This window comes from Nesterenkonia alba DSM 19423, from assembly GCF_000421745.1.
Lineage (GTDB): Bacteria > Actinomycetota > Actinomycetes > Actinomycetales > Micrococcaceae > Nesterenkonia > Nesterenkonia alba.
In genome coordinates, this window is sequence record NZ_ATXP01000002.1 from 171,652 (window position 1) to 257,445 (window position 85,794).

Annotated in this window: 81 protein-coding genes and 2 pseudogenes (1 of these 83 only partly in view); 27 read left to right on the forward strand and 56 right to left on the reverse strand. The window is 64.3% G+C overall.

All coding sequences use genetic code 11. The annotated features are described in order from the left end of the window. Nucleotides 1–310: the 5' portion of a thiamine pyrophosphate-dependent enzyme gene (locus tag H578_RS12745; protein WP_022872141.1), read on the reverse strand. Its footprint begins 830 nt before the window's first position; the window shows 310 of its 1,140 coding nt (coding positions 1–310); its start codon is at nucleotides 308–310; the stop codon falls past the left edge of the window. 173 nt (nucleotides 311–483) lie between these two features. On the opposite strand from H578_RS12745, the gene H578_RS0102545 reads away from it, so the two are divergent. Beyond that, nucleotides 484–873 (forward strand): phage holin family protein, encoded by a 390-nt coding sequence (locus H578_RS0102545; RefSeq protein WP_022872142.1) that lies wholly within the window; start codon nucleotides 484–486, stop codon nucleotides 871–873. Here H578_RS0102545 and H578_RS0102550 read toward each other — a convergent pair. The 3 genes from H578_RS0102550 to H578_RS16365 are packed head-to-tail and all read right to left on the reverse strand — an operon-like array spanning nucleotide 848 to nucleotide 3,074. Continuing rightward, nucleotides 848–2,443 carry a hypothetical protein gene (locus tag H578_RS0102550; protein ID WP_028463864.1) on the reverse strand — a complete coding sequence of 532 codons (1,596 nt, stop codon included), beginning with the start codon at nucleotides 2,441–2,443 and terminating at the stop codon, nucleotides 848–850. The two genes, H578_RS0102545 and H578_RS0102550, sit on opposite strands and share 26 nt — an antisense overlap. 6 nt (nucleotides 2,444–2,449) lie before the next feature. Continuing rightward, a complete protein-coding gene (locus H578_RS0102555; protein ID WP_022872144.1) occupies nucleotides 2,450–2,938 on the reverse strand; it encodes a hypothetical protein in 489 nt (162 codons plus the stop codon). Beyond that, the gene (locus tag H578_RS16365) at nucleotides 2,892–3,074 is read right to left on the reverse strand and encodes a hypothetical protein (protein ID WP_169558490.1); all 183 of its coding nucleotides are present in this window, start codon (nucleotides 3,072–3,074) and stop codon (nucleotides 2,892–2,894) included. Before H578_RS16365 ends, H578_RS0102555 begins: the two co-directional genes overlap by 47 nt. A 34-nt stretch (nucleotides 3,075–3,108) precedes the next feature. On the opposite strand from H578_RS16365, the gene purB reads away from it, so the two are divergent. Then, a complete protein-coding gene (gene purB / locus H578_RS0102560) occupies nucleotides 3,109–4,539 on the forward strand; it encodes an adenylosuccinate lyase (RefSeq protein ID WP_022872145.1) in 1,431 nt (476 codons plus the stop codon). 52 nt (nucleotides 4,540–4,591) lie between these two features. On the opposite strand, the gene H578_RS12750 is transcribed toward purB, so the two are convergent. Genes H578_RS12750 through H578_RS0102575 form a run of 3 tightly spaced genes read right to left on the reverse strand, consistent with a single transcriptional unit; the run spans nucleotide 4,592 to nucleotide 7,080 of the window. Then, nucleotides 4,592–5,308, reverse strand: a complete 717-nt coding sequence (locus H578_RS12750) for a Pr6Pr family membrane protein (protein WP_022872146.1) — start codon at nucleotides 5,306–5,308, stop codon at nucleotides 4,592–4,594. Continuing rightward, the gene (locus tag H578_RS0102570) at nucleotides 5,305–6,267 is read right to left on the reverse strand and encodes an arsenic resistance protein (RefSeq protein WP_022872147.1); all 963 of its coding nucleotides are present in this window, start codon (nucleotides 6,265–6,267) and stop codon (nucleotides 5,305–5,307) included. The genes H578_RS12750 and H578_RS0102570 overlap by 4 nt, the downstream gene beginning before the upstream one ends. 54 nt (nucleotides 6,268–6,321) lie before the next feature. Further along, nucleotides 6,322–7,080, reverse strand: a complete 759-nt coding sequence (locus H578_RS0102575; RefSeq protein WP_022872148.1) for a SurA N-terminal domain-containing protein — start codon at nucleotides 7,078–7,080, stop codon at nucleotides 6,322–6,324. Nucleotides 7,081–7,193: 113 nt separating this feature from the next. On the opposite strand from H578_RS0102575, the gene H578_RS0102580 reads away from it, so the two are divergent. From H578_RS0102580 to H578_RS0102595, 4 genes are all read left to right on the forward strand, one after another. Continuing rightward, entirely contained in the window at nucleotides 7,194–8,366 is a 1,173-nt protein-coding gene (locus tag H578_RS0102580; protein ID WP_022872149.1) for a pyridoxal phosphate-dependent aminotransferase, read from the forward strand. A gap of 81 nt (nucleotides 8,367–8,447) precedes the next feature. Then, the gene (locus H578_RS0102585; RefSeq protein WP_022872150.1) at nucleotides 8,448–8,840 is read left to right on the forward strand and encodes a TOBE domain-containing protein; all 393 of its coding nucleotides are present in this window, start codon (nucleotides 8,448–8,450) and stop codon (nucleotides 8,838–8,840) included. Between the two features lie 4 nt (nucleotides 8,841–8,844). Continuing rightward, the gene (gene modA, locus H578_RS0102590) at nucleotides 8,845–9,642 is read left to right on the forward strand and encodes a molybdate ABC transporter substrate-binding protein (protein WP_022872151.1); all 798 of its coding nucleotides are present in this window, start codon (nucleotides 8,845–8,847) and stop codon (nucleotides 9,640–9,642) included. Next, nucleotides 9,639–10,436, forward strand: a complete 798-nt coding sequence (locus H578_RS0102595; RefSeq protein WP_022872152.1) for an ABC transporter permease — start codon at nucleotides 9,639–9,641, stop codon at nucleotides 10,434–10,436. The genes modA and H578_RS0102595 overlap by 4 nt, the downstream gene beginning before the upstream one ends. A gap of 37 nt (nucleotides 10,437–10,473) precedes the next feature. Here the strand turns inward: H578_RS0102595 and H578_RS0102600 are convergent, their stop codons facing one another. From H578_RS0102600 to H578_RS0102650, 10 genes are all read right to left on the reverse strand, one after another. Then, on the reverse strand, nucleotides 10,474–11,355 hold the full coding sequence (locus H578_RS0102600) for a hypothetical protein (protein WP_022872153.1): 882 nt from the start codon (nucleotides 11,353–11,355) through the stop codon (nucleotides 10,474–10,476). Between the two features lie 348 nt (nucleotides 11,356–11,703). Beyond that, nucleotides 11,704–12,063: a DUF3817 domain-containing protein gene (locus tag H578_RS0102610; protein WP_028463866.1), complete on the reverse strand. Its 360-nt coding sequence runs from the start codon at nucleotides 12,061–12,063 to the stop codon at nucleotides 11,704–11,706. A 2-nt stretch (nucleotides 12,064–12,065) separates the two neighbouring features. Next, on the reverse strand, nucleotides 12,066–13,433 hold the full coding sequence (rlmN, locus tag H578_RS0102615; protein WP_051130745.1) for a 23S rRNA (adenine(2503)-C(2))-methyltransferase RlmN: 1,368 nt from the start codon (nucleotides 13,431–13,433) through the stop codon (nucleotides 12,066–12,068). Nucleotides 13,434–13,464: 31 nt separating this feature from the next. Beyond that, nucleotides 13,465–14,454, reverse strand: a complete 990-nt coding sequence (locus tag H578_RS0102620; RefSeq protein WP_022872157.1) for a siderophore-interacting protein — start codon at nucleotides 14,452–14,454, stop codon at nucleotides 13,465–13,467. Then, nucleotides 14,454–15,512 carry an iron-siderophore ABC transporter substrate-binding protein gene (locus tag H578_RS12755; protein WP_022872158.1) on the reverse strand — a complete coding sequence of 353 codons (1,059 nt, stop codon included), beginning with the start codon at nucleotides 15,510–15,512 and terminating at the stop codon, nucleotides 14,454–14,456. Before H578_RS12755 ends, H578_RS0102620 begins: the two co-directional genes overlap by 1 nt. 47 nt (nucleotides 15,513–15,559) lie before the next feature. After that, nucleotides 15,560–16,375, reverse strand: coding sequence for an ABC transporter ATP-binding protein (locus tag H578_RS0102630; RefSeq protein WP_022872159.1), 816 nt, complete (start codon nucleotides 16,373–16,375; stop codon nucleotides 15,560–15,562). Next, the gene (locus H578_RS0102635; RefSeq protein WP_022872160.1) at nucleotides 16,372–17,442 is read right to left on the reverse strand and encodes a FecCD family ABC transporter permease; all 1,071 of its coding nucleotides are present in this window, start codon (nucleotides 17,440–17,442) and stop codon (nucleotides 16,372–16,374) included. Before H578_RS0102635 ends, H578_RS0102630 begins: the two co-directional genes overlap by 4 nt. Next, nucleotides 17,439–18,518 carry a FecCD family ABC transporter permease gene (locus H578_RS0102640; RefSeq protein ID WP_022872161.1) on the reverse strand — a complete coding sequence of 360 codons (1,080 nt, stop codon included), beginning with the start codon at nucleotides 18,516–18,518 and terminating at the stop codon, nucleotides 17,439–17,441. The genes H578_RS0102635 and H578_RS0102640 overlap by 4 nt, the downstream gene beginning before the upstream one ends. Nucleotides 18,519–18,647: 129 nt before the next feature. Beyond that, nucleotides 18,648–20,117: an amidohydrolase gene (locus H578_RS0102645; protein WP_022872162.1), complete on the reverse strand. Its 1,470-nt coding sequence runs from the start codon at nucleotides 20,115–20,117 to the stop codon at nucleotides 18,648–18,650. Between the two features lie 50 nt (nucleotides 20,118–20,167). Next, nucleotides 20,168–23,725 (reverse strand): bifunctional proline dehydrogenase/L-glutamate gamma-semialdehyde dehydrogenase, encoded by a 3,558-nt coding sequence (locus H578_RS0102650; protein WP_022872163.1) that lies wholly within the window; start codon nucleotides 23,723–23,725, stop codon nucleotides 20,168–20,170. A gap of 126 nt (nucleotides 23,726–23,851) precedes the next feature. Here H578_RS0102650 and H578_RS12760 point away from each other — a divergent pair, with 126 nt between their 5' ends. After that, nucleotides 23,852–25,294: a GntR family transcriptional regulator gene (locus H578_RS12760; RefSeq protein WP_022872164.1), complete on the forward strand. Its 1,443-nt coding sequence runs from the start codon at nucleotides 23,852–23,854 to the stop codon at nucleotides 25,292–25,294. Here H578_RS12760 and H578_RS12765 read toward each other — a convergent pair. After that, nucleotides 25,281–25,916, reverse strand: a complete 636-nt coding sequence (locus H578_RS12765; RefSeq protein ID WP_022872165.1) for a LysE family translocator — start codon at nucleotides 25,914–25,916, stop codon at nucleotides 25,281–25,283. The two genes, H578_RS12760 and H578_RS12765, sit on opposite strands and share 14 nt — an antisense overlap. Before the next feature lie 75 nt (nucleotides 25,917–25,991). Between H578_RS12765 and H578_RS0102665 the strand changes: the two genes are divergently transcribed. Then, a complete protein-coding gene (locus tag H578_RS0102665) occupies nucleotides 25,992–26,633 on the forward strand; it encodes a hypothetical protein (protein ID WP_156837185.1) in 642 nt (213 codons plus the stop codon). Nucleotides 26,634–26,649: 16 nt separating this feature from the next. Here H578_RS0102665 and H578_RS0102670 read toward each other — a convergent pair whose 3' ends face one another. Together H578_RS0102670 and H578_RS0102675 are read right to left on the reverse strand one after the other, a co-directional pair. Then, on the reverse strand, nucleotides 26,650–28,959 hold the full coding sequence (locus H578_RS0102670; protein WP_022872167.1) for a heavy metal translocating P-type ATPase: 2,310 nt from the start codon (nucleotides 28,957–28,959) through the stop codon (nucleotides 26,650–26,652). Next, entirely contained in the window at nucleotides 28,956–29,177 is a 222-nt protein-coding gene (locus tag H578_RS0102675) for a heavy-metal-associated domain-containing protein (protein ID WP_022872168.1), read from the reverse strand. The genes H578_RS0102670 and H578_RS0102675 overlap by 4 nt, the downstream gene beginning before the upstream one ends. A gap of 94 nt (nucleotides 29,178–29,271) precedes the next feature. Here H578_RS0102675 and H578_RS0102680 point away from each other — a divergent pair, with 94 nt between their 5' ends. Next, on the forward strand, nucleotides 29,272–30,162 hold the full coding sequence (locus tag H578_RS0102680) for a DMT family transporter (RefSeq protein ID WP_156837186.1): 891 nt from the start codon (nucleotides 29,272–29,274) through the stop codon (nucleotides 30,160–30,162). Between the two features lie 161 nt (nucleotides 30,163–30,323). On the opposite strand, the gene H578_RS12770 is transcribed toward H578_RS0102680, so the two are convergent. The 4 genes from H578_RS12770 to H578_RS12775 form a co-directional block, all read right to left on the reverse strand. Continuing rightward, nucleotides 30,324–31,778, reverse strand: a complete 1,455-nt coding sequence (locus H578_RS12770; RefSeq protein WP_022872170.1) for a hypothetical protein — start codon at nucleotides 31,776–31,778, stop codon at nucleotides 30,324–30,326. 104 nt (nucleotides 31,779–31,882) lie between these two features. Continuing rightward, nucleotides 31,883–32,716 carry a hypothetical protein gene (locus H578_RS0102690; RefSeq protein WP_022872171.1) on the reverse strand — a complete coding sequence of 278 codons (834 nt, stop codon included), beginning with the start codon at nucleotides 32,714–32,716 and terminating at the stop codon, nucleotides 31,883–31,885. Nucleotides 32,717–32,835: 119 nt separating this feature from the next. Next, complete coding sequence (trmB, locus tag H578_RS0102695; RefSeq protein ID WP_022872172.1) at nucleotides 32,836–33,693, reverse strand: tRNA (guanosine(46)-N7)-methyltransferase TrmB; 858 nt, start codon at nucleotides 33,691–33,693, stop codon at nucleotides 32,836–32,838. Nucleotides 33,694–33,704: 11 nt separating this feature from the next. Next, nucleotides 33,705–35,645 (reverse strand): penicillin-binding transpeptidase domain-containing protein, encoded by a 1,941-nt coding sequence (locus tag H578_RS12775; RefSeq protein WP_084709829.1) that lies wholly within the window; start codon nucleotides 35,643–35,645, stop codon nucleotides 33,705–33,707. A gap of 107 nt (nucleotides 35,646–35,752) precedes the next feature. Here H578_RS12775 and H578_RS15195 point away from each other — a divergent pair, with 107 nt between their 5' ends. Beyond that, the gene (locus H578_RS15195) at nucleotides 35,753–37,132 is read left to right on the forward strand and encodes an AbgT family transporter (protein WP_281163343.1); all 1,380 of its coding nucleotides are present in this window, start codon (nucleotides 35,753–35,755) and stop codon (nucleotides 37,130–37,132) included. Next, nucleotides 37,038–37,457, forward strand: coding sequence for an AbgT family transporter (locus tag H578_RS16665; protein WP_281163344.1), 420 nt, complete (start codon nucleotides 37,038–37,040; stop codon nucleotides 37,455–37,457). The genes H578_RS15195 and H578_RS16665 overlap by 95 nt, the downstream gene beginning before the upstream one ends. A gap of 73 nt (nucleotides 37,458–37,530) precedes the next feature. On the opposite strand, the gene H578_RS0102710 is transcribed toward H578_RS16665, so the two are convergent. From H578_RS0102710 to H578_RS0102730, 5 genes are all read right to left on the reverse strand, one after another. Next, nucleotides 37,531–37,887, reverse strand: coding sequence for a heat shock protein transcriptional repressor HspR (locus H578_RS0102710; RefSeq protein WP_245554881.1), 357 nt, complete (start codon nucleotides 37,885–37,887; stop codon nucleotides 37,531–37,533). Nucleotides 37,888–38,125: 238 nt separating this feature from the next. Next, nucleotides 38,126–39,082 carry a DnaJ C-terminal domain-containing protein gene (locus H578_RS0102715; protein WP_022872175.1) on the reverse strand — a complete coding sequence of 319 codons (957 nt, stop codon included), beginning with the start codon at nucleotides 39,080–39,082 and terminating at the stop codon, nucleotides 38,126–38,128. 108 nt (nucleotides 39,083–39,190) lie between these two features. Then, a complete protein-coding gene (locus H578_RS12785) occupies nucleotides 39,191–40,039 on the reverse strand; it encodes a nucleotide exchange factor GrpE (protein WP_022872176.1) in 849 nt (282 codons plus the stop codon). A 34-nt stretch (nucleotides 40,040–40,073) separates the two neighbouring features. Further along, entirely contained in the window at nucleotides 40,074–41,942 is a 1,869-nt protein-coding gene (gene dnaK, locus H578_RS0102725; protein ID WP_022872177.1) for a molecular chaperone DnaK, read from the reverse strand. A 175-nt stretch (nucleotides 41,943–42,117) separates the two neighbouring features. Continuing rightward, nucleotides 42,118–43,593 carry an NAD-dependent succinate-semialdehyde dehydrogenase gene (locus H578_RS0102730; RefSeq protein ID WP_022872178.1) on the reverse strand — a complete coding sequence of 492 codons (1,476 nt, stop codon included), beginning with the start codon at nucleotides 43,591–43,593 and terminating at the stop codon, nucleotides 42,118–42,120. A gap of 181 nt (nucleotides 43,594–43,774) precedes the next feature. Between H578_RS0102730 and H578_RS0102735 the strand changes: the two genes are divergently transcribed. Beyond that, complete coding sequence (locus H578_RS0102735; protein WP_022872179.1) at nucleotides 43,775–45,034, forward strand: aspartate aminotransferase family protein; 1,260 nt, start codon at nucleotides 43,775–43,777, stop codon at nucleotides 45,032–45,034. A gap of 4 nt (nucleotides 45,035–45,038) precedes the next feature. On the opposite strand, the gene H578_RS12790 is transcribed toward H578_RS0102735, so the two are convergent. From H578_RS12790 to H578_RS0102760, 5 genes are all read right to left on the reverse strand, one after another. Beyond that, a complete protein-coding gene (locus tag H578_RS12790; protein ID WP_022872180.1) occupies nucleotides 45,039–46,286 on the reverse strand; it encodes an MFS transporter in 1,248 nt (415 codons plus the stop codon). 16 nt (nucleotides 46,287–46,302) lie between these two features. Continuing rightward, nucleotides 46,303–47,094, reverse strand: a complete 792-nt coding sequence (locus H578_RS0102745) for an SGNH/GDSL hydrolase family protein (RefSeq protein WP_022872181.1) — start codon at nucleotides 47,092–47,094, stop codon at nucleotides 46,303–46,305. A gap of 93 nt (nucleotides 47,095–47,187) precedes the next feature. Then, nucleotides 47,188–48,465 carry an ABC transporter substrate-binding protein gene (locus tag H578_RS0102750; RefSeq protein WP_022872182.1) on the reverse strand — a complete coding sequence of 426 codons (1,278 nt, stop codon included), beginning with the start codon at nucleotides 48,463–48,465 and terminating at the stop codon, nucleotides 47,188–47,190. Between the two features lie 285 nt (nucleotides 48,466–48,750). Continuing rightward, nucleotides 48,751–50,031, reverse strand: a complete 1,281-nt coding sequence (locus H578_RS0102755; RefSeq protein ID WP_022872183.1) for an ABC transporter substrate-binding protein — start codon at nucleotides 50,029–50,031, stop codon at nucleotides 48,751–48,753. Between the two features lie 116 nt (nucleotides 50,032–50,147). Continuing rightward, complete coding sequence (locus tag H578_RS0102760) at nucleotides 50,148–51,179, reverse strand: LacI family DNA-binding transcriptional regulator (RefSeq protein ID WP_022872184.1); 1,032 nt, start codon at nucleotides 51,177–51,179, stop codon at nucleotides 50,148–50,150. A gap of 180 nt (nucleotides 51,180–51,359) precedes the next feature. Here H578_RS0102760 and H578_RS0102765 point away from each other — a divergent pair, with 180 nt between their 5' ends. Next, entirely contained in the window at nucleotides 51,360–53,186 is a 1,827-nt protein-coding gene (locus tag H578_RS0102765; protein ID WP_022872185.1) for a glycoside hydrolase family 2 protein, read from the forward strand. A gap of 22 nt (nucleotides 53,187–53,208) precedes the next feature. Here H578_RS0102765 and H578_RS0102770 read toward each other — a convergent pair whose 3' ends face one another. Then, nucleotides 53,209–54,315 carry a glutathione S-transferase family protein gene (locus H578_RS0102770; protein ID WP_022872186.1) on the reverse strand — a complete coding sequence of 369 codons (1,107 nt, stop codon included), beginning with the start codon at nucleotides 54,313–54,315 and terminating at the stop codon, nucleotides 53,209–53,211. Between the two features lie 49 nt (nucleotides 54,316–54,364). Further along, nucleotides 54,365–54,772, reverse strand: coding sequence for a hypothetical protein (locus H578_RS12795; protein WP_156837187.1), 408 nt, complete (start codon nucleotides 54,770–54,772; stop codon nucleotides 54,365–54,367). A gap of 18 nt (nucleotides 54,773–54,790) precedes the next feature. Here H578_RS12795 and H578_RS12800 point away from each other — a divergent pair, with 18 nt between their 5' ends. Continuing rightward, a complete protein-coding gene (locus tag H578_RS12800) occupies nucleotides 54,791–55,759 on the forward strand; it encodes an SDR family NAD(P)-dependent oxidoreductase (RefSeq protein WP_022872188.1) in 969 nt (322 codons plus the stop codon). Nucleotides 55,760–55,831: 72 nt separating this feature from the next. Here H578_RS12800 and H578_RS12805 read toward each other — a convergent pair whose 3' ends face one another. Continuing rightward, nucleotides 55,832–57,388: a mechanosensitive ion channel family protein gene (locus H578_RS12805; protein WP_022872189.1), complete on the reverse strand. Its 1,557-nt coding sequence runs from the start codon at nucleotides 57,386–57,388 to the stop codon at nucleotides 55,832–55,834. 69 nt (nucleotides 57,389–57,457) lie between these two features. Between H578_RS12805 and hisD the strand changes: the two genes are divergently transcribed. Further along, entirely contained in the window at nucleotides 57,458–58,762 is a 1,305-nt protein-coding gene (gene hisD, locus H578_RS0102790) for a histidinol dehydrogenase (protein WP_022872190.1), read from the forward strand. 74 nt (nucleotides 58,763–58,836) lie between these two features. On the opposite strand, the gene H578_RS16670 is transcribed toward hisD, so the two are convergent. Beyond that, a complete protein-coding gene (locus H578_RS16670) occupies nucleotides 58,837–59,724 on the reverse strand; it encodes a transglycosylase family protein (RefSeq protein ID WP_022872191.1) in 888 nt (295 codons plus the stop codon). On the opposite strand from H578_RS16670, the gene H578_RS16545 reads away from it, so the two are divergent. Further along, nucleotides 59,723–60,043 carry a hypothetical protein gene (locus H578_RS16545; RefSeq protein ID WP_022872192.1) on the forward strand — a complete coding sequence of 107 codons (321 nt, stop codon included), beginning with the start codon at nucleotides 59,723–59,725 and terminating at the stop codon, nucleotides 60,041–60,043. The two genes, H578_RS16670 and H578_RS16545, sit on opposite strands and share 2 nt — an antisense overlap. Before the next feature lie 53 nt (nucleotides 60,044–60,096). Here the strand turns inward: H578_RS16545 and H578_RS16745 are convergent. After that, nucleotides 60,097–60,159 (reverse strand): annotated as a pseudogene (locus H578_RS16745) (hypothetical protein); the annotation flags it as partial. Here H578_RS16745 and H578_RS16550 point away from each other — a divergent pair. Further along, entirely contained in the window at nucleotides 60,158–60,343 is a 186-nt protein-coding gene (locus H578_RS16550) for a hypothetical protein (RefSeq protein ID WP_245554876.1), read from the forward strand. The pseudogene H578_RS16745 and the gene H578_RS16550 sit on opposite strands and share 2 nt — an antisense overlap. Before the next feature lie 50 nt (nucleotides 60,344–60,393). On the opposite strand, the pseudogene H578_RS16750 reads toward H578_RS16550, so the two are convergent. Together H578_RS16750 and H578_RS0102820 are read right to left on the reverse strand one after the other, a co-directional pair. Continuing rightward, nucleotides 60,394–60,477 (reverse strand): annotated as a pseudogene (locus tag H578_RS16750) (hypothetical protein); the annotation flags it as partial. A gap of 752 nt (nucleotides 60,478–61,229) precedes the next feature. Then, entirely contained in the window at nucleotides 61,230–62,015 is a 786-nt protein-coding gene (locus H578_RS0102820) for an HAD-IIA family hydrolase (RefSeq protein ID WP_051130758.1), read from the reverse strand. A gap of 220 nt (nucleotides 62,016–62,235) precedes the next feature. On the opposite strand from H578_RS0102820, the gene H578_RS0102825 reads away from it, so the two are divergent. Genes H578_RS0102825 through H578_RS0102835 form a run of 3 tightly spaced genes read left to right on the forward strand, consistent with a single transcriptional unit; the run spans nucleotide 62,236 to nucleotide 64,246 of the window. After that, nucleotides 62,236–62,601 (forward strand): GntR family transcriptional regulator, encoded by a 366-nt coding sequence (locus H578_RS0102825; protein ID WP_028463874.1) that lies wholly within the window; start codon nucleotides 62,236–62,238, stop codon nucleotides 62,599–62,601. Nucleotides 62,602–62,612: 11 nt separating this feature from the next. Continuing rightward, nucleotides 62,613–63,527 (forward strand): ABC transporter ATP-binding protein, encoded by a 915-nt coding sequence (locus tag H578_RS12820; protein ID WP_022872197.1) that lies wholly within the window; start codon nucleotides 62,613–62,615, stop codon nucleotides 63,525–63,527. Further along, nucleotides 63,524–64,246: a hypothetical protein gene (locus H578_RS0102835; RefSeq protein WP_022872198.1), complete on the forward strand. Its 723-nt coding sequence runs from the start codon at nucleotides 63,524–63,526 to the stop codon at nucleotides 64,244–64,246. Before H578_RS12820 ends, H578_RS0102835 begins: the two co-directional genes overlap by 4 nt. Nucleotides 64,247–64,496: 250 nt before the next feature. Here H578_RS0102835 and H578_RS0102840 read toward each other — a convergent pair whose 3' ends face one another. From H578_RS0102840 to H578_RS16140, 3 genes are all read right to left on the reverse strand, one after another. Further along, complete coding sequence (locus tag H578_RS0102840; protein WP_022872199.1) at nucleotides 64,497–64,850, reverse strand: non-heme iron oxygenase ferredoxin subunit; 354 nt, start codon at nucleotides 64,848–64,850, stop codon at nucleotides 64,497–64,499. Between the two features lie 4 nt (nucleotides 64,851–64,854). Next, the gene (locus tag H578_RS0102845; RefSeq protein WP_022872200.1) at nucleotides 64,855–65,235 is read right to left on the reverse strand and encodes an RNA-binding S4 domain-containing protein; all 381 of its coding nucleotides are present in this window, start codon (nucleotides 65,233–65,235) and stop codon (nucleotides 64,855–64,857) included. 593 nt (nucleotides 65,236–65,828) lie between these two features. After that, nucleotides 65,829–66,368, reverse strand: coding sequence for a hypothetical protein (locus H578_RS16140; protein ID WP_156837188.1), 540 nt, complete (start codon nucleotides 66,366–66,368; stop codon nucleotides 65,829–65,831). 115 nt (nucleotides 66,369–66,483) lie between these two features. On the opposite strand from H578_RS16140, the gene H578_RS0102865 reads away from it, so the two are divergent. Both H578_RS0102865 and H578_RS0102870 read left to right on the forward strand, forming a co-directional pair. Further along, nucleotides 66,484–66,954, forward strand: a complete 471-nt coding sequence (locus H578_RS0102865) for a DUF2975 domain-containing protein (protein WP_022872202.1) — start codon at nucleotides 66,484–66,486, stop codon at nucleotides 66,952–66,954. Next, the gene (locus tag H578_RS0102870) at nucleotides 66,954–67,169 is read left to right on the forward strand and encodes a helix-turn-helix domain-containing protein (RefSeq protein ID WP_022872203.1); all 216 of its coding nucleotides are present in this window, start codon (nucleotides 66,954–66,956) and stop codon (nucleotides 67,167–67,169) included. The genes H578_RS0102865 and H578_RS0102870 overlap by 1 nt, the downstream gene beginning before the upstream one ends. Before the next feature lie 15 nt (nucleotides 67,170–67,184). Here H578_RS0102870 and H578_RS12825 read toward each other — a convergent pair whose 3' ends face one another. After that, nucleotides 67,185–69,986, reverse strand: coding sequence for an MMPL family transporter (locus H578_RS12825; protein ID WP_022872204.1), 2,802 nt, complete (start codon nucleotides 69,984–69,986; stop codon nucleotides 67,185–67,187). A gap of 118 nt (nucleotides 69,987–70,104) precedes the next feature. After that, nucleotides 70,105–70,758: a TetR/AcrR family transcriptional regulator gene (locus H578_RS15405; RefSeq protein ID WP_022872205.1), complete on the reverse strand. Its 654-nt coding sequence runs from the start codon at nucleotides 70,756–70,758 to the stop codon at nucleotides 70,105–70,107. 41 nt (nucleotides 70,759–70,799) lie between these two features. On the opposite strand from H578_RS15405, the gene H578_RS12835 reads away from it, so the two are divergent. Then, nucleotides 70,800–72,188 (forward strand): anthranilate synthase component I family protein, encoded by a 1,389-nt coding sequence (locus H578_RS12835; protein ID WP_051130747.1) that lies wholly within the window; start codon nucleotides 70,800–70,802, stop codon nucleotides 72,186–72,188. On the opposite strand, the gene H578_RS0102890 is transcribed toward H578_RS12835, so the two are convergent. Both H578_RS0102890 and cls read right to left on the reverse strand, forming a co-directional pair. Then, nucleotides 72,169–72,942, reverse strand: a complete 774-nt coding sequence (locus H578_RS0102890; RefSeq protein WP_022872206.1) for a hypothetical protein — start codon at nucleotides 72,940–72,942, stop codon at nucleotides 72,169–72,171. The genes H578_RS12835 and H578_RS0102890 overlap by 20 nt on opposite strands. 88 nt (nucleotides 72,943–73,030) lie before the next feature. After that, nucleotides 73,031–74,539, reverse strand: coding sequence for a cardiolipin synthase (gene cls, locus H578_RS0102895; RefSeq protein ID WP_022872207.1), 1,509 nt, complete (start codon nucleotides 74,537–74,539; stop codon nucleotides 73,031–73,033). Nucleotides 74,540–74,860: 321 nt separating this feature from the next. Here cls and H578_RS0102900 point away from each other — a divergent pair, with 321 nt between their 5' ends. Continuing rightward, the gene (locus tag H578_RS0102900) at nucleotides 74,861–75,820 is read left to right on the forward strand and encodes an aminodeoxychorismate lyase (protein ID WP_022872208.1); all 960 of its coding nucleotides are present in this window, start codon (nucleotides 74,861–74,863) and stop codon (nucleotides 75,818–75,820) included. 216 nt (nucleotides 75,821–76,036) lie between these two features. Here H578_RS0102900 and H578_RS0102905 read toward each other — a convergent pair whose 3' ends face one another. Next, nucleotides 76,037–76,846, reverse strand: coding sequence for a carbon-nitrogen hydrolase family protein (locus H578_RS0102905; RefSeq protein WP_022872209.1), 810 nt, complete (start codon nucleotides 76,844–76,846; stop codon nucleotides 76,037–76,039). Between the two features lie 70 nt (nucleotides 76,847–76,916). On the opposite strand from H578_RS0102905, the gene H578_RS0102910 reads away from it, so the two are divergent. Further along, complete coding sequence (locus H578_RS0102910) at nucleotides 76,917–77,189, forward strand: DUF4235 domain-containing protein (RefSeq protein WP_022872210.1); 273 nt, start codon at nucleotides 76,917–76,919, stop codon at nucleotides 77,187–77,189. Between the two features lie 181 nt (nucleotides 77,190–77,370). On the opposite strand, the gene H578_RS0102915 is transcribed toward H578_RS0102910, so the two are convergent. From H578_RS0102915 to H578_RS0102945, 7 genes are all read right to left on the reverse strand, one after another. After that, entirely contained in the window at nucleotides 77,371–77,553 is a 183-nt protein-coding gene (locus tag H578_RS0102915) for a hypothetical protein (protein WP_022872211.1), read from the reverse strand. 73 nt (nucleotides 77,554–77,626) lie between these two features. Beyond that, the gene (gene mnhG, locus H578_RS0102920) at nucleotides 77,627–78,016 is read right to left on the reverse strand and encodes a monovalent cation/H(+) antiporter subunit G (RefSeq protein WP_022872212.1); all 390 of its coding nucleotides are present in this window, start codon (nucleotides 78,014–78,016) and stop codon (nucleotides 77,627–77,629) included. After that, nucleotides 78,016–78,456, reverse strand: a complete 441-nt coding sequence (locus H578_RS15855; RefSeq protein WP_022872213.1) for an MrpF/PhaF family protein — start codon at nucleotides 78,454–78,456, stop codon at nucleotides 78,016–78,018. Before H578_RS15855 ends, mnhG begins: the two co-directional genes overlap by 1 nt. Continuing rightward, nucleotides 78,453–79,091, reverse strand: coding sequence for a Na+/H+ antiporter subunit E (locus H578_RS12845; RefSeq protein ID WP_022872214.1), 639 nt, complete (start codon nucleotides 79,089–79,091; stop codon nucleotides 78,453–78,455). Before H578_RS12845 ends, H578_RS15855 begins: the two co-directional genes overlap by 4 nt. After that, entirely contained in the window at nucleotides 79,088–80,815 is a 1,728-nt protein-coding gene (locus H578_RS12850) for a Na+/H+ antiporter subunit D (RefSeq protein ID WP_022872215.1), read from the reverse strand. Before H578_RS12850 ends, H578_RS12845 begins: the two co-directional genes overlap by 4 nt. Further along, entirely contained in the window at nucleotides 80,815–81,324 is a 510-nt protein-coding gene (locus H578_RS0102940) for a Na(+)/H(+) antiporter subunit C (protein WP_022872216.1), read from the reverse strand. The genes H578_RS12850 and H578_RS0102940 overlap by 1 nt, the downstream gene beginning before the upstream one ends. Then, the gene (locus tag H578_RS0102945; RefSeq protein WP_245554884.1) at nucleotides 81,321–84,290 is read right to left on the reverse strand and encodes a Na+/H+ antiporter subunit A; all 2,970 of its coding nucleotides are present in this window, start codon (nucleotides 84,288–84,290) and stop codon (nucleotides 81,321–81,323) included. Before H578_RS0102945 ends, H578_RS0102940 begins: the two co-directional genes overlap by 4 nt. A gap of 77 nt (nucleotides 84,291–84,367) precedes the next feature. Between H578_RS0102945 and H578_RS12855 the strand changes: the two genes are divergently transcribed. Then, complete coding sequence (locus H578_RS12855) at nucleotides 84,368–85,531, forward strand: MFS transporter (protein ID WP_211215172.1); 1,164 nt, start codon at nucleotides 84,368–84,370, stop codon at nucleotides 85,529–85,531. 20 nt (nucleotides 85,532–85,551) lie between these two features. Next, the coding region (locus H578_RS0102955) for a transposase (protein WP_022872219.1) at nucleotides 85,552–85,794 on the forward strand (243 nt) is incomplete at its 3' end.

Sequence of the window (85,794 nt, forward strand, 5' to 3'; positions counted from 1 at the left end):
TGATCCCTCGGTACAGCGCCATGGCGTGCTCACGGTAGGTCGGGAAGACCCGGTCGGTGGACTTCAGTGCAGCAATCGTGCCCACCTGTGTGGCTTCCTGCCCCAGAGCAGGAGCCCAGAGCGCCAATTGCCCCTGCCGCTGCAAAGATGTGGCCTCGGCATCGAAGCGCCGCTCTAAAGCCATGTGTCGGTACAGAGCGCGGAAGCCGGCGTCGTCGAGCCCCTCTAAGTGCCGGCTGTAGAGCTCGTGGGTGGACAGCGTGCCGTCTTCGGCGAGCAACTGCACCCGCTCGGTGGCTGCATCCTCCACTCGGTGCTCCTCTCAGGGGGCGGACATCGGGCAGTATTCTGGCGCTCATTGTGTCAGCGGCCCTGCCAGGCGCCGCTGTAGGTTGTGCACAACCACGCCGCCTCACCGTTGAGCCGAGCTGGGCACCCTCGTGTCGAGGTTTCACTCAGGACCAGCGGCGTAGCATATGTTCCGTGAGCATCCTACTGGCGATCATTCTCAACGCCCTGGCATTGGGCGCAGCCGTACTCCTGGTTCCAAACCTGACCGTTGAGGGATGGGACAACGACCCCATCATGGTGATACTGGCCTACCTGGTGGTCGGCGCGATCTTCGGAGTGGTCAACACCTTCATCAAACCGGTGATCCAGGTGCTGGCGCTACCGATCACCGTGTTGACCCTGGGCCTCTTCATGCTCGTCATCAATGCGCTGATGCTCATGCTCACCGGCTGGCTGACCAACTGGATCCCCGGTGTTCAACTAGACGTCGGCGGGTTCATCCCCGCACTGCTGGGATCGATCGTCATCTCCGTGGTCTCACTGATCCTGAGCCGGTTCATCTTCCGCGGCTCGGAACGCTGAACCGACCATCGGGTAGAGCCCACTCTTCGGGCTGCCTGAGTTCTTCCACCATGTCTGTGACGTACTCGGTGTCCTCCCGGCTCTCCCACTCCCAGGGATAGCGGTGCTCGGGGTCCTGAAGTGACTCCCATTCGGTGTCGTAGACGTAGGTTTCAATGTCCCCGTCGAAGAAGGACCGCAGGCCGTCAAGGTGTTCGCGCTCTTCGTCGGTGAGGTCCTCCCACATCTGATCTTCGATCACCCCGATGGCATCAACATTGTGCGCATAGGCGTGATTGAGCAGGGGGCCATGCTCAGCATGATTCTCCAGTAGGTCATCACCGAGATTCTCCAGGCTCTGATGCGGCTGCCCCGGATCGAGCTCAGGAACCCCGACCTCGGGGTTGACGTAGTCATAGACGATGTTGATCCGGTTGGAGCCAGTGTGGTTCTGCTCTCCGGTGATGTAGTGCAACGGGTCGTTACGGTCATGGAATTGCGCCACCGGCACCTCGGGGTCCACCCGTTGGGAACGCGCGGGAGTGCCGATCGTGGTCGCCCCACGCACGGTGTACCTGTCCTGCAGTCGTCGATGATTGACCAGGTTCAAGGTGTGCATTCCGCCCATGGAGTACCCGGTGAACATGATCTCGGCCCCGTCGGGGACCCCGGCGTTTTCCAGGGCCTTCTCCACGATGCCGGCCATATGCTCGGAATCGTTGCTCCACGCGTCGATGAGGCTCAATCCCCCGCGCCCGGCGTGTAGATCGAGCTCCCCGTCCTCAAGGTGTTGTCCCGGGGAGAACCCGGGCAGGTGCACCGCGTAGACGGTCTCTCCATTGGGATGTTCGATCACCGAGACGGCCAGATCTCCAGCATCAGCGACCCGAGACATCGTGTCCAAGTAGGTGTGGAAACTGCCATCTGCGGTGAAGGAGAACTCCGCCACGGCGTCCTCGTGCAGCACATGCTGGTGTCGCCCCATGGCTGAAGGCGGGATACCGGCGTGATCGTTGATGATCGCCACCATCTGCACCGCCGCTGAGACCAGCGGGAACCGGCTGAAGACCCCGCTGAAGAGACCCCCGGCCATCAGACCGGTGCTCAAAGAGTGGTCACTGGGGTAGTGGAAGTTCCCGGTGGCTACCTGGCGCAGATACTCGACCTGTCCCCACTGGGAAGTACGCCGGGCCAACTCCATCCAGGCACGGGCCTGAGCTTCAGCTTCCCGGTAGAGGGCGTGCGCGGTGTGGACATTGTCGATCAGCGACTCGAGCCGGGCCTCGAATTCTCCGGTCAGCGCGTGGGCTGCCGCCAACCGCGCCAGAAAGGGACCGATACGCCAACTCAACGGTGCAGCCGGTGCCACCCCCATCGCCTGGGCGAGCAGGTCCCGCTGCCGCTGGAGCACGCGCCGGGCGGCGGTAAGGTGCTCGGCGGCATCCTCCATGGCATCCCAGGTCAGGCTGATCCGACTGGGTCCACCGAAGGTGTCCATTTGCAACCGGCCACGGCCGGTATCCACCTCACCGAAGACGCGTGGCCCCAGAGGGAGGCTGGGCAATCTGATGTCAACAGGCATGTATGCCATCTGCGCTCACCATCCCGCCCGGGAGACGACCTCACGCAGTACCTCCGGGATACCCCCGGGCTGCCGGGTGAGGTACTCAGTGGCGGTCTGCGCATCGTGCAGCACTTCGGCGGCATGGGTAGCTGCTTCTTCGGCCACCCGGGCCCGAACGGTGTCACCCAGGACCCCCGGCAGGTCAATAGTGCCGGCCACCTCGACCATCCAGGCCAGCTGGGCGATCGTGTCACGGGTCTGCTGCAGCTCTGCACTGATGGTCGCCGCCTCACCGGCGAGGTTCTCCGCCTCAGCTGCCAGCAGGTTGGCAGGCCACCGTAGCCCCATGGCCAACAGCCTGAAGAGCGCTGCCGCAGCGGACTGCCAGTTCTCCACGGCAGCTTGGTCAGCGTGGGTGAGGAAATCATCGCGCAGAGCCTGTACCTGGTGCAGCAGTTCGGCCACGCGCTGGTACTCAGCGGCAGCCTGCTCCAGCTGGCTCACCGCGGCTGCGGCCACCATAGACATCACGCTCCTTGAAGTCTGAACTGTCCCGGCGGGTAGTAGCTCCGCCGGCATCCCGGTGTGTGAGCTTAGGGAGGGCACCGAAGCCGGTGGCGTCGTCGTCGGCTTCCTGTGGAGAGGTCTGCGTGTCCATCACGGCGATTCTCCGGTGTGGAAAACTGGAGCCTATGACCTCCGCCGACTCCGCAGCACAGCACCGCACCGTTCTTGCCGAGGCCGAACCTCGCATTGCCCTGGGACCCTTGGATGGGCGCTACCGTTCGGCCGTGGCGCCGCTGGTGGATCACCTCTCCGAGGCGGCCCTGAACCGCAACCGGATCCACGTGGAGATCGAATGGTTCATCCACTTATGCGACCGTCAGGTACTGCCCGGATTGCCAACTCTCACCGAGGAGCAGACGCGCAGTCTGCGGCACATCGTGGAGACTTTCGGCCCGGATGAGATCGCGGAGCTGGCCGCCATTGAGGCTGAAACGGTTCACGACGTCAAAGCTGTGGAGTACTTCATCGCCCGGCGCCTGGAGCCGGTGGGGCTAGGGGATCTGACACCGTTGGTGCACTTTGCCTGCACCAGCGAGGACATCAATAACCTCAGCTACGCGGTGGGCATCCGCGATGCCATCCAACAGGTGTGGCTGCCGGCGGCACGGACAGTCCTCGAGGGCCTCAGTACCCTCAGCCGGCAGGCCGCCGAGGTGCCCATGCTCTCCCGCACCCATGGTCAACCGGCGACGCCGACCACGCTCGGCAAGGAGATCGCCGTGTTCGTCCACCGGCTCTCCCGGCAGCTGAGCCGTATCGAGTCCCAGGAGTACCTGGGCAAGATCAACGGCGCCACCGGAACCTACGCCGCCCATCTGGCCGCCGCCCCTGAGGCGGACTGGCCGGGTATCGCCCAGAGCTTTGTGGAGAAACTGGGGCTGACGTTCAACCCGCTGACCACCCAGATCGAATCTCACGATTTCCAGGCGGAGGTGTACGCCGACGTCGCACGCTTCAATCGGATCCTGCACGGGTTGTGCGTGGACATCTGGAGCTACATCAGCATCGGCTTCTTTAAGCAGATTCCGGTAGCTGGTGCGACCGGCTCATCCACTATGCCGCATAAGGTCAACCCCATTCGGTTCGAGAACGCGGAGGCGAACCTGGAGATCTCCAATGCGCTGCTCGATGCCCTGGGTGCAACCCTGGTGGAGTCACGCTGGCAGCGCGACCTCACCGATTCCTCCGGACAGCGGAACATCGGCACCGCTCTGGGGCACTCAGTGCTGGCGCTGAGCAATGTCACTAAGGGACTGAAGCAGCTGGATGTCGCCGCAGATGTCATCGCCGCAGACCTTGAGGCCAATTGGGAAGTGCTTGGCGAGGCGATCCAGACGGTGATGCGTGCTGAGGCAATCGCTGGCACTGAGGGCATGGAGAACCCGTACGAACGGCTCAAAGAACTCACCCGGGGCCGCCGAGTGGACGCACAGAAACTCACCGAGTTCGTCGAATCCCTGGGGTTGTCCGACGACGCCGCAGCTCGCCTGAAACGCCTCACCCCCGCCACCTACACCGGCCTCGCCGCCACCCTGGCTCAGCAGCACTCGGGATAGACCGTACCGGGGTCTGACGAGAAGTTGCGAGGGGCCACACGCCCGGGGTCAGTCACCCGCGGTGGGGGCGTGGACGCTGGCGCAGCAGCGCATCGAGCCCCCACAGGGCGCACACTAGAGCGAGATAACCGGCCAGGATGGCCACCACATAGCCACCCACCCCTGCGTAGCCCAGGCCCGGCACATCCAAAATCGTGTAGGGGTACCAGTCGATAAACGGCCCCCGCACCAGGGTCACCGTCAGCCACGCCAGCGGAATCACCATGGACCACACCACCACCCGGCCAGCGATGTACCCGTGAGGACCAAACACCAACCAGACCAGCGGCACCACCACCGGCAGCACCTGGTGCAGCAGCGCATCATTGAGCAACCGCACCCCGGTCAAGGTCTCCGGTCCGCGCAGCAACACATTGAACACCACACCGGTGATGGCGATACACACCACCGCCGAAACCCGCACTGCGTGAAATACCACCGACTCCCAACGGGTCCGCACGGCCAACCCCACGGAGGTGAGGAACACCATCAGCCCGGAGAGGAAGGTGAAATACGCCGGCTGGTTCACCATGTGACTCCACCCGGCGGGGAAACTCCCCGCATAGCCGGCACCATCGGGGACCGGGGAATCCGCCGTCCACCCCAGATACAACGACGTCGCTAGCCCCACGGCCGCCAGTACAGCCACCACAGCGTGCACCCCACGGGCGAGAACCCCGTGCTGCCAGACCAGCGCGGAGCCTGCCTGCGGCCCCGCCCCACCGGTCACCGCTGAGCCTCCGCCACCGGGATCGGTTGACGGTTACGGACCACCTGGGCCAGCACCGCCAATAACGGCAGCTCAATGAGCGGGCCAACGACCAGTGCCACGGCAATCAGTGGGCGGTCCGGGAACGCCGCGACCGCCACCGCCAGGGCGATAGGCGAATTACGCGCGGTGGTGACCATCGTCAAGGTCACCCGCTGGGCGCTCGGTAGTCGCAACAGGGCGGAGACGCCGGTGGCCACCAGCGGCAAGCCTGCGAAGAAGACCACCAGCGGCGGCAGCAGCAACAGGATCTCACCGGCATGGTCCAACACCGCCGGGGCCTGCCAAGCGAACATCGCGAAGACCGCCACACAGAGCAGCGGCACCACAGCGGAGGAGCTGACCGTCTCCAGCCGGTCCACGGCGCCGGTGCGATGCGCCCACCAGCGCAGCAGCACAGCCACCACCAGGGGGGCCACCAGTACCAACACCACAGTCTCAAACAGCGTGGCGACACCGACGCCGGCGGCTTCTCCACCGAGCAGCAGCACATAGACCGGCAGCAGGAGCAACTGCAACACCAAGTTGACCGGCAGCAGTGCCGCAGCAATACCGGTATGCCCCTTCGCGAGGGCGGTGAAGACCAAGTACCAGTCAGTACAGGGGGTCACCAGCAGCAAGAGCAAGCCGATGCGCAGATCCGGCTCATCCGACAACAGCCCAGCCCCCAGGGCCCACGCCAGGGCGGGGGTGAAGACGTAATTGAGCACCAGGGAGGCGGCCACCAGACGTTTGGCGCTGCGCACCTGCCCCACCCTGCCGGGGCTGAGTTGAGCGAAGACCGCCACGAGCATGACGACCAGTGCCGGCAGGACCACGTACTCCCCGGCACCGCCGAGATCAGTCAGGGCACCAAACCCCAGTCCCAGGGCCGCGGCGGCAGCCACCAGCACGCTCTGCATCCGTTCCAGCCAGGACATACCTGTCACTGTAAACGGTCAGCCGCGCTCACCGACGTCGGATAGCAGGCAGGCTCACAGGTGAACGACGACGTCGGCGTCGTCGCGCAGTTCCTCGAGGTAGTCCATCGCGGCCTCGTTCTGATGCTGAGCGGCCACCTGGTCTTCGAGCTCGTCACGCACCTCATCGAGGGAAGGCTCTTCGGTTTCACCGTCTTCCCCCTCGATGGGAGCCTGCTGAGCGAGGAACTCCTCGTAGGCTTCTTCGATCTCTTCTTCCGTGGGCTCCGGGGTCTCCAAGGAGTCAAGGACCTCGTTGACCAGCACCTGGTTCTCCACGTCTTCGAGGATTTCCTCCTCGGTGTTGCCCTGCTCTTCAAGGGCCTCAATGAGGTCCTCCCCGGATTCCATGCCGTTGGTCTCCGCGGCAGTGTCCAGTTCCTCGTCGATCTCCTCGTCGGTGACCTCGTAGCCGCTGGCCTGAGCGTCCTGGATGAGCAGTTCGTTGTTGACCAGGGTGTCGACCGTCTGCTCTTGCAGTTGCTCTTCGTCGATCTGTTGCCCGGTCATCTGCGCCTGCATCGTCATCTCCATGAACTGGGATTCGTAGATGGCGGTGAAGTCTTCGCCGGAGATTTCCTCACCGTTGACTTCGGCGACGACGTCGGGCACATCGTCCAGATCGGGTTCGGGCATTTCTTGTTCGCCCATCCCCTCGATGTCCTCGACGTCGGTGCCCTCTTCGGGCGTTTCGTCCTCGGTGGTGTCGTCACAGGCCGTGAGCCCGACCAACAGTCCGGCGAGGGCGAGGCTTGTGATGATTTTCTTCTGCATGGTGTTACAACTTCCCGAAATACTACGGTGGGCCGCGGTCACGGTAACAGCCCGAGCACAACAGGCAATCCAGCTGGTGACCAGCCTCGCTGCCTCGCCGCTAGGCTGGATGTATGCGCATCTCCCAGCGGTCTGAGGTTCCCGGATTTGAGGTGATGCGCATTCTGGCGCGCATCGAGCAGCTGCGTGCCGCCGGCCGGGAGATCATTTCCCTCACCGCTGGGGAGCCCGGCGGTGGAGCCCCTCCGGCGGTCAATGAGGCCGCTGCCCGCCTGCATGCGGCCCACACGGTCCTCAACTACTCCCCCGCTCTGGGCATTATGCCGCTGCGCGAGGCCATCGCCTCCCATTACCACCGGTGGTACGGGGTGGAGATTCCCGCGGAACGGGTTGCGGTGACCACTGGATCCTCGGGTGCGTTCATGCTGAGTTTCCTAGCGGCCTTCGACACCGGGGATCGGGTAGCGCTGGCCCGCCCCGGCTACCCGGCGTACCGCAATATTCTGGCCAGCCTGGGAGTCGACGTCGTCGATCTCGACTGCGGTCCACAGGTGCGGTTTCAGCCCAGCCTTCACCAGGTGGAGGCCGCTCACGCCGAATCCCCACTGGCCGGTCTCATCGTCGCCTCCCCGGCGAACCCCACCGGCACAATGGTCGATGCCGGACAGCTGAATGCCCTGGCCGCCTGGTGCAGCGCTCATGGAGTGCTGCTCATCAGTGATGAGATCTACCACGGCATCACCTACACCCACCCAGGGGTCAGCGCCCTGGAGGTCAGTGAGGAGGCGGTGGTCATCTCCTCGTTCTCCAAGTACTGGGGAATGCCCGGATGGCGGGTGGGATGGGCGGTGCTCCCGGAGTCCCTGGTGGACCCAGTGGCCCGGCTGGCGGGTAATGTCGCACTGTGTCCGCCGCACGGCCCGCAGCTGGCCGCGGTGGAAGCGTTCACCCCCGAGTCCCTGGAGTTCGCCCACAGCCAAGTCGAGCGCTACGCCCAGGCCCGCCAGTCCGTACTGCACGCCGTCGACGCCTTGGGGTGGGGGCAGGCCGCCCCGGCCGATGGTGCCTTTTACGTCTATGTGCACCTCGGCGAGCACCTGGATCGGTTCGGGGACTCTCCCACCTACGCTGCCACCTTGTTAGAAGAGGCCGGAGTCGCCGTGGTTCCCGGCACTGATTTCGATCCCGTCGGCGGAGACGAGTGGATCCGGCTCTCCTTGGCTCCGGGGCCAGAAACCGTGGCCGCCGGCTTGGAACGCATCGCCGCCTTCCACCGGAGGGCATAAGGACAACAGTCCAGCATGGACCCTCATCAGCGGGCCAGAATCCACTCTATGACCGTATCTGCGGAGTGCTAGAGTGTTTTTATGCCGCAGGTACGTATTTCAGATGCCGCTCAATTTCTGGGGGTCAGTGACGACACGGTACGCCGCTGGGTCAGCTCCGGGGAGCTGACCGCAGAGACCGACGACGCCGGCAAAAAAGTCATCGACGGCGCCACCCTCGCCCATTTCGCCCGCGAACGTCGACCCCACCTCCCCACCCCGCGAGGCTCCTCTTCGGCACGGAATCGTTTTGTGGGGCTGGTGACCTCGGTGACCTCGGACACGGTGATGTCCCAAGTCGAACTGCAATGTGGCCCCTACCGAGTCGTCTCCCTGATGAGCACAGAGGCCGTCGGCGAACTGGGACTGGAACCTGGCTCCGTAGCCACAGCATCAATCAAGGCGACCAACGTCATCGTCGACCGTCCTGAGTGAGGCCATGGACCACACTGTGAACCTCACCCGAGCCCGAATCACCGCAGCAACCACCGCAGTGGTGCTGCTGACCGCATGCGCCGACAGCGACACCCGTGACCAAGGCGCCGCCGAGTCCATCACCGTCTTCGCCGCGGCGAGCCTCCATGAAGTGTTCGAGGACATCGCCGAGCTCTACACCGAGGAGACCGGCACGGCGGTCACCTTCAACGTTGCGGGATCCTCCGGACTGGTGGAGCAGCTGGAGAACGGCGCCCCTGCTGATGTGCTCGCCACTGCGGATGAGGCCACGATGGAGCGGGCCGTCGAGGGCGACCTCATCGCCGGTGAGCCTGCACTCTTCGCCGAGAACTACCTGGTCATCGTCACCCCGGCGGACAATCCCGCAGGGGTGCAGTCCTTGGCAGACCTCGGTGACGATGCCGTTGAGACCGTCATCTGCGCCGAACAGGTGCCATGCGGGGCGGCTACCGGGCGGATCACTGAGGCCTCCGGTGTACAGATCACCCCGGTCTCTGAGGAAACCTCGGTCACCGATGTGCTCGGCCGGGTCCGCAACGGGGAGGCCGAGGCCGGACTGGTCTATGCCACCGATGCCTTACAGGCTGGCGATGAGGTGGAGGCGATCGAGATCGAGGGGGCCGAGGAGGATCCCAACCTGTACCCCATCGCCGTGGTGGACCACGCCGCAGAGCCTGAAGCGGGCGAAGAATTCATCGACTTCGTCCTCACCGATGAGCAGGCTCAACAGATCCTCACCGAAGCGGGTTTCGTCGAACCCCAGGAGCACGACGCGGCGTGAATACCGCCACCCGTGCCCTGACCCGCCCTCCGGGGTGGGTGCTGATCCCCGGTCTGCTCGGCGCGGCGGTGATCCTCCTACCGGTGATCGGGATGATGAGCCGGCTGAAGTGGACCGAACTTCCCGCCCTGCTGACCGCACCAGCCTCTCTCGATGCCTTACGCCTCTCGGTATGGACCGCACTAGTGGCCACTGTGCTGTGCCTGCTGCTGGGTGTGCCGTTAGCCTTATTGCTCGCCCACGCCCGCTTCCGGGGTTTGACCGTGGTGCGTTCGGTCATCCTGCTCCCTCTGGTGCTTCCGCCAGTGGTCGGTGGGCTCGCTCTGCTGTACACCTTCGGCAGTCAGGGGATGCTCTCCGGGGCCTTAGAGTTCTTCGGCATTCGAGTGGCCTACACCTCCCTCGCCGTGGTGCTGGCGATGACGTTTGTCTCCATGCCGTTTCTGGTTATCAGTGTGGAGACCGCGGTGCGCGGCATGGACCCCGAGATCATAGAAGCCGCCACTGTTGACGGCGCCTCCCGCACTGGGATCCTGCGGCACATGGTCCTCCCGCTCATTGGGCCGGGACTCATATCCGGGGCTGTGCTCGCCTTCGCCCGGAGCCTCGGCGAATTCGGAGCCACACTGGCCTTTGCCGGCAGCCAGCAGGGGGTCACCCGGACTCTGCCGCTGGAGATCTACCTGCAGCGGGAGACCGACCCCGACGCCGCCGTCGCGCTTTCCTTACTGCTGATCGCCGTGGCCGTGGTGGTCATCTCCCTGGCATATAGCCGCAGCCGGACGGTGCATTGATCCGGGCATTGATCCGGCTGCCGCTGCGACCCTGACCCTAGGCGCATTCCCCTTCCGCACTGAGCGGGTTCTCGCAGAGCGTGGAGACTTCTACGGCTTCCACATCGTAGAGACCATCAGCTTCTTGGAGCCGGAGATAGTAACGCTCACCGAGCACCGGGCCTTCACCCTCCATGACGTGGTCGAACGTCCACTCGATCTCATCCTCGGTGACATTGACTAACACCGTGTGCGCATCCGCTTCGGACTGCTCCTCGACTTGGTCACGGATCTGCTCGGCGGCATCGGCGGGGTTCTCCGCTGCTGTGAGCTCAAAGTCCTCGGTGACGCTGAAGCGATTGTGAATTTCGGCGTCGTCGTGGTCATCAACGAGCCAGCCGACCGATCCTGCGGCCACAAACCCCAAAACCTCCGCCTCGTACCAGGCGTAACCGACCTCGGGGATCTGAAGCTCCACCCAGTGGATGTCCTCGTGGAGGCGTTCACGTCCGGTGGTGATGCCCGCCAGCGGACTGGGAGACTCCTCGAAGAGCACCTCGGAGTCGCTATCTGGCAGCACGTGGGAGGCAATGGCCTCATCCTCCGTCAAGGGCACGCCCACAAAGGTGGTCTCATGGCCCTCCTCGGCGAACTGGCTCTGAGTGGGTTCGCCGGGCAGATCCTCTTCTTCAGCCTGACTCAAACCGTCATGGTCCACAGCATCGCCGGGGGTCTCCGTAGTCTCCGGCTGCTCGGTCTCTGACTGGTCCTCTGTCTGCTCGCCGTCGCCCTGCGGAGTGTCGTCAGGCTCCTGAGGTTCGGTCTCATCCGGGGGCGTCTGGGTCTCAGTGCCCTCGGCGTCGAGCTCCTCCCCGCCACAGGCGGTAAGCCCTAAAGCCATCACCATGCTCCACGCGGCTGCTGCGCGATACCCGTTCATGACACTCCTCCTGTTGGGTGGTGGTCTCCCCTCCAAGAGTTCTCTTGAGGTAGCAGACAGACAACCCTGGAGGCACAGACGTTGCCGGATCGTAACGCCACCTCCAGGTGCCTCATCGCCGGTGTGCAGGGAGCACCCAGAGGCGCTTGCCCTCCTGAGAACTCTCAGGACACGGCACACGTCACGACACGGTGATGCACTCGTTGCGGTACACATCGATCCACAGTTGGGTTTCGCCGATATACCCGGCGCTCCCTGGTGGCTGTTGATTCCAACGGTGCTGTTCGCCGCGTGGATCCTGCACCGGCGGCAGCGCCTGCAGCGGGCCGAAACCGAAACCGCCGAAGACTAGCTCTGCACCGTCTCAGCCGGCTGCGGGCCCGCCCGGTGCGTCTGGGGTTTCAGTTTGCCGGTGCGGTGGTACCAGATCTCCAGTGGGACGGTCATCAGCGGTGGGACCGCCATGAGGATCGCCACGACCCAGACCCAGAATTTCCACCGGAAGGTGAACCACGCCACCGTGGCCACTACGCAAAAGACGATGAACGCTATGCCGTGAGTGATCCCCCAAAACTCCATGGGGCCGTCGTCGTCGAGTACATACCGGGCGTACATCGCCCAGAGCAATCCGGCCCAGGTGATGGCCTCCACAATGGCCACCACGTGGAAGGCTACGCGCATCAATGTCTGCCAAGCTGTTGGTTGCATCATCAACTTTCTGACGCTGCGAGCTGGCCGCAGGCGCCGTCGATTTCTTTACCTCGGGTATCCCGCAGCGTGGTGGGGACTCCGGCGTCATTGAGCCGACGGATGAATTCGCGCATCACCGCCGGTTCCGAACTGGTCCACACCGAGTTCGGCGTGGGGTTCAGCGGGATGGGGTTGACGTGGACCCAACCACGTCCGCGGGCGTTGAGCTTCTCCGCCAGCAGGTCAGCCCGCCAGGGGTGGTCGTTCATATCCTTGATGAGCGCGTACTCGATGCTCACCCGGCGGCCCGTCTTCTGGTAGTACTCATAAGCGGCATCGATGGCTTCATCCGCCTTCCACCGGGAGTTCACCGGGATCAGCTCATCGCGCAGCTCATCATCAGGGGCGTGCAGGCTCAACGCGAAGGTGATCGGCAGGTCTTCGGCAGCGAGCTTCCGGATCGCTGGGACCAGACCCACTGTGGAGATGGTGATCCCACGGGCGGACATCCCCAGACCTTCTGGCGCCGGGTCGATCATCCGGCGCACGGCATTCATCACACGCTTGTAGTTGGCCAACGGTTCTCCCATCCCCATGAAGACGATGTTGGAAACACGCTGAGGCCCGGTTTTCTCCGAGGCGGAAACCGCCGACGCCGCCGTCTGGGCTTGTCCTTGCTTCACCGCGGAAATATCCGACTCACCTTCGGCGAAGGCGACCTCATCACCTAACCCAACGGTGGTGTCGTCGTCGTACTGAACGTTGAGTTCGCCTGCGGCGATCACCCGGTTGGCCTGGACAATCTGGTCGACGATCTCGGCTGCAGACATATTCCGGGTCAGCCCGTTCTGGCCGGTGGCACAGAAAGGACAGTTCATCCCGCAACCGCATTGGGATGAGATGCACAGGGTGATCCGATTCCGGTAGCGCATCAGCACCGACTCCACGAGGGCACCATCGAAGAGCCGCCAGAGGAACTTGATGGTGGCGCCGTCGTCGGTCCTCAGCCGCCGCACCTCGGTCAGCAGCGGAGGCAGAAACTCGGCGACCAGTTGTTCACGGGTCTCAGCCGGCAAGTCTGTCATCTCCGCTGGGTCCGTGGTGTAGTGCTGGAAGTAGTGGACGCTGAGCTGCTTGGCACGAAACCCGGGCAATCCCAGCTCCTTGGCTTTGGCGACGCGTTCATCCAGGGTCAGGTCAGCCAGGTGTGTGGGCGGCTGTTTGACCCGCGTGGACTGGGCGAACTGCAGCTTGGGCCGACCCTCGGCGTCGACCGCCTGCGTCCAGCCTTCAGCCCGAGGTTTGACCTGCGGGCGTGCTGAGCCCCGCGGCGGCACTTCAGGAACAGAAGATGCGGACGACGACGGCGTAGCGGGTTTCTCAGACATCTTCACCATTGTCCCATGCCAGGCACCACCCTCAGGCGCCGGGACGACCTTGCCGCCAGTAGCCCATAAAGGAGACCTGCTCCCGACTCAGTCCCACCTCCTTCACCAGGTAGCGGCGCAGCCCGGTGATGACCCCGGCCTCCCCGGCCAGCCAGGCGTATTCGCCGTAGCCTTCCGGGGTCGCGGTCTCCCAGAGGATCCCCTCAGCGTCCACCTCGGGCAGCTGTTGGCCGGACTCCCGGTCCCTGGCAGGCTGCTGGCTGGACTGCTGCTGGCGGGTCTGGGCCCAGTGCTGCACAGCGGTCGTCAACCGCGTTCCCAGTTCGGCACCGTCACGGGGTAGCCAGTGCACCAGGACACCGGAGCCGGTCTCCACCCCCAGCACGTCATCGGCTGTGGGCACCTCGAGGTAGGCGTGGCCGGTGTAGTCGGCAGGGAGTGCCTCGAGGATGGCACACAGCGCCGGGACTGCGGTCTCGTCCCCAGCTAAGAGGAGGTGCCGGGCACTGCCCGGGGTGAAGTCGATGCCACCCCCGGGGACCTCGGCCCGGCGGTCCGGGCCGATGACGATGAGCTCGTCACCTGGCGCCGCTTCCACCGCCCACCCGGCGGCCGGGCCTGTGGAACCGTCGGCCTCTGTGTGGATGACGAAGTCGATGTCGACTTCAGGTACCTGCGGCCGGATAGCCCGCACCGTGTAAGTACGGATGGGGTTGCGGTCAGTGTCGTCCAGCTGGCGCCAGGCGGTGTACCACTGCATGATCGACGCCGGCGGATCGGCGAAGAGCCCCAGCTCTGGGTAGCTGCCGTCGGCCCGGGGCAGAAACAGCTTGATCCGCTGGTCCCAGGCGGGCAGGGTCTCCACCTGTTGTCCAGCAGTCTGTTGGGGGCCGAAGTGAACAAGGTCCTCACCGGTGACTGTGATGCGCAGAAAATGCTCGGAGAGCCGCTGCACCCGCACAACCTCCGTGCGGTAAGCACGGGTGGCCGCACGGGTAGCGGCGGAAGTGGCCTGGGCCATCAGTCCAGGTTCTCCACGGCCTCGGCCAGCTGCGGGGTGAGTTCCTCGAGCACCAGTTCGATGCTCAGCGGACTGCCCGCGCTGAAGGCCTGCACGAGGTCGTCCTCCGGGTCCAGCAATACCGCCCGGTCCTCGGCGACGACGTCGAGTGAGCTGATGAGCGGGTCAGATGCGAGGTCTTCGAGGGTGTAGCCGATGGGGAAGAGCACGGCCACATCGGCGTCGAAGACTTCGACCTGCTCTTCGGACACATCGGCGAAGAACCCTTGGTTGGGTTCCATGTCCGCCGCGGGTCCGTACATCTGGAACCCAAGCAGCTCGATGATGTCCCAGCGCATATCCCCGGAGTAGCTGAGTCCGTAGGCTTCACCGAACTTGGAGCCAGTGATGGCTTCTACACCTTCGAACTCCGGGTGGGCCTGGCGGACCTCGTCGATCTGGGCCTGGGTGTCGGCCACGAGCTGTTCGCCTTCCTCGGCGAGTCCCAGGGCCTCGGCGACCAGGCGGGTGTGGTCCTCCCAGCCGGGGTTGAAGTTTTCGGCCCCTTCTGGTCCGGAGACCGTGGGGGCGATGTCGTTGAGCCGGTTGTATTCGTCCTCCTCATAGCCGGAGTTGACGTTGAGGATGACATCGGGCTCCAGGGACTGGATGAGTTCGTAGTCGATGTCTCCGTCACTGCGTGGGATGACATCCGGGTCCCCGGTGACCAGGTCTGCAGCCCAGGGGCCCACGCCGTGGTTCTCCTCCCCGAAGCCGAGCCAATCGTGCACGGCGATGGGTTCGACCCCGAGGGCCAGGGCGATTTCGGCATCCGACCACCCCAGGGCCACAACGCGCAGATCTCCGTCCTCGGGTGCGGGAATTTCCGTGGGACCGTACATGTGGTCGACGACGGCGAGCACATCCTCATCCGTCTCGGCTGAGTCCTCACCGCTCGCACCGGCGACGTCATTGGTCCCGGTGGCTTCGGCGTCGTCGTCGGTATCGCCGTTGCAGGCGGTCAGGGCCAGGGCCGCGGCAGCTACCAGCGCGGTGACAGGCAGGATCGGGGTCTTCATAGGGGTCTCCTTAACGTGAGGGGAAGGTGGACGGATCTGTGGTGCGATCACTTGGGTGAGGCTTTGGGGATCACCAGCGGCCGGCCGGTCTCCGGGTCCTGAATGACCCGGGCGGCGACGCCGAAAACATCCTCGACGAGGCCTGCGGTGCCGGTGGTCTCGGGGGCGCCTTGGGCGATGATCTCGCCATCGCGCATGGCCACCACGTGGGTGGCGTAGCGCAGCGCCTGGTTGAGGTCGTGGAGAACCGCCACGAGGGTGCGGCCTTCACGCTGCAGTTGGGTGCACAGTTCGAGAACTTCGATCTGGTGTGCAATGTCCAGGTAGGTGGTGGGTTCATCCAGCAACAGGATGGGGGTCTGCTGGGCCAACGCCATAGCGATCCAGGTGCGCTGCCGCTGTCCACCGGAGAGCTCATCCACCGCGCGGGTAGCCAACTCTGTGGTGCCAGTGACCTCCAGGGCCTCACGCACGGCGGCTTCATCCTCCCGTCCCCACCGTTTGAGCAGGCTCTGGTGGGGGTGCCGCCCGCGGGAGACCAGATCGGCCACGGTAATGCCTTCCGGGGCGACCGAGGTCTGGGGCAGCAGCCCCACCGTGCGGGCCAGCTGCTTGGTGGGCAGGGTCGTGATCGCAGCCCCGTCAAGCAGCACCTGGCCGGAGGCTGGGCGAATGAGCCGGGCAAGACTGCGTAACAACGTGGATTTACCGCAGGCGTTGGGCCCGATGATGACAGTGAAGGAACCCTCCGGAATGTGGAGGTCCAGCTCGCGGAGCACCGTGCGCTGGTCATAGCCGGCGGTGATGTTCTCAGCAGCCAGTCGGTGTTCCACAGGGGTGACAGGAGTGGCAGTCGTTGTCATGAGGAGGTTCCCTTCTTCTGACCCAGGCTGATGAGCAGCCAGACGAGGTAGGCACCGCCGAGGATGAGAGTGATGACACCCACGGGTAGATTCACAGGCATCGCGGAGGCCCGGGCGACGGCATCGGAGATCGTCAGCAGCACAGCTCCCATGGCCGCCGCCGGTAGCAATTGGACCGACGGGGCAGCGGTCAACCGTAGGGCCAGTTGGGGTGCCACCAGGGCAATGAAGGCAATGGGCCCGGCTGCTGCAGTGACCACGGCCACCAGGAGAATTCCGGCCGTGAACTGGACCAGGCGCACCCGTTCCAGTCGGATGCCAAGTCCCGCGGCGGCGTCGTCGCCCATCTCCATCAGACGCATGTCCTGAGCGTGCCCAAGCATTACCGGCAGGCAGATCACGGTGATCGCCAACAGAGGGAGCACATGCGCCCAGGTGATGTCATTGACCGACCCTGCACCCCAGGTGGCCACCGCCATGGCGGCCTCTAAGTCCAGCATGGTGACCAGGTAGGTGTTGAAGGAACCTAAAAAGATGCTCACCCCGATACCGACCAGGATGATCCGCAGGCCGGAGACTCCCCGTTTCCACGCCAAGAGGTAGACCAGGGTTCCGGTGCCGAGTCCCCCGAGGATCGCCCCCACTGGAGTGGCCCACATCCCGGTGGCCCCGGCAGCGGCGACCAGCAGCGCCCCGGTATAGGCCCCGGTGGAGAATCCGATGATGTCTGGACTCCCTAAGGGGTTGCGGGTCTGGGATTGGAAGACCGCCCCGGCTAAGGCCAGGGCCGCACCGCCGAGCAGGGTGAACACCACCCGCGGGGCCCGCCATTGACGCACCACCCGGGTGGTGCCCTCATCCGCCTGGCCGAGCAACGCGTCCAGCGTCTCAGCGGCGGTAATGCTGGCCGAGCCGCTGACCATGTTCCACCAGGCCACTACGGCGGCGGCGATCAGCAAGCCCAGGGTGACCAGTACCGCCCGGGTATTGAGCCAGCCACTGAACCCTCGGACGCGGACCGGTCGGGTACCGGGGCGGAAGAGCGCAGCGGTGGTCGGTACGCTCATAGGTTCTTCACCGCCTTGCGACGGGTCAGCCAGATCAACACCGGGGCGCCGAGGAAGGCGGTCACCACACCGGCAGGCAGTTCGGCGGTGACGATGATCCGGCCGAGGATGTCGGCGGTGAGCAGCAGGATCGGCGCAGCCAGCACGCTGACGGGGATGAGCCACCGGTGGTCGGGGCCGAAGAGCATCCGCAACGCGTGCGGCACCATCAGCCCGATGAAGGAGACGGGGCCGGCGGCAGCTGTGGCGGCCCCGCACAGCAGGGTGACCGCCGCGAGACCCACCAAACGGGTCAGGCCGGGGCGAGCTCCCAAGGCGACGGCGGCGTCGTCGCCGAGGGACAAAGCGTTCAGTGCCCGCGGCAGCGCCAGGGCGATGAGCAGACCCGCAGCCAGAAACGGAAGGACGGCGGTGACTTCGGTGAAACCACGACCCTGCAGGGAGCCGGCGGACCAGAACCGGACTTGGTCGAAGACCTCGGGCATCGCCAGTGTCACTGCGAAACTCACACCGGAGAGCACTGCCCCGATGGCGACCCCGGTGAGGACGAGTTTGGCGGGGCTACCGGCCATTGCCCCGCTGGTGCCGATGATGTAAACCGCCACAGCGGTCACCAGCGCTCCGACGACCGCCAACCACACATGGGAGGCCCCGACGGTGACACCTAGGACTGCTGAGCCGAAGACCACCGCGGTGTAGGCACCGGCGTTGACCCCCAGCAGCCCGGGGTCGGCCAAGGGATTGCGGGTCATCGCCTGCATGAGCACCCCCGCGGCCCCGAGCCCGGCGCCGACCAGCACCGCCAGGAGGGTTCGTGGCAGACGGCGTTCGATGATGAGCAGCTCGGTGGTGTCCGGATCGGTGAGTCCGTCGGTGGCCCATTGGCTCAGTGTGCTCAGCACTCGGGCGGCGGGGATATCACCGGAGCCGGTCAGCAGGCTGGCTACACACAGCACGGCCAACAGGAGCATTCCGCTGAGCACGACGCCGACCTGCTGCCGGCTGCCGGATCGTGGGGTGCCAGATCTCTTCGGTGGGGCCGAAGGCAGCCGGTGCTGCGCGATCTCGGTGGTCACGGGCGTATCCCCTTACGGAACAGCTCTACAGCGCGATTACCTCACGCAGGGCTGACTGAATATTAACGACCTCCATAAGGTAGACCTATCCGAGGCAAAGCGCAATCGGGAACCCCTGTGTGGCGATTCCTACACCAGAGTGCTGTGGGTGATCCGACCGGCTAGCAGTGTGAGGGCGACCGGCATGCTCCGTAGCTGATCCTCGGGGCAGCTCAGTGGGTCGGCCTCAATGAGGATGAGGTCGGCCTCGTCACCTTCCTGCAAGGTGGTTCGCCCGCCGGTGCTGGCTGCCAGGGCGGTGTGGCGATCCAGACGCTGTTCGGGGTGCCAGGACTCACGTCCGTCCCGGCTGCGGATCACAGCAGCGGCGATCTGTATCCACGGATCCAGTGGTGAGACCGGCGCGTCGGAACCAAACCTCAGGGTAACCGCCGCATCGCGGAGGCGCGCCAAGGGGAAGGCCCGGTGGGTACGGCCGGGCCAGTAAGCCTCGGCGACGTCTCGATCGTCCATGGCGTGTTCAGGCTGCACACTGGCGGTCACCCCCAGCTGTGCGAACCGTGGGGCATCCTCCCTCCGCAGTAATTGGGCATGTTCCACACTGCCCCCAGCGGAGGTGGCGGCGAAGGCATCGAGCACCTCGGCGTTGGCCCGGTCACCGATCGCATGGATAGCCACCTCGATCCCGGCGACTGTGGCGCGTTCCATCAGTGCCCGCACCTGCTGGGGCGGCACTGTGGGTCCGCCGCAGGCCTGTGGATCCGCTGGGTCCAGGCCAGCGTAGGGCTCGTCGCACCAGGCGGTGCGGGTGTTCAGCGACCCGTCGGAGATCACCTTCAGTGGCCCGACGGTGACTCCTCCGGTCAGCACGTCTCCGGTACGCCGCCCGGCACTGATCGCTTCGGTGAGAAATTGCGGCCAGATGGCGGCCCGGACCCGCAGCAGGTCGACTCCCCCACGCCACCGCTGGGGCCACTGGGTGAGGTTCTCCGCGTTTTCAAAGTCCACGACGCCGACCACTCCCCTAGCTGCCGCGGCGCGCTCGGTCTGCACGTAGTCGGCCAGGGTGAGGTCCTCCACACTGCCGAATCGGTCCATCACGGCGAAGGAGGCGGCCTCCCGCAGCACCCCGGAGGGGTCGGTCTGCACTCCGGCGAGTCGCTGGGCAGCGGTGTTGAGCCACATGCAGTGCAAGTCTGCGGCAATGAGCGCAACCGGAATGTCCCCACTGACGGCGTCCAGGGCGGCCAGGCTGGGTTGGTCGGGCCACAGCCCGTCACGGAAGCCAAAACCCACCAGCCGCCGCGAGTCAGTGCGAAGACTTCTCTGCACCACGCTGAGTACCTCAGCGGCACTGCTGGTGGTTGTTAAGTCCACTCGTTGGCGGCGAATCACCCACTGAGTGAAGTGCACATGGTGATCCCACATCCCCGGCAACATCCACCGGCCATCGGCATCTAGGGTGCGCCCTGCTTCGCCTCGGATCGTCCCGGCTGGGCTCATGCGCTCTATTCGGCCGCCGGTGATAAGCACATCCACTGCATGCCCGGCCCCGGGGACCCGGGTGTTCTTCACCACGATCGCATCACGGGGACTCATATGGGCACCACTTCATCAGAACTGGGCAGAATGAGCTAAAGCAGCTCGAGCTAGTAGGTGCCTTTGAGCCGCTGGGCAAGGTCGTGGAAGCGGCGAGACGGGTTGCCGAAGCGGTGCAAGGTCATGGATACGGCCTGTTCTTTCACCCAGTGGCGCAGTTCGACCCGACCGGAGGCGGTCACCGGGTCATCGAGGAGTGCGACCTCCGGGCGGGCCGCGATCTGCTCGAAGACGTCCTCGGTGACAGTACCCACCGCACGCACCCGCACTCCCACGCCGCGGTCTAGCTTGCCGCGGGCCAGTGCTGCGGCGAAGTCCGATTCGGATTCGTTCTTCTCCACGCCGATGGAGAGCACCTTGGCTGCGGTCTTGACCGCCTTCTTGGTGGCACGCTCGGCCTTCTTCTCCAGGGAGATCTCCACCGGCGAACCCGCCGCGGCTGCTGCGGCGAGGACTCGGAGCACATGGTGAGGTTCGGCGTCGTGGGCGATGCGCAGCACCACCGATTCCGGCAAGTACCGGAAGATATTGGCCTCTGCGGAGATCCCAGTGTGGTCCTTGGCCACACCGAACTCATCGTTCCAGGCGCGGGCATCGTCGGCGACGGCGATCTGCAGCCACTTCAGATCCTCTGCTGTGAGCAGCTGCTCACCTTCGACGGCCTGCAGCAGCTCGGCGACTGTTGAGTTGGTCGTCTCCGGCGGCGGAGTACGGCCGGTGTCGGCGTCGTCCTCCCAGGTGCCAAAAAGCATCACGTAGTTGGGGCCACCGGCCTTGGAGCCCAGCCCCACGGAGGATTTCTTCCATCCGCCGAAGGATTGCCGTTGCACGATGGCACCGGTGATACCCCGGTTGACGTAGGCGTTGCCGACCTCAACCTGGTCCAGCCACTGTTCGACCTCTGCGGTTTCCAAGGAGTGGATGCCCCCGGTGAGCCCGTAGTCCACCTGGTTCTGCAGGCTGATGGCCTCGTCGAGGTTCTTCGCCTCCATCAAACCCAGCACGGGTCCGAATACTTCGGTGAGGTGGAAGAAACTACCGGGTTTGACCCCGGTCTTAATGCCGGGGCTCCAGAGTTTGCCGGTGTCATCGAGCTGCTTGGGCTCCAGCAGCCACTTCTCTCCTGGTTCCAGGCTGGTCAGGGCCCGGTGCAGCTTCTCCGAGGGGTCCTCGGTCAGTGGTCCGACTGTGGCCGAGAGGTTGGTGGGCCAGTCGACCACCAGGGAGCTGGCGGCGTCGATGAGCTGGCGGCGGAACCGCTCCGAGCGGTACACGCTGCCGACCAGAATGCCCAGGGAAGCGGCCGAACACTTCTGTCCGGCGTGGCCGAAAGCAGAGTAGACCAGGTCGGCCACTGCCAGATCCCGGTCGGCCGCGGGGGTGACGATCAGGGCGTTCTTCCCTGAGGTCTCGGCGTTGATGTTCAAGGTCGGCTTCCAGGAGCGGAACAGCGCGGCGGTCTCCGAGGCGCCGGTGAGGATGACTCGGTCGACGCCGTCGTGGGTGACCAGTTTCTTCCCCGCCTCCCCCTCAAAGGGGTAGACCCCGTGGAGCACCTCTCGGGGCACTCCAGCGTCCCAGAGGCACTCCAGCAGTGCCATAGAGCAGTGGGGGGTGGGGTTGGAGGGTTTGTGAATGACCGCGGCCCCGGCCGCCAGGGCCGCCACCGTCCCACCGAAGGGAATGGCTAGGGGGAAGTTCCATGGCGGGGTGATGAGGGCCAGCTTGTCCGGGGTGAAGCGAGCATGCCGGACGTGCTCAAGCTTCAATGCGCTATGGGCGTAGTAGCGGGCGAAGTCGATGGCCTCGGAGACTTCCGGGTCGGTCTGGGCAATGGATTTGCCCACCTCTGCTGCGGCGAGGGCGATGAGCCGGCCTCGCCGGGCGGCCATGATGTCAGCTGCCGCGTAGAGGATCCGGGCACGTTCCTCCGCTGGCCGCGCGGCCCATTCAGCCGCGGCCTGGCGGGCTCCGGCGACCAGCGGGTCGATGTCCTCAGCGGTGATCGTCGGCGGCACCGGCTGGCTTTGCAACCACCCTTCGGTGGCGGCCAGCTCAGTGATGTGCTCGGCCCACCGCTGGTTGGCCTCCAGTGCTGGGTTGGTGTCAGGTTCGTTGGCGAACTCCGGTAAAGCCCCGGTGCTGCGGTCGGGCAGCGGCTGGTGCTCTTCGGCGAGACGATCCTGGGTGTGCTGCGGCCGGGGCGGGGTGTGTCCTTCCACTTCGAGGCGACGCGTGAGGGTTTCCACCGAGGCGCGGAAGCGGCCTTCTTCTCGCCGGAAGACATCGGAGCCTGGGTAGAGGTCGAAGATACCGGACATGAAGTTCTCGCTGGCGGCGTTTTCCTCAAGTCGGCGTACCAGATACGAGATGGCGACGTCGAACTCTTCGGGACGCACAGCGGGCACGTAGAGCAGCAGCTGTCCGACGTCTTGCCGCACCGCGACCTGTTGCTCAGCGGCCATGCCCTGCAGCATCTCGAACTCGAGTCGGTCTGCGCCTTCGGTGTTGTGGACCCCGCGCTTCAGACCCAGCAGATGAGCGAAGGCAATGTCGAAGAGGTTGTGACCGGCTACGCCGAGCCGGACTCCGCGCATCCGTTCAGGGGTGAGCAGCCAGTGCAGCACCAGTTTGTAGTTCGCGTCGGTGGCCTCTTTGGACTCGCAGGTCACCCGGGGCCAGTCGTGGATCTCGGCGTGGACGCTCTCCATGGCCAGGTTGGCCCCTTTGACCAGCCGGATCTTGATCCCCGCGCCGCCGGCGTCGACCCGCTCATTAGCGAACTCCGTCAGCTCCATCACCGAGGCGAGTGCATCCGGCAGGTAGGCCTGGATGACAATCCCGGCTTCGTAGTTCTTCATCTGCGGCATGGCCAACAGGCGTTTGAACACCGCGATGGTCAGCCGCAGGTCCTGGTACTCCTCCATGTCCAGGTTGATGAACTTCGAGCCCACCGGGGCTGTGGCGGCCTCGGTGTAGAGCGGGATGAGCCGTTCCACCACGTAGTTAACCGTCTCCTCGAAGCCCCACATCGAAATCTGGCTAGCGATGGAGGAGACCTTGATGGAGACGTAGTCGACGTCGTCGCGACGCAACAACCGGACCGTGTCCTCGAGGTGTTTGGCAGCCTCCTCTTCACCGAGGACGGCTTCGCCGAGCAGGTTGATGTTCAGCCGGTTGCCCTGCTGTTTAATCTTCGCCACGGCTTTGCCGAATTGTTTGTCGCGGGCATCGACCACCATGTGGCCCACCATCGAACGCATGCGTTTCCGGGCGGCGGGGACGACGACGTCGGGCAATAACTTGCCCAGGGCGGAACCGGCGTTGATCTGGGCGAGATCCAGAGCATCCAGGGTGTCGGGGGCGAGTTCGCCGAGTTCCTTGAGCGCCCCGGCGGCGGCTTTGGTGTCCTCAGTGCGGATCACCCGATCCACGAAACCGACGGTGAAATCCAGGCCCGTGGGGTGAGCGAGCACTGCGGAGAGCCGCTGGGCGGAGGCGTGGGGCTTCACTCCGGCACGCTGGGTCTCCTCCAGCCAGTGGGCGACTTTCTCTACGGCCTGGTCGGTGAGCTGGTCGAGTTCCTGGCGTGCGGCGATGGCAACCATGTGGTGATCCCCTCGGACGGTCGGTGGCAACAGTTGGTCCCAGTGAACCGCCCCCGGAGCGGGAACGAAACCCCTCCAGCACAGTGACATGACACTGTTGAGTCAAAAGTGCGGGACAATCGGAGTATGCAGGTTGCAGTCCGGGGTCGGCCCCGCATTCAGGAAAACGCCGATGAGATCGTCGCCAGTGTGCTGGCCACCGCGGGGCCGCGTGTTTCCAGTCCCGAGTACTCCACGCGGCGGATCGCTGAGCTGACGGGATTGAGCCAGACCCTGGTCTCCCGCGCTATCCGCAGGATCCGGCACGCGAGTTCGGCCCCACTACACCCACCGGCCCTGCAGCTTGAGGCCTTCAGCGTGGAGTACCCACGCATCACCATGCGCTTTCATCCCACCTCCGCCCCGCCTGCTGGTCAGCACACTGACTCCGCATCGGTCCCTTCCCGACGTCATCTGCAGCGTCGCGCCGCAGCCGTGCAATCGGCCTTGTGGGTCTGCGGGGCACACGCCTGGCAAGCGGAGACCCCCGGCGATCACCAACCGGTTTCTTCTGAGCAGCTCAAGGTCACCTGGTTCCCTGGAACCCTCAGCTGGGAGGACTTCCTCACTGCAACCGCGGCGCTGCTGAACCGGTGCGCCCACTCCCCCGATGCCATACCGGGAGAACTGCTGCACCTGCTGAGTACCCGGTCCGGGCGCGGTTTGCACGGGGTCCACTGGCGGCGCAGCGGAATCGGCACGGTTCGCTCCCCCTCCCCCAACGGTTCCCCGATCGGAAAATTTTCTGACTCATCACGAACCAGAGACGCATTACACGACAGCGGCTCGGCACGTATCACTGTGCCGGAGTATCCAGCCCCTGGGCGATCGTCCTCGAACCGCTGGCTACCCCAGGTGAAGCTCTCGACCACCGAGCAACTGGCCATCGCCCTGCGTAAGGAGATGATTGATTCCGGGTTTCGCGCCGGGGACCGGTTAGCTGTCTCCACGGTGGCTGCTCAGCTGGGGATCTCGACCAGTGCGGCACGCACGGCGATGCGGCAGCTGGCCGACGACGGGTTACTCATCCACGACGACGCCGGCTTCCGGATTCCTCAGGTGACCGTCGCCGACGTCGTCGACCTCTACGCATCCCGCCTCCAGGTGGGTACTGTGCTGCTGCGAGGCTGCGCCACCCAGCCAAAGCATGCCCTTTTGCCCGCCCGGCTGGCGCTGCGCACCCTGGAGGCGGTCGCCACTCGCGGAACACGGGCTGACGTCGGGGAGGCTGACTTACGCTTCCAACAGGAGCTCGCTGAGGCTTCCGGACTGCGGCAATCGGCGCGCAGTTTCCATGCCTTGACCCTACGAGTACGAATGTTCATCGCCGTCTTGCAGCTGGATTATTCGCCGGCCGTGGAGCGGCTGGTCGCTGACGATCGCAGGTTACTGGCGGCCTTGCTGGAGGGCCGCGCTGCCGATGCCGTACGCATCTGGCGGGCCAAGCTGGATAATGCTGTCCGCCAGATGTCGGCACTGGCTCCGGAGTCCTTCGATGCCGCCCTGTGGGAGAGACTCACCCGGCCGTGAGCCCTACCAGCGGCTGAACGGATTCCCAGATCTCGATCCCGGCGGGGATCAGGGACACCACCAGCAGTCCGGCCATGACCAGGTTGAAAATCCGCATGTGCTCAGGGGTGGAGATCACCCTCCCGGCTCCCACACCCAGCAGTGCCCAGGCCGCAGTACACGGAGTGCTGAACAGCAGTGCACACAGGGCCAGCGCTAGCACTTCCAGGAAGAAGGCGTCCCAGAATCCGGTGTAGGTGGACACTGCGGCGACGACCAGGGTCCACGCTTTGGGGTTGACGAACTGGAAGAGCGCCATCTGAATAAACCCCGGTGGTTTGCCCTGCCCTCGGGCCTCCACATTGGTGGGGGCCGCTGCGATGCGCCACGCCAGCCACAGCAGGTAGGCCACTCCGATAGGCCTGAGCACATCCAGCAGCCAGGGCCACTGGGTGAGCACTCCGCCCAGCCCTAATCCCACCAGAATCAACATGAGGGGAAAGCCGACGTTGACTCCCGCGATACACGGGATTGTTTTCCGGAACCCGTAATTGGCACCGGCCGCCATGGCGATGGTGTTATTGGGCCCCGGTGTCCCGGCACCGGCGATGAAGAAGAGAATGATGGGAAGGAACGTCGTCACCCCAAGAACCTACACCCGGGCGTATGCCCACCGACTACACCCTGTAGGTCGGCGGGAAGTACAGTGGATGAGATCATGGCTGCTGCACCGGTTCCTCCAGGCGCGATCACCACGAGTCTGCACTTCGCACTGGGTTACGGAAAAAACACCAGGCAGCTTAAGAATGCACCCGCTGAGGGTTCGGTAGAAATTGACGACGACGACGACGCCACTGTCCTCACCAGCATGCTCACCGCACAAGGGGTCCCCTCGCTGGTTCCGGAGGTATTGCAGACCATTGCTGCCGCGCGTCAGGCCCTGCAGCGGGATCCGTCCCTGACGATCTCCGCCCAGGGGTATGACAAAGTCCGCAAGCAGTTCCTCACCGAGCACGCCATCAGCGGGGGCACGGGACGGCATGTGTGGCCGGTGGGCAGCACCACCATCCTCAAACGTGCTGGGGGCTCGTGGTCTCAGGCGCTGCAGGAGGCCGGACTTGGTACCTCCTCAGCGAAGCCTGCCGGGAATTTTGGGGCCGCCCGGTTCACCGAGGAGGATTTCATCACCGCACTGCGGGAATTTGCCCGGCATGCCGAAGAAACCGGTGGCTCCACCAGCTATCAGAACTACCTCACCTGGCGGAAGCACCAGCAGCAGAGCGGTCGCAGTGACCTGCCCTCCGGCGCCGCGGTGCGTAATACCTTCGGTAGTTGGAGCGCAGCACTGCAGAACCTCTAAGGTCCGCGGTGGTCTCTTAGACCCCTCGGAAGCTGCGCAGCCGCAGGGAGTTGGCCACCACACTGAGGGAACTGAGCACCATGGCAACTCCGGCCAGCATCGGGTTGAGTAGGCCCACTGCGGCTAGGGGGATGGCCGCGGTGTTGTAGAGGAACGCCCAGAAGAGGTTCTCCCGGATGGTTCGCAGGGTACGGCGGGCCAGGCGCACCGCCTCGGCCACGCTGCGGAGGTCCCCACGGATCACGGTGATGTCGGCGGCGTCGATCGCAACGTCGGTCCCAGTCCCCATGGCGATGCCCAGGTCCGCTTGAGCCAGCGCGGCGGCGTCGTTGACTCCATCGCCGACCATCGCCACGGTCCGCCCTTGGTCCTGCAGGTGCTTGATCGCCTCGACTTTGTCCTCGGGCAGTGCCTCGGCGATCACGTCCGCGATACCGACTTCCTCGGCGACTCGGTGAGCAGCTCCGGTGTTGTCTCCGGTGAGCAGCACCGGTTCCAGTCCGAGCTGGGTGAACTGTGTGACCGCTTCCGCGGAGGTCTCCTTCACGGTATCTGCGGCGATGATGACTCCGGCGAATTCACCGTTGACGGCCACCAGCACCGGGGTGCTGCCGGTGGACTCTGCCCGGGTGAGCAGCCCCTCGATCTCGGCAGGGATAGGCACCGACTGGCTGCCCATAAACGCCCGCCGACCGATCAGCACGGTATTGCCTTCGACGACGCCACTGACGCCTCTGCCTTGATGGTTACTGAAATCCTCCACCGGGGGGAGGGAGCCAGCCCGTGAGCCCAGCAGTTCCCGGGCGGCGTTGGTCACCGCACGGGCGATGGGATGCTCGGAGGCGGATTCGACTGCTCCGGCCAGGCGCAGCAGCACCTCGGAGCCCCGTTCACCACCGGCCCAGGCACCCACCGCATGCACGGCAGTGACCTGCATCGCCCCGGTGGTCACAGTGCCGGTTTTGTCCAGCACCACTGTGTCCACTCCCCGGGAGGATTCGAGCACCTCGGGTCCTTTGATGAGGATGCCCAGCTGGGCGCCGCGGCCGGTGCCGACCAACAGTGCGGTGGGTGTGGCCAGCCCGAGCGCACAGGGGCAGGCGATGATGAGCACGGCGACTGCGGCGGTGAACGCTGCCTCAGCGGGGGCACCGAAGATCAGCCACACCACCAGGGTGACCAGGGCGATGACCAGCACCACGGGTACGAAGATCCCGGAGATCTGGTCGGCCAGGCGTTGCACCTCGGCTTTGCCGGACTGGGCTTCTTCGACCAGTCGGGCCATCTGGGCCAGCTGGGTGTCCGAACCCACCCGGGTGGCCCGGACCACCAGGTGCCCTGAGGTGTTGACCGTAGCCCCGACGACGGCGTCCCCACCGGCGACTTCCACCGGCACTGATTCTCCGGTGAGCATCGACATATCGACCGCCGAAGCACCGCGGATCACTGTTCCGTCAGTGGCGATTTTCTCCCCGGGGCGGACGAGAAACTCGTCGTCCACACTGAGTTCACTCACCGGCAGGGTCATCTCCCGGCCATCTTTCAGCACCGTGACGTCTTTGGCGCCCATGGTCAGCAGGGAGCGTAACGCCTCACCGGCACGGGCTTTAGAACGCTTCTCAAAGTACCGGCCCAGCAGCAGGAACGCGGTGACCGCAGTGGCCACCTCGAAATACACATTGGCCGAGCCCATCGAGTGCCCGGACATCCAGTAGGGCTCGTCGAAGAGCGTGACGTCGTGACGCATCCCCGGGTCCCCGGCGTGGCCGAAGAGCAGCGCGTAGACCGACCACGCCAACGCGGCCAGGGTGCCGATGGAGATCAGGGTGTCCATCGTGGCGGTGGCGTGGCGGGCGTTGAGTGCGGCCGCACGGTGGAAGGGCCAACCGGCCCATAGCACGACCGGTGCTGAAAGCCCCAGGGAGATCCACGTCCAGTAGTCGAACTGAGTGGCGGGGACCATGGCCCACAGCACCACGGGTGCGGAGAGCACACCGGCGACGATGAGCCGTAACCGCAGGGCCCGTAAATCGTTGTTCCCGGAGGTCTCAACACCGCCGTGAGGTGTGTGCCGTGGTGGTTCCTCAGCGGTGTAGCCGGTTTTCTCGACCACGCTGATGAGCTCATCGACGAGTTGTTGTCGCTCAGCGGTGTTCTCCGCCGAGATCCAGGCTTTCTCTGTGGCGTAGTTGACGCTGGCGGTGACCCCGGGGACTTTGTTGAGTTTCTTCTCCACACGGTTCGCGCAGGCGGCACAGGTCATTCCGCCGATGGCCAACTCAATGCGTTCGGCCTCCCGGGCTGGGGACTCAGCGTGGGATGTCATTGGGCCCGCGTGGCGGTGTAGCCGGCCTCGTCGACGGCGGCGACGATGACCTCATCGGGAACGTCGACGTCGTCGAGCACTGTGATGGTCAGCGAGCCGGCCGCTGCGCTGACCTGGATGTCTTCCACCCCGTCGATGGCGCTCACCTCCTGGCTCACCGCGTTCTCACAGTGGTCACAGGACATTCCGGTCACGGTGTAATGACGTGTCTGGGGCATGGCCGACTCCTTTGCCGGGCAGGGTGTGAGGGCCCCTTCCAATATACTCCGCAGAGCGGATTGAGTCCCGTGCCCGCTGGCCTACTATGGCGTGGTGCTTACCACTCCACGTGCGGCGGCGCTGATGCTGCTGGGCAGCCTGGCGATGGCCGGTTCGGCTGCCATCATTTTTGGACTCGACGCTGAGCCGATGAGCGTGGCTGCCTGGCGCTGTTTCCTGGCGGTGCCCATGCTTCTGCCGTTTGTGTTGTGGGAGTTGCGCCGGGTGGATCGTGCTGAGGCGCTGCCCACCCGGACTCTGGTCGGCGCGGCGGTGGGCGGGGTCGCCATCGGCATTGACTACAGCTTCTACAACACGGCCATCGGGCTGATTGGACCCGGATTGGCGACAGTGCTCATCAATATCCAGATCGTCATTCTTCCGCTGCTGGCCTGGACTTTGGAGGGGTTGCGGCCGATGCGTCAGCTGCTGGTCATCGTGCCGCTGATGATGGTCGGTGTGGCCTTGGCCGCCGGAGCGTTTGAGGAGACCTCGATCAGTCTCTTCGGGGTGCTGGCCGGGTTGGCCGCTGGTGCGGGCTATGCCACCTACCTGGCGATCATCCGTCGCACCGCGGCCCCTACTCTACGTCCGGCTCCGTTCACTGTGCTGACGGTGGTGTGCCTGACCGCTGGTGCCACGGCCCTGACCGGGGCGCTGGTCTCCGGGCGGGCCGAGCTGCCGACCACGGGGACCCAGTGGCTGTGGCTGATCGCTCTGGCTTTCATCGGGCAGGTGGTGGTCTACCTGTGCTTCAACATCGGCATGATGTCGCTGCATGAGACAGTCGCCGGGGCGCTGATGCTCACTGGGCCGATCTTCGCCGTGGCGTTGGGGATAGTGCTCTTCGCGGATCTGCCCACACCGGCGCAGCTGGTGGGGTGTGGGCTCATTATCTTCGGCGCCTGGTGGGCCTCGATGGCCCAGCGCCGTCGGCGAGCCTGAGGCAGCACGGCCCAGCTCAAACCACGGCGGCACAGAAAGACAGAAAGAAGGTCCGGGGTCCACCCGCTCACAGACCCCGGACCTTCCGGACCCTCTCGCACCAAGAGGGAGTCTTACCTCAGGTGAGGAAACCAGCTCTCACGGTGACGTTCGCACTGGGATCAGTGGTCGTGATCCTCATCGTCATGGTCATGATCGTGGTCGTGGTCGTCATCCTCGTGGTCATGGTCGTGGTCGTGGTCTTCGTCGTCGTGATCGTGATCGTGGTCGCCGTCGTAGTCCTCGGAGACACCCTCGACGGGACGACCATCGACGACGACGATTTCATTGGGGACAAAATCCAGCTCACCGGTGGCGATGGTCTCCCCTTCGGCGAGGTCCACCAGGTGGATCTGCTGGTTGTCCGGGTCGGTGACATAGACGAGGTCACCGCTGGCGCGCAGCGCCGGACGGGGATCCTGCCACTCCTCGGGCTCGGTCCACTCGCCGATGACGTCGATGTGGTCGGTGTGCTCACCGGTTTCTGGGTCGATGATGTGCAGCTGACCATCCTCAGTGAGCACCAGCGCCTCCCCCTCAGGGCCGCGCTGTAAGTTCCGGAAGTTGTAGGGGGCCCCGACGTCGGTGGTGATGATCTCCTGGGTCTCCGCGTTGACAAGCGCCACCTCTGTCATGGGCTCTTCGCCGTCTTCATCGGTGCGGTAGTCACCCAGGAACACGGGAGACCCCTCGGCGGGGAAGAGGTTGCCGATGCGGGAGAATTCCTCTCCGGTGTCGAGCTTGACGAAGTCCGCACCATCCCACACGAGGACGCCGTCTTCACAGCCGACCGCCAGAATGCCTTCCGGTCCGGCTGCCTCTCCGTGAACTCCGGGGCAGTCTTCGTTGCGGGCGATTTCCTCACCGTCGGCGTCCAGGAAGCGGGCACCGGAGCGGTCCTCGAGGGTCTCGAAGCGACTACCGTCCTCAAGCACGACGGCGACCCCGTGGTGGGGGCCTTCGGTTTCGGCGGATTCGGTCTCAATCTCCGATTCGACGTCGAGGTCGGCGAGGTCGAACCAGTGGTATTCGCCGGTGCCGTCGAAGAACAGTGTGCCGATGCCGTCGTGAGAGACCACGTGAGCCGGGGTGTCACCGTCGACGGTCACCTCGGAAAGGTAAGGGTCGGTGGTGTAGTAGTGGTTGTGGTCCCCATGGGGTTCCCCCCAGGTGCCGGCGTCGAGCAGGCGGAAGCTGTCCCCTTCGGTGAGGAACACGTGGCGCCCATCCCCAGCGTTGTTCACACGCACGAAGCCTTCGGCGTCGAACTCACCCAGCACCTCAAGACTCACCCCGTCGAGAACGGCGACGCCGCCGTCGTAGGTCACAGCCAGCCTCGGCTCCGGTCCACCCACCTCATGGGTAGGCCGGTCGGAGGGTTCGATCTGCTCATCCTCATCACCGCCGGTGTCCTCATCATCGGCGGCGTCGTCGTCGCTGCCGTTGTCCTCCTCCACGGCTGCGGCCTGGTCTTGGTCTTCAGTGTCCTCAGTGTCCTCTTCGCCGTTGGCGCAGGCGGCCAGTGCCAGCGCGGAGATCAGGGCGAGGGATGTCAGTGCATGTGATTTTTCGATCATGCGACTCATTATTGACTAGCTCTCAAGCAGTTGCAAATGGTTCGCAACAGATTGCAGGCCGCGGGTCTTCTCCCGCGGCCTGCAAAGGATCATCGAGTCCGCACTCAGCGCACAGCATCCTCGAATTTCTCCAGCTGGGCCTCGATGAGTTCGTAGACCTCATCCGGCTCATCACTGCCATCCCCCACACCGAAGAGGTGGTTGTGCCCATAGCTCTGACCACCCATTCCGAACCATTCGGTGCCTTCGTAGTCACTGGTGAGGCTGGCCATAATGCCCTCCCCCACCTCGGCTTCATCGAAGGTGATGTCAGCCACAGGGTTACTCACAGTCCCGCAGTGATCGACGACGTCGGCGTAGTAGTCGCTAAACATGTCGAGCTCTTCGGGGGTGTTGAGCAGAAAGAAACTGTAGGTCTCCTCCCCGTTTTCGGCGGTGTAGTAAACCCCGGCACCGGAGGTTTCCTCATAGGTGTCAATCACCTCGATGGCCTCAGTGCATTCGTCGCTGGCATCGAATCCGGTCAACTCGAGGTTCTTACTGAAGGTGTCTTCCTGCTCGTTAGCAATCCCGGGACCTTCAGTAAATTCCCATCCGTCGGGGAGTTCATCGTCATCGAGAACGGCATCGAGGAGTTCGTCCGCCTCAAGGGGCTCGTCAACGCTCCAGGTATCGCCGTCGTCGTCGCTGTCTTCATCATCGTCTTCATCGCGGGAGTCACGGTCCTGATTGTCACCCTCATCCTCGTCACCCTCACTCGAGTCACCACCGCGGGCGGAGTCGAGCTCGGCGAGGATCTGCTCAATGAAGTCCTCCCAGCCACCTGAACTATCCGCAGTGGTTGTACCAGCGGAGGCAGGGGCAGCAGTAGCGGTGAGCGTCAGGGCCGCGATACCCACAGCGGCCAGAGTGGTGGTCTTCGCAGTGCGCTGATTCATGGGTCTCAACCTTCCATGCTTTGCTGTAGCAATTTGCTTACGTTGCAATAGTAACCACACTTATTTTGCGATTGCAACCCAATGCATGGAATGTGTCCCGCAGCGCGGGGGTATACGCCTCAGCGGCGCAGAAAGGTCAGGTCAAAGATGCGCCGACCGGCATCCAGGGCCTTCTGCTCGAAGTCGGTCACGACCCGGCCGGGATATCGCGGGGCCCATCCGCCCTGAGTGTCGAGGGCCTCTTCATACGGCAGCGGCTCAGGCTCCTTGCCCAGGCTACGGCGATCTAGGTCCCCGGCGCGCACCTGGGTCAAGGGAGAGGCTTCCCCGCTGCGCTCTCCAGCATGCGGGTTGGTGAAGTCCTCGCGGGCAGAGATCACCTCACGCATTTGGACCGCGTAGTCGGACCAGTCGGTGGCCAGGCGCCAGGCTCCACCGCTGCCCAAGGCCCGGGCGGCCTTGTCAACAAACGGAGGTTGGACCAGTCGCCGTTTTCGGTGCTTGGTCTTATGCCACGGGTCGGGGAAGAAGATCCACAGTTCATCGAGCGATCCGGCAGGGATGAGCTTGTCGAGGACCTCGACGGCGTCGAGGCAGGCCACACGCACATTGGTCAGTTCCTCACGGCGTAGCCTGGCTGCCAGTTGCGCCGCTCCGGGCCGGTAGACCTCCACCGCGAGGTAATTGCGCTGTGGGTGCTGTGCGGCGGCGTGGGCAATGGCCTCCCCGGAACCGGAGCCGATCTCCACTGTCAGGGGGGCCTGACCGTCTGAGCCGAATCGGCTGAACTCGGCCTGCCAATCCAGGGTGAAGCCCTCAGCCACTGACGTGTCCCGCTCTCCATGGGGAATATCGAGCAGCTCAGCCCCCAGGGCGGCGTCCCAGGCGCGCTGATAACTGGGCTTGAGCCGGTTGCTCCGGCGGACAAAGGACAGCGGGCGGCGCATCGGCCGGGCAGGGCGGGATGAGTCAGACACGGGAGGTGATCCTACTCGTTGAGGATCTGGTGGGCACCGGTGAGGAACTCGTGCAGCAGTGGTCCATTGGTGGATCCACCAAATTCTCCCTCTTCGAGGAAAATCGCCACGGCGAGATCCCCGTGAACGGCGATCGCCCAGGTGTGGGAGTGGGGGTCATCCTCTCCCCCGGCCTCGGCGGTACCGGTCTTGGCGTAGACGTGTTCGCCGGGCACCACGTCCATCGAAGAGAGCGTGCCGTAATCGACGGTGCCTTCCATCAGCTCCAGCAGATCCTCGGCCTCCTGGCTGGTCAGCCCACCGGTGGGGAGCTCAGCGTCCTCATCGCGGGCGACGAGATAGGGCCGCACGGTTTCTCCGGCCGCGGCAGAAGCGGCCACAGTGGCCATTCCCAGCGGGGAGGTCTCCACAACCCCCTGACCGAAGAGATTCGCGGCGTGGAGGTTGAGCTCGGCATCGCCGGGCACGGATCCGAACGTTGCCGGCAACCCGATACTGATTTCGTTGTCGATCCCGAGGTCGAAAGCCGCCTGCTGGACCTCCTCGGATGAGACGTCATCCCACGCATCGGCGAAGAGCGTATTACAGGAGACCGCCACTGCCTCACTGAAGGTGATCTCCCCGAGGTATTCAGAGGGGTAGCCCTCCACGTTGCCAAAGTTCTGCCCGTGAACTGTGGTCTGGTTGGGACACTCGACCTCGGAACCGGGAGCGAGACCATCGCGCAGCATCGCCAGAGCGGAGACCACTTTGAAAGTTGAGCCCGGGGCGAACGTCGACTGCGTGGCGATATCCACGTAGCTGGATTCCTCGGTGTGGCTGGCCGCGGCGAGGATTCCGCCGTCGGAGGGACGAATAGCCACCAGTGCCGCGGTGACGTCCTGATCCCCGACAATCTCCTGGCCCAGCCGCTGCAGCCGCGGGTTGAGGCTGGTGTAGATATCCTCACCGGCTTCCGGGTCCACGGAGTAGAGCGTTTCACCAGCTAAGTGAATCCGCATACCAGGGCTGCCGCGGAGGGTAGCGTCGTGGGTGGCCTGGATGCCTGAGGTGCCCACTGTGTCCCCCACGGAGAGAGTGGGGTCCTCCTCGAGGTGCTCGGCGGTCACCGGCCCAACCCGCCCCAGCAGCAGCGGAGCGAAGTCCCGGGATTCAGCCAGCGGCATCTGGTCCTCAATGGTGGTGGCTCCGGGGATATCGGCGATGTCATCTGCGGTGACGTGTCCGCCTTCGCGCCGGACAGTGATGGCCTCCACAAATGCCTCATCCCCGTGACCCAGCACCGACTCGGCATAAACCTCCGGGTCAACGCCGACAGCATCGGCAAGTTCCTCGGCCGCTTGGGCCTGAGTGTCCTCGTCGAGGTCTGGCAGCAGGGTTTTATCGATGCCGATGCGGATCACATCCCGGTTGTAGACCATCGCGGTGCCGGAATCATCCATGATCCGCCCCCGCTCAGCGGGAGTAGTGACAATGCCGAAGGTCTCGTGCCCCTGGTAGTCGGGCAGGATGTGTTCGGTGGCGGCTTCGACGTACCAGGTGTCCGTCTCTTCGTCGTAACGGAAGTCAGCCGAGGTGGCGTAACTGAACTCCTCGCCGTCGATCCCCAGTTCCTCCAGGTCCCAGGTATGGGTGTACTCCACAGTGGCTCGGGGAGACCGAGGGGAGTCCTCCTCCGGCATATCAAGGTCGATCTCCGAGACCTCAATCGCCACCTCAGCGGGTTCGAGTTCGGTGTGAATGCGTTCGGCGGCCTCTTCCATCTGTGTGGCCGAGCCGGCGTCGAAGGCAACCTGATCGAAGCTGATCTGGGCCAGCGCTTCAGCGTAATCGGCAGCTGCATCCTCGATCTGCGCGGGTTCAGGATCCTCTCCGCAGGCAGTCAGCACCAGGGCCAGGGAAGCAGAGACAGCGGCCATCCGAGGGGCGATTCGGCGAGGGGACGAGCTCATTTGTCCAGTATGCCGTCAGATTGCCTTCAGGTGAGAATCAGGTAATGCCTTAAACATCGGATGGGACACACTCTGCGGCCGAGCACCCGACCCGGAAGGATCCCGTTATGCCGCGCGAGACGCAGTCCGCCGTCGATGACCAGCCGAACCAGGAGGCTTCACAGGAACGCCAGGGCATTGTGGTCCGGCTCCTGCGGGGCGTGGAACGGATCGGCAACCTGCTGCCCCACCCATTCTGGCTCTTCGTCATCTTGGCCGGTGTGGTGCTGATCCTCTCAGCGATCCTTGAGGCCTTCAACGTCTCAGCGGAGAACCCTGCCGATGGTGAGCAGGTGGAAGTCGTCTCCCTGCTCACCCCGGATGGCTTCCAGCAGATGATCTCTGATGCGGTGGAGAACTTCGTGACGTTCCCGCCCCTGGGTCTCATCATTACGGTGATGCTGGGTGTGGCGGTCGCCGAGGGGTCCGGATTGATCTCCGCGGCGATCCGTGTGGCGGTCTCCCGGGTCTCCCGCGGTTGGCTGACCTTCACCGTCGCCCTGCTGGGTGTCACCGGCTCGGTAGCCTCCGATGCGATCTACATCATCTTGATCCCACTGGCTGCCGCGGCGTTCAAAGCGGTGGGCCGCTCGGCGGTACTCGGGGCGATTGTGGCCTTCGGGTCGGCCTCGGCCGGATACAACGCCTCCCTTATCATCACCGCCTCGGATCCGCTCTTTGCGGGGATTTCCACGGCCGCAGCGCAGATCATCGATGAGGACTACGTCGTCTCCCCGATTGCGAACTACTTCTTCGCCGCAGCCTCGGCAGTGGTGCTGGCCATTGCGGTCACCGCCATCACCGAACTGCTGTTGGTGAAGATGACCAACCCGCTGCGGCGGGCCGAGGATGAAGAAGGCGGGGCCGCCACTGCGGTGCTCGCCGCCGGCAAGACTCACGACGCCGAGGAGACAGGCGATCAGGGCACCGGCGCCTCGGAGCGCGCTGAGGACCAGGACATCGAAGCCGGCACCCAGGATCCGGAAACGCCTGAGGACTCCGAGGAACTGCTGAGCTACTCCCGCCGGGAGGTCCGCGCCCTGGGGTGGACGGCCTTGTCCCTGGTGCTGTTCCTGGGGGTCTATTTCGCTCTGCTGTTTGTGCCCGGCTCCCCACTCGATGGCGACGGCGATGCGATGGAGTCCCCGCTGGTCACCGATGTGGCGGTCCCCATCGCCCTGGCGTTCCTGGTGGTCGGTCTGACCTATGGCATGGTCTCTGGCACGATCCGCCGGGCTCGTGATGTCCCGGAGATCATGGCCCGTTCCATCAAAGAACTCTCCGGTGTGGTGGTGATCTTCTTCGCCGCGGCGCAGTTCATCTGCCTACTTCAACTGGTCGAACATCGGTACCGTGCTGGCCATCCGCGGGGCGGAAACCCTGGAACGCTGGGATCTGCCGGTCTTCGTGCTCTTCGGTGGCGTGGTGCTGCTGGTGGCTTTGTTTAACTTCTTCATCACCTCAGGCTCGGCTCAGTACACCCTCATGGCCCCGGTTCTGGTGCCAATGCTCATGCTCATCGGTGTGCAGCCGGAGGTGACCCAGATGCTTTTCCGTATGGGTGATTCCCCCACAAACATCATCTCTCCGATGAGCCCGTACTTCGCGCTGGCGCTGGGCTATCTGCAGCGGTACTACCCGAAGGCCGGTGTCGGCACGCTGCTGTCGTTGACGCTGCCGATTTCGATCACCCTACTGGTGACGTGGTTCGTGTTCTTCATGATCTGGTACGCCTTCGGATTGCCTCTGGGCCCGGGTGTGCCCATCCGGTAGTCATTCTGCGCAGACGGCAAGGAGGGTCCGGGAACCGCTGAGGTTCCCGGACCCTCCTCGCGTATGTGATGTTCTACCGCCTGCGGAACAGGATGAGCTCGCGGCTGGTGGGACGGGGGCGTTCCCCCCGTGCCACGGTGACCACGTCTCCATGGGGTCCCACGGCGAAGACCCGGGTTTGCCCGGCGTGGCGTTCGGCGCGTTTGAGCCGACGCTGCAGGTCGGCGACCTGCTCTTCGAGCTCTTCGACCCGGTTCTGCAGTTCAATGACCCGGCGGATCCCTTCGAGGGACACGCCTTCCTGACTGAGCTGCTGGATCTGACGTAACTGTTCGACGTCGTAGGGGGAATAGCGCCGCTGACGTCCACCCTGTCGCCGTGGAGTCACCAACCCCATGCGGTCGTACTGCCGCAGGGTTTGAGGGTGCATATCGGCGAGCTCGGCGGCCACTGAGATGACGAACAGCGGGGTATGCCGCAGCTCGGCGTCGATGACTCGCGGGTTGTCCTCCTCATCGAGGAACTCCACGAGGTTATCCCGTACCCGGTACCTCACTGTCATGGTCTGACACTCCCTGCGCGCGGCCTGCTGCGGAGACTGCGGGGCACTGGGGTCGGCCGCGGCTGTGCACCCCAGCACCTGAAGCGGTGTTCACCGTGTGCAGTCATTACAACGCCGCTTTGGCCTCCAGACCTTCCCGAGGGTCAATGTCCCGGGTGGCGGCCGCGTAGCGCTTCACCGCCTCCAAGGCCTCCTCAGGCAGGTCTTTGGGCACGACGACGTCGAGTTCGACCAGCATGTCCCCGCGGCGTTTGGCGGTGCGGATGCCGTGCCCTTTCAGCCGCAGCACCCGTGAAGAGGAACTGCCGGCGGGGACTTTGATCCGCACCTTCTCCCCGTGCACAGTGGGGACTTCCACTGTGGTGCCCAGGACGGCCTCATCGAAGCTGACTGGCAGGTGGATGCGGATGTTGTCACCTTCACGGGTGAAGAAGGGATGCTCGGAGACTTCCACTTCCACGAGCAGGTCTCCGGCGCCGCCGGGGCCCTGCTGCCCTTTCCCCTTGACCCGGACTTTCTGCCCGTCTTTGATACCGGCGGGGATGCGCACATCAATGACATTGCCGTTGGGTTCGCGCAGCCCGACGGTGGTGCCACGTACCGCGCCCTTGAAAGAAATGGCGGTCTTCGCGGTGCGGTCGGCTCCTGTGGGGGCCGAGCCGCCAAAGCGCCCGGAAAACCGATCCCCGAAGAGGTCGGCAAAGTCAGGTCCGGGCTGCGGACCGCCGGCGGATCCCCGTCCGAAACGGTCTCCGAAGAGACCGCCGAAGAGGTCCTCGAACCCGGCCGAACCGGATCCCGGGCTGCCTGCGGAGAATCGGGCACCGGAACCCATGGCTCGCAGCGCATCGTACTGCTGGCGTTGCTCGGGGTCAGCGAGTACCGAGTGCGCCTCGGAGATGTCCTTAAACCGCTGCTCGGCGGCGGGGTCATCGGGGTTCTTATCCGGGTGGTGCTGCCGCGCCAGCTTCCGGTAGGCCTTCTTAATCTCTTCGGCTGAGGCGTCCTGGGAGACGCCCAGGATCGCGTAGAAGTCCTTATCGATCCAATCCTGTGAGGCCATGGCGCCTCCCTACCTCCTTTCGTTTGCCTGCTTGGTGGGTGACATTCCCGCCGCATGCACGCCCCGCGCAGTGGCGGGATCCGCGGCGGGAATGTCCCCGAGGATGTTTCAGCTCTCCGGTCCGGTGGAGACGATCACCTGGGCTGCCCGAAGTAGCCGGTCACCGTAGCGGTACCCGGAGCGCACCACAACGGCGATGTGGTCGGCTTCGATCTCCTCGTGCGGCTGCTGCATGATCGCCTCGTGTTCGGTGGGGTCGAACTTCTGCCCCACCGCACCTACTGGTTCCAGACCCTGCTGGGTGAGCACTGTCTCCAGGCGGCTAGCGATGTGGGCGAAGGGTCCGTCCTCGAGGTCACCGGCCTGCCGTGCTGCGGCGATGTCGTCGAGCACTGGCATCAGTTCGGTGATGATCTGGCCTTTGACCCGTTCGGCTTCCACCGCCCGGTCGCGTTCGACCCGCCTGCGGTAGTTGACGTACTCGGCCTGCAGGCGCCGGAGGTCCTCTTCGAGTTCGGCCTCCCGGTTGTATCCCTGCTCGGCGAGTTCCTCCTCGGCGGCTTCGATACGTTCAGCCGGTTCGGTCTCGACTCCGCCGGCGACCTCGTCGATGCCAACTTCCCGCAATTCGGGGTCCTCGGCCACCTGCGGGTCGACACCGGGGCTCGGTTCGTGGAGGTCACCCTCCTCACCGGCGGGTTCCTCGTGGGCCTGTTGGACCTCGACGGACTCATCCGGAGCATCGGCGAGGATTCGCTCGGCCTCGGCCAGGGGGTCAGCGGCCGGGTCAGCCGCTGCGGCCTCGCGGTCTTCGGCGGTGGCCTCCCCTTCAGCCGCACTGGCGTCCTCCACCGGGTTGCGGGGCTCACCGGTCTCCGGGTCGATACGTCGGCGGTCGGTAAACCGTACCGGCTCCTCGCCGGAGGGTTCCTCCGGGTTGAACTTGTCCTCTGCCATCGCGTCGGACTCCTTTCAGCGTTGGTCCCGGGGATTACTTCTTCTCGGCGTCGTCGTCCTCATCTACGACTTCGGCGTCGACGATGTCCTCGTCCTCACCGGAGGCGGATGCATCCCCGGGTGTGGCCCCTTCGGCTCCGGATGTGCCTTCGCCGGCGCTGTAGAGGGCTTCACCGATCTTCACCTGGGAGGTCTGCAGCTTCTCAAAGGCTGCGTTGACCTCGTCGTCGTTATCGGTGCCTTCCAGTGCCTTCTTCAGGGCGTCGACGTCGGCCTGGACCTCGTTCTTGACGTCCTCGGGCAGCTTCTCGGCATTGTCCTTGAGTAGCTTGTCCACCTGGTAGGCACTGGCCTCGGCAGCGTTGCGCTTCTCGGCGGCCTCGCGGCGCTTCTTGTCCTCTTCGGCGTGCTTCTCCGCATCGGCCACCATCCGCTCGATGTCCTCCTTCGGCAGAGAGGTGCCACCGGTGATGGTCATCGACTGTTCCTTACCGGTGCCCTTGTCCTTGGCGGAGACGTGGACGATGCCGTTGGCGTCGATGTCGAAGGTGACCTCGATCTGCGGCACACCCCGGGGAGCCGGGGCGATACCGGTCAGTTCGAAGGTGCCCAGCGGCTTGTTGTCCCGGGTGAACTCGCGTTCACCCTGGAACACCTGGATGGCCACTGAGGGCTGGTTGTCCTCCGCGGTGGAGAAGACCTCTGACTTCTTGGTCGGGATAGCAGTGTTGCGCTCGATGAGCTTGGTCATCACCCCACCCTTGGTTTCGATCCCCAGGGACAGCGGGGTGACGTCGATGAGCAGCACATCCTTACGCTCACCGGCGAGCACACCAGCCTGCAGGGCTGCGCCGACGGCGACGACCTCATCGGGGTTCACCGACTTGTTCGCCTCCTTGCCGGTGAGCTCCTTGACCAGCTCAGCCACTGCGGGCATACGGGTGGAACCACCGACGAGGATCACGTGGTCGATATCGGATACGGAGATACCAGCCTCTTTGATGACGTCGTGGAACGGCTTCTTAGTCCGCTCCAGCAAGTCGGAGGTCATGTCCTCGAACTTCGCCCGGGAGAGGGTCTCGTTGACGTGCACCGGCACGCCGTCATTCTGGGTGGCGTAGGGGATGTTGATCGTGGCAGTGGAGGCGCTGGAGAGCTCCTTCTTAGCACGTTCGGCCTCTTCCTTCAGGCGCGGGACGGCGATCTTGTCCTTGGAGAGATCCACGCCTTCTTTCTGCTTGACCTGGTCGACCAGCCAGTCGATGATGCGCTGGTCCCAGTCGTCACCACCGAGGCGGTTGTCACCGGCGGTGGCGCGCACCTGGATGGTGGAGAACTCGTCTTCATCCTTGCCGACCTCCAGTAGGGAGACATCGAAGGTTCCACCACCGAGGTCGAAGACGAGGATCTGCTCGTCTTCCTTCCCTTTCTCGAGTCCGTAGGCCAGGGCGGCGGCAGTCGGCTCGTTGACGATGCGAGAGACCTTCAGCCCGGCAATCTCCCCGGCTTCCTTGGTCGCCTGGCGTTCAGCGTCGTTGAAGTAGGCCGGCACTGTGATGACCGCTTCGGTGACGTCCTCGCCCAGGTAAGACTCGGCGTCGTGCTTGAGCTTCATCAGGGTGCGGGCGGAGATCTCCTGGGGGGTGTACTCCTTGCCGTCGACCTCCTTCTTCCAGTCGGTACCCATGTGGCGCTTGACCGAGGCGATGGTCCGGTCCGGGTTGGAGACCGCCTGGCGGCGGGCCACCTCACCGACGAGCACTTCGCCGTTCTTGGAGAAGGCGACCACCGAAGGGGTGGTGCGGGCGCCTTCGGCGTTGGCGATCACGGTGGGCTCGCCACCTTCGAGTACGGCGACCACGGAGTTGGTGGTACCGAGGTCAATTCCGACTGCACGGGACATAGGGACTCCTTTCGAGACGTCTTCACTTCTTGAGTGAACTCGACTCAAGTCTTGTCCCGGGCGATCGCCCTGTCAAGCTGACTTGAGTGAGGTTGACTCAACTTTTCCGTTGGAGTCCAACGACGTCGACGTCGCACCTATTCCCCAGGTCACCTCAACACCGGACACAGTGGCTTCACATTTGGATGCCGATGTACTTGGTTTCCAGGAATTCGTCGATGCCGGTATCCCCACCTTCGCGGCCGAGCCCGGACTCTTTGATCCCCCCGAAGGGGGCAGCAGGATTGGAGACCACTCCTTGGTTGAGCCCGACCATGCCCGACTCCACACGTTCAGCCACGCGCAGACCCCGGGTGAGGTCGTTGGTGTAGACGTAGTTGACCAGCCCGTAGGGGGTGTCATTGACCTTGGCAATCACCTCATCCTCGGTACTGAAGGAACTCACCGGGGCGACCGGCCCAAAGATCTCTTCCTGCCACATCCTGGCCTGCTCCGGCACCTGGGAAAGCACTGTGGGACGGTAGAAGAATCCTTCCCCGGCGGCGGGCTCACCACCGAGCACCACGCGCGCTCCGGACTTCACGGCGTCGTCGACGAGTTCGGCGACTTTGTCCCGCTGCTTGGCATCAACCATGGGTCCCACCTTCACACCCTCATCGACTCCACGGCCGACTGGCATCTGGGCCATGCGTTCGGCGAGTTTGGTGGAGAACTCATCGATGACGCTCTCATGAGCGAAGATCCGATTGGCTGCCGTGCAGGCCTCCCCGGAGTTACGCATCTTCGCGGCGATCGCACCCTCTACGGCCTGGTCGATATCGGCGTCTTCGAAGACGACAAAGGCGGCGTTACCGCCGAGTTCCATTGAGGTGCGGAGCACCTTGTCACTGGCCTGTTCGAGCAGCTTTTTGCCCACCGCCGTGGAACCGGTGAAGGAGAGTTTCCGCGCGATACCGGAGCGGATGAGCGGTTCCATCACGTCTCCGGCAGTGGAGGTGACCACAATATTGACCACACCGGCCGGCACCCCGGCTTCTTCGAGAATCCTGGCCAAAGCCAGCATGGACAACGGAGTCAGTTCGGCGGGTTTGAGCACGCTGGTGCAGCCGGCGGCCAGGGCGGGGCCGATTTTACGGGTGCCCATGGCCAGCGGGAAGTTCCAGGGGGTAATGAGAATCGAGGGCCCCACTGGCTGTTTGGCCACCACGAACCGTGCGTTTCCAGCGGGGGCCGTCTGGTAGTTTCCCCCGATCCGGGTGGCCTCCTCGGCAAAATGCCGGAAGAATTCGGCCGCGTAGTTGACCTCTCCGTAGGACTCGGCCAATGGTTTGCCCATCTCCAGGGTCATCAGCAGCGCGAGGTCATCTTTGCGCTGGTGCATCAGCTCAAAGGCGCGCATGAGGATATCGGCCCGCTGCCGCGGTGGCATGGCGGCGAAGTCTTGCTGTGCTCGCTGAGCCGCGTACAAGGCGTCCCAGCCGTCTTCGACGGAGGCATCGGCCACTGTGGCCAGCACTTTGCCGGTGGAGGGGTCGTGGACCTCCAAGGTGCGGCCATTGCGGGCATCGCGCCACTGCCCGTCGATGTAGAGCCTGGTTTCCGCGGCGGCGACGACCTCGGACTCACGGGCGGCGGTGATGGTCTCGGTCATGCTCAGACTCCTTCGATCTGCGGTGCTCTCAACGCACGCTGCCTGTGCTGAATCTCTGACCACGCTAACGGGGCCTGCTGGCCGCTGGCGGGGCAGAGCCCAGATCCGGGCTGACAATCCCGGCCTGTGTGAGTAGCCTAGACCCGAACGCAGATTGTCAACAATCTTCAGGAGTGGTCTCGTGGTTCAGCTGTCCCCTCTGCTCAAGCAGGCAACCCCGGTCGTCGCCTCCCGCGGTGAGGGCGTTTATCTCTACGACGACGCCGGCGGTAAGCATTTGGATTTCACCGCCGGCATCGGGGTCACCTCCACCGGCCATTGCCACCCCAAGGTGGTCGAAGCCGCACAGCGCCAGGTGGGCAGCCTCATTCACGGTCAGTACACCACCATCATGCACAAGCCGCTGCTTGAGCTGACTGAAAAGCTCGGCGAGGTGCTCCCTGCGGGCCTGGATTCCCTGTTCTTCGCCAACTCGGGTTCAGAGGCTGCAGAAGCCGCCCTGCGGTTGGCCCGTCAGGCCACAGGCCGGCCCAATATCGTTGTCTTTCAGGGTGGGTTCCACGGACGCACCGTGGCTGCGGCCTCTCTGACGACCTCCGGGACCAAATTCCGGACGGGATTCAGCCCACTGATGGGCGGCGTCGTCGTCGCGCCTTTCCCCAACCCGGCGCATTACCGCAGCTACGGCTGGGATGAAGACCAGGCCACCGATTTTGCCCTGCGGGAGCTGGACCTGGTGCTACAGACTCAGTCCAACCCGGCGGACACCGCGGCGTTCTTCGTCGAGCCGGTGCTCGGTGAGGGCGGCTACATCCCCGGTAATGAACGGTTCTTCGCCGGACTTCGGGAGCGCGCCGATGCCCATGACATTGTGCTGGTGGTCGATGAGGTGCAGACCGGCTTCGGTCGAACGGGGAAGTACTGGGGCCAGGAGCACTTCGGTCTGACACCGGATATCCAGATGTTCGCCAAGGGGATCGCCTCCGGGTTCCCGATTTCTGGGATCGCAGCCTCTGAAGAACTGATGTCCAAGGCGTGGCCGGGCTCCCAGGGTGGCACCTACGGGGCGAATGCGGTGGCCTGCGCAGCCGCGGCAGCAACCCTTGAGGTGATCGAGGAAGAAGGCCTGGTGGCCAATGCGGCGGCCCGGGGCGAACAGCTCAAGGCCGGACTACAGGCCATCGGGGAGAAGTACCCGCAGGTCGCTGATGTTCACGGTCTGGGACTGATGGTCAGCGTGGAGTTCGCTGATGCCAATGGCAACCCGGATGGGACCACCGCCGCCGCGGTACACCAGGCGGCCGCGGAGAATGGCCTGCTGCTGCTGACTAACGGGATGTACGGGCAGATGGTGCGGTTCATTCCCGCCCTGGTGGTCACCCAGGAGCAGGTCGATGAGGCGCTGGGTCTGTGGGAGAAGACCCTCTCCCAGACGCTCTGAACCCTTAGGTTGCTTGGCTGGCCTTGAGTGTGCGGTTTGCCCGCCAGATGCCGAAGACTCCGATGGCCCACAGCGCCCAGATGGGCAGGGTCGCGATGCGGAAGACCTCAAGGTCGTAAGCGGTGGGGTGGTCGGCGCCCTGAAGGGAGAGGAGCCACCCGATGGCCCAGATGCCGATCAGCGAGGCGGTGAACCCGGCGGTGTTGACCACTCCGTTGGCTCGAGCCACCACGGTTTTGGGCACGCTGGTGCGGGCCAGGTCGAAGGCGACGATGGAGCTGGCCCCGCCGGCGGATTGAGCGATCATCAGGGGCAGCAGGGTCACCAGGGCAAGCGGGGGTTCCCAGGTCAGCGCGCTGAGCCATGCCAATGCTTGGAAAATGACGCTGCCGAGCACCAGGCTCAGCCGCTGGTGGGGACGTAGCGAGACGAATCGACCGATGAGCGGGCCGGCGATGACCCCGGCCAGGAAGCTGATGAACATGAATGCCCCGACTTCCTCGGCACTGAGGTCTAGGGCTCCACTGAGGAAGGGCACCCCCCAGGTGACGCCGAAGAGGTTCACCACTCCGGCGGTGGAGAAGTGCACCCAGTAGGCCAGCTGAGTGCCCGGGTGTCGGATGGTGGCCCAGGAGTCAGCGAGGACTTGTTTGAGTTTCTGGCCGGCGGCGCCACGGGTGGGGTCCGGCGCCCCGACGGTCAGCACCACAGCGACCACCAGCGCGATGACTCCGCTGAGTCCGGCCATGATGGCATAGGCGGTGGCCCACCCCTGAGCGAGGACGAGGTTGAGTAGCGGGAAGGCACTGACGACCATGCCGAATTGGCCTACTGTTCCGGTCAGCTGGGTGAATAGGGCGATGCGGCTGCCGCGCACGGCATACATGACCAGTCGGATCGCGGAGGGAAAGATCATCGCATCCCCGAGCCCGGAGAGTCCCCGGGCTAGCAGCAGCACGGAGTAGTCGGTACTGACGGCGAGCAGGATCTGGCTGGCGGCGATGATGACCAGCCCGCTGAGCATCAGTGCCCGGGCACCGTATCGGTCGATGAGGACGCCGACGGGAATCTGGCAGGCGGCGTAGACGCAGATCTGCAGCACCCCGAAGGAGGCCAGTTCACTGGAGGTGAGTCCGAACCGGTCGCTGGCTTCCAGCCCGGTGGCCGAAAGGGACGTGCGCGACGTCGTCGCCATGAGGTAGGCGATAGCCCCGACGACGAGTATCGCGGCAGCACGTCGGGTCGAGGGCATAGTGACTTAAGCTACATCACCAAATGCGGGAGGTCAGTTTGGGGTACTTCGGGTCCAGTCCATCTCCGGAGGAGGTGCGGGTGACCCGGCGCTTGACCCAGGGGTAGAGGTAGTCCTTAGCCCAGGTGGCCTCAGCGAGGGCTTTCTCGTGGAGCGCGACCACAGGAGGTTCTTCCAGTTCGGGAACATCGATTTCGTCGCGTTCGCCGAGCACCGCGAGGACTTCCTTGGCCATGAGGATGTGGCCTTCGATGCCTAAGTGCATGCGGTCGGCGTCCCAGTACCGCCAGTCCTGGAAGTGCTTCATGTGCCAGAAGTCGACCAGGTCGAGGTTCAGGTCGGCGGCGACTTTACGCACCGCCTCGTTGTAGATGGCGGTCCGTCCGCGGGTGAGCTTGAACATGGGCGCTTTGCCGGAGTCGAATCCGGTGAAGAGCACCACGCGCGCCCCGGTGTCGACGAGTTTCTCCACGGCCCACCGGTACCGGTCCATGAGCCCGTCGAGGTTCACCAGGGGGCGGAGGATGTCGTTACCGCCGGCGTAGAAGGTGACCAGGGTGGGTTCTAGGGCGATGGCGGCGTCGAGCTGCTCATCAAGGACCTGTTCGAGTTTCTTGCCCCGCACGGCGAGGTTGGCGTAGCCCCAGCGGTCGTCATTACTGATGAGCTGGGCGGCAACGCGGTCCGCCCAGCCGCGCACACCGTTGGGGCTGGAGGGGTCGATATCACCGAGGCCTTCGGTGAAGGAGTCCCCGACGGCGACGAACCGCTTCTCGAACGGTCCATCCAATTCATCGGCTGCCGACATCGCCACCACTCCTTCCAGAACTGAATCCACCTTACCTGTGCGGTGCAAGGGTCGGGGACCCACCCGGGTGGTGGCGATGCGCGGCCTTCGGCCTTATTCGAAGGATTCCTCGAGTTCGGCGACCATACCGACGGCGGCGTCTTCGATGTCCGTGGAGCCAAACCGCACCTCGGAAAGGTATCGGCCGATGATGCTGGCCATCTGGGAGGCTCCGGCCGGTGGAGTGGGGATGATGTCAGCGGCATCCTCTTCCACCTCAGCGATGAATTCGGCCATCTTGACCTCTTCATCGGTGGCGTCCTGCAGTGCGGCATCCCGGATATCAGCATTGGCCGGGACTCCGCGTTCTAGACCCATGAGTTCGGCTGCTTCTTCCGAGTTGACGAAGAAGTCGATGAAGTCCATGGCTTCTTCGGGGTGGTCGGTGTCCGCACTGGCGGAGAGGAACATGGAGGCCTTCAGCCACTCACCGTTGTCGGTGACATCTCCAGTGGTGCTGGGGATGCGCAGTAGCTCAAGGTCACTGCCGGAGGCATTGCCGAAGGCTACGATCATGGCGGCCCAGCCATCCCCGAAGGCGGCGGTATTGGTGCCCAGAGCGCTGTCCTCGGGTCCCAGGCCTTCCTGTTCTTCCATCCAATCGGCGGAGGGGAAGTCCCCGGCGTCTTCGGTGTCCATGACGAAGCGCAGGTATTCCTCAGCGAGTTCCTCAGTCAGCAGGAATTCGCCCTCTTGGTCGAAGAGTTCCTGGCCTTGCTGGTGCATCCAATAGCGCAGGCTCACCTCGGCTGAGCCAATCCCGGTCCCGCCGTAGCGGTCATCACCCAGGGCGTCGTTGAGCTCACTGGAGAGTTCGGTAAAGTCCTCCCAGGTCCATGTGGTGTCGTCGGGCAGCTCGAGACCCGCCTCGTCGAAGAGGTCCGGGTTGGCGATGAACCCGTAGGCATTCAGCCCCAGTGTCACGCCAAAGATGCCGTCCCCGGTGTCTCCAAGTTCGGTGGCGACGTCGTCGAAGGCTGAGACGTCGACGTCGGAGACATCCAAGAGTGCGCCACGGTCGGCGTACTCACGCAGGTACTGGTCCTCCATCTGGATGATGTCTGGGGCGTCCCCACCGGCGGTCTGGGTGGCCAGTTGGTCGAAGTAACCGTCCCAATCGTTGTACTGCGGCTCGATGGTGATCCCGGGGTTCTGTTCCTCGTAAATATCGATGATCTCCTGGGTGTACTGGTGCCGGGAATCAGAGCCCCACCACGCGAAGCGCAGCTGAATCTCGCCGTCATCACCGCCTCCGCCGCCGCAGGCCGCCAGGCTAAGGGCGGCAACGGTCGACATGCCGATGAGACCGGTCCGGGTGCGATGAGACGTCATGCGATCCTCCATTGGGTCGAAAGTGGACTCCCCCACATGCCAGTCATGTGGAGAAGACAGCAGAAATATGTGGAGCATCCCCCTCTTCTGAGACGCGGATCACATATTGCAGCGCTGTAAAAATAATCCTGGCCGGGTCGTGATGTCAAGAACAAGTGGCAACACCCAGAGGCCTCTTGCCTGCCGGAAAGGCAAGGGCGGGCGGAACCAATCTTCCGCCCGCCACTCGACTCATATTCCCATCGTGAACGGCCTCATCGAGGATCAATCACTGAGGCTCTCCCGCTACTCTTCACCCACAGAACTTTCCAGTTCCGCAACAAAGGCTTCCGCCGCCTCCTGCGGATCCATGCGACCAAAATACAACTCATCGGTATAGCGCCCCAGGACAGAAGTCAGGTCAGACAGACCCGCCGCTGTGACTGGCTCCGGCTCACCGAGGTCGTCCTCGATCTCTTGGATGTACTCCACCGTGTCGGCTTCCACGCCGTCGAGCTCATCCATGACCAGATCCTGAATTTCAGTGTTCGGCGGGATACCTCGCTCCACCAGATTCACCATGGCGGCCTCTTCTGAATTCACGAAAAAGTCGATGAACTCTTGCACCTCTTCAGGGTAGTCAGTGTTCGCCGAAGCGGAGAGATACATCGATGACTTGTACCAGGGCTCAGCATCGGCCGCTTGGCCAGTGTGACTCGGGTAGCGAAGGAGTTCGAGTTCATTACCCACAGCTTCAGTCAGGAACACAGCTTCATTCGTCCAGAATGTAGCGAACGCAGCCTGTCCAGTTGCCGCAAGGCCCTGCTCCAGTGGCACATTGCTCTGTTCCTGCAGAAGCTCCGCACTGGGCGCGCCCTCCTGATTCATCACCTCGTCCAAGAATTCGAAGTAACCGACGGCATGCTCCACACCGAAGCCAAGTTCACCATCTTCGGTACTGATGTGTTGCCCCTGCTGTCGGACCCAGGTCTGAAACATGCCGTTACCACCCGGCCCACCGAAACCGTAGCCATCCTCCAGACCTTCGTTAAGCGCCGTGATGGTGGCCGCAAAGTCATCCCAGGTCCACGTTTCATCATCCGGGATATCCACTCCTGCCTCATCAAAGACCACTGGGTTGGCTACCAAGATTTGGGCATTGATGCCCATCGTGACGGCATACAGCGAGTCTTCGACCATGCCATTTTCCACGGCAGTTTCCTCGAAGTCCGAAACATCGACACCATCAAGTTCCAACAGAGCATCCCTGTCGGCATACTCCCGTAGATACTGCTCGTCCATCTGGAAGATATCTGGCGCTTGCCCGCCCGCTGTTTGAGTGGCCAGAGAGTCCCAGTGGTCATCAAACCCCCCATATTCAGTCTCAATAGTGATGTGCGGGTTCTCCTCCTCGAAGAGGTCGATAATCTCTTCGGTCAGAGCGTGGCGGTGGTCTGAACCCCACCACATGAAACGCAGGTTGATGTCACCGTCGTCATCCCCTCCATTACTCCCACAAGAGGTGAGGGCCAGAGCTGCAATTGTCGAGATCCCAATGAGGATGGGACCGGGGCGTTGAATCATCATGAGAGTTCCTCCCTCAGTCTGCGAGTAATGGGCTGCACGGTGACTTGAATCACACTTTTGCAGCGCTGCAAAGATTAGTGTGAGCCTTACCTCATGTCAAGGAAAACTGGGCCCCTCTAGGGGCGTGTACTGACAGTGCTCTCTCGCACGATCAGCTCATGGCCTACAAAAGTACGCGCAGGAGGGCGGGAGTCCCCGCCCGGCTGTGAGCGCTCAACCAACTGTTCGACACAACGCTGGGCGATAGCCCCCAAATCCCAAGCGATAGTGGTCAAGGGCGGGGCCTGATACTGCGACTCCTCATTGTCATCAAAGCCAACGATCGCAATATCCTCCGGCACAGAGACTCCAGCCTCACGTAGCTTCGCGAGCATCCCACTGGCAATCAGGTCGTTGTAACAGATCAGCGCATCAGGCAGGACATCCAGCCGTAGTAGACGCTCCGCAGCATCCGCACCATCCGGACGCCGGAAGTTGCCCACTTCAAGGAGATAATCGGTGCGCAGGGAGACCCCAGCAGCCTCCATGGCCTGCCAAACCCCCCGGTATCGCAACTCGCTGGTCGTATTCAGCCCTGAAGGAAGGATGCCCGCTGTGGCGATGCGCCGCCGCCCCAGAGCCAGCACGTGCTCAGTCGCCTCACGCGCAGCAGAAACGTTATCCACTGCTACGTGGTCGGCCCAGGCAGCACTTGCTTCTTCACCAATCAAAACCAGACTGGAATGGGAGAATCGCCTGCTTAGCTCTTCTTCAGGGATGGAATCCAGCTGAAGAATCACACCATCAACCAGGCGGGAGGCTGGACCGAATACCGCATTGCGCTCCCGATCCTCTTGAGCGGAGGTCTGCTCGATCAGCACCGTCCAGTCTCGCGCCGCACAGGCTTCGATCACATGGGCCGCTAAAGATGAAAAGTACGGATTATCCAGCACCGGAATGACAAGAGCGATAAAGCCGGTGTTGCGCCCGGCCAGCGCGCGGGCCGAGAGGTTGACCCGGTAGTCGAGTGCGACAAGCGCCTCCTCAACCTTCTTCCGCGTGCTGTCACGGATATGCGGGTGGTTGTGCAGCACATTGGACACCGTGCGCGGGGAAACGCCGGCACGTTCGGCCACATCTACCAGCCGCGGGCGGCGAGACTCAGGCATAGGGGCACCCCACACACACCCACACTGGCCAACCACCGAAGCTCATGCCCCGATCATAGGCCCCAGGCAACGCACCCCAGGGGCCATGGCAAGACTTGCAGCGCTGCAATATGATGTGGTGCAGACCACGATCACCCGGTGATGTGCCGCGGTGACCACGCCGAGAGAAATGGACTCTTCATGACCGCTGCCAGCACTCAGGACGGCACCTACCCCCGGCCCCAGCTCGTCAGGCCGGCCTACCAGGATCTCGACCGGGACTGCGGCTTCGCCTACGACGACGACCAACTCGGCCTCACCGAGGGGTGGCAGCACCGCGATGACATCTTCACCCGCACGATCCAGCTACCCTTCGCCCCGGAGTCGCCGGCCTCCGGCATCGGTGAAACCGGGTATCACCCCGTGGTCTGGTACCGGCTACCGCTCACCCCTGCGGATCTGACCACCGCCGGCTGGCAAGAACAGGGCGATCGACTCCTGCTGCACTTCGGTGCGGTGGACTATATGGCCGATGTGTGGGTCAACGGGGTCCACGTGGCTCATCACGAAGGCGGGCAGACCGCGTTCAGTGCCGACATCACCGAGGCGATCGACACTGAAGCAGCCGAGCAAGTCGTCGTCGTACGCGCTGAAGACGACCCCTTGGATGTCACCCTCCCCCGCGGCAAACAGGATTGGAAGCCCGAACCGCACGCCATCTGGTACCACCGCATTACCGGTATCTGGCGCACCGTGTGGCTCGAAGCCGTCCCCGCCCTGCACATCCAACGCCTGGTCTGGACCCCGGACCTGCCCTCCGGAACCGTCCGTGCGGAGGTGGAACTCAGCCGGCGTCCGACGACGCCAGCCACACTTTCCATTACCATCCACCCTCCCCACGCCGACAGTGCAGAAACCACCCCGGCACTGGCCGAGCTGAGCCTGAAGCTCACCGAGCGCACCGCCGTCATCGACGTCCCCTTAGCGGGCCAGCGCAACGGCCAACAACACCACGAACTACTCTGGTCGCCGAAGAATCCCCAGCTGATAGATGCCACGGTGACCCTCGCGACACAGACCACTGTTGATGAGGTGGCCTCATATCTGGGCTTACGCTCTGTGGCCGTGGAGCACGGGGAGTTCCTGCTCAACGACCACCCCTTCTACCAGCGTTCAGTGCTTGAACAGGGGTACTGGCCCAGCTCACACTTCACCGCACCCTCCCCCGCGGCTCTGCGCGAGGAGGCTGAACTCATCGCCCAGTTGGGCTTCAACTCTGTGCGCATCCACCAGAAGGTCGAAGACCCACGCTTCCTGTACTGGTGTGATCGGCTCGGCCTGCTGGTCTGGGGAGAGACCGCTAACGCGTATGAGTTCAGCGATCTCGCCGTCCAGCGGCTGACCACCGAGTGGACCGAGATCGTCCGGCAATACCGCTCCCACCCCTCGATCGTCACCTGGGTGCCGATCAACGAGTCGTGGGGTGTGCAATTCGGTCCACAGGATCCTGCTCAGCGGGCCTACGGAGTGGGACTGGCCAACCTCACCCGGGCACTGGACCCCTCCCGGCCGGTGATCTCCAACGACGGGTGGGAACACACCGACTCCGATATCTGGACCCTGCACGACTACGAGGCCTCCGGTGAGGTACTCACCACCCGCTATGGCAGCCGAGCGGGTCTTGAAGAGCAGATCCGCGGGTTCGGCGGCTCTGGACGGCGCAGCTCCGTGGTGGGTGTGGAGGAGGTGACCTTACCGATCATGCTCACCGAGTTCGGCGGGGTCTCCTACATCACCGGCGAGGTGCCCGAAGACAGTTGGGGCTACTCCTCCGCCACCGATGCCGCAGACTTCGAAGCCCGGCTGCGGGCCATCTTAGAAGCCATCCAGGCCTCAGCCCACCTGCGCGGGTTCTGCTACACCCAGCTGACCGACACCCATCAAGAAACCAACGGGCTGTGCGACGCCGACCGGCGCCCCAAATTGCCCGCAGAAACCCTGGCAGCCATCATCCGCGGGCAGAGCTGAGCTCTGCAGCGCACCTCACCGGTTAGCGGTAGAGCGGGTTGGCCCCCGGAGGCTGCTCCTCCGGGGACACCGGCCCGGGGGCTGTGCCCGCACCGAAGGGCTGGCCACCGAGCTTCTCCCGGCCGTGCTCGGAGAGCCAAGAGTCCAGCTCCGGACCCACGGGCACAATCTGCGTGGGGTTGATGTCCTCGTGGACCTCGTAGTAGTGGGACTTGATCTGGTCAAAGTCCACCGTGTCCCCGAACCCAGGGGTCTGGAAGAGGTCTCGGGCGTAGTTCCACAGGTTGGGGAACTCGGCCAGCTTCTGCCGGTTGCACTTGAAGTGCCCGTGGTAGACGGCGTCGAACCGCACCAGTGTGGTGAACAGGCGCACATCGGCCTCGGTGATGGTCTCCCCCATGAGGTAACGCTGACCGGCTAGCCGTTCCTCCAGCCAGTCCAGGGCGTCGAAGAGCCGGTGGTAAGCCTCTTCATAGGCACGCTGGGACCCGGCAAATCCGGCCCGGTAGACCCCGTTGTTCACTTCGGTGAAGATCCGTTTGATGACCGGCAGCATGTCATCGATGAGGTCTTCCGGGATCAGGTCTGGAGCACCCTCCCGGTGGTATTGCTTCCACTGGGTGGAAAAGTCGAAGGTCAGCTGCGGGTAGTTATTCGTCACCACTCCACCGGAGGGGATATCCACCAGTGCGGGAACGGTAATGCCGCGCGGGTAGTCAGGGAAGCGTTTGAAGTAGTTCTCCTGGAGCCGCTGCGTACCCAGCACCGGGTCACGGCCACCTTCATCCAGGTCAAAGGTCCAAGACCTCGCATCATGGGTTGGCCCGGGGGTGGCCAGGGAAATGACGTCTTCTAATCCCAGCAGTCGGCGGATGATGATGGTCCGGTGTGCCCAGGGACAGGCACGTGCGGCCACCAGCCGGTAACGCCCGGGTTCCACCGGCCAGGCGTGCGCACCCTCGGTCAGTCCGGCGATCCGCGGATCCCCAATCGTGGAGGACTCTTCGGTGCTGGCTGAGGTGACGGCGTCGACGTCGGCGACGACCCGATCCTCGATGTAATTGGTGTCCCGGGTGAATTCCTCCCCGGTCACATACGCTCCTTTGGTGGAGTAGTCGCTCTGGCTCATTCTGGGCTCCTTCATCGACAGGGAACGGGGCCTCACCAGGGACTCTACGTCAGAACGGCCGCCCGATGTAGGGCTGCTGGGTCCAGTCGATCCGTTCGACCACAATTCCTTCAGCAGCCAGATGGTCGACCAATGCAGCAGCCGCTTTGGCCAGCCGGTCAAAGGCGTGGGGTTCAACCTGTCCCACCGGTCCAGCGGCGTAGAAGGTCACCTCCAGCAGGTCTCGGCCCCAGGTGTCAGTGTGGCGCCGATGCACCACCGACAGTTGCCCATCGGTGACTCCCACCAGTGGGGTGCCGACGACGTCGGTACGGAAGTACTCCATGAACCCGGTGAGTTCTTCCAGCGCCTCTTCAACCTCATCGAGGTCTTCGGCGGCGATCTGCGCCCGCAGCGGCGCCCATTGGTCGGCGGTGAGGGGACGCGGCCCCCAATCGACCTGCTTGTTCCAGCGCATACCCATACGATATCCACTATGAATCACACGGCATTGGTCACCGGCGCCTCGGCCGGACTCGGCGCGGAGTTCTCCCGCCAGCTCGCCTCTCAGGGGTACAACGTGGTCCTGGTGGCCCGTACTGCGGACCGCCTGCAGAAACTGGCCGCTGACCTGCGGCAACGTTACGAGGTGCGCGCTGAGGTGATCGCCGCGGACTTAAGCACTGATGACGGCGTCGGCGCGGTCACTGAACGGCTCACCGACCCCGCCCACCCGGTCCACGTGCTGGTCAATAATGCCGGGCATGGACTGGCTGCACCGTTTGTGGAGTCCGATCTTGAGGACGAACGCACCCTGCTGCGGCTGCACGTGCAGACCACCATGGAGCTGACTCACGCGGCCGCCCGGGTGATGACCGCACGCCGCGGGGGCCGCATCATCAATGTCTCCTCGGTGGCCGGCTACACCCCCACGGGGACGTATTCGGCAGCCAAAGCGTGGGTCATCAACTTCTCTAAGGCCCTGCACCAGCAGCTCAAACCTTCCGGGGTGTACCTGACGGTGGTGTGCCCGGGGCTGGTTCGCACCGAGTTCCACGAACGCTCGGGTATCCGGATCGCCGGGGCGAAGAACTGGATGTGGCTCAGCGCCGAAGACGTGGTCCGCCAGGCGCTCACCGCCAATGCCCAAGGGGCTGCCCAGTCGGTGCCGAGCACCCAGTACCGGGCCCTGACGGCGTCGCTGAAGTTCATCCCGGACCGGGTGGTGCACTGGGCGGCTGACCGGCGCCTGGGTGTCCCCGGTCAGGAGGACGACGCCGGCACCGGCACACCAGCAGGGACCGACTCGGCCCCTGAGGCCGGCTCCACTGATGAGACGCCCAGCGGTGCTGAAAACACCCAGCGCTCAACCGACGACGACGGCAGCATCGCTGATGCTGACCAGCACGACACCGCGGAGATCACCCGGGAGACCACCGGCAGTAAGTCCTCCCGGACCCGGTGATGCCGACCCCGGCGCGTCTGGACTCGGTGATGCTGAACCGCGTGATGCTGAACCCGCACCCCGCACATACCCTCACGGTTCCGTAGAAGCCGTGCCGGCGTCGTCGTCGGCTGTTGCCCTGCGCTGTGCTGTGCGGGGCTTCTCGCCCTCAGCGGGCTCAGACTCACCGGGGGACTCAGCCTCGGTGAGGGTGTCGGCTTCAGCCTGTTCGGCCTGACGTTTCAGCCGCTCCCGGTAGGCGTCCTCCCCCGGTCCGGCGAAGTCCCGGCTGCGCTGAACTGCTTGGATCGAGCCGGTGAACAGCCCGGAATCCTCACTGAGCATCGGCGTGTGGTCGGCGTCCTCCTCAGCCTCTACCGCACCGAACTGCCCGGTGGGCACCGGTTCGGGCTCGCGCACCAGGGTTTCGTCCCCGCTGTGCAGCATCCGCTGAGTCGGCAGCGCGTAGGGGTGTTCACTGCGAATGTAGTTGACCAGGTCTTCGCGGATCAGGCAGCGTAAATCCCATAGGTCACCGGAGTTGCGGGCAGAGACCACCACTCGGGCTTGGATATGCCCCCCGGTGGCTTCGGTGAGCTGCAGATTATAGGTTTCCCCGTCCCAGAGGTCGGTGGTCTCCAGGAGTCGTTTCAGCCGTCGACGCAGCGCATCGGCGGGGACCCGCCAGTCGAGTTCCAGCACCACCGTGCCCAGCAGCTGGGTGCCCACCCGGGTCCAGTTCTCAAACGGGGTGCCCACAAAATACGCCGAAGGGTAGATGAAGCGTCGGCCATCCCAGGACTTAATGACCACTGCCGAGAGGGTGATCTCCTCCACGGTGCCGAAGTTCTCCTCGATGACGACGACGTCGCCCACTCGGATCGAATCGGTAAAGGCCAGTTGGATCCCGGCGATGACATTAGACAGCGTGGACTGCATCGCCAGCCCGGCCACCACGGAGACCACCCCGGCGGAGGCCAGCAGTCCGGCCCCGAGCCCTCGGACGTTCTCGTTGAGCAGCAGAACCGCGGCCACCGCTAAGGTGATGATGACTGCGGCGAGGATCCGTCCGATGAGGTTGACCTGGGTCTGGACTCGGCGTCCGCGCCGGTCTTCGACGTCGAGCTCCCCGGCCCCGATGTATTTGTCCAGGATGATCGCTTCGACGATCTTGACCACCCGCAGCGCCCACCAGGCCACCGAGACAATGATGGCGATATTCACCGCCACGAACAGTGGCCGCTGCCACCAGAAGGCCGGATCCACCGCGTAGCGCACACTCAGGGTGGTGCCGGTGAACAGCACAATGCAGAACAGCGGCAAGCGGGTACGGTTGATGGCCCGGCGGACCTGACCGGAGCGGCGGAAGATCTGCTTCAGCACAGTGGAGACCACCAGGGTCACCACCAGTGCGAGCACTGCTGAGGCGGCAGCACCGAAGATGACGCCCATGAACGGCCCGGCCTCGGAGACGAACTGTTCGAACTCATCGGGCACGTGGTCTTCGACCTCGGAGGTGAGGTCTTCGGCGGGGTCGGTCTCGGCGGCACCGTCGTCAAAGAGCTCTTCGTCTTCACCGGTGTCCTCCGCTGCGGCTGACAGCGGGCCGGCCTGCATCCGGGTGGGAAGGTTCATCATGGCGCCGATCATGCCACGCACCCTCCCCGGTGGGGAAGAATGGGGGTGCACCGCAACCACCCGTTTGAGTGAAGGAGCCGGATGCTCACCGTGAAGGACCTGCGCGGCCAGCGCGCCAGTGCCGCAGCTTTGCCCCGTGCCGATCAGGACATCGCGACCACCGCGGATGTGGTGACACCGATCCTAGACCGGGTGCGCCATGGCGGGGCGGAAGCGGTCCTGCAGCTCAGTGCGGAATTCGACGGCATCCGCCCCCCGAGTCTGCGAGTCCCGGACCAGGTGCTCACCGAGGCCTTGGAGAACCTGGATCCGGATGTCCGTGCCGCTTTGGAGACCCTGGCTGAGCGGGCCCGTGAGGTGCACACCGCTCAGCTGCCGGCTGCCTCGGTGGTCTCTCCGGGTCCGGATGCCCAGATCACCAACCGGTGGGTGCCGGTGGATCGGGTGGGGCTCTACGTCCCCGGTGGCCAGGCGGTCTACCCCTCCTCTGTGGTGATGAACGTGGTGCCCGCCCAGGTGGCGGGGGTGCCGGGCTTGGCCCTGGCTTCCCCACCACAGAAGGCCTTCGGTGGGTGGCCCCATCCCACGGTGTTGGCTGCCGCTGCCCTGTTGGGGGTGGATGAGGTCTACGCTGCCGGTGGAGCTCAGGCGGTGGGGATGTTGGCATATGGGGCCCGCGACGCCGCCGGGGAGCTACTCTGCCCGCCGGTCTCCCTCATCACCGGGCCGGGGAATATCTTTGTCGCCACGGCCAAACGTGCCGTGCAGGGAGTGGTCGGCATCGACGCTGAGGCCGGACCCACGGAGATCATGGTTATCGCCGATGACACCGCTTCGGCTCCACTGGTGGCTGCGGATCTGGTCTCCCAGGCGGAGCACGATGAGCTGGCGGCTGCGGTGCTGGTCACCGATTCGAAGCACCTGGCGGAGGCTGTGGTGGCCGAGGTGGACCGGCAAGCGATGGCCACTGAGCACACCGACCGGGTCAAACAAGCGCTCACCGGCACTCAATCTGCGGTGCTGGTGGTTGATTCTCTCGATGAAGCCGTCGAGATCGCCAACGCCTACGGTGCTGAGCACTTGCAGATCATGACCGGCGACGACGAACGCATCAGTCAGCAGATCAGTAACGCCGGAGCGGTGTTCCTGGGCAACTACACCCCGGTGTCTCTGGGTGACTACTGCGCGGGTTCAAACCACGTGCTCCCCACCGGTGGGGCGGCGCGGTACTCCTCAGGATTGAACGTCACCAGTTTCATGCGTTCCCAGCAAGTGGTCCGTTACGGAGCCGAAGGGCTCAGCATGGTGGCCGACCACGTCACCACCCTGGCTCAGGCGGAGGGGCTACCCGCCCACGGGGAGGCCGTGCGAGCCCGGTTCCGTTAAAGCCGAGCTGAGGACATAGACAACGACGACGCCGAGGCAACCGCCCCGGCGTCGTCGTCTGCTGTGTCTGTGGTTTATGCGGTCAGCGAGGCCGTCAGGTAGGTGGTGGAGACCCACCCGGTGACCTGCTCCCCGGAACGGAACCAGGCAACCTCGGCCCAACCGGACTCGCGCTGCAACTGGATGAGCACTGTACCGCGCGGGATCTGCACGACCCGCTCTGCGGTGGCGGAGGGCTCTTCACGCAGCGGCACCGAGTAAGCCGCCTGCACCGCCGGGGCCGGCGCGGCTTGGCTGTGGGAGACCGTGTCGGCACCCTGGGGGTGGACCGCGTAGTAGTCATCGCCCCAACCGCCCGGGTTCCCGGAGAGCCCCAGCTGCTGGGAGCAGGAAGGCCAGGCGTTCCAGCCCTGCCGCTGCCACAGCTGGTAGGCACGGGTGATCTGTTCCTGTTTGCTGGCCTCGTGCGGGTAACCGGAGCCGCCCACCCACTGCCAGGACTGCAGGCTGAACTGCAGACCGCCGTAGTACCCGTTGCCGGTGTTGATCGACCAGTTGCCGCTCGATTCGCACTGGGCCAGCTCGTCCCACACCTTGCTGTAGGGGCCGTGCCGACTCTGGGAGTGCTGCGAGGAGCTGGACGAAGACCGGCCGGGTTCCTGGTTGCCGGATCCACCGGATGAACCCGACCCGCGGGAGGAGTCGCTGGACCCGGAGGAGCCCGACGACGACCTCGAAGAGTCTGAGCCGGAGGAACCGGAGTCTGAGGACCCGGAGGAGTCCGAGCTGGTGGGCCCACCGGAGGGGCCGCTGACCCCGCGGAGGTATTCGTGCCAGATCCACCCGGTGTTGCCGCCGGTGCGCACGTGATACCAGCCGCTGCGCTCGTCGAGCACCTCCAGGCTGGTCTCGGGGGCCACCGTCCGGATGACCCCGTGGTTCAGCCCTGCCCCGGAGCGCATGTTCACCCACGCGGTCGTCGTCGCGCTCTGTGTGGAGGAGCTGGAGGACCCCGAAGAGCCCGACCCTGACGAACCGGACCCTGAAGAACTAGACCCTGACGAGTCCGAAGACGACGAGGAACCCGAACTGGAGGACGAATCCGAGCCGGAAGATGATCCTGATGAGGATGACCCAGACGAGGAACCCGAAGACGACGAACCCGAAGACGACGAGCCAGAGGATGACCCGGAGTCGCTGCTGCCGGAGGACGACTCTGATGAGGAGTTGCCACCTGAGGAGGAACCACCGGAGGATGAGCCGCCGAGCTGGCGCAGGTAACCGGAGTGCACCCACAGGGTCCGGCCGCCCTCGGTGAAGCTCACCCATTCGCCACGGGTCTGATTCACGCTGATCTGGGTCCCCGGTGCCAGCACCCGCACCACCGAGTGGGACATGCCCGCCCCGGAGCGGGCGTTAAGCCACACCCCGTTGACCGCATGCGTGGCCGAGGACGAGCTCGACGACGACCCGGAAGAAGACGAGCCAGAGGATGAACCGGACGAGGAAGAGCCCGATGAGCCGGAGCTGGAGCCTCCGTCACTGCCTTGGGATGAGCCGGAGGAGACCCGCTGGAGGTAGTCCCCATGGGACCAGCCGGTTTGTCCACCCACACTGACCTGGTACCAGGCGCCCTGGCTTCCGGTGACGGTGACTTCAGTGCCTTGGACTAGGCCGCGGATGGTGCTGTAGCCGGTACCGGGCCCGGTGCGCATCCACAGTCCTTGAGCCGGAGTCACGCGGTAGGTCGTGCGGGAGGTGCTGGAGGCCGGCCGCACAGCTGCTGGTTTGAAGGTGGCGGTGCGAGCCGGGGAGGAATGCGCTGCACTGAACGGCAAAGCGCTGGAGGTCGTGGATTCGCTGCCGCCGGGTAGGGCAGCCGGCTCGGCGTCGAATTCAATACTGCTGAAGTTCGGCAGACTCGACGGCGATGGCGCCGTCGGGGTCTGGGCGGGGGCCGCGGATGCTCCGGCGGCGGAGACGGGGACGGTCAGTCCGGCCGCCAAGGTGCCGGCGACGGCGGCAGAGATCCTTCTTCTGCTGCTTCTCTTCTGCACGAGTACAGTTCCTCACTTTCGGGCGCGCACGACCGAGGCAACGGGCGTGCCTTGTCAGCACTGCGGTGTGACCGGGGGAAGGCGGGAGGATCCTCACGCGATGGGAAGCTGAAAGAATCCTCCACAGTCACGTGACACTGTAATCAGCCTGTGACCTCGGCGGGAGTCCACCGTTACAGCAGAGGTTGAAGCTCCGTGAAGCACACAGGCCCCTCAAAACTCATAGCCAGTATTCAGCCTGCGTAGATGGAAACTCCAAGGTCGACCCCTACTTTAGAAAGTGCCTCTTCAAGGTGCGAGTGATTCGGCCCCCGGGTTGGTTCTTCTAGCGTCCCCCCTCACGCGAACCACCCGGGGGCTTCTCTCTGCCGTCAGGAGCCACGACTGCTGCCGCCTGACTCCTGGCCGCATCACCCGGCGCTGTCCTCCGCAAGGTCGTTCAGGGGTTCCTCCAACAGCTCGTAGACCCCGTCGATGACCCGGTCCGGGCGGAAGGGGTACTGGCTGATACTGGCCTGAGAAGAGACACCACTGAGCACCAGGACGGTGTGCATCCCCGCTTCCATACCGGCGACGATGTCGGTGTCCATGCGGTCTCCGATCATCGCGGTGTGCATCGAGTGAGCTCCTAAGTGGTTCAGTGCGGAGCGGAACATCATCGGGTTGGGCTTGCCGACCACGTAGGGGTCGCGGCCAGTGGCCTTAGTGATGAGCGCAGCGATCGCCCCCGTGGCCGGAAGCACCCCTTCTGGGCTGGGGCCGGTCGCGTCTGGATTAGTGAGGATGAATCGGGCCCCGTTGTTGATAAGCCGCACTGCTTTGGTGATGGCCTCGAAGCTGTAGTTGCGGGTCTCACCGACCACCACGTAGTCGGGATTTGTCTCCGTCATGATGAACCCGGCCTCATGCAGCGCAGTGGTCAGTCCGGCTTCACCCACCACGTATGCGGTGCCCGATGGATTGGACTCGCCACTGATCTGTTTAGACAGGAAAGTCGAGGTCGCCAAGGCTGAAGTCCAGATGCGATCCTCAGGCACAATCAGCCCCGAGTGCCGCAGCCGGGCGGAGAGGTCCCGGGCGGTGAAGATCGAGTTGTTCGTGAGCACCAGATAGGGCAAATCCGCCCGCCGCCACTGCTCCAAGAGTTCGGCGGCTCCGGGCAGTGCTTCCTGCTCACGGACAAGGACTCCATCCATATCGGTCAGCCAGCATTCGATCGTGGCCTCATGCTCCACAGTTGCTCACTTCCCTCTCTGGTCGCGGATTTTCTCTCATCCTATGTCGCCGTGCTGGAGGGAAACAGAGTTGACTCCCACCCTTGTTCCATGGTTAGTTAGTCAAGTAATGAACCACTGATGTAGTGATGCGGTTTAAGCTGGTCCAGCCCGGGCCACGGATGGAATGGAAGGCGGTGAAGTGGTGGAGGAAGGTCGTCCCCTCTTCGTACAGATCGCCGAGCAGGTCGAGGCCTCGGTGCTGGACGGGTCACTGGCCGAAGGTGAGCGTGCTCCCTCCACGAACGAACTGGCTGCCTTTCATCGGATCAACCCGGCAACTGCCGCCAAGGGCGTCAATCTGCTGGTGGACCGGGGCATCCTGGTCAAGCGCCGGGGTCTGGGCATGTTCGTCGCCGAAGGGGCGCGTCAGATTCTGCGCACCGAGCGGCGCGAACGCTTTGCCGATCACTACCTGGACCCGATGTTGGCCGAAGCCGAGCATCTGGGGATGACAGTGGACCAGGTGATCGAGTTGCTGCGTCAGCGTGCGCAGCGCACCCCATGAGAGGAGCGGCCATGGCCGACCCCGGACAGACTCCCGCAGTAAGTGTGCGTGGGCTGAGCAGACGATATTCGACGACGACGGCGCTTGACGACGTCGATCTTGACCTCACCTCGGGGACTATCCACGGTCTACTGGGCCGCAATGGGGCCGGTAAGTCCACCCTGATGTCCATCATCACCGGTCAAGAGTTCCCCTCCTCCGGTGAGGTGAGTATCTTCGGTCAAACCCCGCATGAAAATGAAGAGGTCCTGCCGCGGATGTGCTTCATCCGGGAATCTCAGAAGTATCAGGATGACATTCGGGCGATTCATGCCTTCCGAGCTGCTGCGGATGCTTTCCCGAACTGGGACTGGGATGTGGCTCACCGGCTCATCGAGGAGTTCAGTGTCCCGGAGAAAACCAAAATCAAGAAGATGTCCCACGGGCAGTGCTCAGCCGTGGGAGTCATCACCGGTATCGCCTCCCGGGCGGATCTGACCCTTTTTGACGAACCGTATGTGGGGCTGGACCCGGTGGCTCGTAGCCAGTTCTACCGGGCGCTGTTGGAGGACTACGCCGAACACCCCCGCACGATTGTGATCTCTTCACATCTCATCGATGAGATCGCCCAACTGATTGAGAATGTGGTCCTCATCGACCAGGGGCGGGTGCTGCTGCATGAACCTGCCGATGACCTGCGCGATCGGGCCGTCACTCTGGTGGGCCGGGTTGATGCAGTGGACCAGATCACCGCAGAACGGCAGGTGCTCACCCGCGAGGAAATGGGCCGTACTGTCCGGCTCACTGCAGAAGGAGCCCTGACCGAGGCAGAGCGGCAGCGTGCCGCCCAGTTGGAGGTCGACGTCCTCCCGGTGGGGCTGCAGGACCTGGTGGTGCACCTCACCACCCGGGAACAGCGCACAGCGCGAGAGGAGTCCCAGTCATGAGTCGGGTCGTCAGCGCAGCACGGCTCCACGTGCTGCAGAGGAACAATATCGTCACCCAGGTGCCGTTGATTTTCGGCATCGCCTACACCATCTCAGTGCTCATTGTGCTGTTGATTCACGTCCAGGGCGCCAGTGTGCTGGTGGGGCCTGGCACCAGCGGCGCCACCGGGGCAGTCCACGGTGCAGTCATCGGTGCTGCCGCGGTTTCATCCATGATGCTGGCTGCCTATAGCCTGCCTCACGCCCTGAGCCTGAGCTACAGTCGGCGCACCTTCTTACTGGGCACTTATGTCGTTTTCTTCATCACCGCTGCGCTCATCGGAGTGCTGTTCGGGATCGCCGCGGCGCTCGAGGAAGCCTTCGATGGCTACGGCATCGGCCACTATTCGGTCGCCGTGCCTTACCTGACGGGAACCGCGGGGGCCTTCGAGGTCGCGGCGTTCTCCACCGCCCTGGCTCTGTGTGCCATGGCCAGTGCGTTTCTCATCCCGATGCTCTACCGGCGAGTGGGGCTCATGCGGCTCTGGGCTATAACCGGGGCAGTCCTCGTGGTGCTGTTACTGCTGGTCGCTTGGGCGACCATCACCGATGGGTGGGCTGCGGTCGGGCAGTGGCTGCTCGACCAGAACGGTTTCACGTGGGCCGGCTGGCTGGTGGCAGCCACAGGGGTAGCCACTGTGGCGAACTGGCTGACCATCCGCCGCATTCCTGCGGAGTAGAGGAGCCGCAACCCTCGGGACAGGCTGAGGGCAGAGAAAACCCCCGGGTGGTTCGCGTGAGGGGGACGCTAGAAGAACCACCCGGGGGTTTGAATCACTCGCACCTTGATGAGGTAGTTAGTAATCTACGGGTCGACCTTGATGGAACCCCCCGAAATCACTGGATGTTTCCTGTGAGTTTTTCCGGAGATTGCTCCGTGGGTAAACGGCTCGTAAACGGAGGGTGCACACCGGACAAACGGGGCCGGTTTTACTGTCCCGGAGCCTCGCTGCGGGGCACTCCCGGGTGCAGGATGACCCGACCGTTTTCCACGGTGACGTGGTGGGTCTTGACCGGGGTGATCGCTGGCGGGGTTTCGGGAACTCCGGTGCGCAGGCAGAATGCCGAGGCGTGCATCGGGCATTCGATGGTGTCTTCCTCTACGAAACCGTCGGAAAGAGAAACCGCTGCGTGCGTGCATTCGTCGTCGACGGCGAAGTAGTCCCCATCTTCGGAACGCACCAGGGCGATGTCTTCCGGGTAGCCGGTCTGCTCGGCGGGGATGCGCATCGCTTCACCGTCACCGAGGAGATCCTCCGGTCCCAGGTCAACTGTGTCAGTCATAGGTCTATTCTTTCAGGTAGCCGCGCAAGAGTTCGAGCTGCCGCCGCTCTTTCTTGGTGGGCCGACCAGCACCCCGCTCCCGGCGTGGCAAGCCGACATCGCGGGGTTTGATCTGCTCGGGTGAATGATCCCGGTAGGCGTGCCGGGCCACCGGTGCTCCGACACGTTTGGCGTGGGTATGCACGACTTCCAGAATGACCACGTGACCTGGCCGACTGATGTGGATTCGGGCGCCAGGGGAGACTTTGGTAGCCGGCTTGACCGGGTCGCCGTCGATCTTGATCTTCCCCGCGCGGCACGCCCCAGTAGCCGCCGAGCGGGTCTTGAACATCCGGACCGACCACAACCAGGCATCCACCCGGACCGGAGCGGTGGGACCATCCATAACCGCCCAGTTTAGATGGATAGCTACTGTCTCCTGCTGCCAGCCTTACTCCGCAGCGTGGTGAACATGACACCGAGGACGATCAGCAGCAGCGCTGCCGGCGGCAGCAAGTTCACCCAGGCAGAGCCGGTATGGGCAAGACCCGAGGATTCGCTGGCCTCCGGGCTGGCTGACTCTGTAGGAGCAGGCGTCTCGGTAGCATCCGGCTCAGGGCCAGGGGCCTCGTCCGTTTCCCCAGGGCTCGGGGAGGCGGTGCCTGTCGGGGAGGGCTCCGAAGACTCAGCTGGATCCCTTGGCGTCGGCGAATCGACCTCTGCAGGGTCCTCCCCCGGGTCTGGCCCGTCAGGGTCAGGGGTCAGGGTCTCCTCCGGTGAGGGGTCTTCTAACCCCGGGGCCTCCGGATCCGACCCAGGGACTCACTTCACCACAAGCCCAGATCCAGGAATAGGGGCAGAACCCTAACCCATGAGCCGAGAGACACCTCCACCCGGGTATTCAAACCGAGCACTGGCGAACGCTCCCCATATGCATCGTGACCCGGGAGCGCGGAGCCCGGCTCCCGGGTCACGATCAAACACGAAGTTCTCAAACCATCAGTTCACACTTGGATCTACTCGAATGATCCGGTAGTGGAACTCGGTGACCGGATCATTCGGGCCGAGACTGTCAGTCTGCAGACGACTCACGGTCTCTCCAGGCTGCCACCCTGATCCAGTGGAACGTGCACTTGAGCAGAGTTCCGAATGAAGGTTATTCCCATCTCTTCTGTACTGGAAACAGACCCCGACTACCCGTTGCCCGTTCCACACATTGGCGGCGGCATATGCCTCACCCCGGTACACAAACTGCACATACTCCTGAGATTGGACATAACTGGCACCCCACGACTGATACACAGGCGTAGAACGACTATCGGGACCAATTGATGAGTCATCTGCTGATTCGCCGCCGTCGAGGACAATCGTGTGCTCTTCAATTTCCACTCCATCTTCGGGCCCGTACACCTCTCCATTGATGATGACGGAGTCTCCCTGAATCTCCACAGGATCACCATCCACGGCAGCAGACGAGGGAGCAGGAGTCAGGCCGAGGAGCGAAACGACAAATACCGACGCTAATGATTTAAGTACCATGCCTCCATGGCAACACAGGCAATTACTGTGTTGCGATAATTTTTCAGTGTGTTACATAGATTAGTTGCCGTTAAGCACCCTTCCCGTCGCCCATCAGCTTTGGTACTCTGCGATTATGCGCTCAACGACGTACCTCAGGGTCTGGATCATGCTTCTGCTCGGAGCCTTAGCGCTCGTCGCCGCAGGCTTACTTCTCTACGGCCATGACGCGGCCCGGATGGCGCCGGAGTACAGCAACCTGCTTTGGCCGGTCTGGGTTGCCACGTTGCTTCCCCTCATGGCAGTCGCAGGGGTTCTGATATGCGGCATCCGGCTCACCCGCCTCATGGACCGTGGGCAGGCTTTCTCTCAGTCCACCGTGAAGGAGTTCGCACGAATCAAATACTTGTTCGCTGCCGCTGGAGCACTGCTTCTCGCACCTGTGCTGACCATCTGGACTACAGGCGCACCCCTGCATCTCTCTATCGTTACCTTATGGGGCGGAGCGACTATCCTAAGTGCGTTCGGCATGACCTCTGCTGCGATCATGCACCACCTCTTTAGTCACGCAGTCAGGCTGCGGGAGGAAAACGAGCTCACCGTCTGATGCCCATTGTTGTCAACCTCGACGTCATGCTGGCCAAACGTAAGATGCGGCTGAACGAACTCAGCTCACGCGTCGGCATCACTGTCGCCAACCTCAGCAACCTCAAGACCGGCAAAGCCCGAGCCGTGAAGTTCAGCACCCTCGATGCGATCTGCCGGGAACTCGATTGTCAGCCCGGCGACATCCTCGAATACCGTCCCCAAAACCCCGACTGAAAACTGCGCGTGGGGTCAGATGCCGGAGCCGGCGTGGGTCTGAGCGTGGGTGCGTTCCAGATTGGCCCCTTCGACGTCGACGTCGGGCATGATCCGGTCCAACCAGCCGGGCAGCCACCATGCCGCCGGGCCAAGCAGGGTCAGCAGTGCCGGCACCAGCACCAACCTCACCACGAACGCATCCAGCAGCACTCCGACCGCCAGACCCAGGCCAATCGAGGCCACCATGGGGTCGTCGGTGAAGATGAACCCTGCGAATACCGAGGACATAATGAGCGCGGCAGCGGTCACCACCGCCCGGCCGGCATGCAGCCCCTGCCGCACCGCCAGGCGCGGTTTGGAGCCGTGGGCATAGGCCTCCCGCATACCCGAACCGGTGAACAACTGGTAATCCATCGCCAAACCGAACAAGATCCCCACCATAAGGATCGGCAGGAAGGTCAGCACCGGCCCGGGCCGGCTGACACCGAAAATGTCACCCAGCCATCCCCACTGGAACACGGCGACGACCACACCAATCGACCCGGCCAGTGACCCCACAAACCCGAGGGTGGCCACAATTGGCAGCAGGATCGAACGGAAGACCATCACCATCAGCACCAGGGAAAGCCCGATGACCAACGCAAGGTAGAGCGGCATAGCATCGGCGATCACCCCGGAGATGTCGATCTCCGCGGCGGTCATCCCCGCCACAGACAGTTCGGCATCTTCCACCGCAGTGCCCGCCAAGGGGTTGGCATCGCGGAACTCATGGACCAGTTCCTCAGTGGACTCTGCGGCAGGCCCCTCCTCGGGGATCACCTGATAGGCGGCCATATCGTAGTCGTCGCTGAGGGTCACGGGGATCACCGCGTCGATGGACTCGTGCTGGAGAAGACCATCAGCGATATCGAGCTGATAGTCCGTGGCCTCGCCCTCATCGTCGAAGGCCTCAGGGAAGTCGGCCAGCACAATGAGCGGGCCGTTCATACCCTGCCCGAAGGCCTCCTCGGTCTCCACATAAGCCTGATAGGCGGTGGAATCCTCCGCCTGAGAGCTAGCATCGGGCAACCCCAGCCGCAGATCGAAGGTCGGGATGGCCAGCACCCCGAGCCCCACCACCGCCGCAGCCGCCAGCCCGAGAGCCTTCAGGCTGCCGATGGGCTCGGTGATCTCCTTGGGCTTGTGCTCCTCGAACCCGATGTGGCGGCGTTCCTTGCGGCTGAGAATCCGCCAGCCGACCAGTTTCAGCAGCGCCGGGCTCATCGTAGTGGCCATCAGGACCGCGATCGTCACACACCAGGCCCCCACCGTTCCCATCAGACCCAGCAGCTGGATCCCGGTGACGTTCAGTGCCACCAGGGCAATCACCACGGTGGCGCCGGCGAAGACCACCGCGTTGCCGGCGGTGCCGTTGGCCAGGGCGATGGAGTCCATCAGCGGCATTCCGGCTTTGAGCTGCTTGCGGTGCCGGTTGATGATGAACAGGGCGTAGTCGATACCGACGGCCAGACCCAGCATGAGCCCCAGGATCGGGGTGATGGACATCATCTCCACTACACCGGAGAGCGCCATCGCGGCGGACACACCGATGCCGACGCCGATCAGCGCGTTCAGCAGGGGCAGTCCGGCACCAATGAAAGTGCCCAGCATGACCAGCAGCACCACGGCAGCGACCATCAGCCCGATGACCTCAGCAATGCTGAACAAGTGTGGCATCTCGAAATCGAGATCCCCGCCAGGGAGGACTTCGGCTCCGTCGATCTGAGCTTCGCTGAGGGTGTCGGAGACCGCGGCCAGACTCTCAGTGCCGATCTGCTCGAGTGGTTCGTGGAAGCTGACCATGAGGATGGCGACGTCGCCATCTTCAGAAACCATCTCCGCACTGGAGACCAGCTCCAGCATCCGCTCATTGCGGTCCAGCAGCGTCTCGGGATCCTCATCGTTGGCGAAGGCTTCCTCGAATTCGGCGATACCGGCTTCGGCTTCATCGAGTTCCGCCTCAGCGGCTTCGAGCTCTTCTTGCCCGGCGGCCCACTCCTCTTCACCGGCTTCCAGCTCAGCCACCGCCTGTTCGGCCCCTTCGACCTGCGCCAAGGCACCCTGCAGTTCCTGACGCTGAGCGACGATCGCGGCGCGCTGGGCGTTGAGTTCGGCTTCTACCTGTGGCCAGTAGCCCCCGGCGAGTGCGGCTTCCACTTCAGCGTCGATCTGGGCGTCGGCGGCATCGAGTTCGGCCAGCCCGTCTTCGATCTCCGCGCGGACCTCGTCAAGCTCATCGATGCTCATATCCGCTTCGGCGAGCTGGGTTTCCAACTGGTCCCAGCCGGCGTCGAGCTCCTCGCGAGCGGTCTGCAGTTCAGCCTGTCCGGCTTCGAGTTCCTCCCGGCCCGCTTCGATCTCCGCCTGGGCCGTTTCGGGGTCGAAATCATCGGGCATCTCGGCCAGCTGCTCGCGGGCCTCGGCGAGTTCTTCCTGCCCGGAGGCGAGTTCCTCTTCGGCGTCGAAGGGGTTGGTCACCTCGTCGACGACGTCGTGGGCTTCGACCTCCTCGATGAGGGCGGCCACTTGGTCCTGCTGTTCTTCAGTGAACGGCTCGCCATCGGTGGTCCGCACCACCGCGGTGCCGGAACCACCGGAGGCATCAGGGAGCTCATCGGCCAGCCGGTCGGCCACCTCGGTAGTTTCCAGGTCCGGCATGGTGATCTGGTCGGTCAGTTGTCCACCGAACCCGGCGAAAGCGGCCACGGCGGCCAGCAGCATGGCGAACCAGAAGGCGATGACCGCCTTGGCGCGGCGCGCGGCGAAGAGTCCCAGGCGGTAGAGCAGTCTGGCCATGATCGTCCTTCGTCAGCAAGAGGGGGCGGGGAGCGCCCGACCATCATAAACGGAACGCGGCGTCTCGCAATTCAATCTGAGTCTCGCTGCGGTGAACTGTGAGCAAACTCACTGAGTTTTACTCCCCGGGCGGCAGTGCCCCGTGCAGCACCAGATCCAGATGCATGAACAGCCATTCCGGTTCCTGCTTGCCGCGGGTAATGACCCGGAGGATGAACGGATCCATAATCGCCGAGGCCACCGCCACCGGATCCACACCCGGGCGCAGTTTCCCGGCCGCAGCTTCTTCCCGGAACCGTTGGGTCAAGTGCATGTTCTCCCACAGGGAGCTGGACTCCACAAGCGCGTAGGTCTCCTCACCGCCGTTGACCAGTGCGGCTACGAGGCTGCGTGCCATCGGTTCGGCGTCTTCGTGCTCTTTCTGCTCGATGGCCTGCTCGACCCAGGCCACCAGATCCGCCCGGATATCACCGGTATTGGGCACCGGCGCGAAGTCGAGTTTCAGTCGCCCGGTGAGCAGGGATTCGAGGACGACGTCGGCTTTGTTCTTCCACCAGCGGTAGATCGTCTGCTTGCCCACGCCGGCTTCAGCGGCAATCCGCTCCACGGTGAGTTCCTCGTAGGAGCAGCCTTCGGCGTCGAGCAGCCGGGCGGCGGCATCAAGCACGGCCTGGTGGGCAGCCTCGCTGCGCGGCCGGCCGCGACGGGGCTCGGCCTGCTCCCGGGGCTGGTCCTGATCCCCCTGGTGTTCCCCGTTCCGCTGCGCTGTCATGGAGCACATGCTATCCCCCGGTGAGGTCATAGAATCGGCCCATGCCCGAGCCGCTTGCCCTCTTCCGCACCCTGGCCGGGCAGTTCCCTTCCGCACCTAAGGCGCTGCTGTATTCCGCCGATCACACACTCACCCCCCGCCCGGAACGCAGCCGGTACAGCATCCTCGCCTTTAGTCTGGGGCAGCGGGCTGCGGTGGTGCATCAGCAGGATTATCTGCCCTGGCTGAAGAGCGTCTGGCCCGGCGGGGACGATTGGGCCGGGACCATCACCTATGAAGGTGCCGCCCGTTTCTTCCGGGTGACCCATGCCGTCGTCGTGGACCATCACACCGGGGATCTCAGCCTGCGTGGCACAGAGCCGGTGCCGACTCCGCAGGGCCAGCGCGCCTGGGGGGAGGTTGTCGCCACCGCACAGCACACCGCTTCTCCCCCGAGCCCGTCAGCCACGCCGGAGCGGGGTTGGGAGGTGGGCGAGTTGCACCTCCGGGACGGCCGCGAGCAGTACCTGGAGAAGATTCGCCGCATCCAGGAGCAGATCACCGCGGGCACAACCTATGAGGCCTGCCTGACCACTGCGGTCACCGGCCAGATCCACACCGCCGACACCCTGGGACTGTTCACCCGGCTCGTGGAGGCTAATCGGGCGCCGTTTACGCAGTACCTCATGCTCCCCCACGCAGAGATCAACACCGTGCCGAAAACCAGCCCCGGCCCGCAGGCCGCCCACACTGCAACGCACGACGACGCCGGCGTCACCGAGATTCTTTCGACCTCACCGGAACGGTTCCTCAGCCTTTCCGCATCCGGTCTACTGCGGACCGAACCCATGAAGGGCACCCGCGCTCGGGGCGCCACCGGGCAGCAGGACGCCGCACTGGCCGAGGATCTGCGCACCCACCCGAAGGACCGGGCGGAGAACATTATGATCGCCGACTTGGCGCGCAACGATCTCTCCGTGCACGCCGTGCCCGGGTCACTGCGCACCGAACGGCTCTGCGCGGTGGAGACCTACCCCACCGTTCACCAGATGGTCTCCACGGTCAGCGCTCGCCTTTCCCCGCAGGCACACCCGGCTGATGCGGTGGCGGCGGCTTTCCCTCCGGGTTCGATGACTGGGGCGCCGAAGATCTCCACTGTGGAGATCCTCGCCGGGCTGGAAGGCCAACCGCGTGGCCCCTACGCCGGCGCGGCTGGTTACTTCTTCGGCAGCGGGGAGGCTGATCTCTCCGTGCTGATCCGCACCCTGGTACTCACCCGAACGCATGTGAAGGCGCAGACCGCGGATATGCACTTGGGTCTCGGTGGGGCGATCACAGCCGACTCCGACCCCCAGGCCGAATGGGAGGAGATCATCACCAAGTCCCGTGGGGTCCTCGGCGTCCTGGGGGCAGAGTTCCCGGCCGAAGCGGTTACTCGCCGGCGGCGTTGATCTTTCTGATCTGAGTCTCGATGAGCTCTTCGAAGGTTTCCGGGCTGACATTGGCCGCGCTGACCATCACCAGGTTCTGTCCCACCTCGGCGGTGGCGGAATGGAACTCGACCGGGTCGGCGTCGTTATCTCTGGGGGTGATACGCAGGGTCATGCCGCGGAAGGGGTCGTGTTCGAACGCTGTGACGGTGATCGTCTCAGTGTCATTCTCCAGGCCGTCGCCGGAGCAGGCACCCAGCAGGTCATCCCATAGGTCGTCACTGTCTGGTTCGGTGCCGTCCTCGAAACCCAGCCCCCACACGACGATCCGTTCGCTGCGCTCATTCTCCAGGGCGCGGCGGTACTCGTGCAGTTGGCCGGTGACTCCGTGCTCGCCCACCAGCCGGGGGTTGACCTCATCCATGGCTTCGGCACAGGGGTCATCGCCGAAATTGTCCCGGTAGGCGGTGGATTCCACGGCGATGTTTTCCTCCAGCCAGGCCGCACCCCGGTGGGTGGAGTGCTCATCCGGGGATTCCGGTAAATCGGAGGCGCTGAGCAGCAGACGGCCGAATTCCTCATCCTCGAGCCGCTCTAGTGGCTCGTCCTGGGCTTCTTCGGTGGCCTCGTCGGTTTCTTCATTGGCGGGATCGGTGGTGCCTTCAGCAGTCTGACCCTCGGTGGCGACGTCGTCGGTGGGGCTGGTGTCGGCGGTGTCGTTATCCCCGCAGGCGGAGAGCAGGCACAGCAGAGCGCAGGCACTGACAGCAGTCACTGCGCGTGGAATCCTGTGATACGCCGATGGCACGTGGGCCACAATAGTTCAATTCTGTAGTTTCGGTACAGGTGTGACGCCCCCGGCGCTACTGCAGAGCCGCCGTCAGGCGGAAAACGTTGTCCAAATACCGGACCTGCCAGGGACGTTCAGCCCACGCCTCCGGGTCCAATTCCGTGGAAACCTCCAGGTAACCCCGCAGCACCTCATCGAGTTCGGCGACTTTTGCTTCATCGACAATCATCAAGGTCACCTCCAAGTTCAGGGAGAAGGAACGCATATCCATATTGGAGGAGCCGATGACGGCGACGTCCTCATCAATGAGCATCACCTTGGCGTGGAGCACATCGGGAGCTGGATACCGGAAGATCCGCACCCCGGCCTCCAGTAAGGCTTCGTAGTAGGACTGCTGGGCGTGCTGGACGGTGAACTGGTCGGCCCGCTCGGTCACTAGCAGCACGACGTCGACATCCCGGTGGGCGGCGTTGGTCACCGCATAGAGCAGCGAGTCATCCGGCACCAGGTAGGGGGTGCAGATCACGACCCGCTCGGTGGCCTGGTAGATGAGGTCGTTGAACAGTCGTAGGTTGTTCTCATCGGGGAACCCGGGGCCGGAGGGCACCACCTGAGCCAGGGAGCCGCCGCTGGCTGCCTCATCGGCTTCAAGGTCCACCAGCAGCTGGGAGCCGAGGTTCTCCCCGGTTTCGGCGTACCAGTCGGAGGCGAAGACGATGTCCAGCCCGGTCACCGCCGGGCCGTAGACCTCAATGTTGAGTTCCACCCATTTGCGGTTGAGTTTGACCGCCGAGGGGCGCTGGTAGTGGGGTTCGATAAGGTTGGCTGAACCGGTGAACGCGGTTTCCCCGTCGACGACGACGATCTTGCGGTGGTTGCGCAGATCCAACCGGGAGAAGCGGCGCTTGAGTGGACGGATGGGCAGGGCTCGGCGCCACTGGAAGTTCGGACACTGTTCGGAGGCGGCCTCCAGGCGGCGGCGCAGGCGCCGGTACCCACGCACACGCAGAGTGCCGAGGTGGTCGTAGAGCAGCCGGACGGTCACCCCACGTGCGGCGGCGCGCTCCAGGGCATCGAGTACTGGACCGGCGTATTCGTCGTCGTCGCCCATGATGTAGAAGAGCATGTGGACGTAATCGGTGGAGGCGTCGATCTCCTCGACCAGACGCTCGAAGAACCGTTTGTAGTCGGAGATCAGGGTGATCTCGTTACCGTCCTGGATGGGGAAGGCCCCCAGGTTGCGGTTCAGGGCTGCGGTGGCGCCGATTTGCTCGTCGTAGTCGCGCAGCTGGTTGGACAGATCCATTCCCCGGGTGGCTTCGAGCAGGGTCTCGTTGATGCGGCGCTGGCGTTCTTGCCGTCGCGCGGAGAGCTTGTTGGTGCCCAGGAGCAGGTACAGCGGCAGGGCGATGATCGGCATGAAGAAGATCGCCAGCAGCCAGGCCATGGCCGTCTGCGGCCGACGGTTGCCGGGGATGATCCCTAGCACCGCCACGCGTACGCCGATCTCGAAGGCCAGGACGATGGCGACCACCCATACCGGCAGTCCCTCGATTCCCAGCCCGCTCAGCGGCCACACCATATGTTTTCCCTCCAGATCCCCATCCATCCTACGGTGTGCCGGCGCAGCACCGTCAGTGGAGCACTGAGCCCCCACGCCCAACCCCCGCGCCCCGCCCAACCCCCGCGCCCCGCCCACGCCGCACCCACAGCCACCCACGCCCAGCCCCCGCGCCCACCTAACCTCCGCGGGTTTGTCGAAACACCGCGGGATATATCCCGCTGTGGTTGTACTTTCCCGCGGAGGATGGGGGCGGCGCCGGCGGCAGGTGGCGGCTGAGGGCCCGCGCCGGCAGGGGCGCCTGCCAGAACTCACCAGTCGCTCAGGAGTAGACTCGGGCGCATGGCTGAGCACTTTCTTGAGGATTCTGTGAGCGCTGTTGCGGTGCGGATCGACGCCGAACACCCCTCAGGGCTGGTCTTCGACCCCCACCAACCCCAGTTGCGAGTCACTGATTTGGGTGTGGTCCGCGGCGATGGTGTCTTTGAGACGATGCTGGCCCGCGATGGCCAGGTGCGGAAGTTCGAGGCCCACTTGCAGCGTCTGGCCCGCTCGGCTCGGCTCACTGAGATCGGGATCCCCCCGGCGGAATCCTGGCGCAGCGCGGTCCAGCGCGGTTTGGACGAATTCCGCAACCGCGGCGGACTTCCCGATGAGGTCACCATCCGGCTGACCGCCACTCGCGGTGTGGACGGTGAACCTGCCAGTGATGACCCCGCCTTCGCCGGCACCTATTGGGCACTGCTCAGCCCCGTCTCGGAGGAGATAAAAGCCAAGCGAGGCGCCCCCATCGCGGTGACTCTGCTTGACCGCGGCCATGACGCCACCGCCGCTGAACGTGCCCCGTGGCTGCTGCTCAGCGCCAAAACGCTCAGCTACGCGGTGAATATGGCTGCCTTACGGTGGGCGAAGTCCCACGGGTTCGACGACGTCATCTTCACCACCAGCGACGGGCACATCCTGGAGGCCCCGACCTCCACGGTCCTGCTGCTGCGGAAGAACCCTGACGAGCCGCAGCGGCCGACACTGCTGACTCCCATCCTGGAGACCGGAATCCTGCCGGGCACCACCCAGGGGGCGATCTTCACCGCAGCCGAACGGGCCGGATGGAATCTGGGCTACGGCCCTCTCACCCCGGAGGACCTCTACACTGCCGACCACCTGTGGCTGGTTTCGTCGGTGCGTCTGGCGTCCCCGGTAGCTCGTGTCGAAGACCGCGAACTGGCGGTGGATCCCACCTGGACCCAGAAACTCAACGAGTTCCTCAACCAGGACCTCCCCGTCCAGCACCCGACCACCTAAGCACCGGCTACACAGAGAGCCACAGCCCCTCGCCCCTCACCGGGCGAGCAGTTCACCCCGTCGCAATTCAGCCCAGCCAGTCCAACCTCGCCCTACTCCGACCCTGCCTATTCACCCCAGGTCCCTGCTCCGACCCGCCTATTCACCCCACCGATTCACCCCACAGTGCGGGCGTTGACCTTGAGCTGGGCCGTGCTGCCTCAGGCGCGCCGGCATTCACCCCAGGGTGCGGGCGTTGGCCAGCACGGGCAGCTTCTCCCGGGTGGCGTTGACTGTTTCGACGTCGATCTCGGCGATGAGCATCTCCGGTGCTTCCTCAGCTTCGGCAAGGATTTCTCCGGCCGGGGAGACGATCACCGAGTGCCCCACCCCGGAGGGTGCGCCGTGGGGTGCTTCAACACCGGCAGCTTCGGGTAGCCCCTGCCCACAGGCGATGACGTACTGGGTGGAATCCAAAGCTCGCGCCACGGCCAGCGTCCGCCACTGCGCGACTTTTCCGGGGCCGGCTTGCCAGGAGGCGGGTACGACGACGGCGTGGGTGCCTTGGTGCGCATAGTACTGAAACAGTTGGGGGAACCGGATGTCGTAACAGGTGGCCAGTCCGAAGTTCATCCCGAGCAGGGGGAAGTGGACCGGTCGTTGACCGGGTTGCACAGTCCGGGATTCGGTGAACCCGAAGGCGTCGTAAAGGTGCAGTTTGTCATAGGTGGCTAGCACGGAGGGTCCGGCGGCCAGCAGGGTGTTCCTCACCCGCGGGGTGCCATCTTCGGCAGGGTCCCCGGCAGTGAAACCACCGGCGATGACGACCACGCCGTGCCGGCGTCCCAGGTTGTGTACCGCGGTGGACCACTCGTCGCTGTTCTCAGCCACCTCCGTGAGGGGATAGCCGAAGGCGCGCTGAGCCGCCTCCGGGAAGACGACCAGTTGCGCGCCGGCGTCGGCCGCCTCGGCGGTCCATTGGGCCATGAGTTCCAGGTTCGCTGCAGGATCCGGACCTGTGACGATCTGGCACACCGCTATACGCATGGTTCTACCCTACTGGTCCGCTAGGCTGGGGGCGGATGCAGCCGGACGACCCCCGTAAGGAGCAGGTGAGATGGACAAGCTCGTGGACAAGGCACTGACCAGGGGAATCTCGATGGCCGGGGGGCTGGTGGCCACCAAGGTCTTCGAGTTCGGTTGGAAGCAGGTGACCGGGGAGGATGCCCCTAAGCACGACGACGTCGACACCGTCTCCTTGAAGAAAGCGTTGGTCTTTGCGGTCACCTCAGCGGCGATCTCGGCCACGGTGCAGATCCTGTCCCAGCGCGGGGCCCGTGAAGCTTCAAAGAAGATCAAGGCCTCCTACGGCAAGCGTTCCGAGGTCTGAACTCCCGGGTCTGAACTCCGAAGTCTGAACACTGCCGGCTGAGCACTGCTGACCACAGCTCAGCCCGTCGCTGGCCGTCTTACCCTACGGTCGTTCACAGGCTCGACCCGCGCAGACGCCGTGCCGCGGCCGGCTCACCCTCAACCAGGTCTTCCCGTGGTACGGGGCCGGACTGAGCTCTCTACCGCGGGGTCGGTTTGGTTTTCTTCCCGTCACGCCCCAGCAGGTAGGCGATGCCCACCGCGGAGACCACCGCCGCGCCGAAGGAGAACCCGGCGGCCACATTGGGGTCCCCCACCAGCGCGATAATGCCCGCGATGGCGGCCAGGATCGTGATGAGAGCGAACGCAATCTTCAGGATCATGCCGCCTAGCTTAGCCGCTCAGCGGCGTGTTGTGGGGTGTCCCGGTGAGGAGCTTCCGGTCGTGGCCGGTGGATTAATCTTTGGTGTCGTCGAGCTCTCGGCGGACCCCGCGCTGGCGGGAGAGCCGCTCCACGGTGAGTGCCAGCTCGTCGTGGGTGAGCAGGTCGGTGCGCAGGTGCTTGGTCCGGTACCCGGCTCGGCCCACCACGTGGGCGCTCACCGGGGCGGTGAGGATCATCAGCCCCCAAGCCAACAGGCAGATCGCCACCCATTCCCAGGACCGCCACATGATCGCGGCCGAGAGCAGCAGCATCAGTAAACCGAGCACCTGGGGTTTGGTGGCTGCGTGCATCCGGGAGTGCAGGTCGGGGAAGCGCACCAGCCCGACGCCGGCGGCTAAGGACATCAGTCCTCCGATCACCATGAAGACCGCGGCCACCGTGTCCAGAATCGTCTCTAGCATCAGCTCTCCCCCGCCTGGTCGTCTTTCTTCTTCGGGGTGAACCCGGACTTCGTCAGCGCGGCGAACCAGGATGTTGTCTCGTCTTCTTCGGCACCGCGGCCTTGACCCGAGCCCCGCTGGCCGGGGGCGGCTGGTTCCACCTCGGGGACCTCGACGGTCTCCGGGTGGTCAGGTTCGGGAACCCGGACCACCACGTAGCGGGCGATCGCCACCGCACCAAGGAACCCAATCACCGCGGTGACCACCACAAAGAGGATGAAGTCCTGGTGCTCGTGGTAGGCCATATCGGCCAGCAGCATGGAACCGACCACAATGAGAATGACGTCTACGCTGATGACCCGGTCCAGCACGCTGGGTCCCCGGTAGACCCGGTAGACGGCACCCAGCACGGCCAGACCCAGCAGTGCCTGGGTGATCCAGTAGGCGTAATCGAGGATCATGCTCTCTCCCCCAGTCGGCGCGGCGGAGGCTCAGCGGAGTCGGCCGGAAGCGGCATCTCCCGCTCCAGTTTGGAGAACCCTGCGACCCGCCCGAGCCGACGTTCGGCTTTGACCACGGCCAGATCGGAGCGGTTGCCCACCGCTCGGATGATGAGCGCCTCGGTGCGCAGTGCGTCCTGCCGGATCTTTTCGGCGTCGGCGTCGTCGGTGACATTCAGGGTGTGCAGGTACAAGGTGGCGGTGGTGCGGTCGACGTCGATCACCACAGACCCGGGCACCAGCGCCAGAGAGTGCCCCGTGAGGGTGATGATGAGGTCGTCGTGACTGCGCAACTGGATGGAGATGATCGAGTTGCGCACCCGGGGGCCGTGGACCAGGGCGATCCAGGAGACTTCGAAACTGGCGTACACCATCTTGCCCAGGAACCGGATGAAGAACACCAGCGCCCAGAACGGGTTGATCCGTCCGGTGCCGCGCAGCGGCGGCAAGTAGAACACCCGCACCGCGATGGTCCCGTAGATCAGGCCCAGGATGAAAGTGCCGATATCGAAGCTCTGCCAGACCGCCATCCAGAACACGCCGAGAAAGACGATCAGCGGCAGCTCGAGTTTCAGGGGGGTGCGGGGCCGTTTCATTCACCCACCTCCGTATCCACTGAGGTTCCGGATTCGTCAGTCTGCATATCCGGCTGTAGAGACGTATCCACCGGGGCGTAGTCGTCGACGCCGTCATCGCCGGGGTCGGGCTCATTGTCGAGTTCGCGGGTGAAGCCCTCGAGATCGTCACGCACTGCGTCGACCCGCTCCAGACCGAGTACCGCCTCCAGGTAGGGGGTGCGCTGGTACATGTCCTGGGCCGCGGCCCGGGAATAGTCCATCAAGGGTCCAGCGAAGACGCTGAACGCCAGGGACATCGCCACCAGGGCCGCAGTGGGCACCACCATGGTGGCCGGCAACAGGCGCTTATTCGCCGCCCGGGCGTGAGCCAGGGTCTTAGGGCGCAGCAGCTTATCCGCCTCGGGGACGTCCTCGGCGGAGCGCCAGAACCCGCGGGACCAGATCCGCGCCACCGCGAGCAGGGTCAACAGAGAGGTCAACACACTGGCGGTAACTAAAGTCCAGGTGATCCAGGTGTTCTCTGCGATACCCCCAGCCATCATGCCGAGTTTCCCGATGAACCCGGAGAACGGCGGAATCCCGGCCAGGTTCATCGCGGGGATGAAGAACAACAGCGCTAACGCGGGGGAGAACTTCGCCAGGGAGCCGAGCCGGTCCACATTGGAGGAGCCGGCCCGGCGTTCAATGAGCCCGGTCACCAAGAACAGGGTGGTCTGGATGGTGATGTGGTGGGCCACATAGTAGATCGTCGCGGCCATGCCGATGATTGAGGTCAGTGAAAGCCCGAACACCAGGTAGCCGATGTGGCTGATGAGCGTGAAGGAGAGCATACGCTTGATGTCCGCCTGGGCCAGGGCGCCTAGGATTCCCACGATCATGGTCAGCGCGGCCACGATCATCAGCGCCGTGTTGATCCGTTCACCGGGGAACAGCAACGTCTCGGTGCGGATGATCGCGTAGATCCCCACTTTGGTCAGCAGTCCGGCGAAGACCGCGGTGACCGGGGCCGGCGCGGTCGGGTAGGAGTCCGGCAGCCAGAACGCCAGGGGGAACACCGCAGCCTTGATCCCGAACCCGATGAGCAGCAGCACGTGCAGCATCAGCTGGACCCCGGGGTCAAGTTCCTGCAGCTTCAGTGCCAGATCCGCCAGGTTCACCGTGCCGGTGGCCGCATAGAAGGCTCCGATGGCGATGAGGAAGATCATCGAGGACAGGATGGAGACCACCACATAGGTCACCCCTGCTCGGATGCGGGCCTCTCCCCCACCCAGGGTCAATAAGACGTACGACGCCGTCAGGAAGATTTCGAAGCCCACGTACAGGTTGAACAGGTCACCGGCGAGGAAGGCATTGGACACCCCGGCCACGAGGATGAGGTACGTGGGGTAGAAGATGCTGACCGGGCCGGCGTCGTTCTTCTCCTCCGCTGCACCCTGCCCCACGGCGTAGAGGAGCACCGCCAGGGTGATGATCGAGGAGACCACCAGCATCAGTGCGGAGAACCGGTCGATGACCATGGCGATGCCGTAGGGTGCCGGCCAGCCGGCCAGGTGCACCGCGTGGGTCCCGCCGTGCCACACCTCGGTGAGCAGGATGACCTCCAACACCACCGTGGCCACCAGGGTGCCGATGGTGATGGATTTCTGGGTGGACTGGTTCTTATAGAACGCGAAGGCGAAGGCTGCGCCGAAGAACGGCAGCAGCACCGCCAAGGGGGTGAAGGAGAGCAGTTCGGCATCCACTACCGCTCACCCCGTTCCACGGACTCTTCGGTCTCCGGGCGTGGGCCGGCGGCGTCATCGGTGCGCAGGGTCCCGGTGTTGGGGTCGACTTCCCCGATGAACTCACTGGCCTCGCTGGGCACTTCGGCGTCCTCTTCCGGGTCGTAGGCGCCGACTGTTTCGGCCACGCGGCGGTCTTCCTCGTCATCGGTGACTTCGTCCTGGCGGGCCAGGATCCACGAGCGGTAGATCAGCGCGAGCATGAACGCCACCATGGCGAAGGCGATCACGATCGCGGTCAGCAACAACGCCTGGGGCAGCGGATCCAGGTACTCATCGGCCTCGAGCCCGTCCCGGTACAACGGGGCGTAGCCGGCGCGGCCGGCGGTCATGAGGATCAGCAGATTCGCCCCGTTGGAGAGCAGAATGGTGCCCAGTAGCACCCGGGTCAGGGAGCGTTCGAGCATGAGGTAGATCCCCACGGCGAACATCACGCCCATCACCGTCAGCAGGGTCAGGTTGACGGTCATCGCGCCACCCCCAGGGAGGTCTGGGAGTGGATGCCGTGACCCAGGTTGGAACTACGGCGGCTCTCCTGCTCACTACGCACGTCAATCTCCGAACCCAGGCTGCGCAGCACATCGACGATGAGCCCGATGACGACCAGGTAGACCCCCACGTCGAAAAGCACACTGGAGACCAGGTGGTGTTCGCCGAACACAGGCAGCGCGAAGTCCACGGTGAAGCTCTGGAAGGCCGCCCCGCCCAGGAACAGCGGCAGCACCCCGGTGAAGCAAGCGATCGCCAGGCCCCAGCCCATCACCGCGCCGGCGGAGAACGGGATGGCGGCTTCCAGCTCGTAACGTCCGCCGGCCAGGTAACGCAGCACGAAGGCCAGCCCTGCCAGCAGGCCGCCGGCGAACCCGCCGCCTGGGGTGTTGTGCCCGGCCAGCAGCAAGTACACCGAAAGCAGGATGATCGCGTGGAACATCAGCCGGGTGACGACCTCGAAGATGATGGACCGGTGCTCCGGGGCCAGCGTGCGCCCGGCCACCAGCCAGGCTTCCCGTGCCACAGTGGCGAAGGAGCGGGCCACCCGGATTTCTTTCATCTGCCGGGTGGAGAGCTCCTGGTCGGAGAGCACCCGGCCCACTGAACCGGTGGGGACCTCGTGGAGCTCCTTGCGCACCACATCGCGGCGCTTGACGAAGATGAGGCTGGCCACCCCGGTGGCGGCTGCGGCAAGCACGGTAATCTCCCCGAAGGTGTCCCACACCCGAATGTCCACCAAGGTGACGTTGACGATATTGGCGCCGTGTCCGACGTCGTAGGCCATCCAGGGGTACTCCACACTGACCGGTTCCGCGACCCGGGAGTCCATCGCGATCGCGGCCACCACCATCATGACCACACCGAAACCGGCACCCAACAATGCGCGGCCGAGTTTGAAGCGGGCGGGGTTCTGGGTCCAGATGCCCGCTGGCAGGCTGCGCAGAGCCAGGACGAAGACCACCAGGATGATCGACTCCACCAGCAGCAGTGTCAGCGCGAGGTCCGGGGCTCCCTGTAGCGCGAAGATCCCGGCGATCCCCCAGCCGCAGAGTGCCACCATCAGCACCGCCATGAACCTCTTGGGCGCCCAGATGGCGCCGAAGCCCCCGGAGATGATGACCGCGCCGAGCACCATCTGCAGGGGCTCTTCGGCCAGGATGATGTGCTCGGGCACGGTGTGCTCGGTGAAAGCGATAATGCCCGCCGGCAGTGCAGTGGCTACCGCGATGATGATGAACAGGTACCAAGCCAGCGAACCCCGCTGGGTCTTGGCGGTCAACCAACCGGCGAAGTCATCGAGGGTGCGGATCGTGTTGCGGTAGAGCCGCTCGGCATCCAGCATCAGCGGGGCGGCCTTCTGCGGGTCCGAGGTGCGGCCGATCAGCCAGAACGCCGCCAACCCCAGCACCCAGCTGACCACCGAGAGTCCCAGCACCGGTGTCCAGCCGTGCCACAGCGCCAGGTAGGTGGGTTCGATCCCTTCGGCCACCGGCGCGAAGTCTGCAGCGAAGGCCTCACCGATTTCCTGCAACGGAGCCGGGTAGATGGCCAGCAGCACGGTGAGGACCGCCAGGCCGGCAGGTGCGGCGAGGAAGACGACGTCGGGCTTACCGTGGAACGCTGTCACCGGCAGGGTCTTGCCGTGTTCATCGCGTTTGTCGGCGAAGGCCCCCCAGAGGAACCGGGCCGAATAGGCCACGGTGATGGCACTGCCGAGCACCACCCCGGCGAGCACTGCCCAACCGGCGGCTCCGTGGACGTCCGCGTAGCCGTAGATCGACTCGAAGACGATCTCCTTGGCGACAAACCCGAACAGTGGCGGCAGCCCCGCCATGGAGGCTGCGACGACGACGGCGATCCCCACCAGCCAACGCTGGCTCCGCCCGATCCCGGAGAGCACCCGCAGGTCTCGGGTCCCGGCTTTGTGGTCGATGATGCCGACGATCATGAACAGCGCGGCTTTGAACAGCCCGTGGGCCAGCAGCATGGACACCCCGGCCAGGGCGGCGTCCTGGGTTCCGAGCCCGTTGACCATGACCAGGAACCCCAGTTGGGAGACCGTCCCGTAGGCGAGCACCAGTTTGATGTCTGTCTGCCGCAGGGCGCGGTAGGCCCCCACCAGCATGGTCAGCAGCCCCAGGCTGAGTACGATCGGCAGCCACAGGGTGGTGTCGTGGAAACCTTCGGCGAATCGGGCCACCAGGTAGATCCCGGCTTTGACCATCGCTGCGGCGTGCAGGTACGCCGAGACCGGTGTGGGGGCTGCCATCGCCGCGGGCAACCAGAAGTGGAACGGCACGAGCGCGGATTTGCTCAGTGCCCCCACCAGGATCAGCGCCATGGCGGAGTCCACCGCCGGGCCGGAGAGCGCACCGGCCTGGTCGATCATCTCGGAGATCCGGTAGGTCCCGGCCAGCTCGCCGATCCACAGCAGCCCGATGAGCATCGCCAGACCGCCCAGAGTGGTGACGATGAGCGCCTGGATCGCTGAACGCCGAGCGAAGACGCGGTGTGCGGAGTAGCCAATGAGAAGGAAGGACAGGATCGTGGTGAGTTCCCAGAAGATGAACAACATCACGACGTCGTCGGAGAGCACCAGCCCCAGCATCGCCGCGGCGAAGGCGAACAGTTGGGCTGAAAACGGCCCAGCGGCGGGCTCCCGGGCCGGGAAGTACCGCGCACAGTAGAGCATCACCGCCGCACCCACCCCGGTGATGAGCAGGCTCATGGCGTAGCCGAGCGCGTCCATCCGGAAGGCGAGCTCCACGCCGAGCTGCGGGATCCACTCCAGGGTTTCCGTGCGGTCCTGGGCGGGATCTCCATAGACCAGCACCCAGCCGAAGGCGACACCCAGCACGGCGGCGAGCACGTAGAAAACGCGGCGGCCTATCCAGGTGAAGAGGAAGGGGGCGGCCATGCTCACTGCGAAGAGCGCAGAGAGCATTATGAGCACGAGCGGACCCTTTCGACCTGTTCTGGGAGTTCGAACAATCTTAACAACGATGAGCTACCATGCGCCGCGTGACCCACGCCTCAGTTCCATCCCAGTCCGGCAGTCCTGGCGCTCCTGGTGGGCTGGCGCCGTCGTCGGCCGCTGAGCCACTGAACAAGTGGCTCATTACCAAGTGGAGTATGTGGTCCTGGGGCAATGCCACCGTCTCCGCGGTGATGACCACATTCGTCTTTGGCACCTACATCACCTCGGAGGCATTCGGCCCCGGGGACCGGGGCTCGCAGTACCTGGCGGTGGCTACCGCGGTGGCCGGTGCCGTCGTCGCGCTTACTGCCCCAGTGATCGGGCAGCGGACTGATAAGGCGGGTCGGCGCCGGCTCTGGTTGACACTGAACACGGTCATGGTCATCACGATGGTGGCGGCCTGCTTCTTTGTCCGCCCGGAGGAGGGCTACCTGCTGCTGGGGGTCACATTGATGGCCCTGATGGGGATTTTCGACGAGTTCGCGAACTTGAACTACAACGCGATGATCACCGATATCTCCGACCACCAACGGATGGGCCGAGTCTCCGGAATTGGCTGGGGTGCCGGGTATCTAGGCGGGATTGTGCTGTTGCTGATCGTCTACATCGGGCTGATCGCCGGGGACCCGCCCCACTGGTTTGGGCTCGGCGAAGATGACGCGATCAACATCCGGGCGGTGGCCCTGGTGGCCGCTGGTTGGCATCTGCTCTTTGCCCTGCCGCTGTTGTTGACCCGGATGCCCACGGCGGATCAGGCGGTGGTGGAGGAGAAAGTCACAGTCGCCGAATCATACCGACGGCTCTTCCGGGTGCTGGCCCACCTGTGGCGGGCTGACCGCAACACGCTGTGGTTCCTGCTCTCCTCGGCGATCTACCGCGACGGGCTGTCGGCGATCTTCACCTGGGGTGCGGTGCTGGGGGTCCACGTCTACCGGATTGAGGACTCTGAGATCCCGTTGACCGAGATCGCCGGGTCGGTGCTGCTCTTCGGCATTGCTGGCAATGTGGTGGCCGCACTGGGGGCGTTCATTGGCGGCTGGTTCGACGATCGCATCGGCCCGCGCCGGGTCATCGCCGCGAGCATCATCAGCCTGCTGGGGATCGCGGTCATTATGTGGTTCATGGTGACCCCGCGGCAGGTGGGGCCGGTGGAACTCACGCCGGTGGAGGTGTCGCGCGTCAGACTTAGTGGCAGGGCCGTTATGTAGGTCCTGAAGGAGAGTCAGTCATGGGTAGACCACCCTCGATTCCGGCGGAGAAGAAGACCCGGATAGTGCTGAGCGTGCTGGCCGGCGAGATGTCCATCGCCGAAGTGGCACGCAAGGAGAAAGTCAGTGAGCAGTCCATCGGACGGTGGAAGGCCGAGTTCCTGGAAGCCGGCAAGACCGCCCTGGTGGCCGGCAGGTCCGGACCATCCTCCCGAGAGGAACAGCTGGAGGCCGAGGTCGCCGAGCTGACCCAGGCCTTGGGC

Coding starts and splice junctions, on each gene's coding strand:
- H578_RS0102635 (WP_022872160.1), bottom strand. CDS start 17,442: ATGAGCGTACCGACCACCGCTGCGCTCTTCCGCCCCGGTACCCGACCG.
- H578_RS0102670 (WP_022872167.1), bottom strand. CDS start 28,959: ATGACATCCCACGCTGAGTCCCCAGCCCGGGAGGCCGAACGCATTGAG.
- H578_RS0102575 (WP_022872148.1), bottom strand. CDS start 7,080: ATGCAGAAGAAAATCATCACAAGCCTCGCCCTCGCCGGACTGTTGGTC.
- H578_RS16545 (WP_022872192.1), top strand. CDS start 59,723: ATGTTCACCCACGCGGTCGTCGTCGCGCTCTGTGTGGAGGAGCTGGAG.
- H578_RS0102745 (WP_022872181.1), bottom strand. CDS start 47,094: ATGTCGGCAGCCGATGAATTGGATGGACCGTTCGAGAAGCGGTTCGTC.
- H578_RS0102820 (WP_051130758.1), bottom strand. CDS start 62,015: ATGGATGGAGTCCTTGTCCGTGAGCAGGAAGCACTGCCCGGAGCCGCC.
- H578_RS12805 (WP_022872189.1), bottom strand. CDS start 57,388: ATGATCGGCGCCATGATGAACCTTCCCACCCGGATGCAGGCCGGCCCG.
- H578_RS0102645 (WP_022872162.1), bottom strand. CDS start 20,117: ATGAGTCCCCGTGATGCGATCGTGGTGAAGAACACCCGGGTCCCCGGG.
- H578_RS0102845 (WP_022872200.1), bottom strand. CDS start 65,235: ATGGATGGTCCCACCGCTCCGGTCCGGGTGGATGCCTGGTTGTGGTCG.
- H578_RS12800 (WP_022872188.1), top strand. CDS start 54,791: ATGAATCACACGGCATTGGTCACCGGCGCCTCGGCCGGACTCGGCGCG.
- hisD (WP_022872190.1), top strand. CDS start 57,458: ATGCTCACCGTGAAGGACCTGCGCGGCCAGCGCGCCAGTGCCGCAGCT.
- H578_RS0102585 (WP_022872150.1), top strand. CDS start 8,448: ATGCCGCAGGTACGTATTTCAGATGCCGCTCAATTTCTGGGGGTCAGT.
- H578_RS12820 (WP_022872197.1), top strand. CDS start 62,613: ATGGCCGACCCCGGACAGACTCCCGCAGTAAGTGTGCGTGGGCTGAGC.
- H578_RS12755 (WP_022872158.1), bottom strand. CDS start 15,512: ATGAAGACCCCGATCCTGCCTGTCACCGCGCTGGTAGCTGCCGCGGCC.
- H578_RS0102550 (WP_028463864.1), bottom strand. CDS start 2,443: ATGGCATACATGCCTGTTGACATCAGATTGCCCAGCCTCCCTCTGGGG.
- H578_RS0102905 (WP_022872209.1), bottom strand. CDS start 76,846: ATGCGTATAGCGGTGTGCCAGATCGTCACAGGTCCGGATCCTGCAGCG.
- H578_RS16670 (WP_022872191.1), bottom strand. CDS start 59,724: ATGCGCTCCGGGGCAGGGCTGAACCACGGGGTCATCCGGACGGTGGCC.
- H578_RS0102870 (WP_022872203.1), top strand. CDS start 66,954: ATGCCCATTGTTGTCAACCTCGACGTCATGCTGGCCAAACGTAAGATG.
- H578_RS15405 (WP_022872205.1), bottom strand. CDS start 70,758: ATGACAGCGCAGCGGAACGGGGAACACCAGGGGGATCAGGACCAGCCC.
- mnhG (WP_022872212.1), bottom strand. CDS start 78,016: ATGCTAGAGACGATTCTGGACACGGTGGCCGCGGTCTTCATGGTGATC.
- cls (WP_022872207.1), bottom strand. CDS start 74,539: ATGGTGTGGCCGCTGAGCGGGCTGGGAATCGAGGGACTGCCGGTATGG.
- modA (WP_022872151.1), top strand. CDS start 8,845: ATGGACCACACTGTGAACCTCACCCGAGCCCGAATCACCGCAGCAACC.
- dnaK (WP_022872177.1), bottom strand. CDS start 41,942: ATGTCCCGTGCAGTCGGAATTGACCTCGGTACCACCAACTCCGTGGTC.
- rlmN (WP_051130745.1), bottom strand. CDS start 13,433: ATGTCTGAGAAACCCGCTACGCCGTCGTCGTCCGCATCTTCTGTTCCT.
- H578_RS15195 (WP_281163343.1), top strand. CDS start 35,753: ATGCCGCGCGAGACGCAGTCCGCCGTCGATGACCAGCCGAACCAGGAG.
- H578_RS12825 (WP_022872204.1), bottom strand. CDS start 69,986: ATGGCCAGACTGCTCTACCGCCTGGGACTCTTCGCCGCGCGCCGCGCC.
- H578_RS0102910 (WP_022872210.1), top strand. CDS start 76,917: ATGGACAAGCTCGTGGACAAGGCACTGACCAGGGGAATCTCGATGGCC.
- H578_RS0102915 (WP_022872211.1), bottom strand. CDS start 77,553: ATGATCCTGAAGATTGCGTTCGCTCTCATCACGATCCTGGCCGCCATC.
- H578_RS0102750 (WP_022872182.1), bottom strand. CDS start 48,465: ATGACGTCTCATCGCACCCGGACCGGTCTCATCGGCATGTCGACCGTT.
- H578_RS0102710 (WP_245554881.1), bottom strand. CDS start 37,887: ATGCACCCTCAAACCCTGCGGCAGTACGACCGCATGGGGTTGGTGACT.
- H578_RS0102610 (WP_028463866.1), bottom strand. CDS start 12,063: ATGCAACCAACAGCTTGGCAGACATTGATGCGCGTAGCCTTCCACGTG.
- H578_RS0102770 (WP_022872186.1), bottom strand. CDS start 54,315: ATGAGCCAGAGCGACTACTCCACCAAAGGAGCGTATGTGACCGGGGAG.
- H578_RS12790 (WP_022872180.1), bottom strand. CDS start 46,286: ATGCCCTCGACCCGACGTGCTGCCGCGATACTCGTCGTCGGGGCTATC.
- H578_RS12795 (WP_156837187.1), bottom strand. CDS start 54,772: ATGCGCTGGAACAAGCAGGTCGATTGGGGGCCGCGTCCCCTCACCGCC.
- H578_RS0102580 (WP_022872149.1), top strand. CDS start 7,194: ATGCGCATCTCCCAGCGGTCTGAGGTTCCCGGATTTGAGGTGATGCGC.
- H578_RS0102650 (WP_022872163.1), bottom strand. CDS start 23,725: ATGGTTGCCATCGCCGCACGCCAGGAACTCGACCAGCTCACCGACCAG.
- H578_RS0102835 (WP_022872198.1), top strand. CDS start 63,524: ATGAGTCGGGTCGTCAGCGCAGCACGGCTCCACGTGCTGCAGAGGAAC.
- H578_RS12835 (WP_051130747.1), top strand. CDS start 70,800: ATGCCCGAGCCGCTTGCCCTCTTCCGCACCCTGGCCGGGCAGTTCCCT.
- H578_RS0102690 (WP_022872171.1), bottom strand. CDS start 32,716: ATGAATCAGCGCACTGCGAAGACCACCACTCTGGCCGCTGTGGGTATC.
- H578_RS0102730 (WP_022872178.1), bottom strand. CDS start 43,593: ATGACCGAGACCATCACCGCCGCCCGTGAGTCCGAGGTCGTCGCCGCC.
- H578_RS0102675 (WP_022872168.1), bottom strand. CDS start 29,177: ATGCCCCAGACACGTCATTACACCGTGACCGGAATGTCCTGTGACCAC.
- H578_RS0102620 (WP_022872157.1), bottom strand. CDS start 14,454: ATGGCCCAGGCCACTTCCGCCGCTACCCGTGCGGCCACCCGTGCTTAC.
- H578_RS15855 (WP_022872213.1), bottom strand. CDS start 78,456: ATGATCCTCGATTACGCCTACTGGATCACCCAGGCACTGCTGGGTCTG.
- H578_RS0102630 (WP_022872159.1), bottom strand. CDS start 16,375: ATGACAACGACTGCCACTCCTGTCACCCCTGTGGAACACCGACTGGCT.
- H578_RS0102555 (WP_022872144.1), bottom strand. CDS start 2,938: ATGGTGGCCGCAGCCGCGGTGAGCCAGCTGGAGCAGGCTGCCGCTGAG.
- H578_RS0102600 (WP_022872153.1), bottom strand. CDS start 11,355: ATGAACGGGTATCGCGCAGCAGCCGCGTGGAGCATGGTGATGGCTTTA.
- H578_RS0102900 (WP_022872208.1), top strand. CDS start 74,861: ATGGCTGAGCACTTTCTTGAGGATTCTGTGAGCGCTGTTGCGGTGCGG.
- H578_RS12785 (WP_022872176.1), bottom strand. CDS start 40,039: ATGGCAGAGGACAAGTTCAACCCGGAGGAACCCTCCGGCGAGGAGCCG.
- H578_RS0102840 (WP_022872199.1), bottom strand. CDS start 64,850: ATGACTGACACAGTTGACCTGGGACCGGAGGATCTCCTCGGTGACGGT.
- H578_RS0102760 (WP_022872184.1), bottom strand. CDS start 51,179: ATGCCTGAGTCTCGCCGCCCGCGGCTGGTAGATGTGGCCGAACGTGCC.
- H578_RS16140 (WP_156837188.1), bottom strand. CDS start 66,368: ATGGTACTTAAATCATTAGCGTCGGTATTTGTCGTTTCGCTCCTCGGC.
- H578_RS0102945 (WP_245554884.1), bottom strand. CDS start 84,290: ATGCTCTCTGCGCTCTTCGCAGTGAGCATGGCCGCCCCCTTCCTCTTC.
- H578_RS12775 (WP_084709829.1), bottom strand. CDS start 35,645: ATGAGCTCGTCCCCTCGCCGAATCGCCCCTCGGATGGCCGCTGTCTCT.
- H578_RS12770 (WP_022872170.1), bottom strand. CDS start 31,778: ATGATCGAAAAATCACATGCACTGACATCCCTCGCCCTGATCTCCGCG.
- H578_RS0102570 (WP_022872147.1), bottom strand. CDS start 6,267: ATGTCCTGGCTGGAACGGATGCAGAGCGTGCTGGTGGCTGCCGCCGCG.
- H578_RS0102765 (WP_022872185.1), top strand. CDS start 51,360: ATGACCGCTGCCAGCACTCAGGACGGCACCTACCCCCGGCCCCAGCTC.
- H578_RS0102940 (WP_022872216.1), bottom strand. CDS start 81,324: ATGACCGTCAACCTGACCCTGCTGACGGTGATGGGCGTGATGTTCGCC.
- H578_RS16550 (WP_245554876.1), top strand. CDS start 60,158: ATGCCCGCCCCGGAGCGGGCGTTAAGCCACACCCCGTTGACCGCATGC.
- H578_RS0102865 (WP_022872202.1), top strand. CDS start 66,484: ATGCGCTCAACGACGTACCTCAGGGTCTGGATCATGCTTCTGCTCGGA.
- purB (WP_022872145.1), top strand. CDS start 3,109: ATGACCTCCGCCGACTCCGCAGCACAGCACCGCACCGTTCTTGCCGAG.
- H578_RS12845 (WP_022872214.1), bottom strand. CDS start 79,091: ATGAAACGGCCCCGCACCCCCCTGAAACTCGAGCTGCCGCTGATCGTC.
- H578_RS16365 (WP_169558490.1), bottom strand. CDS start 3,074: ATGGACACGCAGACCTCTCCACAGGAAGCCGACGACGACGCCACCGGC.
- H578_RS0102755 (WP_022872183.1), bottom strand. CDS start 50,031: ATGATGATTCAACGCCCCGGTCCCATCCTCATTGGGATCTCGACAATT.
- H578_RS12760 (WP_022872164.1), top strand. CDS start 23,852: ATGCAGGTTGCAGTCCGGGGTCGGCCCCGCATTCAGGAAAACGCCGAT.
- H578_RS0102715 (WP_022872175.1), bottom strand. CDS start 39,082: ATGGCCTCACAGGATTGGATCGATAAGGACTTCTACGCGATCCTGGGC.
- H578_RS0102665 (WP_156837185.1), top strand. CDS start 25,992: ATGGCTGCTGCACCGGTTCCTCCAGGCGCGATCACCACGAGTCTGCAC.